This is a genomic window from Novosphingobium sp. SG720 (genome assembly GCF_012275365.1).
Classification (GTDB): Bacteria; Pseudomonadota; Alphaproteobacteria; order Sphingomonadales; family Sphingomonadaceae; genus Novosphingobium; species Novosphingobium rhizosphaerae.
On sequence record NZ_JAAZQN010000001.1, the window covers coordinates 393,634 to 508,134 of the forward strand.

The following is a 114,501-nucleotide window of genomic DNA, read 5'->3' on the forward strand; positions in this document are numbered from 1 at the left end:
GCGGGGCTGGGCCTGCCCACGCTGTTCGTGATGGAAGGCGGCTATGCCGTGGGGGACATCGGCACCAACGTGGCCAACGTGCTGGAAGGGTTTGCGCGTGGTTGAGGCGCGCGGGGGTAGGGCCGGTGCGTTGCATGGGCACTTGGGGTTCTGGCACCTGGTGGGCTATGGGCTGGCGCTGATTGCGCCGACGGCGCCGCTCAACACGCTGGGCGTGGTCTGGGGCAAGGCCCATGGGCTGATCGCGCTGTCCTATATCCTGGGCGGGCTGTGCATGGCGTTTACCGCGGCCAGCTATGCCGTGATGGTGCGCGAGGTGCGCAGCGCCGGATCGCTCTATGGCTTTGCCCGCGTGGCGATGGGGCCGTTTGCCGGGTTCATGGGCGGGTGGATGATCCTGCTCGATTACCTGATGATCCCCTCGCTGGTCTATGTGATCATGGCCGTGGCGCTGGGCCAGTTGATGCCGCAGGTGGACCGCGCGGTGTGGGTGGTGGCGCTGCTGGGCTTTACCACGGCGGTCAACTGGTTCGGGATCAAATCGACCAGTGCGTTCAACGCGGTGAGCGTGGTGGCGCAGATCGTGGTGATGGCCGTGATGGTGGCGGCCGCGATCGCGTTTATGGGCTGGGCCCGTGCCTTTTCCCCCGCGCCGGTCTGGGCCGATCCGCTGCCCTGGCACGGGGTGCTGGCGGGCACGTCGGTCTGCGTGCTCAGCTTCCTGGGGTTCGATGCCGTTTCCACCCTGGCCGAGGATACCGCTGATCGCAGCGGCCGCACGCTGGGCCGGGCGATCCTGGCGGTGCTGGCGCTGGCCACGGTGTTCTTCGGGCTGTCCACCTGGGTGCTGGGCAATGCCATGGTGGGCCAGCGCTTTACCAGCCTGGACGGGGCGCATTACGATATCGCCGCGCTGATCCTGGGCGGCTGGGCGCGCGCCGGCCTCGCTTGGTTCACCGCGCTGGTGGTGGGCTTTACCAATGCCCTGCCGATGCAGGTGGGGGTGGCGCGCGTGCTCTATGCGATGGGCCGCGACGGGCAGGTGCCGGCGGTGTTTGCCCGGCTGCATCCCCGCCACAACACGCCGTGGGTGGCAATGCTGGCGACCACGGCGCTGTCGCTGGTGGTGGCGCTGGCCTTTCGCGATGCGCTGGATTTCCTGGCCACGCTGGTCAACTTTGGCGCGTTGACCGGGTTTGCCCTGCTGCACGTGTGCGTGTTCGTGCATTTCCGCCGCCATGCCCGGCGCAACCTGGCCTTGCACGTTGCTTCGCCCATGGTGGGCCTGGCGGTGATTGCGGTGATCCTTTCCGGGATGGGCGCCTGGGCGCTCATGCTGGGGACGGGGTGGCTGGTGCTGGGCCTGGGCTGGTGGTGGGGGGCAGCGCGCCATGCGCCGCCCCCGGCAGACGATCTGGCCTATTCGGTATAAGTGCGGCGCAGCGCGGCGAGGTCTTGCGGGGTAACGCCCGCCACTTGCGCCAGATAGGCTTCGACCGAGCCATAGCGGCTGTCGATCTCGTCCAGGGCGCTGGCCAGGAACGGGCGGCCATCGGGATCGTGCAACGGCTGCGGCCGCGCCATGGCCGGATTGGCCTGGTATCCGGCGAACATTTTCGCCACGGGATCGGTGGCCTTGGCCGCATCGATTTTCGGCATTTCCCATTCCGGGCGGCGCAGCGCGGTGGAGAGGTCATAATCGCGCAGGATGACATCGCGCGGCGTACCAAGCGCGGACAGGATCAGCGCGGTCATGAACCCGGTGCGGTCCTGCCCGGCCGAGCAGTTGTATTCGATCGGGCCAGCATGCGCTTTCAATCGGTCGAACACCAGCTTGACCTGCGGCGCCAGCAACGTGGGGAAGTTGCGATAGAGCGCGCCCCCGTTGCTGGGCATCTTGCCGCCCTGGGCCCCGGCGAACAGCGCCATCATCGAATAAGCCACGGCATCCTGGTGCACCTGGCCAGCCAGGCGCGTGGGTGCCAGGCGGCGCTCTTCATCGGAACGCAGATCGACCATGCTGGTGAGGCCAAGCCCGCGCACCAAGGCCGCGTCGCGGTCTGACAAGAGCGGGGTGGCGCCCGAGCGATAGAGCAGGCCCCAGCGCACGGTCTTGCCATCGGCGGCCGGATAGCCGCCCAGATCGCGGAAGTTCGATCCCTGCGCCAGCGGCAGCAGGCGTTCGGCCACGGTCACGACCGTGCCATCGCCGCGATCGCGCAGGCGCAGGTAGGGGCGCGGGCTGGCCGGCGCCATGAACCTGGCATGGCCGTCGCGCACGCCTGCACGCACCAGCCGTGCTGCCTTGAGCGGGGCATCGGGCTGCGTGGCGAGATAGACATCGACCGGCCCCTTGGCCTGCCAATCGACCACCAGCGCACCGCCATCCACCCGGCTGACGATGGCATCGTGCACGCGCGCCAGCGCCGGGCTTGCCGCAAGGACAAGCCCGAGGCCGAGCGCGAGGAAACGCGGGCTGCGCATCAGAACCGCACCTGTGCTTCCACGCCCCAGGTGCGCGCTTCGTTGAAAAAGCCGTAGGTGCCCACCAGCGCGCTCGCCGCCTTGTAGAACATGTGCTGTTCGTTGAAGAGGTTGCGGCCCCAGACCGAGACCTGCATCTGGGCGCCCGAATTGCCGAGCGCAATGTCGGCCAGGCTCACACGGCCGTTGAACGTGACGCTGGCATCGCCCTTGGGCTGGGCCAGCGTGACCTGGCCCGTCGTCGTGTTGAAGCCGGGATCGACATAGTTGGCGTAGAACCCGCTGTCATAGTTGGCATCGAGGTGCACGCGCAGTTCCGAGGCGGCCACCGGCAGGACCACGTCCACCGTGCCGCTGGCGGCATGCTTGGGGGTGTAGACCTGGGTGATCGGGATCGGCGTGGTGATGATCACGCCGTTGGCCTGGGGGAAGGGGTTGGAGGTGTTGGGGATCTTGACGCTGGTATAGGCATAGCTGGCGCCCAGCGTGAGCTGTGGGATCGGCTTGACCGTGAAATCGGCCTCGATCCCCTTGAGGCGGCCGGTGCCCGGCGCATTGTGGGTTTCGGTGGTGGTGCGGGTGGTGTTGAGCAGGTTGCCCTGGGCATCGTATTGCAGGTAGTTGGCGCTGAAATCCAACTGGATGTTCTTGTAGCTGCCGGTGTAGGCGGCCACGTTGAAGCGCGCGCGCTTGCCCCAGAATTCGGTCTTGGCGCCCAGTTCGAACATCGAGACGGTTTCGGGGTTGAACGGCGCATAGGTCAGCGAGCGCGAGTTGGCGCCGCCCGACTTGTAGCCCGTGCTCCACTTGCCATAGACATGCACGTCCTGGCTGGCATCGAGTGCCAGGTTGACCATGGGATCGACGCGCGACCAGCTGGCATCAAGCACGCGCGGCGCGGTGACGCCGTTGACCGAAGGCGTGGCGCCGTTGACGGTGAAGAGCTGGCCTTCCTTCTTGTCGTGCGTCCAGCGCGCGCCAACGGTCAGGTGCAGGCTGTCGTTCATCACCGCCGGGGTGTAGGTGCCCTGGCCGAACACGCCCACGCTGGTGGTGGTGACATGGCTGGCGCGGTCGATCGTCACGCCGTCATAGTTCACATAGGGGATCACCGTGGTGGCGCTGCCGGCGGCATCGGTGAACTTCATGCTGTAGAACGCCTGGGCGTTGTCCTGCACCTTTTCCTGATACCACATCGCGCCGGCCACGAACTTGATCCGCGCATAGTCGCCCAGCAGTTGCAGTTCCTCGCTCGCCTGGTTCTGGCGGAACTGCGCCAGCGAATAGCGGGCAAAGCTGCTGCCGGTGAAATTGCCCGTGGCGCTGATCGCGCTGGTGGTGGCAGAGCCGTTGTCATACTGCGACTGGGTGAGTTCGCGGTAGGACGCGATCGACTTGACCTGCAGGTTGGGATCGAGGTGCCATTCCAGCAGCAGGCGGTGGCCGTGGGTCTTGCCCACGCTGGGCTGCTGCACCACGCCCACGGCGGCCACGTCCACCCTGTTGGGTTCCAGCGGGTAGGCCGACGGGCGCTTCAACGTGCCAGCCGAGATGGTCTGGGCATAAAGCGGGCTCGATGCGTCGTACGACGTGTCATAGGCATAGTCGGCGCTGAAATCGGGCGTGGGGGTCCACAGCACTTCGCCGCGCAGGCCGCGCTTGGTGTAGAAGTTGAAATCGGTCTGCCCGGCCAGCGGGTTTTTCACCATGCCGTCGCGGTGCGAAACGACGCCGTCGATCTTGGCCGCGAGGTTGCCCCACTTGGGCAGGTCGAGGTGAATCTCGCCCTTGTAGCTGCCATAGTTGCCGGCGCCGACCAGGGCGTTGGCGTGGAATTCGCCGCTGGGCTTCTTGGTCACGATGTTGATCGCGCCGCCTTCGGTGTTGCGGCCGAACAGCGTGCCCTGCGGACCCTTGAGCACTTCGATGTTCTCGATGTCGTAAAGCGCGGTGCCCAGGCCCTGGGCGCGGCCGAGATAGACGCCATCGACATAGACGCCCACGCCCTGGTCGCGGGCGGGCTGGTTGCTGTCTGACAGCACGCCGATGCCGCGGATGTTCATGATCAGCGCCGAATTGCGCGAATAGAACGGCGCCACGCGCAGGCTGGGCACGCCGCCCGATTGCAGATCGACCAGCGACTGGATGTGGCGATCGGCCAGCGCTTCGCTGCTGAGCACCGAAATGGCGATCGGGGTCTTCTGCAGGTCGGTCTTGCGCTTTTGCGCGGTGACCACGATCTGGTCGAGCGTGTTGGTGAGCGTGGGATCGGCCACCGGTTCGGGCGCGGGTTCTGCGGCACTTGCGAAGGCGGGAGCTGCCAACACGGGCAGGGCCATGGCCGCGCCGGCCAGAAGCAGGGCAGAAGTGCGCGCGCCACGGCGCGCCGCGTTTTGACAAGACATTGAACAGGTTCCCTCACTGGTGTTGGCGCGGCCACTAGGGTGGGGGAAAGTCAAACCGGTGACGCTGTTTCAGCGTCCGTCATTGCATTGCAACAAGGCGCACATTTTTTCGCACATGCACATGTCGCCAACGCGAAAGGCCGCCGTGGCAGGAGAACCACGGCGGCCCATCGGGAAACGGCATCGGGGGCTGCCGCCTGACAGTGCCGAAACGCGCGTTCCGGCTAAGGACGATCAGAACCGGATCGTCAGCGCGGTCTTGCCGCCATAGCTGGAAGCGGTGCCCACATTGCCTTCGAACGTCCAGCTGATCGCGTCGGACAGGTCGATCTGTCCGCCCAATCCCAGCTTGGCGCGGGTGCGGGCAAAACCAGGGTTGTGCACGGTGAAGAGCGTGTCTTCCACCGCCACGCGGGCCTGCACCGCGGGCAAGCCGCTGTAGAGATCCTGCACGGCCGAAACGTTGGCAAAGCCCTGGACCCGCGGGGCCAGGCGATAGCCCAGCTTGATCCCGCCCGAAAGCGCGGTGAACGCGTCGCGCTGGGCCGCCACGGCCAGGCTGTCGAGCGTGGGGGCGCCGCTTTCGGCAAAGCCATCGACCTTGTTGACCATGGCCAGCACTTCCCCGGTCAGGTCGAGCGAGAGCTTGCCGGTGACGCGGCGATATTCCAGGCCGCCGCCATAGAGGCTGGACGAGCCGTGGACATCGCCGAAGCTGGCCGTGCCTGCGTTGGTCACGCGCGTGCCCTTGAACGTGTAGTCGGCAAAGGCGGCGCGAGCGGTCAGGCGCAGCGCGCCATCGTGGGTGACAGGCACCGAGACGCCGAAGCTGTACTGATCGCCCTTGGCATCGCCCCGCATCAGCGCGGTGGACACATGGCCGTCGCTGTGGGTGAAGCCGAACTGCGCGCGGGCAAACGGCACTTGCGCCGCGACGCCCAGGTTGAAGCGGTGGTCGGTGCTGGCCAGGCGGCTGTAGCCCGCACCATCGCGGCCCTTGGCCTGGCCGGTGCCGAACCCGCCGGTGACGGCAAAGCTGGGCTTGTCGACCATGTCATAGCCCGAAAGATCGAGCAGGTTGTCGAGCAGCGAGACGCGCAGATGCTGGGCCAGGCCGGCATAGGCTTCGGGCGAAGCCTTGGCGAAGACGCTGGCCACGGCGGCATCGGCGTTGCTGCCGCTGCCCAGTGCGGTGGCGGCATATTCGATCAGGCGGCCGCCGTAATACTGGTTGACCCCGCCGGCCGAAGCCACGCGCAACTGTTCGACCATCGCTTTCTGGTTGGCGTTCTTGCCCAAGGCGGCTTCGAAGCTGGCCGGGGTATAATCGCCCAGGCCGACCAGCGTGCCGGTGGCCAGGTTGAACGCCACGGCCTTGCCCATGGCGCTGCTGACCGTGCCGAAATGGCCGGACACGGCGCCCGGGGCAAAGCGGAACAGCGTGACTTTCTGGCCCAGTGCCAGGGTAAAGCCGGTGCTGTTGGCAATTTGCAGGCTGGCGCCATGATCGATTGCCAGCGTGCCCGAAACCACGACCTGGTCATAGCCGCCATCGGCCGCCGAGAGTCCGGCGCCGGCGGCGCCTTCCACGTCCATCACCGCCACGGCGTGGTTTGCCAGCGCCAGATTGGTGAAGTGGATCACGCCCGGCGAATTGCCCGGTGCCAGTGTGCCGGTGCTGGTACCGCCGAACTGGGCGCTGCCGCCCACGCTGCCCACACCCGTGAGGGTGCCCTGGTTATCGACCACCAGCGTGGTGGTGTTGAGCGTGCCGCCGGCGCTGCCATTGGCATTGCCCAGGTGCAGCGTGCCGCCGTCGTCCACCGTGGTGGCGGTGGCATTGACCGTGCCGGTCAGGTTCATCACGCCGCCCACGGCCACTTGCGGGGCATTGAGCGTGCCGCTGGACAAGACGTTCATGGTGCTGCCGTCCTGCACCTGGAACGTGCCGGAGGCCGAGGTGATGGTGTTGGCCAGGTTGAACGTGCCGCTGTCGAGCGCGACATCGCCCGCGCCCGTCACCGTGCCGGCAAAGTTGCCGCCATTGGCCAGGACCAGGTGATTGCCGTTGAGCGCCAGGGTGCCCGTGCCGGTGAGGTTGTTGATCGTCTGGTCCCCGCCGGTCAGCGAAAGGCGTGCCGGCGTGGCGACATAGACCTGGAGCGCATGGTCGAGCACGTCGGCGCCCGCCACCGTCACGCCGCCATCCATGATCGCCAGGGTGGCCGGGGCAAAGCTGCCCGCGCCGCCGGCCAGGGTAAGCGTGGCGCTGCCGGTCTTGACCACGGCCGCGCCGCTGCCATCGGGGTTGCGCGCGGTATCGATGCTGCCGGCAAAGGTGGCATCTTCGGTCTGGTTGATGGTCAACACGCTGGCCGCGCCCAGGTGGAACGCGCCGCCGCTGCCCGAAAGCGTGCCCGTGGCATAATTGGCCGTGGTGGTGATCGATCCGCCGGCCATGACCGTCTGCCCCGTCACCACGATATCGGCGGCGCTGGTGATCGTGCCCAGGTTGCCCAGCGCGCCGAAATGGTTGACCGATCCGGCCGAGAACGTGGCCGTGCCGGCGTTGCCGAAGCCCAGCGACAGGTCCAGCGTGCCATCGTTGTAGACCGTGCCATAGCTTTGCAGGCCATAGCCATCGAGCGTGGCGCCCTGGGCAACCGCGATCGTGCCGTCTTCTCCGTTCGAACCCAGGTCACCCAGGGTGAGGTGATCCCACACGTTGACCTGGCCGCTGTTGGCGATGGTGGTCACCGTGCTGTGGGCCGCGACGTGGACCATGCCGGCGTTGGTCAGCCCGGCGATGGCATCATCGGTGCCGATCACGAACGTGCCCGCGCTGCCCACGTTGACCGTGGCGCTATCGGCCAGCGTGCCGCCGCCAAAGGTGTTGAGCGTGCCGCCATCGACCACCAGCGTGCCGGTAAAGGTGTTGGCGCCGGTCAGGAAAAGTTCGCCATCGCCGGTCTTGGTAAAGTTGCCGCTGCCGCCGATCACGCCGGCAAAGGTGCTGTCTGCCGCCTGGTCCACGGTGAGCGTATTGGCGCCAAGCGCGATCGTGCCATTGCCCGAAAGCCAGCCGATCGTCTGGTTGCCATTGTCGAGGCGCAGCGTGGCGGCCTGGTCGATCGACACGCGCAGCGCGTGATCGAGCGTGTCATCGCCATCGACCGCCACGGTGCCGTTCCACAGGTCCATGCTCCAGGTGGAAAAGCTTTGCGGGCCGCCCGCCAGGGTCAGCGTGCCGGTGCCATACTTGGCAAAGATCGCCCCGGTGCCGTCTTCGCGGCGCGCGGTATCGACCACGCCGGAATAGGTGCCATCGGCTTCCTGGTTGACTTCGAAATAGGCGCCGACCCCCAGGTGCACTGCGCCGCCCGCGCCCGAGAACGTGCCCACGAACAGATTGCGCGTGGTGGTGAGGCTGCCGGCATCCTGGGTATAGATGCCATAGTCGCGGATATCGGCCTCGGCGGTGATGATGCCGGCATTGGCTAGGCCGCTCAGCACGGTCTGCGCGGTGGCGGCGAAGGTCATGGTTCCGGTCGCTTCGTTGGTGGTCATCCCGTCAACGAACAGCATGCCGGCGCTGCTGAAATTGCCGGCATTGCCCAGGGTGCCGGCATAAGTGCTGGCGCTGGCGGTCAGTTGCATGGTGCCGGTGGCGGTATTGCCGAGCAGGCCGGCCACATCGAGCAAGCCATCGCTGTGCAGCGTGCCGCTGTTTTCCAGGCTGCCGAGCACGGCGCCGGCCTGGTCGCTGACGAGGACCGTACCACTGCTGGTCATCGCACCCGAAACGCCGAGCGTGCCATCCAGCTGGACCAGCCCGGCATTGTCGAGCGTGGCCGCTGTGGTCTGGCTGCTTGCGGCAAGATCGAGCAGGGCTTCTGCCTGGTTTTCGATGCGGGCGGCCACGGCCAGGGTGCCCAGGTTGCGCACCGTGCCGCCGGCATTGACCAGATCCTGCATCCACGCGCTGGCATCGGTGGCGATCAGGGTGAGGCCGGTGTTGGTGGCCAGGTGGTTGACGATCAGGCGCCCGTCCACGGTGGTCTGGCCGCTGTTGGCATAATCGTCCAACGTGATGGTGGTGGGGGCGGTGACAGTGGTTTCGCCCTGGTTGTCGAGCGCGGCAAAGCTGTCGGTGGTGCCCAGGCGCAGCGCGGCCCCGTCTGCCACCGTAACCGCCAGGCTATCGGCCAGCGTGCCGCCGCCGGTGGTGTCGATCCCGCCCGCGGCCACCGCAAGGCCACCGGTGAAGCTGTTTTCGCCCGTCAGGGTAAGCCAGCCCGCGCCGCGCTTGATCAGGCTGCCTGCGCCGATGAAGACGCCGGCATAAGTGCTGTCACCCGATTGATCGAGATCGAGCGTGTTGGCCACGGTGCCGCTCATCCCGCCCAGCTGGGTCACGCCGGTAGGGTCCTGGAAGCCGGTGGTGACGAGGTGGCGGACGGCGGCCAGTTCGGCGCCATCGCCATCGGTGTCACCCACCACGACCATCACGCCGTCGTTGGTGAAACGGCCCGAGGTGGTGATATCGCCCACCATGTGTAACAGGCCACCATCGACATTGGTGAAGCTGCCGTTGACGCTGAGGTGATCGGTGGCAATCATCCAGCCGCTGTTGACCACGCTGCCGGTGGTGCTGTCGCCCCCGGTCAGGCCAAGCAGGCCTGCGTTGGTGATCGTGCCGGTGGTGGCGCCGCCCAGGAAAGCGAGCAGGCCGGTATTGACGATGGTCCCGGTCTGCGCTGCCGCGTGGAAGGTGATCTCGCCGTCGTTGGCAATGGCGCCGGTGGAAACAGTGCCATAGGCATTGAGCGTGCCGGCTTGCGCCACGGTTACGGTGGTGAGCTTTTCTGCGACGCGCAAGTTGAGCGTGCCGCCCGAAATCGTCACGAACCCGCCGCTGGTGGCATTCATCAGGCGCCCGCTCGTGCCGTCCAGCGTGGTTTCCAGCAGGCCGTTGTGCAGGGTTACGCCGTCAAGGCTGTTCTGCGCCGTCATGGTGAGCGTGCCGGCATAGCCGGTGTCGTTCACTTCCAGCGTGCCATTGCGCCACACGCCCGAAAGCACCGCGGCGTCGCCATCGGCGTCGGCATTGTCATAGACCGCGACGCGGCCGTTGAGGCCGGCCAGATTGACCGTGTTGACCAGGGTGACGACGCCGGTGCCATAGTCCGAACCGAACAGCAGCGTGGCATCGACCGGCACGAAGCCGCCCGCGTTCCACGTCAACGATTGGCCGGTGGTGCTGGTCAGCGCGCCGAAGTTGAGCGTGAGGCCATCGTCCCCGGCGGCAAAGCCACCGCTGCCCGACCACGAAAGCTGGTGCGGCAGGCTGCCCACGCGGCGCACCATGGTGCCCGAGGTGAGCAGGACGCCGGCGGTATCGTTGGACAGGTCTGCCCCGATCGTGCTCGATCCGTTGAACAGGATATGGCTGTTGGTGTTGATGCCCTGGCCATCGTCGGCCTGGAGCGTGGCGCCTTCGATATAAGTGTTGCCGGTATAGGTGTTGGCGCCCAGGAACTGCACCAGGCCGCCGCCGGTGACGTGGATGTCTGCCCCCGCGCCCGGCGCATAGCTGGCCCCGCCGATCGAGGCGGCGCTGTCATCGGCGATCGTGCCTTCAAAGCGGATGGTATGTCCGGCGCCCGGCGCCAGCGTGACCATGCTGCCTTTCATCATGAACAGATCGGACCCGGCCGATTGCCCGGCTTCGCCGCCGTTGTTGGAAGAGCCGGCCAGCACCGCATTGTTTTCGAACAGGGCATTGCCGGTGATGTTGAGGCTGCCACCGGTGCGCACGAAGATTGCCCCGCCATAGCCAGAACCGCCACCGCCGCCGGTGCCATCGCCCGAAGAGCCCACGCCGCCGCCAAAGCCGGCCGTGCCGCCCGCGCCATCGCCGCCATCGGCCGAATTGCCGCCCCAGCCGCCCGCGCCGCCGGCACCGCCAGAACCGCCGCCCGCGCCAAAGCCGCCCGCGCCGCCATCGCCGCCATCGCCGCCGGCGCCGCCATCGGTGCGCACCGTGGCGCCATCGCCGCCGCTGCCGCCCGCGCCGCCCTGGCCGCCGCCGAAGAAGGTATCCCCATCGCCGCCCGCGCCGCCCGAGCCGCCATCGCCGCCGTGGGCCACCAGGCCCAGGCCCAGTTCCACCTGCCAGTTGACGAGGTCCACGCCGGTCTGGATGACGTTGACGATCTTTTGCACGGTGTTGGCGATCTTGGCCGCCGCCACGGTGGGCTTGGGCAGCGGATCAGGCGCGCCTTCGGCCGCCGCTTCGACGAAATCGGCGTTGATGTCGATCACCTGGCTGGCGAACGAGAGCATCAGGTCCATGTTGTAGGGCAGGCCGCGCGTGCCGTTGCCGCCCATGCCGCCCTTGCCGCCGCTGCCCCCGGTCGGCGTGGCGCCCGCGTCATAGCCATTGGTGCCCGAAACGCCTTCACCATCGTGGAAGATGGTGTTGTACATGCTGCCGCCCTGGCCATTGCCGCCGGTGCTGCCGCTGCCTGCGGCCACCAGCCCGTTCATCGCGCCGCCGGTGTTGAGCGAGCTGGCCGAGGAATCGATCCGGTACGACACGACGCCAGTGACCGGGTTGATCGCGGTGATCACTGCATTTTCCGGCACGCCATCGCCGGTCATCAGCATCCCCACCTTGAGCCCGGCGGTCGAGGCCAGGGTGAGCGTGGAATTGCCGCTGGAAATGACTTTGCCGAACGAGAGGAACAGGCTGCCATCGGCAATGGCATCGACCGACGCCTGGCTGAGCGGGTTGGACAGGGTGATGACCCCGCCATCCACCGCCAGCACCACGGTGCCATCGGGAATGCCGGTGCCGGTCACGGTCATGCCCACGGCCAGCGTGGCATTGGCGCCCGACAGGCGGATCACGTTCGATCCGGCAGTGCCGCCTGCGGTGCTGGCCGAAAAGCCCGACATGCCATCCACCGGATCGGCAAAGGTGATCGTGCCGTCGCTGGCGATGGACTGGATCGAGGTGGTAAAGGTGCTGCCGTCGAACCGCGCGGCAGTGACTTGCATGCCCGCCTGCAACCCGGCCAGTTTCACGCCCGTGGCCTGGATGCTGTTGTCCGTCACGCTCTTGAAGCGCGAGGCCTGGTATTCGCCGGCGCCGATCACGTCAAAGCTGGCTGCCTGGCTGGCCTGGCCGGGATCGGCCCGCACGATGGCGTTGGACAGCGTGACGCTGGTGACGGCGTTGTTGGTGCCATAGGTGACGGCGGTAATGGTGGTGCCGGCGGGAATGCCGTCGCCCACCACCGCCATGCCGATGCCGAGCTGGCTGGGGGTAAAATGGCTGCTGCTCACGTCCACCACGTTGCTGCTGGTGGCAGCGCCGCTGAAGCTGACGGTGCCGCCGCTCACGGCCGCGACATGCGACGCGTCGACCGCAATGCCCTGGCCGGCAAAGGTTACCGCAGCGCCATTGACCGCTGCGATCGTGCCGGTGCTTTCGGTGCCCTTGATCTGCACCGTGGCGCCCGCGCCCAGCATGCCGTTGGCCGACGACATGGTGACGCCGGTGATGTAATAGGTGCCGCCCACCTTGGTGACCGTGGGCGTGGCTTGCTGGATCGAGGTTTCCTGCGCTTCCACCGTGAGATTGGCCAGCGGCACCACGACCGGTGCGATCTGCGCCACGGCGATGCCGCCGCCTTCGCCGCCCTTGGCGGTGTTGCTCTTGAACTGCACGTTGTTGAGCGTGAGCGTGCCGCCCTGGTCCACGAAGAACACGCCGCCCAGGCCACCGCCGCCGCCGCTGCCCGCGCCGCCTTCGGTGAAGAAATTGGTGTAGATGGTGGTGCCGTCGGCACTGCCGGCGGTCTGGCTGGCGCCCGATGCCACGATCACGCCCGCCGCGTCGGACCCATCGACAACCGTGACGGTGTTGGAAGGCGCGGCCTGCGCGCCCGAAGCCAGCGCGAGGCTGGCGGCCAGAGTCGACGAGGATAGCCGCAGCAGCGAAGCGATTTTCATGTGGTCTGCTCCCAAGGGATCCGCATGAGGCCGCTGTCAGGCATGATTCTTTACCATGCTGGACGAAGTGGGTTGGCCGTGACGGATACAAAAACGGACGGATTTAATTCGGAATATTACGCATGGCCGACGTGCGAAGGGGCCGTGCGTCGCTGGGCAGCTGTCTAGAATTAACCGTCTTGAGAAAGGCTGGGAGCGGAACTAGCCGCAAATGCGTAGCGCGGCCCGGAAGACCGGACCGCGCTGCAGGACGTCGTCAGAAATGATGCAGGGCGCGCGCCGCGCCGGCGGCACGTCAGCCGCGGGGCTGGAACGCCACGGTGATCCGGTCCGGGCTGGTGCCGCCCAGGCCGGTGAGCGCCACGGTGCAGGCTTCCTGCCAGCGGTGCGCGTCGCAGCGCGCCTGGGCCACGGTTTCGGCGCTGGCGCCGCTGGCGCGATAGCGGGCGATAAGCTGGCCCTGCTGCACCTTGGCGGTCTGGACGTTCTGGCGCACCATCGTCACCACCGCCAGGTGATCGCCATGCCGGACCAGCCGGGGCGGCGCCAGGACCACGCCGGCCGGCGGGGTTGCCAGTTCCACCGCAGGAAGGGCGGCTGGCGGCAAGGTGCCGGTGGCATGGGCGGGTACCGCGCCCAGCACGAGGGCGGCGAAAGCGAGCCGGGGCAGGGAAAACAGGGGCAGGGTGTTCATCAGCGGCTTCCAATATGCGGGGGCGATCGGACTTGCCCTTCCAAGCCGGTGGCGGCACGCGAGTCAAATTCGCTAACCATACTGCAAAAGCGCTGCTCCGTTGCGGGACAGCGCATGCGGCAAAGGTTCACGAGGGATGCTCGTCGGTGTCCTCGTCTGCCCAGATGACGTGGGAATCGATTTCCAGCTTGATCAGGCTGCGGATCGCCTCGCTGCGCGCGGCCACTTCGAGGCGGGCGGCCTCGTGCGCCTGGCGGCGGGCGAGCAGGGCATCGGCCAGGTCGATCGCGCCCAGTTGCTGCCCGCGCGCGGTGCGCGTGGCGGCTTGGGCGGTGGAACGGGCCGAAGCGGCGATCCCTTCCCAGGCGGCGCGGCGGCCGCGCGCGTTGACCAGATCGCCATCGGCCATTGCCTCCACCTCGCGCCGCACGTTGGCCAGATCGAGCAGCCCGGCGCTGGCCTGGGCGCCGGCTTCCTCGGCCAGGGCCTTGCGATAACCGCCGCCCAGCGGGATCTGCAGCACCAGCCCGCCGCCGCGCTCCATCCCGCTGCGCTCGCTGAACGCGCGGAAGCCCACGCTGGGATCGGCGGTGCGGTCGCGTTCGGCGCGGCGGGCGAGGGTGCCCAGCCGCGCCGCCTCGCGGTCGGCCGCGCCGATCTCGTGGCTGCGGGCGATGACCAGGTCGCGCAAGGTGGCCAGATCGTTGGCCGGGGTGGGCACATCGCCCAGCGCCGGTGGCGAATCGGGCAGGGGCAGATCGGGAAAATTGGCGGCGAGCAACGCACGGGCCTGGGCCATGTCGGCCGCGCTCATCGCCGCGGTGCCCTGCGCCTGGTCGCGCGCGGCGCGGGCCTGGTCCACATCGAGCGTGGCGGCATCGCGCAATTGCTGGCGCCGCGTGATGGCGGCCAGCGCCTCGTCCAGCAAGGCCACGTTGGCCTGGTCCACGCGATAAAGCTCACCTGCGGTGAGCCAGTCGAACCACAGTTGCGAAAGCAGCAGGGCGGCCTGGTGGCGGCTGTCTTCCATGCGGTTGTGCGCCACGTCCACCCCCAGGGCGCCAGCCTCGCGATCGAGCGAGGCCTTGCCCGGCAGGCGGATGGGGCGCAGCACCTGGGCATCGAATTCCCGGTAGCGGCGCTCGTTGGTGACGTCGCGCGCCTGGATCGTGCCCGAGATCAGCACTTCGTGGCTGCCCTTGGCCAGCGCGGTGGCGGCCGAGCGTGCCGCCGCAACGCGCGCGCCGGCGGCCGCGACGGTGGGGTGATTGTCCAGCGCGGCCACCACCGTGGCTTCGGGCGGCAGGTTGGGCGGCGGGGTTTCGGCCACCGGCGCGGCCAGGGCTGTCGTGGACAGCAAGGCCGGCACGAGGAAGAGAGAGGCCAAGCGGCGCATCAGGCGATCCTGCCCTGGGAGTGAACGGGAACCGCGTGCCAGCGCACCGGGGCGCGGCAGCGCGCATCGCGGGCAGTATCGACCAGCGCGGTGGCGCGGCTTTCGGGCACGATCAGGGTGAGCGCGGTGCGGCACAGCAGGCCTTCGACCTGTTCGCCGGTGCCGGCGTCGGCGTAATCGTGGCCCAGCACGACTTCATCCTGCCAATGCACCGGGGCATCGGCTACGCCGCGCAGGGCCAGGGCCAGGCTTTCCGCGTCGCCACGCGCGCAATGGAACGTGAACAGCAGGTCAGCCATGGTGCGCCTCCGCCGGCATGTCGGTCTGGCTCGCTCGCTCGGCCGCGCTTTCCCCGAAGCGGGCGAAGAGGATCGGCAGCAGCACCAGGGTGAGCAGCGTGGAGGTGACGAGGCCGCCGATCACCACGATGGCCAGCGGGCGCTGGATTTCCGAGCCCGGCCCACTGGCAAACAGCAGCGGCACCAGGCCGAACGCGGTGATGCTGGCCGTCATCAGCACCGGGCGCAGGCGGCGCTGCGCGCCCAGCCGCACCACCTCGTCTAGGGCCATACCTTCCTCGCGCAGCTGGCGGAAATAGGCGACCAGCACCAGCCCGTTGAGCACGGCAATGCCGAGCAGCGCGATGAACCCGACCGAGGCCGGCACCGAGAGATATTCCCCCGACACCCACAGCGAAACGATGCCGCCGACCATGGCAAAGGGAATGTTGGCCAGGATCAGCGCCGAAGCCCGCAGCGAGCGCAGCGTGGCGAGCAGCACGCCAAAGATCAGCAGCAGCGCCATCGGGATGACCAGCATGAGCCGCGCGGCGGCGCGCTGCTGGTTTTCGAACTGGCCGCCCCATTCGATGCGATAGCCCGCCGGCAGCGGCACGCGCTGCGCCACCTGGGCCCGTGCATCGTCGACATAGCCCACCAAGTCCCGCCCCGAGACGAAGGCCTGCACCAGGGCAAAGCGCGAGGCGTTTTCGTGATCGAGTTTCACCGGCCCGGCCGTGCGCGAAACCTGTGCCATATCGGCCACGCGGGCCACCGCGCCCGAAGGAGTGAGCATCTGCATGTCGGCAAAGCGGGTGGGGTCGCTGCGCAGGGCGTCTTCACCCCGGATCACGATCGGCACCCGGCGCTGGCCCTGGGCGACGATGCCGGCCGGCATGCCTTCCACCGCCGCGCGCAGGGTGTCCTCCAGCTGGTCCACCGGCATGCCAAGCCGCCCGGCGGCCACACGATCGACATTCAATTGCAGGTAATCGACATTGTCGTTGGCGACGGTCAGCACTTCGCTGGCGCCGCGCACGCCCTTGAGCGTGGCCTGGATGCGCGTGGCGAGGTCTGCCAGGGCGCGCGTGTCGGGCCCGAAGATCTTCACTGCCAGATCGCCGCGTGCGCCGGTGAGCATTTCCGAGACGCGCATTTCGATCGGCTGGGTGAAGGTGGTTTCCACGCCGGGCAGGCCATCGGTGGCGCGGCGCAACTGGTCCACCACGAAATCCTTGTTGCCGCGCCATTCCGATTGCGGTTTCAACACCACGAAGCTGTCGGTTTCATTGAGGCCCATGGGGTCGAGGCCGATCTCGTCGGTGCCGGTGCGCGCGATCACGTCGGCCACTTCGGGCACGGATTTGAGCGCGCGCTGCACCGCCATGTCCACCTGGGTCGATTGCGCCAGGTTGATCGTGGGCAGCTTGGTCAGCTGCACGATGACCGAGCCTTCGTCCATCGTGGGCATGAAGGTCTTGCCGACGGCACCATAGGCCAGCACGGCGAGCGCCAGGCCACCGGCCGAAAGGCCATAGACCAGGCCCTTGCGGGCAAAGGCGCCGTCAAGCAGGCGGCGATAACGCGGGGTCAGCCAGCGCATGATCCAGGGATCGCCATGGTGACCTTGTCGGAGGCCGAACGACGCCATCACCGGCACCAGCGTGAGTGCCAGCAGCAAGGAACCGGCCAGTGCGAAGACGATGGTGAGTGCGACGGGCGCGAACAACTTGCCTTCCAGCCCCTGAAGCGAGAGCAGCGGCAGGAACACCAGGGCAATGATCAGGATGCCGGCCGAAACCGGCACGATCACGTCGGCCGTGGCGCGAAACACCTGGTTGAGGCGGGGCAGGCCATCCTCGCGCGTTTCGCCCAGCCGCTCCACCACGTTTTCCACCACCACCACTGCGCCATCCACCAGCATGCCGATGGCAATCGCCAGGCCCCCCAGGCTCATCAGGTTGGCCGATAGGCCGAACAGGTGCATCAAGAGGAACGTGATCAGCGCCGCCATCGGCAGCGTGACCGCCACGATCGCCGCCGCGCGCCAATCGCCCAGGAACAGCACCAGCAGCACGATGACCAGGATCGTGGCTTCTACCAGGGCTTCCTCCACGGTGAACACCGCGCGGCTGATCAGGTCCGATCGATCGTAGAACGTGTGGATGGTGGTGCCGGCGGGCAGGCTGGCTTGCAAATCGGTGAGCCGCGTCTTCACGCCGGCGACCACTTTTTGCGCGTCGGCGCCGCGCAGGGCGATGACCAGGCCTTCGACCGCCTCGCCCTTGCCGCCGCGCGTCACCGCGCCATAGCGGGTGAGGCTGCCGGTGCCCACGCTGGCCACGTCGCCCAGGCGCAGCACGCGGCCTTCAGGATTGGCGATGACCAGTGCAGCCAGGTCTGCCTCGGTCTGGATCGCGCCGACGGTGCGCACGATCAGCGCTTCCTCGCCCGTCACCAGGCGGCCGGCGCCATCGTTGCGGTTGCCGCTTTCGATCGCGGCCTTGATCTGCGCGATCGAAAGGTGCGCGGCGGCCAGCGCGGTGGGATCGGGGCGCACTTCGAATGTGCGGACATAGCCGCCCAGCGCGTTGACATCGGCCACGCCCGGCACGGTGCGCAGGGCGGGGCGGATCGTCCAGTCGAGCAGCTCGCGCTTTTGCTGAAGCGAAAGTGGCCCGTCGATCGTGAACATCAGCACGTCGGACAGCGGCGTGGAAATCGGCGCCATCCCCCCGCTGACCGAAGAGGGCAGGTCGGCCAGCACGCCTGAAAGCCGCTCTGCCACCTGGTTGCGCGCCCAATAGATGTCGGTCCCATCGACGAAATCGATCGTCACGTCGGCAATCGCATACTTGGCGGTGGAGCGCAGCACAGCCTGGCCCGGAATGCCCAGCATTTCGGTTTCGATCGGGGTGATCACCCGGCTTTCCACTTCCTCGGGCGTCATCCCCGGCGCCTTGAGAATGATCTTCACCTGGGTCTGCGCGATATTGGGATAGGCATCGACCGGCAGGCCGAGGAATGCCCAGGTGCCGAGCGCCGCCACCGCCAAGGCCAGCCCCAGCACGAGCAGGCGATACGACAGCGAGAGGGCGACGAGCTTGCGCAGCATGGGCCGGCGCCTTTCAGTTCGCTTCGGCCAGCGCTTTCAGAGCGCTGGTGCCGGCAACGACCACGGCTTCGCCTGCGCGCACGCCGTCCTTCAGGATGACCTGGCCATCGGCCGCGCCCAGCCGATGCACGGTGCGGCGCTGGTAGCCGCGGGGCGTGGCGACGAAGACCACGTCATCCGCGCCGATCGTGGTCAGTGCGTCTTCCGGCACCGCCACCGCGCCACCCGCTGCCGGGCCCCACACCGTGAGCGCGCCCACGCGCCCGGCCACGATGCCGGGATCGGCCGGCAATTGCGCCTTGAGCGTGGCCGAACGGGTGGCAGGATCGATCGTCCCGCCCACTGCCGTCACGGTTCCCGCAACCGATCCCAGGCGCACGGTCTGGCCCACGCGAACCTGGCCGATCAGCCGCTCGGGCACTTGCGCGGTGGCTTCATAGCGGCCGGCCGCGTCGATCACGAAAGGCGCCGTGGTGCCATCCACCGGCATGCCGGCCTGGATATCGGCCTTGGTCACGCGGCCGGCGATCGGGGCCGTCAGCGTGTACGTGCCGCTGCCGCCTCGCGCGCCGACCAGCGCCAGGATGCGGGCCTTTTCGCTCACGTCGGCACCGGCTTCGGCGGCCAGGGCCCGCGCTTCGTCGGCGCGGGCGCCCGCCACGATGCCTTCGCGGCTCAATTGCGCCAGTCGCGCCGCGCTCGATTGCGTCACCCCGGCACGGGCATGGGCTCGCGCCAGGTCTGCCGAAAGGGTCATGACCTCGCGGCTGGATACCACGGCCAGGGCCTGGCCGCGCTTTACCGCATCGCCTTCCACCACCAGGGTGCGCAACACGGTGCCGGGCAGAGTGGCGGCCACCGCCACGCGGGCATTGGCGGGTGGGGCGATTATCGCGGGCAGTTCGGCCAGGGGCACTTCGCCGGCCGGGCGGGCCGGGGCCGTGGCGATGCCCAGCGCCGCGGCCTTGGCCGGATCGACCGCAAGCAGGCCATTGGCGGCAAGCGGCGCTGCCGGGGCGGGCGCGGCTTGCTCGGCCGGCGCGCGCGTGAACCACCAGCCGCCTGCCGCCACCAATGCCAATGCGGCCGCGCCGCCCAGAATCGCCCTGTGAATTGCCCTGTTCATCGCGCCCGGTTATCGCGCCGGCCTGACGAAAACCTGACGGCACGCGAATACGACAAATCGCGACAATTTTATGAAGCGTGGCCTCCGCGTGATTGCGGGGTGGGAAAGCGCAGGGTCAGGGTTCGTCGGCCCGCGTCGCTGGTCAGCGTGCCACCGTGCGCGGCCATGATCCGCTCGACGATATTGAGACCCAGCCCGGCGCCCTGGCGGCTAGCGTGATCGGCGCGGGCGTGGCGGCGGGTGAGGCTGGCCAGCGCCTCGGGCGCCAAGCCCGGGCCTTCGTCGGTCACGTGCAGGCAGGCACCGGGACCGGCGGCCACCCGCACCAGCCCACCCGGCGGCGTGACGCGCACGGCGTTTTCCACCAGGTTGCGCAAGGCGGCGGCCACCGCCTCGCGATGGCCCCAGACCGTTGCAGGGGAGTGCCCGGCCGGTTCGTCCAGCGCGATTTCGCGCCCTTGGGCAATCACCTGGGGCGCCAGCGTGGCCACCACGTCTTCCGCCACGGCGGTAAGCGAAAAGCCCTGGGCGCGTTGCGGCGTGGCGGTTTCCGCCTCGATCTGCGCCATCAGCAGAAGCTGGTCGACCAGGCGGTGCATCGCGGTGATCTCGCGCCGCAGATGCGCGCGGTCGAGCGCGTCGGGGCTGTCGAGTTGCATCGCCATGATCGCCAGCGGCGTGCGCAATTCGTGCGCCACGTCGGCGGCAAAGGCTTCGTGGCTGGCAGCGACGCTGTCGAGCCGGGCCAGCAGGTCGTTGATCGATCCCACGAACGGCGCGACTTCCACCGGCAGTTCCTCGTGCGGCAGGCGCAGGCCGCGCTGGGCCGGGGTGGTGGCGATGGTGCGGGCCGATCGCGCCAGGGGGCGCAACGCGCGGTCGATCACCCAGGTCGTGGCGATCAGCGTGGGCACGATCAGCACCAGGATCGGCAGGATCACGTGATCGCGTACTTCGCGCCAGGCCGCGCTGTGGTCGGGCCCGGCGAGGTCACCGGGCGTGATGTCGTATTCCCAGAACAGGGTGAAGACCAACGTCGCCACGGCAAAGGCGCAGATGATGCCCAGCCCCACCGAAAGGCGCAGGCGGATCGAGCCCCTGCCGATGCCGGTTCTTTCAGCCGGCATCACCGGCGGTCTTCCAGCAGATAGCCCAGGCCGCGAATGGTGTGGAGCATGGCGCCCAGCCCCTTTTCCTCCAGCCGGCGGCGCAGGCGCGATGCGGCGGCATCGACCGCGTTGGGGGAAACCGCCTCGTCGAAATTGTAGAGCGCGTTCTCGATCTGGCTGCGCCGCACCACGCTGCCCGCACCGCGCATCAGCAGTTCGAGCAGGTCGGCCTCGCGCCGGGCCAGGTCCAGCCGCGTGCCGGCGATGCTGGCCTGGCGGGTGGCGGTGTCGAAGACCAGCGGCCCCACTTCGATCATGGCGCTGGCGCGGGGGCCGGGCCGGCGCAGCAGGGCGCGCAGGCGGGCGGCGATCTCGGCGGTTTCGGCCGGCTTGACCAGGTAATCGTCGGCCCCGGCATCCAGCCCGGCCACGCGGTCGTCCAGACCGCCGCGCGCGGTCAGCACCAGCACCGGCAGCGCCAGGCCGCCGGCGCGGCGCCGTTGCAGCCACGCACGGCCATCGCCATCGGGCAGGCCCAGGTCGAGCAGCAGCGCATCGAACTGCGCGAGAGCAAGCGCGGCATCGGCGGCATCGAGGCTGGCCGCGCCATCGCAGACGATCCCGCTGCGCGCGAGCGCATCGGCCACGAGATCGGCCAGCCGCACATTGTCTTCCACGATCAGCACCCGCATGGCGCCCACGTGTAGCGTCTGATCTCGCGAAATGCACCAGCGGGGAAGGGGAGTGCCACGCAATTGCAACATTTCCCTGCTGGAGCAGAATTGGCCTGGCAGGCTTGTGCCGCCGACAAATCGCACGGGGGGTTATGACCAATTCTTGACGATACACCCGTGCAGCCTCTAGCGCCCGCATAGCTTTGTCCTGCCGGAGTGCGTCCCGTTCGCCAGATTGCCGCCTTGCCCTATCGCACCATCGGTGATGGCCTTTCCGCCCCCATCGAAGTCCTGCTCGTCACCTCGCGCGGGACAGGGCGCTGGGTCATTCCCAAGGGCAACTTCGGCAAGAACGAAGCCGCCCATGCCGCCGCCGCGCGCGAGGCAGAGGAAGAGGCCGGCGTGATCGGGGCCGTCTGCCCGGCGGCGCTGGGCCGTTTCGAATACCGCAAGACCCTGCGTTCGGGCGCGGCGGTCATGGTCCAGGTCCAGGTTTTTCCCTTGGCCGTGACCGACGAACTGCCGCGCTGGGCCGAAGGGGAACAACGCAAGCGCCAATGGTTTTCGCTTGCTGCCGCCGCCGATGCGGTGGACGAGCCAGACCTGCAGGCATTGATTCGCAGCTTCCGGGCCACGGAATTCCGGGCCCTTGCCACAACCGCACCGCTGGTCCGCAGCCTGGGCCACGTGAAAGAAAGACTGGGCATGTTTCACTGGTTCCAGAACCTGTTGCCGCGCCAGGGCAACTTCTTCGAACTGTTCGAGGCGCACGGCCAAACCCTGATCGCGGGCAGCAACGCGCTGGCGCGGCTGCTCCAGGGCGGGGCCGGCATGGCCGACCATGTGCGCGAGATCGCCGAGCGCGAGCACGACGCCGACGCGATCACCCGCGAAGTGCTGGTGACGGTGCGTCGCACGTTCCTGACGCCCTTCGATCGCGGCGCGATCACCTCGCTGATCAGCGCGATGGACGATTCGATCGACCAGATGCACCAGACCTCCAACGCGATCGCGTTGTATGAAGTCTCGGCATTCGAGCAGGAAATGAGCGACATGGCCGCGATCATCGTGGAATGCGCACGCGTGATTGCCGAAGCGCTGCCGCTGCTGCGCTCGATCCACGCCAACGCCGCGCGCCTGCATGAATTGACCGAGCGCCTGGTCCGCCTGGAAGGCAAGGCCGACGAGATTCACGATGCAGGCTTGTCCAAGGCATTCAAGGCCCATGGGCAGACCGCGCCGATGCAGTTCTTCGTGGCGCGCGAGATCTACAGCCACCTCGAACGCGTGGTGGACCGGTTCGAGGATGTCGCCAACGAAATCGACGGCCTGGTCATCGACCACGCCTGATGTTCTGGGCCTGAGGAACTACGTTTCATGAACCATGTGGCCGTGGCCCTGCCCCTGATCATCGCTCTGGTGATCATGGCCTTGGCGTTCGATTTCATCAACGGGCTCCACGACGCGGCAAATTCGATTGCCACGGTGGTGTCCACCCGGCTGCTCACCCCGGTTCAGGCCGTGCTGTTTGCCGCGTTCTTCAACTTTGCCGCCTATTTCACTTTTGGCCTGAAAGTGGCCGAAACGGTGGGCAAGGGCATCATCGACAAGGACGTGATCACCCCGCAGGTGATCTTTGGCGCGCTGGTCGGCGCGATGACCTGGAACGTGATCACCTGGTGGCGCGGTATCCCCTCGTCTTCCAGCCACGCGTTGATCGGCGGCCTGCTGGGCGCCGGCACGCTGCACGCCGGCACCAACGCCATCGTGTGGAAGGGCGTCACCTCCACCACCTCGGCCATCGTGCTTTCGCCGGTGATCGGCCTGGTCGTCTCGATGCTGCTGATGCTGCTTTCGTCCTGGGCCTTTGCCAAGACATCGGCACGCACCGCCGAAGGGGCGTTCAAGAAGCTGCACCTGCTTTCCGCCGCCGCCTATTCGATCGGCCACGGCGCCAACGATGCGCAGAAGACGATGGGGATCATCGCCGTGCTGCTCTATTCGCAGGGGCTGCTGGGCGGCACGTTCCATGTGCCGGGCTGGGTGGTGCTGTCCTGCTATGTCGCCATGGGCCTGGGCACGCTGTCGGGCGGCTGGAAGATCATCGAAACGATGGGCAGCCGCATCACCAAGCTGTCGCACCACCAGGGCTTCTGCGCCTCGGCCGGCGGCTCGATCATGCTTTTCGCCGCCAGCGCCTTTGGCATTCCCGTCTCCACCACGCACACCATCACCGGCTGCGTCGTGGGCGTCGGCGCCGCCCGCCGCGCCTCGGCCGTGCGCTGGAGCGTTGCCCAGCGCGTCGTGGTCGCATGGCTGGTGACGATCCCCGCCTCGGCCTTCGTGGGCGCGGTGTTCTATGAGATCGCCAAGGTTTTTTGAGGGGGCGCCGGGAGCCGTAGCGCGCCTCGCGCGTTGCGCGGCCATGAACTACTTCGAGCATCCGTTGGCGGCCCTCGCCATCCAGCTCCTCGTTCGCCGATTGGGCGGGAGCTGGTGGCTGGGGGCGGCCATCGGCTCCGCCTATTTCCTCGGCCGCGAAATTGCCCAGGCGGAATATCGCTGGATCGAACTGTTCGGCCATGGCCTGCGCGCCAATATGCCATGGTGGGGGCCTTTGGACTTGCGCGTGTGGCCCAAGCTGGACCAGTGGGTCGACTGGATCGGTCCGCTTGTGGTGACCTGCGGGTTGGCGTTGTTTGCACAGAAGCGTTGACTGGAGCCATCTGTCGGTGTGATCCGAGTTGAGAAATGGGGCGAGCTCGCTATGCGGTAGTGGTGCTGGCATGGCAGTTGCTCGCGCATTGTCAGCGGTTACATGGGCCCCTGGAGTTACGCGTGCATCGAGCCGATCCCCCGGACCATCCTATCCTTGCCTTGCCCGAGGTCACTTTGTGCGCCGTCACATCCGTGAATGTAACGGCAACATTGTGTGCGATGGAGGCATGTCTCGATCAGATCGCATTCGGCGATTGCGTCTTGCTCACCCACGCCGATGTCGTACCGGTCCAGCCGGCAATCCGCGTGGAGCGCATTGCGCCGTTGCGCTCGTCTGCCGCCTACTCGAATTTCATGCTGCAGCACTTGCCTGATCACATACACACCAGTCACGGCCTTGTCGTGCAATGGGACGGTCACGTGCTCGATGCCGCCCGTTGGGATGCGGAATTCTTGCGCTATGATTATGTCGGCGCGAGTTGGCCGCAGTTTGCCGATGGCCACGATGTGGGCAACGGCGGTTTCTCGCTACGCAGCCGGCGCTTGATGGAAGCATGCCGGGATCCGGCCTTTCGCCCGATGCATCCGGAGGATGTTGCGATTGGCCGTGTCAACCGGCGATGGCTGGAGCAGCAGGGCCTGTGCTTCGCTCCCCGTGAACTGGCAGATCGATTTTCTGCGGAACGCACGGGCGATCCGGCCACAACCTTTGGGTATCACGGCGTGTTTAACATGCCGGCGGCGTTGGGCGCCGATTGCTTCTGGCGGGTCTATCAAGAGCTGGATGAACGCGGAACGATCCGTCCTGACTTCTGGCCGCTCGTTCGCGCGGTCTTGCGGCGGCGTGGCGGCGTGGCGCGAGCATTTCAGATGATCCGGGATCGTGTTCTTGCTTGATGACGGTAACGCCTTGCACCCGGTGCAGCCCGTCAGGCCGGGACCTGTTGCCAGGCCTGATGACCCCTCGCGGTGGCGGCCAAAGCAATGGGTCTTGCTGGCCTTGGCCTATTGCGACGCCTTTCGACAAGAGCCTCGCAAGGTCCTGACTGCCATCAAATGGCGAATTCTGGGCAAGCGGTTGCGCGCCCGCGGCCAGCTTGCGCCCTTGCTCCACCTTTCTCCCTATGCGTACCGGCTGTGGATGGCGCGGCGTGAGCGGATTCGCCACCATGCCCCGCTCGGCCAGTTAGCCGAGCCCGAGATTTTGGCGCTAATAGACGCGATGGGGGACGTGGATGCGAATCATCTGGCGCAGACCCGGGAGATGCTCAGGCAGCAGGGCATTCCCTCCGTTGTAGTCGGTCCGCCGCCTCACACCTCCTGCGCCGACGTCGCAGCGTCGATGCCACGGGATGCGGCATCGTGGCTCTTGCTTATGCAGCCCGGCGATGTTTTGTCCCATAGCGCCATCGACCAGTATCGGGTGGCCATCGCCAACAACCAGGCTGCAGTTCTCTATGCCGACGATGATCTGATCGGTCCTGGCACGCAGCGTGGTGAGCCGCATTTCAAGCCCGGCTGGAATGCACCATTGTTCGAGCATTTCGATTACATCACCGGGTCATGTATCGTGCGCGCCCGGCGGAAAGATCTGCTGCGGGTGACAGGCCGCGTGACCTGGGCAAGCGATCTGGTGGCAGGTATACTCGCCACAGATTCGCTGCCGCCCTGCCATCTGCCTGCGGTCTTGCACCATCGGCGTCTCCGACCGAGTCCAAGATTGCCTGCCATGCCGTTAAAGCGGGAAGCAGGTCTGCCGTCCGTCACGGTCATCGTGCCCACCCGCAATCGGGTCGATCTTCTTCGCCCTTGCCTCCAGGGGCTGGCCGCAACGCGCTATAGCCGGCTTGATATCATTGTCGTGGACAACGGCAGCGACGATCCGGCGACCTTGGCCTATCTGGACAGCCTTGATCGTGCCAGCCACCAGGTGCTGCGCCATGATGGCCCTTTCAACTATCCGGCCATCAACAACCGGGCGGTGCGCAACGCGCAGGGAGAGCTGCTCTGCCTGCTCAACAACGATATCGAAATCATCGATCCCGAATGGCTGGCGACCATGGCTACATCGGCGCTGCGTCGGGATGTCGGCGCGGTGGGCGCGCGTCTGCTTTACCCGGACGGACGTATTCAGCATGCCGGGGTCGTGCTGGGCATTGGTGGAGCCGCCGCCCATGCTCATCGTTTGCTCCATCCTGACGAAACCGGCTATTTCTCGCGCCACAACCTGCCCCAGTTCGTCTCGGCGGTAACGGCCGCTTGCCTGGTTGTAGATCGCGCCAAGTTCGTTGCGGCTGGAATGCTGGATGAGGTTGCCTTTCCCGTCGCGTTCAATGACGTAGACCTTTGCCTTCGTCTCAACCAACGAGGATGGCAGTCGTTTTACGAACCGCGGGCAACCCTGATTCACCACGAATCGGTTTCGCGTGGGCATGATCGCGATCCGGTCGGCGCAGCCCGGTTGGAACGGGAACTGGCTGCTTTGAGGCAGCGGTGGGGTACGGACCGTATGGTTGATCCATTCCATCACCCTGAACTCAGCCGTGAGAGCGAACGCTTTGCGATTGCCCTGTGACTCCATCTGGCGATGGTGCCTGACGGTTTTCATTCAATTTACGGGCAGTTCTTCCAACCACCCGTCCAGATGATTGCGAATTGCGGCGGAAAAGACTGCTTGCATTGCACTTCGGATGTTTTTTGCGACGAATCCATATGTGCCAGCAGGCACCCATTATGGATGATGTTGTGGAACTGATGCATCGGCTGAGCGTTGATTCTCCCAAAATCTAAACATTTTGGAAAATACATAATAATTTCAGACGTTTGGTAATCTTCTCAGGTGTCGATCAGGGGGCGGGCTGCTGCAGTGCCACCCTGCGCGCTTTTCGCCAGTCTGTCGGACTGCCGTCATTATGCAGGACAGGGTGGTGACCAGCGCTTGCACTGATTACGGCCTTGCCCTAGCACGGAGGGGAAACTGTCAATGGCACAGGGAAGGCCCTCTGCCAGATCGTTCTATGCAGGTCTTATGAACGCTGAGAATATCCATGCTGTTGACGGTCAAATATCGTCAAGTTCGTCTAAGTCGGTGAACTGGATCAGCAAGAATCGTTGGTTCGTGTTATTTGTCATAGTTCCGACAATATTGTCAATCTTTTACTACGGCTTCATTGCCAACGACATCTATGTGTCCGAGTCGCGCTTTGTTATCAAGTCGCCTGATGAGAAGCGTCCGCAACTCTCGTCTTTGGCCAACCTGATTCAGACGACGGGGCTTTCGGCCGGCCAAGAGCAGGCGAATGAGGTGCTTGATTTCATTCGATCGCGTGATGCTTTGGCGAATCTTCAACAGCGGATTAATATTCGTCAGCGTTATGACCGTGGAGCTGATGTTTTTTCAAAATATTCTAAGGATATTTTTGGAGATTCATTCGAGTATTTGTATAAATACTATACGCGGATGGTCGATGCCAATCTGGACACCCAGACCGGCACGGCAGTGGTGGTGGTCAAGGCATATACGCCAGAGGATGCCTACCAGATCAACCAGACGTTGCTATCCCTGAGTGAAGACATGGTCAACCGGCTGAACGATCGAGCGCAGGGACGCGGCATTGCCGAGGCGCAGCAGCAGGTGGAGCAGGCGACTGAGCGGGCGCGCAAGATTACGGCCGCGATCACGCAATATCGTAACCGCTCGGCGTTGATCGATCCGGGCAAGCAGGCCGGCGGCGTGCTGGAAATTGCCAATCAACTGGTTGGTCAGCGTGCGGCCCTGCAAGCGCAACTGGAAACCATGGAGCGGCAGACGCCGCGCAATCCTTCGATTCCTGCGTTGCGCAACCGGATTGCCGCAATGTCCGCGCAGATCGCCCAGCAGGATAGCCGAGTCGTGGGTGGCAGTGGCACGATTGCGTCCAAGCTGGGCAACTACGAGGACCTGCTGGTCGAGCAGAAGTTTGCCAACGACAGCCTGACCGTGGCCAACGCATCGTTGGTGCAGGCGCGCTCGGATGCGCAGCGGCAGAAGTTCTATCTTGAGCGCGTGGTCGAGCCCAACCGTCCCGACATCGCTCTGCTGCCCAAGCGACTGCTCGGCATCCTGACGGTCGCGGCCTCGGCTCTCTGCATTTATTTTGTCGGTTGGATGCTGGTCGTCGGTATTCTCGAGCACGCTCCAAAGGACTGATCTGATGGGCCACGGTCTTTCATCGCGGATGCGCAAGAGTCTTGCGATCCAGGGGCGCGTCATCCACGCACTGATCATCCGGGAACTGATCACGCGCTTTGGGCGCGAAAACATCGGTTTTCTGTGGATGATGGTGGAGCCGCTGCTGTTTGCGAGCCTTGTGGCGGTCATCTGGCGCTATCTGCACGGCCCCGAGGAGCATGGTGTCGGTATCATTGCCTTCGTGGTGACAGGCTACATTCCGCTCACCCTGTTCCGGCACGTTGTTTCCCGAAGTGTAGCGATTTTTCAAGCCAACAGCAGCCTCATGTATCACCGCCAGATCCAGATTCTGGACTTCATCATCGTTCGTTTCGTGATTGAAATGCTCGGCTCGATGATGGCGTTTCTGTTGGTTGCCGCGCTGTTGGTTGGCTTCGATCTCTTTCCTGTCCCGGCAGATCCTGGTCTGATGATTGCGGGGTGGCTGGTTTATTCGATATTCTGCTTTTCGCTGTGCCTTGTAATCGCACCTTTGTCGGAAAAGTCCGAAGTTCTCGAAAAGTGTATTCCCGTCGTCACTTATATCATGATTCCTTTTTCTGGCGCATTTAGCATGGTTTCTTGGCTTATGCCCAATCTACGTGGATATATGCTGCTGTCGCCTTTCGTTCACGGCATGGAAATGATCCGTGGTGGTATCTGGGGCAATAAAGTGACCGTCTATTATGATGCACTCTATCCCTTGGGTGTTTCGCTGGTCTTGGCGGCGATGGGTCTGACAATGTGCCGGCGTATTCGCCGAGAGTTGGTCGTTGAATGATTGAGTGCGAAAATGTCTGCAAGTCCTACAAGATGGGGCATGGCCGCAAGCATGTACTGCATGACGTGAACCTGCGCATCGCCGCGACGGACAAGATTGCCTTTCTAGGCCGCAACGGCGCCGGCAAGTCGACTTTCATCAAGATGATCGGTGGGGTCGAGATGCCGACGTCGGGCGCGATCAGGCGCAAGATGTCGGTTTCGTGGCCGCTCGGTTTCAATGGTGGATTCCAAGGCAGCCTGACGGGGTATGACAACGCGCGGTTCATTGCCCGCATCTATGGCAAACCCTATGGCTGGATGAAGGATTTCATTGAGGATTTCACCGAGTTGGGGCGCCAGCTCGCCATGCCGGTGAAAACCTACTCATCGGGTATGCGTGCCCGTCTGGCATTCGGTCTTTCGCTGGCGATCGACTTCGACTGCTACCTCATTGATGAAATCATTCTGGTGGGTGACAGCAATTTTCGCATGAAGTGCCAAAGGGAGTTGTTCGAGAAGCGAAAGGACCGCGCATTGATCCTTGCTTCGCACGACATGGCCGTCATTCAGGAACTGTGCAATCGGGCGGTCATCTTCCGCAATGGCGAGGCGATCCCCTACGATGATGTGTCCGCTGCCATTGCGGAGTACGAACGCCTTTGATCACCCGCCCGTTGGGCGCATTCCGCTTTGGCAGAACGTGAGTCAGTGCGAAACTGTTTTGCTCCCTTCAGGAACATGATGCCGTGCTGTGCGTTTGTCCGGCTGGCGCCGCTGCGCACAAGATTGCCAGCGAGCCGGAGGCCTTTTGCGGCTTGCCGCAGTAAAATTGACGCGGGTTTTCTAGCTTGGGAATTTTGAAGATTTAGCCAGCATATCGGTTCAATTTGTAGAGCAATTTGAGAGGTGTGCTCTTGATGCATGGTGCAGGTTCGGCGTATCGCCCGTTCTGCGATAGCCCGGTTTTGCCCCGAAGCTAGGTATCTTTTGGATGACTGAAGATTGACGACAGATAGCGATCGCGCTGTTGAAAGCGTAGGAGCCCGCAGGGATCAGCACCTGGCCGGTGAAAAGGTTGCTTTGCTCGTGCTGGGTATGCACCGGTCGGGAACAAGTGCGCTGACACGCGTTCTCAATCTGCTCGGGTGTTCTTTGCCACAGCAGGTGATGGGCGGAAATCCGACCAATCCTGTCGGGCACTGGGAACCCCAGGCTATCGTCGATCTCAATGACGAAATTCTCGAAGCCGCCGGGTCTGCCTGGAATGACTGGCAGAAACTCAACCCCGGATGGGAAAAGTCGCACGCGCGTGCAGGGTTCGTTCACAAGGCGGCACAAACGCTGCAGGCAGAGTACGAAGGCAGCTCCTTCTTTGTCTTGAAGGATCCCCGAATCTGCCGGATCGTGCCGTTCTGGCTCGATGTCTTGCAGCAAAACGGCATCGAACCCAGGGTCGTCATTCCCATCCGCAACCCATTGGAAGTGGCGGCTTCGCTGCACGCGCGCGACGGAATCGACCTCTCTATCGGATACCTGATCTGGTTGCGATATATCCTGGATGCCGAGCGTTCCACCCGTGGCGCGCAGCGCGTCTTTACGACCTACAGCGGCCTGCTCGAGGATTGGACGAAGGTTATCGAGCGCATCGCGGACCGTCTTGCTATCAGTTGGCCACGTTATTCCGCGCGCGTGACGCTGGAAATCGAAAGTTTTCTCGACAAGTCATTGCGCCACCACGCGCATACCAATCTGGGCGCTCTTAACGGATCGGCCGTGCCGGCGTGGGTGCGCCAGACCTATGATATCGTCCAGGGTTGGTCTGAAGGCGCTGAATCTCCTGGTGATTTTGTCGCTTTGGACGCGATCTCCAGAGATCTCGACGCCGCCGCTGCCGTTTTTGCTACGCCGATGGCGCTTTTCCAGCAGGCAACGGTGCGCCTCCGCGATGCAGCAGGGCACATTGCTGCCGCCGATGGCGAGCGCGATACCGCCATCGGGCGTGCCGATGCAGCGGAACGCGCGCTGGTCGAGCAGCGGGAGGAGGTGGGGAGGCTGGCGTCGCGGTTGGCGGAGCAGGAAGGCCAATTCGAAACGTTCCGGAGCGAGCGCGATGCGGCATTGCTACGGGCGGATAGCGCCGAGCGTTCGTTGATTGAGCAGGGCGGGGAGGTCGAGCGCGTTGCCAGTCTGTTGCAGGATCGGGAACGGGAGCTTGAGGCGTCCCGCGCTTCATGCGATGCCGCGATGTCCCGTGCCGATGCTGGCGAGCGAGCGCTGCGCGAACGAAGCGCGGAACGCGATGCTGTTGCTGCAAAGCTGGTGGCTGCAGAAGCGCGGCAAACCGAATTGCAGGTGGCGCTGGATGTCGCGCAGGAAGCAAGGCTAAGCCTCGAACGGGACCTGATCGACTACCGCCGCGAACAGGAAGCAGTTACTGCAAAGCTGGCTGAAACGGGTAGTGAGCTACTTCAGCGCAAGGAAGAGCTGAGGCAGATCTGGGCCGAATTGTGCACGGAGAAGGCGCGGGCAGAAGCGCTGGAAGCGGAATGCAAAAATCATGCGCAGGAACAGGCGCGGCAACAGCGACTGTTGGAGCGTGAGCGGGAACGCGGGAGTGAGCGCCTCCGCACGCTGGAGGCGGCCCAGCAGGAACTAGCTCATGTTCGCGCCGAGCTTGTCGAGGCGAAGAAGTCCCTCGAACAGGCTCGTCAGGACAGTGCTGACAGCCAGAGCAAGCTGGCAGTTATCGAAACCGAAATGGAAAAGACCCATGCTGCGGCACGCGCCGCGGTGTCGCAGCGGTCGCAGACATTCAATGAAATCGCCATCGTCACGCAATTGCTGCGCGATAGTGAACAAGAAGTGCAGACCCGCGATGAAACCGTGCATTGGTTGAGCCAGGTCTATGCCATCATGCTACGGCGACCGCGCTGGTGGGTCTTCCTGTCGCGAAAAGCGCAGTTCAAGCGCCTGAGCCGGCGTGTGGAAATGCGCGGGATGTTCGATTCCGAATCCTATCTCGCCAAAAACCCCGATGTGGCAGCGACAGGGGCAGATCCGTTACGGCACTATATCACGCACGGGATTAAGGAATCTCGTCGTCGATGAGTATTGGAGCTTGATGCCGTGGCATTGATCCCCTTTGAGCGCATCGCGCGATGTACTGGCTCGGCGAGGCACGCGGATCAGGCGCGGTGGCCCCAACAGGCGGCGCGGCGCTTTTTAGAGCACCCTGCATTGCAACCACTTCGGACGGGCCGCTTTCGGCCCATCGTCGTTTCGATCGTCGGGCACGATGCACCTATATCGCGCCATTTTCGCCTATCGCGCTGGACCAAAATCGGCCTCACCAAGGCGGGTCAATGCTATGTCATCAGGCTGCAAGATCATGAACGCTGATTTCCGATCGCAATTGTCGCAGTTGTTGTCTTCCGGGCAATTTGACGCGGAATGGTACATGCGTCGCTACCCGGATGTCCTCCAAACGGGTATGGGGCCGGCCGAGCACTACCTGTGGCTCGGCAAGAGGATCGGCCGCAGAGGCAAGCCGTCAAACCCGGGTGACGAATTGATCGACCTTGGTGTGTTCAAGCCAAGGGCGCAGGAAGCAGGCAGCGGCAAAGCGCAGCGAGCAGATGCTGGGGTGGCCCACGCGGCTCCGACCGCCGAAGCCATGATCGACCGATTGGCTGATTGGCCAGGGTTGGACAAAGCCTATGTCTGTTACCAACTGGGGATCGAGCCGCAGAAAAGTGCGAGGCGTGTTGCGGAGCTATACTATAATGAAATAAGAAATCGCAACATCCTCCCCAACGCGTTGTTTGATCCAGAATACTACAGTTATTATAATGATCTAAATTTTGGCGATGACGAAATTTATCACTATATCACTGTGGGTGCTGGGAAGAAATTTCATACTCATTCTTTGTTCGATCTGGAATGGTATCTGAGTAAGTATCCCGAAGCAAAAAATTCCGCGGACCTTCTGGTGGATTACTGGAACCGCGGATACCGAGAGCGGCTTCTTCCCATAGACCCGGAAAAGGTGCCTGTTCTCGATTCGATCCGTGCGGTTTTCTTCTCAAACGTGTTTGATTGCGATTCCCATTTTGATGTTGCGACGTACCGTCAGTTCAATAAGGATCTGGCGAACATGCCGGATGCGGAACTCGCTGCCCATTTCGAAAAGGTTGGACGCGCTGAGAACCGGATCGGCAGTTTGACGACTTTGCTCAGAGACGCAGGTCTTCCTGGGCATTGCATTCCTGTCGACTTCGATCCGAAGCAATACGTATCGTTGCATGTGGATCTCGAGAAAGAATTTAGCGACAATCCGTGGCTTGCGATACCACATTTTGTCAGATCAGGTTTTAAAGAAAAGCGGCGGTACAGTTTTCACCAGATTGGTAGCGTACGTCCGATTCTGTTGGAATCTCAATATCATGATGTCGCACCTTTGGTTGGCAAAAAGCCATTCTGTGTTTTGGTGCATTTGTATTATCCTGATATGTGGGATGAACTACGAGCGTATATTGCCAATATTGACGTCGATTTTGACCTATATGTGAATTTTGTCGAATCGACGTGGCTCGGGGCAGTGATGGCCCAGGTGCGTGAGGATTTTCCCAAGGCGAAGATCAAGATATCTCCCAATGAAGGTCGCGATATCGGCGGGTTTTTCTCGTTGCTGAAGGGTGTCAATTTCGCGGATTACGTCGCTTTCACATTGCTTCACAGCAAGAAGAGCCCGCATGTGACACGCGATTACGCCGCAATGTGGAAGAAAAGCCTGCTGGGCGCGATCCTGGGCGACAGCGAAACGGTCAGGCAGAATCTCACTGCTTTCCTCACCGATCCCGAGATCGGCATTGTTGGTTCGGTGCAGACGCGCCATCTCGGCCTCGAAAGCAATGCTGCCGGTATGCGCAAGCTGTTTCAAATCTACGGCATCTCGCCCGAGCATGAAGAGTGTGAATATGTCTCCGGAACGATGATGATGGTTCGTTCCGAAGTCATGGAGGCCGTTTACCTGCCGCTTGCCCATCACCAGTTTGTAAACGGCGATAACAAGGGCATCGAGCACCACATCGATGGTCAGGTCGAGCATTCCGTGGAACGGATCTTCGGCAATGTCATGCGCCAGCTTGGCTATCGTTTCCTTTGGCGCTGAGTGCAGGGACAATCATGAAAATCGCCTTCATTCTGCACGACCTGAGCATGACCGGGGCGCCCAAGATCGGGGTCGATATGGCCGCGATCATGGCGCAAGAACACGATATCTACCTCGTTTCCAAAAAGGAAGGACCGCTCCGGGCTTTTGCCGAGCAGCAGAATTTCAAGGATGTGCGGGTCATTCCGACCAGCTATGAATATGAACATACGCCGCTACGCGCGCGCGTGGCCAGATATCTTGATTATCTGGAGGAAGTGCAACCGGACTATGTCTATGTGAACTCCATCGCATCGGGGGACTGGGCACCCGCCTGTCGGGAGTTGAATATTCCGTTTGCGCTCCATGCCCATGAAATGAGCGTGGATTTCCAGGCACTGCAAAACATCGGCGTGTTTCGACCCACCGATATTCACGCGGCGCACCTGGTTGTTTCCGCGTCTGAGGAGTGCGGGAACGATACCCGCAGCGAATTGGATCTGGGCGGGCAGATGATCTACAATTTCGGCGTGGGGATCGATTGTGGCGCGGTTGCGCGCAAGGCCCGCGAACCGTTGCCCGAAGCCTTGAACGCAGTAGGAAAGCGGCTGCAATGGACCGGCAGCGAAGCATTGGAGCGCAAGCGTGTGGTGATGTGTGGCGTGGCTTGCGAACGCAAGGGCGCCGATCTGTTCTGGCAACTGGCCGAACGCTGCCCGGAAATGGATTTCGTGTGGGTCGGGCCGTGGGATGACGAGATCGGGCGGTCGACCAATCCCGCTATTCCGCTCAACAAGAAGAAAAGGCTCGCCAACCTCTACTGGACCAACATGCTGTCCAATCCCTACCCGGCGATCCGGGCCGCGGATCTGTTCATGCTGTCTTCAAGAGTCGATCCCAATCCTCTGGTTGTGCCTGAAGCCATGAGTCTTGGTCTGCCGGTCTGTACATTTGCGGAAACCGGCGGTTCGCGGGTCTGGACGGAGCGGTTTGGATTTTCGCTGGCGGGCAAGATCGAGGTTGATCGTATGGAGAATTTCACGCGGCGCTTCTTCAACCAGGGCCATGGCCAGTTCACATTGCCTGATGAATTCGTTCAAGAAGCCGATATTCATAGTAAAATGAAATCTTTAATGAATCTCATCAAGGTTGAAAAAGAGTTCTTGTGACTGGCCTTTCCACTTGGGAAATTGATATGATCGACTATGAAAATTTCGATAGATCCGTCCAGTCCTATGGCAAGGAAGGTCCATTCGACCACTGTGTAATCGAAAATTTTTTTGAAGCCGATGTCGCCAAGGCGCTTGAGGCAGAAATGCCGACCTATGATTCGGATGACTGGTTTTTCTACAACAACTCGATCGAGCATAAGAAAACCCAGAATAGTTGGGAAAAGTTTCCCACGACAACCTATCGTGCCTTTGCCGAATTGCAGTCACCGGCAATGACCGACCGGCTTTCCGCTTTGCTGGGTTGCCCGCTCTATGTCGATCATGGTCTGCACGGCGGGGGCTGGCATATTCACGGCGTTGGCGGTAATTTGAACCCGCATTTCGATTACTCGATTCATCCCAAGATGAAGCTCGAGCGGGTCCTAAACATCATCATCTACATGTCGTCCGATCTTCGTCCCGAACATGGCGGCGATCTTGGTCTGTGGGAGCACGACAGCGAGGCGCGGCAACCTGGCAAGCTGGCCAAGGAAATCGCACCGGCGTTCAACCGTGCCGTGTTGTTCAATACCACCCAGAACAGTTGGCACGGCATGAGCAAGCCCCTGACGGTAGAGGACGGCATCTATCGCAAGAGCCTGGCGATCTACTATCTGCGCGATCCCGCGCCAGATGCCGACATCCGCGGTCGTGCCCTGTTCGCACCGCGCGAAACGCAGCGCGACGATGAAAAGGTCCTGGAAACGATCCGCCTTCGTTCCAATGTAAACACCTCCAAGGATGTCTATCGCACCACCTGAGGAATGGCGCGGGCACGGATCGTGGGGCATTTTCCGATCCGCGTGCGTGTTGGCGCTAGGGCCGTACAGCTTGCTTCGATACGGTCTTCCCTGTCGACCCGTGGTCTACGCTGCATCCGGCTTGACATGGTTTGGCCGACCGGAGCACGGCCTGGGGTCGGACCGTTCGGACGAAATTGCTGTAGATGTATTGGTTCTGTCTAGAAATTTCGAGTAAATGTTATGCAGGTTCTGGGTTTTGAGATCGACGACGTAAAATTGCTGGTGCCTAAGCATATTGGCGATGCGCGTGGGTATTTCGCCGAAACATTTCGTGCGGACCTGTTCGCCAGCCACTGTGGTGACTTTACCTTCGTTCAGGATAACGAGTCGCTCAGCGCCAAGGTTGGTACGGTGCGTGGTCTGCATTTCCAATGTCCGCCCCACCAGCAGGGCAAGTTGGTGCGCTGCACCGCAGGGGCTCTGTTCGACGTGGCGGTGGATATCCGCAAGGGCTCCAAGACCTTTGGCAAGTGGGTTGGCGAAAAGCTGACGCCGGAAAACGGCAAGCAGCTTTGGGTGCCGCCGGGATTCGCGCATGGTTTTTGCTCGCTCGCGCCTGACACCGTGATCGCCTACAAGGTGACGGACTACTACAGCGCGGAATGCGACAAGGGCGTGGCGTGGGACGACCCGGAGATTGCGATCGAATGGCCGAGTGTGGCCGATGTCGGCACGCTTTCTCCCAAGGATATCAAGCAGCCGACGTTAGCTGAAATCCCTGCTTATTTCTCGATGGAATGCTCGGGCTGATTGTTGGTTGGTCCGTTTCGGAGAATTTTCTGTATGCGCGTCATTGTAACCGGCGGTGCCGGCTTCATTGGTTCGGCCCTCGTGCGCTATCTTGTGCTCGAAAAGGGCTATGATGTTCTGACAATCGATGCGCTGACTTACGCTGGCTGTCGGGAATCGCTGCGTGCGGTAGAGGGGCGGGGTAACCATCGCTTCCTTCATGCTGACATCCGCGATGCGCCGGCCATGGCGCAGGCGATCGACACGTTCCGGCCCGACCGCATCATGCATCTGGCCGCAGAGAGCCATGTGGATCGCTCGATCACCGGTGCGGCCGATTTCATCCAGACCAATATCGTCGGCACGTTCGTGCTGCTCGAAGCGGCGCGCTCCTATTGGAACGGTCTGACCCCTGCGGCCAAGGCCGAGTTCCGTTTCCTGCACGTTTCGACTGACGAGGTCTATGGCTCGCTGGGCGACGAAGGGCTGTTTACCGAAACGACGCCCTATGATCCTTCGTCACCCTATTCCGCGTCGAAGGCAGCATCGGATCATCTCGCCAAGGCTTGGGAGCGCACCTATGGTCTGCCTGTGGTCGTATCGAACTGCTCGAACAATTATGGCCCTTATCACTTCCCCGAAAAGCTCATTCCGCTGACCATCCTTAATGCCCTCGATGGCCGGCAGTTGCCGGTCTACGGCAAAGGTGAAAACGTGCGTGACTGGCTGTTTGTCGACGATCACGCCCGCGCCCTTGACGTGATCATAGAGCGTGGCCGCGTCGGTGAGACATACAATGTTGGTGGCCGCAACGAGCGGCGCAACATCGACGTGGTGCGCCGCATCTGTGCCGTGCTCGATACCCTGGTGCCGGCCGATACCCCGCGCGAGGCGTTGATTGGGTTCGTCACGGATCGGCCCGGGCACGACGCCCGCTATGCAATCGACGCTACCAAGCTGGAAGATGAACTGGGCTGGCGTGCCAGGGAAACGTTCGACACCGGGATCGAAAAGACCGTTCAGTGGTATTTGGACAATGCGTGGTGGTGGCGCCCCTTGCGTGACCGCTACGATGGCGCGCGTCTGGGGCTCGACGCCGAGAGATCCAGGGTGTCTGCGTGAAGATTGCCGTTACCGGCCGTCACGGCCAAGTCGTTTCGAGCCTTGTGGAGCGCGCGCGCGTCGCGGGCCATGATATCGTGCCGCTGGGGCGGCCGGAAGTCGACTTGGCAAAGCCGCAAACGCTTGGAGACGCACTGGCTTTGATCGGGCCCGATGTGGTGGTGTCTGCCGCAGCATATACGGCCGTAGACAAGGCTGAATCGGAGCCGGACATGGCTCACGCGGTGAATGCGGATGGGGCTGGCGCCGTGGCGGCAGCGGCCGAGCAACTCGGTATCCCGATCGTACATCTTTCGACCGACTACGTCTTCGATGGCCATCTGCACCGTCCTTATTGCGAAAGTGATCCCACCGGGCCCGCGGGCGTCTATGGCGCATCCAAGTTGGCAGGGGAAAAGGCTGTGCTGGCGAATTGCGCGCGCAACGCTGCGATCCTGCGAGTGGCTTGGGTCTATAGTCCTTTCGGCGGCAATTTCGTCAAGACGATGCTGCGGCTTGCCGCGGACCGGGACGAGATTGCGGTGGTGGCGGACCAGATCGGCAATCCGACCAGCGCGCTGGATATCGCCGATGGCATCCTGGCTGTAGCTGGCAACCTTGTGGACAATCCCGATCCAACCTTGCGCGGGGTCTTCCACATGACGGCGGCGGGCGAAGCCAGTTGGGCGGCGTTCGCCCAGGCGATCTTTGCCGCTTCCGCAATGGGGGGCGGTCCCTCGGCGCGGGTACGACCCATTCCCAGCGCGGATTATCCCACCCCTGCCATCCGGCCCATGAACTCCCGTCTGGACAGCAGCCTCATTGCTCGGGTGCATGGTGTGGCCATGCCCGATTGGCATGGCGCGATGGAGCAGGTGGTCCAAAGGCTTCTGGCAGCCTGACGAGAATCGGCGAACGATCTATACAAGGAATAGGCACATGAAGGGTATCATTCTGGCGGGGGGGAGCGGCACCCGGCTTTATCCGATGACGCTGGCCACCTCCAAACAGTTGATGTCGGTCTATGACAAACCGATGATCTATTATCCGCTCAGTACCCTGATGCTGGCCGGCATTCGCGAAGTCCTGATCATTTCGACTCCACGTGACCTCCCCGCGTTCCGTGCCATGCTGGGCGATGGATCGCTTTGGGGCATGAGGCTGGAATATGCAGAACAACCCAGCCCCGATGGCTTGGCGCAGGCCTATGTCATCGGTGCTGATTTCGTGGGCAATGCGCCGTCTGCGCTGATCTTGGGCGATAATATTTTTTACGGACACGGGCTGCCGAATCTTTTGCAGAACGCCATTTCGCGCCCGGCGGGGGCGAGCATTTTCGCCTATCGCGTGTCCGATCCGGAACGATACGGCGTCGTCTCGTTCGGCGCGGACATGAAGGCGGTTTCGATCGAGGAAAAGCCGGAAAAACCGCAGTCGAACTGGGCGGTTACCGGGCTCTACATCTATGATTCGCAGGTTGTCGAAATCGCCGCCAATATCCAGCCTTCGCCACGCGGCGAGTTGGAAATCACCGACGTGAACCGGGTCTATCTCGAGCGGGGTGAACTGTCCGTCGAGATCATGGGGCGCGGTTATGCCTGGCTCGATACCGGCACGCCCGACAGCTTGTTGGATGCGGCAGAATATGTGCGGATCCTTGAAAAGCGGCAGGGTTTCAAGATCGCCAGCCCGGAGGAAATTGCGTTTCGCAATGGTTTTATCGACGAAACCGGCTTGCAACGCGCTATCGATAAACTGGGCAAATCGGATTATGGGCGCTACCTCAGGACCGTTCTGTCAGGGGACCTGAACCGGTAACATAGCGGGGCTGGCCGTCCTCGCACACGAAGTGCCGACAGGCGGCATGACCTATTTTGCGGAACTATTTCATGAAGCTCCAAACCTCGCTTCTTTTAAGCACGACGCTGCTGCTCGGAGCGTGCGCCACTCTGCCGTCCAGCGGCCCGACCGGTAACCAGGTGACCAAGGCGGTGGCCAGCGACCAGCAAATGGGCATCGCGCTGGTGGAAGTGGACGGCCCTGCCCAAATTCCGCCGCAGGCCGCGGACGTCGGCAAGCGATTGAGTGACCGGCCGCCGCCGCCTACCGATATGGTCGGCCCCGGCGATGTGCTAAACGTGGCCATCTACGAAGCGGGTGTCACCCTGTTTTCGAATTCGACCGGCCTTTCAGGGGCTTCGGCCAGTGCTGGCATCGATACCGGCGCGCGCGCGCAGAATCTGCCTGAAATGCGGGTGGACGATAATGGCGACATCACGATACCCTATGCCGGCAAGCTGCGTGTGCTCGGCGAGACGCCGGTCGAGATCGGGCGGCAGATTCGCCTGGCGTTGCGCGGGTATTCGCAGAACCCCCAGGTTCTGGTGACGCGCCGTTCGGTCATCACCAATTCCGTCATCGTTGGTGGCGAAGTGGCAAAGCCTGGGCGCTTGGTACTCGACACCAACCGTGAAACGCTGTCCGATGTGGTGGCCTTGGCCGGTGGCTATCGCGGCAAGGCGAGCGATCTGATCGTACGCGTCAAGCGGCGCGATGAAAGTGCGGATTATCGCCTGAGCACGTTGCTCGACAATCCGACTCTGGATGTCCGTGCCTATCCCGGTGATCGCTATACGCTGATCTATGATCCGATGTCGTTCTCGGTGCTGGGGGCCGCAGGCAGGATGGACCAGATTCCCTTCGTCAGCGGAACTCTGACCCTGGCGCAGGCGATTTCGGCGGCGGGTGGCCCCAATCCAAACCTGGGCGATCCGGCGGCGGTGTTCGTGTTCCGCTACGTCGATGATCCGGCCAACGCGGGCCAGCGCAAGCCGGTGGTCTATCATATCAACATGATGCAGACCGGCAGCTATTTCCTGGCGCAGAACTTCTGGATGCAGAACAAGGATGTGCTGTACTTCGGCAACGCGCGCGCCAACCAGCCGAGCAAGGTGATCCAGTTGATCAGCCAGTTGTTCTCGCCGGTGGTGTCGGTGACCAGCGCCGTTTCCGTGGCCAAGAACTGATCGGGCCGGCATGGCCCCAGCTGCTGCGCGCAGTCAGAGCCCTGCCGGTGATCAACCCTCCTTCACCACCGAGTCGATGGCCAGGAGCCGCTTCCACAGCTCTTCGAAATCGGCCAGGGGCAGGGCGTTGGGCCCATCCGACAGGGCCTTGTCGGGATCGGGGTGTGTTTCCATGAATACCCCGGCCACGCCCGCCGCCACTGCCGCGCGGGCCAGCAGGGGCACGAATTCGCGTTGGCCGCCCGAGCGTTCGCCCAGGCCGCCGGGTTGCTGGACCGAGTGCGTCGCGTCGAACACCACCGGGCAGCCGGTCTGGGCCATGATCGCCAGGCCGCGCATGTCCGACACCAGAGTGTTGTAGCCGAACGAGGTGCCCCGTTCGCACAGCAGGAAAGCGTCGGGATCATGCCCGGCGGCGGTGGCCGCGTTGCGCGCCTTGTTGACCACCTGCTGCATGTCGGCCGGGGCCATGAACTGGGCCTTCTTGATGTTGACCGGCTTGCCGCTGGCAGCCACCGCTGCGATGAAATCGGTCTGCCGCGCGAGGAAGGCGGGCGTCTGCAACACGTCGACCACTTCGGCCACGGCGCTGACCTGGCTAGCCTCGTGCACGTCGGTGATGACCGGCAGGCCGGTCTCGCGGCGCACCTTTTCCAGGATGCGCAGGCCTTCGTCCATGCCCAAGCCGCGGAACGATTTGTCGGAACTGCGGTTTGCCTTGTCGAAGGAAGCCTTGAAAATGAGCATCAACCCCAGGCGATGCGCAATCGTTGCCAGCGTTTCGGCGATGGAAAACGTCATTTCCTCGCTTTCTATGACGCATGGTCCCGCAATTGCGAATAGAGGGGAGTTGGGATGAATCTCATGTCCGCAAAGGTTCATATGTGAGGGCTCGCCTGCCAGAATGGAGCAACATTTACTTTCATTCCGGACCAATTTTATCGGTTCGGGTGAACCAGGTGGATGGGCAACCCTTGGCGGGTATTGAAAAATCTGGCAACACCTTGTCGACAAAACGACAGCTGCATGCCCAGCGCCGAAGGACATCATGTGCATTTTAGAAAACTTCAGGCGGATATGTCCAGCAAGCTGATCGACGTGCGCTATGCTGCATCTGCACTCAAGACCATCGACATCGAGCTGGATGCCTTGCAGACCTTGCGCAGTGCCTTGCGCGCGCCCGAACTGCGCCGCTCGGTAGAGCTGGCGATCGAGGCATTGGCAACCACGCGGGGCCAGGTGGTGGTCACGGGCATGGGCAAGAGCGGGCATATTGCGCGCAAGATCGCCGCGACGATGCGGTCCACTGGAACTTCGGCGGTCTATCTCCATCCGGGCGAAGCGAGCCATGGGGACCTGGGGCTCATCACGCCCGACGACGTGGTGCTGGCGATCACATGGTCTGGCGAGACAAGCGAGCTGGGCGACGTTTTCCGCTATTGCAACCAGTGTGGCGTGAAGCTGATCGTGGCCACTTCGTTCCCCGACAGCACGGCCGGGCGCGCGGCGGACATCTGCCTGTCGATGCCGCCAGTGCGCGAGGCTTGCCCCAATGAATTGGCGCCCACGTCGTCCACCACCCTGCAACTGGTGCTGGGCGATGCACTGGCCGTGGCCCTGATCGAGGCGCGCGGGTTTACCTCTACCGATTTCCGCGTATTCCATCCCGGTGGCAAGCTGGGTGCACAACTGTGCACGGTGGGGGAAATCATGGGCACTGGCGATTCGATCCCGAAAGTGGGCAGCGACGCTTCGTTGACCAGCGCGACGATCGAGATGAGCCGCAAGCGCTATGGCTGCACTGCCGTGGTGGACCAGAACGAGCGGCTGATCGGGGCGTTTACCGATGGTGACCTGCGCCGTTGCATTGCCGCCTACGATCTGAACGACAACATCGGCCTGCACATGTCGCCCAATCCGCTCAGCGTCACGCCTGATACCCTGGCGTCTGATGCCCTGCGCATATTGAACGACAACGCCGTCTCGGTGCTGTTCGTGGTGGACGGCGAGCGGCTTGCCGGCATCGTTCACATCCATGACATCGTCAGGGCGGGTGCTGCCTGACCGGCACGGGCATGTCTTCCCCCGCCCAGGCCCTGATCGTGGTTCCGGCGCGCTTTGGTTCCAAGCGTTTGCCGGGCAAGCCCTTGCTGCCTATCGCCGGCCGAACTTTGCTGGAACGCGTCCATGCGGTGGCGCAGGCCGCAGCAGCCCTGGTCAATGATTGTAGCGTTGTGGTGGCCACGGACGACGCCCGTATAGCCGATCATGCCTGTGCCATCGGCGCGGCCGTGGTGCTGACCGACCCGGCGCTCGATTCCGGCTCTGCCCGCGCCTATGCCGCTGCCATGGCGCAGCCGCAGCGCCCCGATCTGGTGATTAATCTGCAGGGAGACGCGCCGTTCGTTCCGCCCGCCGTGGTTGCTGGCTTGGTTGCGGAACTGCGCGATGGCGAGGCCGATGTGGCGACGCCGGTCTATCGGCTCGATTGGGCGCGGCTCGACCGCTTGCGCCAGCACAAGGTGACGGCCCCGTTCAGCGGCACGACGTGCGTTCGCGATGCGCAAGGCCGGGCCTTGTGGTTTTCCAAGACGATCCTGCCCGCGATGCGCGATGAAGACCGGCTGCGCGCCAGCCAGCCAATGTCGCCGGTGTGGCAACACCTGGGCCTTTATGGCTATCGCCTGGCGGCACTCGAATGGTTTGCCCGCGCGCCGCAAAGCCCGGTCGAACTGCTCGAGGGGCTGGAGCAACTGCGCTTCCTGGAAGCGGGGCGGAAGATCGCCACGATTGCGGTCGATCCGCCGCTTCATGCGATGTCGGGCATCGATACCCCGGCAGACCTGGCCCTGGCCGAGGCCGCCATTGCGCGGTTGGGCGATCCGTTTCCGACATGACATCGCCCGCTGCAAGATTCGTGATCGTGCGCCATGGCAATACCTTTGCCGCCGGCGAACCGCCGCGCCGGATCGGCGCGCGCACCGATCTGCCGCTGACCGCGGCGGGGGAAACGCAGGCGGCGGTGCTCGGCCGGCATTTCGCCCAAGAGGGCTGGCACTTCGCGCAAGTGCTGGTTTCACCCTTGCTGCGCACCCGTGCGACCGCCGCGGCAATCATCGCGCATCAGCCCGGCGGTGAAGCCCTGGTGGCCCAGCCGTGCGAATGGTTGCGCGAGATCGACCATGGGCCGGACGAGAACCAGAGCGAGGAAAGCGTGGTCGCGCGCATTGGCGCCGATGCGCTATCTGCCTGGGATGAACGCGCCGTGCCGCCGCCTGGATGGATCGTCGATGGCGTGCGGCGCCTGGCCGCCTGGCGCGCTTTCCTCAAAGAGGCACAAGGCGACGTGCTGCTGGTCACCAGCAATGGCGCCGCGCGCTTCGCCTTGCTCGCCGCCGGAGCGGGGGCTGGCCAACCGCTCAAGCTCGCGACGGGCGCCTATGGTGTGATCCGTCGTGATGCTGGGGATGTGCTTCACATCGAAAGCTGGGGCATCCGGCCATGAGCGGGGTGCCATTGCTGCGTGCGCCGCCCTTTCCCTGGGCGGACGCGACGGTTGCGCTGCCACAGGTGTCGTCAGTGGGCATGGACGGGCCCTTGCCGGTGTCGCGGGGCCAGTTTGCCGATCTGCGCGCGGCGCGGGTGGGTGGCTGTTTCTGGGCGCCGCCGATCGTCGGGGATGACCCGATCGCGGTGGTGCTGCGGCCGGGTAGCGCGGCCGAAGTTGCCGCCCTCCTTGCCTATGATGAAGATGGGGCTGCGCTGTGGCTCGTGCCGCAATCGCCGGCCGGGTGGGGCCATGTGCTGGCCGGGCGCAACCTGCAGCCGGACGCGGTGGACCCGTGGTCGGTGCTGGATCGCGCGCGGTTCTTGGTGGCCCATGGCGACGATGAGTGGATCGCACTGGCCCGCATCGCCGGCGTTGCCGTGAAGGTGCTGTCGCCCGGCAGGTTTGGCGCGCCGGGCGACAGCGGCGATGCGCTCGACGCGCGGGCGGCATTGGCGTTGGCGCAGGCGCACTATCGCGACCCGTTTGGCGGTGGGGCCACGGGCCTTGCCGAAACGATCGATCTGTTGGCAACCTGGCGCGCCGCGCTGGATGGCAACCGGCAGATCGCCGCGGCCAGCGGCATGGCCTGGTGGAAGAAGGCGGAGATCCGCCGTTTCCTCTGGCACCCAGCGCGCCCCTTGCGCTTTGCCCGCAGCCCGGCGCGCGCCCTGGCGCTGGCCGAGCGGGCTGGCGGAGCCGTGGCGATCTGGCCATCGCGCGTTTCGCCGGGCCTGATTGCCCAAGCCCGGCAGCAGGGCGTGCCGCTGGTGCGGGTGGAGGACGGCTTCGTACGCTCGGTGGGGCTGGGGGTGGATCTGGTGCCACCATCGTCGGTCGTGGTCGATGCGCTGGGCATTCATTTCGATCCCGCCGGGCCCAGCGACCTGGAAGCGGTGCTGGCCAATGCGGGCTTTTCGCCACGCCTGCTGGCGCGGGCACGGGCCTTGCGCGAAACGATCGTGGCCGCCGGGATCAGCAAGTATGCGGCCGATACCCAGGCTACCGTGCCACCGCGCGCCGAGCCGGGGCGGCGACTGGTGCTGGTGCCGGGGCAAGTGGAAGACGACATGTCGGTGCGGGCCGGCGGGCATGGCCTGGCTTCCAACCTGGAACTGGTGCGCCGCGCCCGCCTGGCCGAACCCGACGCGGAGATCTGGTTTCGGCCCCATCCTGATGTTGATGCCGGGCATCGCAAGGGCGCCGTGCCAGACGCGCAAGTGCTCGCCCATGCCGATCGCGTGGTGCGGGGTGGGGGCATGGCGCCGCTGCTCGATGCCGTCGATGCGGTGCATGTGCTGACCTCGCTCGCCGGTTTCGAAGCGCTGCTGCGCGGGCGCGAGGTGGTGTGCCACGGCACGCCGTTCTATGCCGGCTGGGGACTGACGCGTGACCTGGCGCCGGTGCCCGATCGGCGCGGCCGGGCGCTGTCGCTCGATGCGCTCGTGGCTGGCGTCCTGATCCTCTATCCGCGCTATCTCGATCCGGTGACCGGTTTGCCCTGTCCACCCGAAGTGCTGGTGGGCCGCATGGCCGGCGCGCGGGCCACCAATCGCCTGCGCTGGATCGCGCCCTTGCGCCGCATCCAGGGCAGGCTCATGGCGGCGCTGCGATGACCCAGATGATCCTTGACGTTTCCCGGCTGATTTCCCGCATGCATTATTCCACCCCGTCCGGGGTCGATCGGGTGGAAATGGCCTATGCGCGGGGCTTGCTCGCGCGCTTGGGCGAGGGGCTGGCGTTTGCTGCGGTCCACCCCACCGGCCTCTATGGCCGCCTGCGTCGCAGCGCCATCCTGCCCTATCTGGACGAATTGGAGCGGCGTTGGTCGAGCGAGGAGAACGGGCCCGAGCGTCGCTCGGTGGTGTCCAACCTGCCGCAACTGTTCCAGCTTCTGCCACAGCGTCCGGCGGGCAGGGGGCAAAAGTCGGTCTATATCCAGGTTTCGCCGCACCATCTTGCCAAGGTGGCCAAGATCCGGCGCATCCTGGACCGGGAAAATGCGCAGTTCGCCTGCCTGGTGCACGATCTTATTCCCATCGAATTTCCCGAATATGCCCGGCCCGATGGCGCGGCACTGCATCGCCGCAGGATCGAGGCGGTGACCAGCCTGGCCGATCTCGTGATCGTCAATTCCGCGGCGACCGGCCGCGCCATGCAGCCGTGGATCGACCGGTCGGGCCGATCCATCGCCATGGCCGTGGCGCTGCTGGGCACCGTGCCGATGGTCCCCACCGCGCCATGGCAGGGTGACGGGCGCCCCTATTTCGTGTGCCTGGGCACGATCGAGCCGCGCAAGAATCACCTTCTCCTTCTGCACATCTGGCGCCATCTGGCAGAAACCCTGCCAGCGGGCCGCGTGCCCAAGCTGGTGATCATCGGGCGGCGCGGCTGGGAAAACGAACAGGTGGTGGACCTGCTGGAACGCTGCCCGGCGCTCGATGGCCATGTCGAGGAACTGAGTGGCTGCCCGGATCGCCAGCTTTCCGCCGTGCTGCGCGGCGCCAAAGGGCTGCTGATGCCTTCGTTTGCCGAAGGCTATGGCATGCCGGTGGCCGAGGCGCTTTCGGTCGGCACGCCCGCGCTATGCAGCGATATCCCCGCCTTGCGTGAAGTGGGCGGGGCAGTGGCGGACTATCTCGATCCGCTCGATGGCCCGGCCTGGGCCAGGGCCATTGTCGATTTTGCCGGCGATGGCCCGATGCGGCAGGCGCAGTTGCAGCGCATCCCCGCCTGGCACAATCCCACCTGGGACGAACATCTCGATACGGTGGTGACGGCGCTGGCGGGCCTGGAGCGCTGATCGATCAAGCCGGCTGGATGTTGCGCGCGGCTGCCTCGCGATCGATCGCGCGCTTGATGTCCTTGACGAAGCGGGAGTGGCGCACCGCCCCCAGGAAGATGTTCTGGATCAGGTTGCCGACAAAGCGGCAGGGGCGCTTGATCTGGATCAGCAGGATGTAGCGATCCTCGTCCGTCTCGTTCCACACTTCGTGATTGAACATGTCGTCGAACAGGAAGGACTGGCCGTCTTCCCAATGGAGGACGTGCAACCGCTCGCCTTCTTCAAGATGCATCCGGCATTTCTCGCGCTCGCGCGGGGCCTTGAGCGCGAGGTGATAGGTCAGCATGCCCTTGGTCATGCCGAAGTGGCGGGGAATGTGCCCGCCTGCTTCCATCACCGAGAAGTTGGCCGTGACCAGGCCGGGAACAGCCTCGATCAGGCGTGCGGTAACCGGCGCGCGCGCCGCGTTGCCGGTCATGCGATAGCCATAGCCTTTGAGGAACAGCGTGCGCCAGCGGCGATCCTTGGCGATGCGGCCGTGATCGAACGAGATATCCCCAAGCGAGGGAATGTCCTTGGCGCGAATCGCCAGTGCTTCGTCGCGAATCGCTTCCCAGTGGCGTTCCAGCTCCGCAATCCAGGGGAAGAACGCCTTGTCCTGAACTGCCGCATCGGGAATGCGCGAATTGCGCATGATCACACGGTCGATGCCCGGCCGCAATTCCTTGCCGATCTGGTATAGCGACTTGCCGACGAACGGGACTTTCCAGCCGCGCGCGTTGACGGTCTGCTGCCATTTCGACGGTTGCTTGCCAGCTGTCATCTGCGTCACTTCAGCGATTTGATCCTGCTGGCAAACACGCGATCCCAGAAGATCGCCGAGATGGCATAGTTGCCATGCCCGTCGACGAAGTGATGGCGCATGTGATGGCGCTTGATCGCCGAAGCGAAGCGCCCGCGCATGGGCCACTGGTGGCAGGCATAGTGCAGAATATCATAGGCGACATAGCCGCTGATGAAGCCCAGGAACAGCCAGCTTCCGGCGGGCCCGATCGCCAGGACCGACAGCAGCCAGACCGCCGCGGCGATGGGCAGGCTCACGGGCAGCGGCATGAGATCGCGCAGCGCGTCGTTGGGGTTGTCGTGGTGGTTGCCGTGAATCAGGAACACGAACCGTCGCACCGCCGCCATGTTGACGTGCCAATGGAACAGGAAGCGGTGCATCGCATATTCGAACAGCGTCCACACCAGCAGGCCCGCCCCCACCAGCGCGAGCGCTGGAAGCGGTTTGGCGGTGCCCCACGCGGCCCACGCAATGGATGGCAGAAGAACCGCCCATGCCAGCGCAAAAGTACGCCAAGAGATCAGCGTAAGGCGCTCAAGGCGGTCGTTACGAAACAGCCTGATGCGCTGCGGTATGTTTTCGGAAGAAAGCATCTTGATCATGCAGGACATGATGCGCCATCGCTTGTCAAGCCTCCATGCTACTGGATGTAGCCTCTTTGCGACGATTGGATGGCCTGATAAAAAGGACGTATTACCGTTGGTTAATCCCACCATTTCGGTTCTAGTTGTCGGGGCGTCGGGCGGCTTGGGCAGTGCCATCGCACGGCGCTATGCAGACCACGGCACCTACCTGTCGCTGTGGGGGAGGGATCTGAAACGTCTTGAAACGGTCGCTTCCTTGTGCGCTGCAAAAGGGGCCGTGACGCAGGTGCGTTCGCGTGACCTGATGGACATTCCGGCGGCCGTCGCGGCGATCGTGGCCGAAGATGCCGCCAGGCCGTTCGACATCGTGGTGTTTGCATCGGGCCGCGGCGATATTCGCGCGGCTGATGACAGTGTGGAACAGCCAGCGCTGGTGGCAGAGCTGGCACTGGTCAATTTTGCCGCGCCAGCTGCGTTGGCGGCGGCCGTGGCACGCGCGATGGCGGCACGGGGGCGGGGGCAGATCGTGCTGATCGGATCGGCGGCGGGGTTTCACTCGCTGCCCTTCGCCACCGCCTATTCCGGCACCAAGGCAGGCCTTGCCCGCTTTGCCGACGCGCTGCGCCTGGCCATGCGCAGCCACGGGGTGGGGGTTACGCTGGTGTCCCCCGGCTTCATCGATACGGCGGCCGGCAGGCAGGTGCCGGGGCCCAAGCCGATGCTCATGGCGCCCGATGCCGTGGCAGACCGAATCGCCCGCGCGGTGAACCGACGGCAGGCGCACCTTGTCCTGCCCTGGCCTTTCGTGGCGTTGCGCTGGTTCGATCGCATCCTGCCGCGCCGCTTGCGCGATCGCCTGCTGGTCTCGCTGGCGCCGCCGCGCTGATCCGGCGGGTTCAGGTCTTGCCGGTGGGCGTGCCCAGCGCCAGATCCAACACGGCGTGGTGCAGGCCGGCTGGCGTGAGATCGGCTTGGGGCGCTGCGCCCTTGATCGGCTGCCCGGCGCAATCGAACCGCACGATCGCATAAGGGGTATGGCGGTCGCCGCCCGGCGCGGTCGCACCGGGAATGCTGGGGCAATGATCGCCGAAGAACACCAGCGCCACCGGCTCTGCTCGCTCGCGCGCCAGGTCCGACAGGCTGGCGGCAAGGCGGGCAAGCATGGCGTCGCTGTTGCGCACCAGGCGCAGATAGCCCGGCACCAGGCCCTGCTGGCCATCCCCGGCCCACGGCCCATGGTTTTCGATCGTGACGGCATAGAGCAGCGTGGGCTGCCTGGCTGAAGCGGCCATGGCCAAGATCACGTCGGCCATGGCGGCGTCCGTCACATAGCGCCCCTCGCCCGGGGCGGGTGGCGCGAAGTCTGCTTCGCCCACCAGCCGGGCAAAACCGCCTGCCGGCATGATGCGATCGCGGCCGTAGAAGCGCATGTCGTGCGGATGGAGGAAGGCGCTGTCCCACCCCGCGCCGCGCAGGCGGGCGGGCAGCGCCCAGGACCCTTCGCCTTCGGCTGTCAGGAACGGATCATAGCGACGGAAGCCCAGTTCTTCTTCCTCGCGCCCGAACAGCACGCCGTATTCGGTGCGCATGGTATAGGCGCCAAAACCGCTCACGTTGAGGCGCCCGTGCTGCCACGCATCGCACCGCGCCGCCGCCAGGCCGGGCAGGGCGAGCGCGGGATCGCCAAACAGTTCGGCTGGATCGGCAAAGCTTTCGCACTGGATCATCACGACCAGGCCGGGCGCATCGACCGGGGCATGGCGGGCGATCGGTGGGCAGGCGGGCGGGTCCACGCTTTCGCGCCAGCGCCGCCAATAGAGCAGGATAACGGGCATCAACCCATGTCGCGCAACATCGGCCGTGGCGTCGGGACGGGTGATCGCCCGGCGGAACCCCGCGCTGCGCAGCGCCAGAACCAGCGCGCCCAGCCCGATCAGCACGAGCGCGAGCCCGGCCAGGTGAAACACCGGCGTGGCTACGAACAGCGCCCCGAACAGCCCGAGTAGCGCCAGCGCCACCACGGCCGCCACGGCGCGCTGCCAGGGGGCAACCGCCGACAGGTAGAACTGTGGATGGCGAAAGATCGCCCCGATCAGCGCGAGATCGGAAAACAGCAGCGGTTCGCCCAGCATGGCGTTCTTGGCGTTGGATGCCACGGCAAACAGCGCGGCCAGGCCCAGCGCCAGCGCGCAGGCGACCATGGCGTTGCCGCAAACCGCCAAGACCGCGCCGAACACGGCAACGAGCACGGCGGCGTTGAGGCACAGCCCCTGCCAGCTGCGCAGGCCCCGCGCGGGGCGAGGCCGAACCAGCGCATCGAGCAGGACGCCGCCGACCAGCAGGAGCAGGGCAGGCGGCAGGATCTGCAGTGTAAGTCCTTGCAACGTCACGCGTGTTCCATATCCGCCAGATCGTGAATCGGCAGGAAAGGTAGATGGGCAGAAAAGCGCCGGCGCGGCTCATAGCCGGGGCCGCGCGCGCTGTCATCCGTCATCCAACCGGCTTCGGGCCACCGGGAATTGATCCATTGCGGCAAGTCGATCTTGTCCACGGCGCGCGCGGACACTAACGCTCGGGCCAGGTGCATGGGACCGCCTACCCAGGAGTTTTGCTTTCGAATGCAAGAGTTGCCCAATTCGCCGCCCGTGCCGCCGCATTTGGATTTCCCTGCCGCCGCCCCCTCCGCCACGATCCCATCCGACAGCGATTCGGGCCCGCGCACGATCCTGTTGCTGCAAGGGTTGATGGGCCCGCTGTTTCACGAGCTGGGCAAGGCGCTGCTGCGCGCCGGCCACACCGTGTACAAGGTCAATTTCAACGGTGGCGACCGGCTGTTCTGGCGCTTGCCCAACGGCATGGACTATCGCGATTCGCTCGATCGCTGGCCGGCGTTCTTTGCCGATCTGGTTCGGAACAAGGGTGTAACCGATGTGGTGCTGTTCGGCGATTGCCGCGACCACCACCGCCCGGCGATTCGCGTCTGCCAGGACCTGAGCGTGGCGGTCCACGTGTTCGAGGAAGGCTATATCCGCCCTGACTGGGTCACGCTGGAACGCGGCGGAGTGAACGGCAATTCGTCGCTGCCCAGCGATCCGGCCTGGTATCGCGCAACCGCCGCGGCCCTGCCGGCGGTTCCGCCCCACGCGCAAGTGCCGTCTTCGTTCCGCCGCCGCGCGGCCGAAGGGCTGGCCTACAACTTTGCCGACGTGTTCACCCGCTGGTACTACCCGCATTGGACCAACCACCGCCCCTGGCATCCGCTGGTGGAGGCGATGGGCTGGTGGCGCAAGCTCTCGCGTCGCAAGGCGCGCCAGCGCGATGCGGGGGCCTTGCTCCATCGCCTGGGAACACGGGAAGACCGGTTTTTCCTGTTTCCGTTGCAGCTCGATTCGGATGCGCAGATCCGCCTGCATTCGCCCTTTGCGGGGATCGCCGACGCGCTGCGCTTGATCGTGGGGTCGTTTGCCGCGCATGCCCCGGCCGATGTGCGGCTGGTGGTGAAGGAGCACCCACTGGATAACGGGGTGCGCGATTGGCAGCAGGAAACCGCCGACATGGCGCGCCTGTTCGGCGTGGCCGACCGGGTGGATTACCTGAGCATGGGCGATATCGTGCCGGTGATCCGCCGCTCGCTGGGGGTGGTGACGATCAACAGCACCAGTGGCACGCTGGCCCTGGCCGAAGGCGTGCCGGTGGTGGCGCTGGGCCACGCGGTCTATGATATGCCGCAGATCACCTGCCAGGACGGGCTCGACGCGTTCTGGCAGAATCCCGTGGCGCCCGACGTGGAAACTTTTGCCGCGTTCCGCCGTGTGCTGATCGAGCGGTGCCTCATTCCCGGCGGATTCTTTTCCGCCCCGGCGCTGGAAAAGGTGGTGCGCCACGCTGTCGCCCGGTTGGAGCGCCGGCCGATCGCCCCAGAGTGATTTCATGCGTTTCGTGCAAGTGACGCATGGGGAAAGCGGGAGTTGACGGAGGGGTGGGAGCTGCGACGCCCCGCCTTTCGCTTTGGCGCGCATGCAGCACATCGTGTCGGCGAGGCGTGCAAAAAAAAGGCCGGTCTTGCGACCGGCCTTGGAAAGTTTGGGAGAGGATGCCTGAAAGGCCCGCTCTCAATGGGGGAATTCCCCGAGTCTGACAAATGCGAATAACGGTACCATAGTTGCGTTTCATGCAACTATTCGCCCCAGGGGCCGCTTGGGGCTTGGTCAGCGCGGCCGGTTCACGCTAAGACCTGGTGCACCGATCGCGGGGAGGCACGAGGCATGAGCGAAACCACGGCATGGCCCAGCCTGCGCCAGCTGCGCTACCTGGTGGCGCTGGCCGAATGCGGCAACTTCACCCGCGGCGCGGCGGCTGTGGGCGTTTCGCAGCCCTCGTTTTCGCAGCAGATCCATCTGCTTGAAAGCCTGCTGGGCGGCGCCGTGGCCGAACGCGGCGGGCGCGTGGTGCTGACGCCGCTGGGGCGCGAGGCCGTGGCCGCCGCGCGCCGCGTATTGGCCGAGGCGGAAGGCTTTGCCGATCTTGCCCGGCGCCACCGCGAGGGCGAACTGGCCGGCACGCTGCGCCTGGGCGTGTCGCCCACGCTGGGGCCCTATATCCTCCCGCAACTGGTGGCGCGCCTTCATGCCACGCACCCCACGCTCAAGGTGCATGTGCGCGAAGGCCTGCCCGATGCCCTGCTCGAACACTTGGCCGAAGGGCGCCACGATACTGTGCTGGTGCAACTGCCAGTGGCAGAGCAGGGATTCCACATCGAGCGCTTGTTTCGTGAACCGATGTTTCTGGCCATGGCGGCGGACGATCCGATGGCGGCAGTGGCGCAAGTGCGGCCCGAACACCTTGCCGGACGCGGGCTGTTGACCATGCAGCCCGAATACCGCCTGAGCCAGCAGGTGGCTGCCCTAGCCGAACGATCCGGCGCACACGTGCTGCGCGATTACGAGGGCACGAGCCTGGATGCCGTGCGCCAGATGGCCGGGATGGGCATGGGGCTGGCGCTGCTGCCCCAGCTTTATGTGCGGCAGGAAATCGGCGAAGGGGGCGACGTGATCGTGCGGCCGTTTGCCGGCGGCCGGCCCTATCGCGAAATCGGACTGGTGTGGCGCGCCGGGGCAGGGCGTTCGCGCGACCTCGTGCTTCTGGCAGAGACGTTGCGGAGCATTGCCGAACGATAGGAAAAACCTATCGAAAGCATAGGTGCACACCGTATTGGCGCAATGCGCGGCGAAATCCACCTTAGCGGGCAGCACAATCCACGCCCGGCAAGGAAGGCCGCCTTTCATGGACGCAAGCGCCCAAGACCCATCCCACCCCCACCATGCCCCCGGCGGGCAAGCCGGCCACGGCCACCGGTTGACCATGCGCGACTTGCGGCGCTGGACCAGCCTGGTGCTCTCTCCCGACAAGGCCTTCATCCGCCTGGCGCTGGTCTATGGCGCGGCGATTTCGCTCTTGTCGCTGGCCACGCCGATCTCGGTGCAGCTGCTGATCAACTCGGTGGCCAACATCGCGCTGCCCGCACCGTTGTTTACCCTGGCACTGGTGCTGTTTGCCCTGCTGCTGCTGGCCGGTGCGCTGATGGCGTTGCGCGTGGCGATCATGGCGCGGTTCGAGCAGCGCTTTTTCGCGCGCCTGGTGGCCGAGATCACCACGCGGGCGATCCATGCGCAGAACCCGTTCTTCGTCGACGCACGGCACGGTGACTTGTTCAACCGCTTTTTCGACATGGGCACGGTGCAAAAGGCGCTGACCAGCCTGGTGATCGGCGGCTTTGCCATCGTGCTGCAAAGCCTGGTGGGCCTGGTCGTGACGAGTTTCTACCACCCGTTCTTCCTGGCGTTCAACGTGGTGCTGGTGCTGGTGGTGCTGGTGATCTGGCGCGCCTGGCTGCTGCCCTCGCTGGGCAGTGCCGTGGCCAAGAGCCATGCCAAGCATGCCGCCGCGCATTGGCTGGAAAGCCTGGGCGCTTCGAACGGGTTCTACAAGTCTGGCCGCCACATCAACTTTGCCATCGACCGCAGCGAGGCGATGACCGCCACGTATGTCGCCGCGCACCGGCGCCATTTCCGCCACACCTTCAGCCAGACGCTGTGCCTGTTGCTGGTCTATGCCCTGGCCAGCGCCGGGCTTTTGGCGATGGGCGGCTGGCTGATCCTGCAGGGCGAGCTTTCGGTGGGGCAACTGGTTGCGGCCGAACTGATCCTGTCGGGCGTGTTCTATGGTATCGCCCAGTTGGGCGGCTATCTCGAGGTGTTCTACGACCTGGCCGCCGGGCTGGAAGAACTGGCGCTGTTCTGGGACGTGCCGCAGGAGGCCGCGCCGGCGGCCGATGCCCTCGCGCTGCCCCATGGCGCCATCCGTTTCCAGGGTGTGGTGCTGGGCGATCACCGCCTGGACTTCGCGATCGAAAGCGGGGAGCACGTGGGCGTGCTGGCAGCGCCGGGGGTGGAGCGCAGCGTCACCACCCTGCTCAAGCGGTTGGCCACGCCCGAACGCGGCCTCGTGCGCGTGGGCGGCGCCGACCTGGGCACCTTCGACATGGTGCGCCTGCGCGCCGATGTGGTGGTGCTCGATCGCCCGACGATCGTGGAAATGACCGTGCGCGATTACTTGCGCCTGGCCGCGGCGGGCCAGCCTGACGGGCGCGGCGGGGGCGCGCTCGATGCCCTGGCGCTGGTCGGGCTGGACGAGCGGGTGGGCGCCTTGCCCGCAGGCCTGGATACCATGCTGTCCAGCTCGGGCTGGCCGCTGGCGGTGGGCGAAACCATGTTGCTCAAGCTGGCCGGGGCGATCCTGGCTTGCCCGCGGGTGCTGGTGCTGTCCCCGCTCTACGACATGCTGGAGCCCGAACGGCTGGGCCAGGTGCTGGCCGTGTTGCGCCCGCACGGCACCACGGTGCTGCATTTCACCGGCCGCCCGGGGGCGGTGGCGCACGATGCCTGGCTGCATCTGGGCGAAACCGTCCAGCGGCGCAGCGCCAGTCTGCAAGATACCGGAAAGGAGGGCTGAACCATGGCAAGCCGTGCGCAGGAGATGTTGCGTTTCCCCACGCTGGCCAGTCTGCGGCCGCCGCGCATCGCCGTGGCGCTGGGCTGGATGATCGGCATCGCCATTCCGCTGGTGGTGCTGGGCGCTCTGCTGATCCCCTGGGTGCAGACCGCGCCGGGTACGGGGCAGGTGGTTGCGCTCAACCCCGCAGACCGCGTGCAGCAAGTGACCGCGCTGGTGCCCGGCCGGGTGGAGCGCTGGTATGTGACCGACGGGCAAAGCGTGAAGGCGGGAGACCCGATCGCGCGGGTGGTGGACAACGATCCCGGCCTGCTGGAGCGGCTGGCGGCCGAACGCGCCCAAGTGCTGGCGCAGATCGTGGCCAGTGAACAGGCCATGGCCGTCGCCCGGATCGACGTGGGCCGCTCTGCCCAGTTGCTGGCCGATGGCCTTGCCGCGCGGCGCGATTTCGAAAACGCGCAGATCAAGGTGGCCGAACACGGGGCCAAGCTGGCCGAGGCGCGCGCCAAATTGAGCCGCGTGGACATTGCCCGCACCCGGCAATCGGCCCAGTTGGTGCGCGCGCCGCGCGATGGCCGCATCCAGGCGCTCAACACCGCCGCCGGGGCCACGCTGGTCAGCGCGGGCGATTGGCTCGCGTCGCTGGCACCCGAACGCCCCGTGCGGGTGGTGGAACTGATGGTCGACGGGCGCGACGTGGCGCTGGTGCGGCGCGGGCAGGGCGTGCGGCTGCATTTCGAAGGCTGGCCGGCGATCCAGTTCAGCGGCTGGCCTTCGGTGGCGCAGGGCATGTTCGATGGCCGGGTGCGCAGCATCGATCCGTCGGCCCAGGCCAATGGCCTGTTCCGCGTTCTGGTGGAGCCCATGCCTGGCAAGCCGGCCTGGCCCGATGACCATTTCACCCGCCTGGGTTCGCGCGTGCGCGGCTGGATCCAGATGGAAACCGTCAGCGTCGGCTATGAACTTTGGCGCCAGCTCAACGATTTCCCGCTGGAATTCCAGCGCCCGGTGGAAACCGGCCCGCGCAAGGGCGCCGGCAAGGGCCTGGCTGACAAGGACGCGGCCAAGGCCAAATCGGCCAAGGCGGGCGATTATGCCGGCGGCAAGGACGGCGGGGAGGAGGAAAAGTGATCCGTACCCTGATCGCCGCCTGCGCCCTGCTGGTCAGCCAGGGCGCGCTGGCCGCCGAACTCACGCTCGATGCGGTGCTGCGCGCTTCGGCCCGTCACCAGCCGCTGGTGCTCGAAGCCCTGGCCCGGCAGCGCGCCGCCGATGCCCGCACCCTGGCCGCGCAAGGCCTGTTCGACATGGTGTTCGAAACCGAAGCGCAGGCGCGGCCACTCGGCTATTACGACAATGCCCTGGCCGACGTGAAGCTGACGCGGCCGATGACCAACAATGGCGGACAGGTCTATGGCGGCTATCGCATCTCCGCCGGGCGCTTTGCCACTTACGACGGCAAGAACGTGACCAATGGCCTGGGCGAAGTGCGCGCCGGCGCGGTGTTTTCCCTGCTGCGCGACCGGCTGGTAGACGAACGCCGCACCAAGCTGGCACAGGCGCAGGGCGATGCCGCGATTGCCGATCTCGATCGGGTGATGGTGGCGATCGGCGTACAGCGCCGCGCGGCCGATGCCTATCAGCAGTGGGTGGCGGCCGGCCTGCGCATGCGAACCTATCGCGACCTGCTCGATCTGGCGCGTCAGCGCCAGGCCTCGATCGAGCGGCAGGTGCAACTGGGCGCCCGGCCGGCGATGCTGGCGGTGGAAAACCGCCAGAACATCGTGCGGCGTGAAGCCTTGCTGGTGCGCTCGGAACAGGACCTGGCGGTGGCGGCCCAGGCGCTGTCGCTGTTCTGGCGCGATGATCTGGGCCAGCCGATCGTGGCGCGCGGCGAAGACCTGCCGGCCGCGTTTCCCGATGGGGTGGCGCCGCGCCTGGCCGATACCGCCACGGTCCTGGCCGGGCGCCCCGATCTGCAGATCCTGCTCGCCCGGGTGCAGCAGGCGCAGTTGCGCGGCGATCTGGCCAGCAACGACATGCTGCCCAAGCTGGACCTGCGGGTGGAAGCGGCCAAGGATTTCGGCCCCGGCAGCCCCACGCGCGCACCGGGCGAAGTGTTATTTGGCGTGCGCCTGTCGATGCCGCTGGAACAGCGCGCCGCGCGTGGCCGCCTGGCCGAAGCCCAGGCCGATGCCGATGCCCTGGCCCATCGCCTGCGCCTGGCCGAACAGCAGATCACCGCAGACCTGGCCAGCCTGCGCGTGCAGGTCACCGGGTCAGAACGCCTGGCCACCCTGGCCGCCGACGAAGCCCAGCTGGCGCGCCGCATGGCCGAAGCCGAACGCCGCCGCTTTGCCCTGGGCGCCAGCGATTTCCTGCCGGTCAACTTGCGCGAGGAAGCCGCGGCCGATGCGCAACTGCGCCAGATTGACGCGCTCTACCGCCACGCCGCGGCGCGCGCGGAACTCGCCGCCAGCCTGATGGACGGAGCCAGCCTGGGCCTGGAATGAAGCGGGCGGGAAAATGTCGAGGAAGGAAGTGGTGCCCGGGGACGGAATCGAACCGCCGACACCGTGATTTTCAGTCACGTGCTCTACCAACTGAGCTACCCGGGCATGCCGCTGGCGGGCCGTTGGGCCGGCGCCTTGCGTTTGGTGAAGCGCCCTATGGCGAGGCCGCCGGGGCTTGTCCAGCCCTCTAATGCATCTATTTTTCCACAATCGGGATTTTTGGGCGGGCGGCCGGCGCGCTCAATCGGGGCCTTCTTCCTCGGCATCGGCCGCGGGGCCGGGCAGGGCATAGCCGTCTTCCAGCCAGCGCACCAAGTCACGGTCGCGGCAGCGGGTAGAGCAGAACGGTTTGTGCGCATCGCTACGCGGCTTGCCGCAGATCGGGCAGCGTTTGGGCGTGGTGGTCATGGGCCTGGTGGTCATGGTTGAGTCGCCTGGGCAAATCCGGCGGTGGGTGCAAGCGTTTCGTCCAGCGACCAGTGTACCACGCGCCCGGCGCGGCGCGCCAGTTCGGCTTCCCACGCGGGCAGAACGGCGCGGCGCAAGGCGGGGTGGCAGGTCAGCAGTAGGGCGCCGGGCTCGCGCACGCGTTCGGCGCGCCGCAGCAGGCGCCGCGCCGCTGCGCCCAGCGGCTGGCGCGCGAACAGTGCGGGAAGGGACGGGCGTTCCAGGCGCGAGACGATCTGCACGAAGCCGAAGCCGTTCATCGCCGTGCGCTCCCCGCGCCAGCCGGTCTGGGCACCCAGCAGGGCCAGTTCCTCTGCCAGGGCAGCGTCCACCGCCTGGCGATCACGCTTTTCCGCAAGGGTGGGAAAATCGATGCCGATCGAACCGCCGATATCCATGCGCATGATCGCGCAGGCAATCGCGGGCACGGCGGCCAGCGCCAGGGCGGGCAGCGGCGGGCTGCCATCCACGTCGATCAGGGTCATCGCCGGGGTCGGGCTGATGCACAAGGCGCCGCGCGCAAAGGCGATGTCACCGGTCATCGCTTCGTCCACCAGGTCTTCCCAGCCGGCCTGGTCCAGCGCGGGATCGGTGGCGTGGATGGTCCGCACCGGCAAGCCGGTGGTGGCCAGTTGCTCGGCCAGGGTGGGGGCGGGACGTGCTTCTTCGGCAGGGCCGGCGGGGCGAGCCATGGGCAGCTTGGTGCGGCCTTTTTCGGCAATGGCGGCGCGCGTCACGCGGAACAGGCCGGATGCGCCTTCGGGCAGGGTCGGCGTCAGGCCATCGACCAGGGCGATAGCGCCATCGGCAAACTGCACCGTGCCGCGCCGGGTGCCGGCAAGGCGGCTGGCCACGCGCGCCGGTGCCACCAGACCCGGGGCCAAACCACCGGACCATTCCACCCGCGCGGCCAGGATCGTGCCGCCGTCGACCAGCGCGGCGCGGGTTTCACCGATGCCTTGCTCCACCAGCCAGGTGGCAGTCATGGCCGCTTCAGGCCAGCAGGCCGGCGGCCACCAGCAGCCGGCGGGTTTCGTACAGCGGCAGGCCGATCACACCCGAATGGCTGCCGGCCAGCCAGGCGCAGAACCCTTCGGCGCTGCCCTGGATGGCATAGCCGCCGGCCTTGCCGTGCCATTCGCCCCCGGCGATATAGGCATCGATCTCGGCCGGGCTCAGCCGCTTGAATCGCACGATGGTCTCGCTCAAGGCTTCGCGCAGGGTGCCATCGGGCATCAACAGGGCCACGGCGGAGAACACGCGGTGGCGCCGGCCCGACAGCAGCGCCAGGCAATCCCGCGCGGTCGCCTCGTCTTCGGCCTTGGGCAGGATGCGGCGCCCGGCACCGACCACGGTATCCCCAGAAAGGATCGCGGCGTCGGGCGCAAGCCGGGCTGCGGCACGCGCCTTTTCGGCGGCCAGGCGCACGGCATGGGCGCGCGGCGTTTCGGCCGGCAGCGGGCTTTCATCGATGTCGGTGGCGAGGATGCGATCGGGCACCAGGCCCAGCCGTGCGATCAGGTCGCGCCGACGCGGGCTGGCCGATGCCAGCACCAGCGGCGGAAGCGGCACGCGCGATGTGGGCTGTGGGGTGGCGCCCACGTGTGCGTTCATCAATAAGGGCCGGGGCCGCCTCGGCCGGGCATGAAGCGATAGGTGATGCGCCCCTTGGTCAGGTCATAGGGCGTCAGTTCCACCAGCACTTCATCGCCCACCAGCACGCGAATGCGGTTCTTGCGCATCTTGCCGGCGGTGTGGCCCAGGATCTCGTGATCGTTTTCCAGGCGCACGCGGAACATGGCATTGGGCAGCAGTTCCACCACCGTGCCGCGCATCTCGAGGAGTTCTTCTTTCGCCATCGGCGGGTTCAGTAGCCTTTTGTCTCGGATGGCCGGAACGTCAACCGGCACCGGCAAGGCACGAGTTGCACAGCCATGGGATGGGAGGTCGCTAAAACGACGCGCGTGGCGCCCATAGCGTTCCGGCTGCAAAAAGAAAAGCCCTGCAATCGCGCCCTTGTTTTCACCGCGGCGACGGGCATTTTCGCACGTGCGAGCGCGGCACACGCAGCGGCGGATCGCCCGGTGGCGTGGCAGAGACGACAAATTGATACGATTTGCGAGTTGTTTCAACCCATGGCACAGGCCAGCTAGGCCGTGTCAGACCTTGGGTCTGGTCTTGGCTGGTCGCATGCTGCGCCACGGCAAGGTCGGTCCCTGCACGTCCATTTTCCGGCCGATCGTTCCGGCCGCAACCATCGGGATTATTGCGCGTGTCTTCTCGTTTTGCCTTGCTGTCTGCCGTTTCCGTGGTTGCCGTGATCGGGGGGGCGAGCGCCCATGCCGCTGTCACGCCGGCCGGCGCAGACGTGGCGAGCGACCAGGCGACCACGGCCCCTGCGCCGGCGCAGGACGCGACCGTTGCAGGCAGTGGCACGCAGATGGTCACCAGCGAGGGCCAGCCCGGCGTGGACGCCAATGGCGATGGTATCGACGATGTGACGGGGGAAATCCTGGTCATCGCCACGCCGCTCAAAGGTGTGGTCAAGGCCGATCAACCGCCGATCGTGACTCTGGATGAAGAGGCGATCGCATCCTACGGCGTTAGTTCGATCCAGGAACTGCTTGCCGTGCTGGCACCGCAGACCGATTCCGGACGTGGCCGCAGCAGCGACGGGCCGGTGATCCTGCTCAACGGCCTGCGCATTTCCAGCTTCCGCGAAATGCGCGGGCTTCCGCCCGAAGCGATCCGCCGGGTGGAAGTGCTGCCCGAGGAAGTGGCGCTCAAATACGGCTATCGCCCCGACCAGCGCGTGGTGAACTTCATCCTCAAGGATCACTACAAGAGCCTGAGCACCGAGACCGAAGTCGATCTGCCCGGCAACGGCAGCTATGCCGCGCTGAGCGAGGAAGCCACGCTGGCCAAGATCGCCAACAAGGCGCGCATCAACGTGACCGGCACGGTTTCCACGCAGAGCGCCATTACCGAAGCCGAGCGCGGGATCAGCCAGCAGAGCACGACCAGCGGCACCACCGTCGCGGGCGATCCCGCCCAAGCCGATTACCGCACGCTGCAAGCCAAGGCCGACAGCGCCGCGCTCAACGCCACCTGGTCCAAGCCCATCGGCCTGGGCACGGGCTTGACGCTCAATGTCTTGGCCCAGCGCGATTACAGTCGCAGCTGGAACGGCCTCAACACCGTGACACTCACCGACAACGGCACCGATGTGACGCGCACCACCACCGCGCCCGAGCCGCTGACCACGCGCACTTATACCACCACGCTTTCGGCCGGGGCGGGGCTCAACGCCGGGCTGGGGGCCTGGCAGCTTTCGGTCACGGCCGATGGCAGCCATGTGGAAACCGACACCCGGATCGACCGGTCGGCCGATCTGTCCGGCCTGCAATCGCTGGTCGATGATGGCAGCCTGAGCGCGACCGGCGCGCTTCCGGCCAGCGCCATCGTGGCCGGCGGGATCGACCGCGCGCTCAGCCGCACCAACACGCTGACCTCGCTGGCCACGCTCAACGGCCAGCCGTTCCGCTTGCCGGGCGGCGCTGCCTCGCTCACGGTCAAGACCGGCTTTGCCTATTCCGGCATCCACAGCACCGACACGCGCACCACGACCGGGGCGATCGACCTCAACCGGGGCGACGCGCAAGTGGGCTTCAGCCTGGATCTGCCGATCACCAGCAAGCGCGAGAATTTCGGCGGGTTCTTGGGCAACCTGTCGCTCAACCTCAATGCCGAGGCGCACCGCCTGTCCGATTTTGGCGGGCTCTATGATTTCGGTGGCGGGCTGACCTGGCGCCCGACCAACAAGCTGAGCTTCACCGCCACGTTCATCGGCGCGGAAACCGCACCCACGCTGTCGCAACTGGGCGCGCCCACCACCACCACGCAGAACGTGGCAATCTATGATTTCATCAAGGGCGCCACGGTGCTGGCCACGGTAACCAGCGGCGGCAATCCCGACTTGCTCAAGGAACGCCAGCGCGATGTGAAGCTGGCGGGCAACTGGACGCTGCCGTTCCTGACCAATTCCACCTTCATCGTCGAATACTTCCGCAACCGCAGCTTCAACACCAGCAACAGCTTCCCGCTGCTGACCGCCGAAGTGGAAGCGGCCTATCCGGGGCGGGTCGTGCGCAATGCCGCCGGCGATATCGTCTCGGTGGACGAAAGCCCGGTGACTTTCGCGCGCGAGGAAAGCAACAGCCTGCGCTATGGCATCAACCTGTCGGGCAGCTTTGGCACGCCAGATCCCAACATGCGGCGTTCTGGCGGCATGCGCGGCATGGTGCCGGGGGGCTTTGGCCCCGGTGGGCCAGGTGGCCCAGGGGGCGGGCCGCGCATGGGCGGCGGCATGGGCGCGGCCGGCGGCGGTGGCGGGCCGGGTGGTGGCCCGGGCGGACCGCCGCCTGGTGGTCCCGGCGGGCCCGGCGGGTTCGACGGGCGCGGGCGCTGGAACCTGTCGCTGACGCATACGATCATGCTGATGGACCGGGTGCAACTGACGCCGGGCGGCACGGTCTACAACCTGCTCGGCGGCGATGCGCTGTCGAGCACGGGCGTGGCGCGGCACAGCATCGAGCTGGAAGGCGGCGGTTTCTATCGCAGCTTCGGCGTGCGCTTTACCGGCACTTATACCGGGGCGGCCCATGCCGATTCGGGCACCACCAGCCTTGATTTCCACCCCATCGCCAAGTTCAACCTGCGCCTGTTCGCCGATCTCGGCCGCCGGCCGGGCGTGGTCAAGGCCGTGCCGTTCCTCAAGAACGCGCGCGTTTCGCTGGCGGTGAACAACCTGTTCGATGCGCAGCAAAAGGTGACCGACCAGAACGGCGATATCCCGCTGCGCTATCAGGCCGGCTACCTTGATCCCACGGGCCGCGTGTTCAAAATCGAGTTCCGCAAGCAGTTCTGACGCCGTCTATACGAACCGCCGCCCCTGCACGAATTCGCGGGCGGCGGTGCGTTCCTGTTCGCGGCGATGCTCGGTGAAATGGTCGGCAAACTGGCGCAGGTCTACCACCTGTTGCAGGGCCAGCGGCTCGTCGAAGTGAAAGCCGCAGCGCGCACCCTTGATCCACACCGCCGCACCGAAGCCCTCTATGCGGTTGATTTCGAGGATGCCGGTTTCACCCAGCGCGGGCATATCGCGCAGCATCAACCGGGCGCCGGTGCGCGAAAGGTCCTCCACCAGGCACTCGACCACGCCGCGACGCAGGATGATCCGGCCCGGAATGTTGAGCCGCGCGCGCGGGGCGGTGCGGCGCCCATGCGTGCCGATCGCGCGGGAATCGCCGAAGACGGGGCCATGGAACATGGCTCGCAGCATCGGCGCGGCGCGGTAAAAGCGGGTTTGGCAGCGCGATAGGGACAATTGCGCAGCAGTTTGTCCACCGTCGGCGATCTTTCGGGCTCTCCCCAAACCGCGCCGCAACCCCTATCTGGCAGTCATGGCCCGCAAGAGCGCATCCCCACCACCCGATCGCGATACCGAGCGCTTCCACGAAGATGCCGCCATTTCCACGATGCGCGGCAGCGATCAGCCCGATCTGGAACGCGGGGTGGAGACGATCCGCGACGTGGTCCGCACGCTCAAGCCCAAGCCGGGCGTCTATCGCATGCTCGATACGCGTGGCGACGTGCTCTATGTGGGCAAGGCGCGCGCGCTGAAAAACCGCGTGGCGAATTACACCCAGGTTGATCGCCTGCCCAATCGTCTGCGCCGCATGGTCAGCCAGACGCGGTCGATGACGATCGTGACCACCAATTCCGAGGCCGAGGCGCTGCTGCTCGAAGCGCAGCTGATCAAGCGCTATCGCCCGCCCTACAACGTCCTGCTGCGCGACGACAAATCGTTCCCGTTCATCCTGTTGCGGGCCGATCATGCGTTTCCCCGCATCATGAAGCATCGCGGCGCGCGCAAGGCCAAGGGCAACTATTACGGTCCCTTTGCCAGCGCAGGATCGGTCAACACCACGATCAACGCGCTGCAAAAGCTGTTCCTGCTGCGCAGCTGCAACGATGGCTTCATGGCCCGGCGCGACCGGCCCTGCCTGCTCTACCAGATCAAGCGCTGCTCGGCCCCTTGCGTCGATCGCATCAGCGAGGGCGACTATGCCGAGCTGGTGCGCCAGGCCAAGGATTTCCTCGGCGGCAAATCCGGCGCGGTGCAGCGCGAAATCGAAGTGCAGATGAGCGAGGCGGCCGAAAACCTCGATTTCGAGCGCGCGGCCATGCTGCGCGACCGGCTGCGCGCGGCCACGTTCATCCAGGGCAGCCAGGCGATCAACGCCGAAGGCGTGGGCAATGGCGATGTCTTTGCCATGGGATCGAAAGGCGGCCAGATCGCGATCCAGGCCTTCTTCATCCGCGGCGGCCAGAACTGGGGCCACCGCGCGTTCTTCCCCACCCACACCGAAGGGCTGGAAGAAGCCGAAGTGATGACCGCGTTCCTCGCGCAGTTCTATGAAGAAGTGCCGCCACCGCGCCTGATCATGGTCGACCGCGTGCTGCCCGAGGCCGAGCTGCTGGCCGAGGCGCTGCAAGGCGCGGCCGGGGGCAAGGTGGAGATCAGCGTGCCGCAGCGTGGCGATCGGCGCCGCCTGATGGAACAGGCGCAGCGCAACGCGACAGAAGCGCTGGACCGCCGCCTGGCCGAAACCGGCACCAAGGCCAAGATTCTGCGCGAGCTGGCCGAATTCCTCGAACTGCCCGACGTGCCGCAGCGGATCGAGGTTTACGACAACAGCCATATCCAGGGCACCAACGCCCTGGGCGGCATGGTCGTGGCAGGTCCCGAAGGGTTCCAGAAGGGGCAGTATCGCAAGTTCAACATCAAGCGCGCCGAAACCCGCCCCGGCGACGACTTTGCTATGATGCGCGAAGTGATGGCCCGCCGTTTCGGCCGCGTGCAGGAAGAAGACCCCGACCGGCAGGGCGGGACCTGGCCCGACCTGGTGCTGATCGACGGCGGCAAGGGCCAAATGACCGCCGTGCGCGAAACGCTGGAGGAACTCGGGATCGAGGACGTGCCGCTGATTGCGGTATCCAAGGGCCCCGATCGCAACGCCGGGCGCGAGCATTTCCACTTCCCCGATGGAAGGGAAAAGCTGCTGCCGCTCAATTCGCCGGTGCTGTTCTATCTACAGCAATTGCGCGACGAGGCGCACCGATTCGCTATCGGCGCGCACCGCGCCAAGCGCAGCCGGGCGATCACGGCGAGCCCGCTGGACGAGATTCCCGGGATCGGACCATCGCGAAAACGTGCGCTGCTGTTGCATTTCGGCACCGCCGGCAAAGTACGCGCCGCCTCGCTGGAAGACCTCATGCGCGCGCCGGGCGTCAGCGCGGCCGTGGCGCAGACCATTTACGATTTCTATCACCCCGGCGGATAAATCCCTGTCTGCACTGCTAAAAGTGGTGCGCCGTGGCCAGCCGGCGCGTCGCTGCCGCGCGCGCCGTGCTTTGTAAAAGGTTGCCGCGCGGTGCAAAGACCTTAAGCGACGCCCGTAATCCTTCCCTTTCGATAACCTTGCTTGCCAACGACTTTGCACAATACTGGATGCGATAGTGGTGGCATCGCGTTTGGCTTGCGGGCAACTGTAGTTTGCCTAGGCGTGGGCAACCGCGCTGGCAGAGTCGCATGGGGAAACGGTGGATCGCCGCCGGGGGTGTGATGAGGCATTGGAATTGGGGGGCGTGGGGGCAATCCCTGCGCGGGGTTGAAACGGGCAAAGCGCTGCGTGCAAACGCGCGGCAACGCGGGGCCGCGCTGTGGGCGCTGGCCGGCCTTGTGCTGGCCGCGGCGGGCATGGTGCCGCCATCGGCCCAGGCTCAGGCCGCGCCAGGACCCGATGCCACCGACAAGACGATGGAGCTTGAGTTCTGGCGGGGCGTGGCGGGCAGCAGTGATCCGGCGCTGTACGAGGCCTATCTCCAACAGTTTCCCAACGGCACCTTTGCGCCGCTGGCGCGGGTCAAGCTGACGGCGCTGCATCGCGTGGCCACGCCGGGGCAGGCGCCTGCCCAGGGGGCCCCGGCTCCCGTCTCTGCCCCGGCTCCGGCCCCAGCGCCGCCCGCCGCAGCGGCCGTGCCGCTTCCGGTGCCAGTGCCCGCGCCAGTTCCGGTGGCAGCAGCGGCGCCGCCGGTTGTTGCCTTGCCTGCCCCGCCCGTTGCTGCCGCGCCTGTCGCTGTTTTCGCGCCCGTTCCGGCTGGTGGAGCGGCAAGCGGGGATAGCGCCGATGCCAAAGTGCTGGCCATGCTTGCCGCGATGCAGGAAACGCCCGCCGTCGCTGCATCACAGCCTGCGCCGCCACCGCCACCGCCCCCGCCGCCACCGATCGAACTGCCGCTTACCGCAGCGCACGATTTTACCGCGGATCGGCCGCAGCTTGCGGCAGTGCCGGCGGTGGTCTTGCCGGCGCGCTTTTGCAGCGCAGAAGAGCGTAACGCCTTCCACGCGCAGGTCTATTCCCCGGCCAACGATGTGGCCCAGGCCAACCTGCAAAAGGCCAACGCCTATCTCCAGGCGATCCAGTCCCGTTACGATGCCATGGCGATGGGCGATGCCGACACGCGCAACGCGCTGTCGAAGGAAGGCACCGAGTACAAGCGACTGGCCGATGCCGCCTTTGCCCAGCAGCAGGCCCTGGTGCGCCAGTTCAGCGCCATCATGGCCGTTCCGATCACGCCTTGTGGAGACGCGAAATGATCAGGCGCCTTCTATCGACCCTGGCCGTGCTGGCCGCCGTGACGGCAGCGCCCCTGGCCCATGCCGCGCAGACCAGTGCAGAATGCCTGGATCGCCTCACCATGGAAGCCGCGCGGATCCACCAGTTCCAGACGATGATGATGACCGTGTCGTTGCGCTGCAAGGCCCATGGCGTGGACGTGGAGGGCAGTTTCGCGCGGATGCTAGACGTGCACCGCGCCGCGTTCGGCGCGGCCGACCGCGTGATGCACGCCTTCGTCAGCCCGGCCCATGGCTTTGTCGATCGCCGCGCGTTCGACACCTATCTGACGCAAGTGGCCAATCGCTATGGCGGCGGGGCAAGCAATCCCACCGCCTGCACCGCGATCGATCGCACGCTCCAGACCGTGATTGCCGATGCCAGCGGCCGCCGCCTGCATTTTGCCGCCACGGCGATGATCGCGCACCCGGAAATGGAGCGCCTGGCCTGTTCGGTGCCCGCGCAGAAGCCCGCGCCTTCCGCTGGCGTTGGTGCCCCCGCACGGGCAGCGTCGCCCGCCACGGTCGCATTGGCCGCCCCGCCGGCCCGGCCGCAGAAATAGCGCGGGCCGATCGGATCAATCCAGCTTGTGGACCAGGCCTTCCTGCGCAGTTTGGGCCACCAGGCGGCCGTCCTGGGTAAAGATGCGGCCACGGCTGAAGCCGCGCATCTGCCCCGCCCAGGGGCTGTCGCAGGCATAGAGCAGCCATTGGTCCGCGCGGGCATCGGCATGGAACCATAGCGCGTGGTCCAGGCTGGCGCCTTTGGCGGTGCCGGCCTTGCCGCTGATGCCATGGGGCAACATGCTGGTGCCCAGCAGAGTCATGTCGCTGATATAGGCGATCACCGCGCGGTGCAGGGCGGGGTCATCGGGCAGGGGCGCCACGCAGCGCAGCCAGGTGTGGGCCACCGGCTCGGCCGGGGTATCGCGCAGCCAGTTGAGCGGCTCGGCCGGGCGCATCTCGATCGCGCGCGGGCGGGCCAGCAAGGCGCGGCGCTGGTCCGATAGGCGATCGGCATAGATCGTCAGCAGGTCTGCCTCGCTCGGCAGGTCGTCTGGCGCCGGCACGGCGGGCATCGGCAGGCCGTGCTGCACCCCTTCGCCGCGCCGGTGGAACGACGCGGTCATCGTGAAAATCGGGTCTTGGCCCTGGCTGGCCACCACGCGGCGGTTGGCAAAGTTGTTGCCATCCAGGTCGCGCAGCACGGTGTAGCGGATTTCACGGTCTTCGCTGCCCGGCCGCAGGAAATAGGCGTGCAGCGAATGCACCGGGCGATCGGCGGCCACCGTGGCCTGCGCCGCTGCCAGTCCCTGGGCCACGATCTGCCCGCCAAACACGCGGCCCACCCCGCCGGGCTTGCGCGCGCCCAGAAATGCGTCGGGCGTCCCGGCCTCGGGTGCCACCGTCAGCAGGCGGGCAAGGCCGGCGGCGATGACGGCGGGATCGTGAGAATCGGAAAGCAGAGTCGTCGACAGGGGGTGGAGCATGATGGTGCGCCTATTCCACGCCTTCCCGAACCGTCAACGCATCGCGGCCACTCGTCACAAATGTGACACGGGCCGTGCCATACTGGCCGGTGGCCGGGCAAAGAACAGGCCCCGCCCGGCCTTGCAGCCAGACGGGGCCTGTCCCGCTCCTCCCCAACCTCGGGCCCATGCGGGCGGGGTTTTCCCCGCTTTTTCCGCGTTCTGCCGCGGGCGATGCTGGCCTCGCCGGCCGGCCGCCCGCGGAAGCCGGCTTCAGCCTGCGGCGTGGCTGGCCAGCGCGGCCAGCAGCAGCAGGGCAACGATATTGGTAATCTTGATCATCGGGTTGACCGCCGGCCCGGCGGTGTCCTTGTAGGGATCGCCCACGGTATCGCCGGTCACCGCCGCCTTGTGCGCGTCTGATCCCTTGCCGCCGTAATGGCCATCCTCGATGTATTTCTTGGCATTATCCCATGCGCCGCCGCCCGATGTCATCGACAGGGCCACGAACAGCCCGCCCACGATCACGCCCAGCAGCAGGGCGCCCAGCGCGGCAAAGGCATTGGCCTGCCCGGCCACGGCCAGGATCACGAAATAGACCGCGATCGGTGCCAGCACCGGCAACAGCGAGGGAATGATCATTTCCTTGATCGCCGCGCGCGTGACCAGGTCCACCGTGCGGGCATAGTCGGGACGGCTGGTGCCGGCCATGATGCCCGGATCGGCGGCAAACTGTTCGCGCACGTCCACCACGACGTCACCAGCCGCACGGCCCACGGCGGTCATCCCCATGGCGCCGAACAGATAGGGCAGCAGCGCGCCCAGCAGCAGGCCGACGATGACATAGGGGTTTTCCAGGCTGAAGTTGACGGTCAGGTCCGGAAAGAACTCGCGCAAGTCGGTGGTATAGGCGGCAAACAGCACCAGCGCGGCAAGGCCGGCCGAACCGATGGCATAGCCCTTGGTCACGGCCTTGGTGGTGTTGCCCACCGCGTCGAGCGCATCGGTGCGTTCGCGCACCGCGTCTTCGAGGCCCGCCATTTCGGCAATGCCGCCGGCATTGTCGGTCACCGGGCCATAGGCGTCGAGCGCGACGACCATGCCGGCCAGCGCCAGCATCGCGGTGGCGCCATAGGCAATGCCGATCAGGCCAGCGAGCTGATAGGCCACGATAATGCCCGCGCAGATCACCAGCGTGGGCAATGCCGTGGCTTCCAGGCTGACGGCCAGGCCCTGGATCACGTTGGTGCCGTGGCCGGTGACCGAAGCCTTGGCGATCGAGCGCACCGGGCGATAGGCCGTGCCGGTGTAGTACTCGGTGATCCAGATGATCAGCCCGGTGATCGCCAGGCCAACCAGCGCGCAATAGAACAGCGTGCGGCCGGTAAAGCCCTGGTCGCCGATCGGGGCTTCCATGTTGCCGAGCGCGGCCTGCGTGGCAAACCAGATCGCCGGGATCGACAGCACCGCGGTCACCAGGAAGCCCTTGTACATGGCGCCCATGATGTTGTTGCTGCGGCCCAGCTTGACGAAATAGGTGCCGATGATCGAGGTGACGATGCACACCCCGCCGATCAGCAGGGGCAGCGCCATCAACGGCAAGAGCAGATCGCCCACACCCTTGATCAGCAGTGCGGTGAGCACCATCGTGGCGCCCACGGTGACGACATAGGTTTCGAACAGGTCTGCCGCCATGCCGGCGCAGTCACCCACGTTGTCGCCCACGTTGTCGGCGATCACGGCGGGGTTGCGCGGATCGTCTTCGGGGATGCCCGCTTCGACCTTGCCCACCAGGTCGGCGCCCACGTCGGCCGCCTTGGTGAAGATGCCGCCGCCCAGCCGCGCGAAGATCGAAACAAGCGAGGCGCCCAGGGCCAGCGTGGTAAGCGAGGTGACCACGGTGCGGTCGCCTGGAGCATAGCCGGCCAGATTGACGAGGTACCAGAAGAAGCCGGCAATCGCGAGCAGAGCCAGGCCCGCCACCAGCATGCCGGTGATCGCGCCGGCCCGGAACGCCAGGGTAAGCCCTTGTTGCAGCCCGCTTTGTGCGGCCGCCGCCGTGCGCACGTTGGCCCGCACCGACACGTTCATGCCGATGAAGCCGGCCACGCCCGAAAGCACCGCGCCGATGATGAAGCCCACCGCCGGCAGCGGGTGCAGCGTCATCGAAACGATCGCGGCCACGACCACGCCGACCACGGCGATCGTGCCGTACTGGCGTTTCAGATAGGCCTGCGCCCCTTCCTGGATGGCGCCGGCAATGTCTTGCATTTTTGGGTTTCCGGCCGGGCTTCCCAGCACCTGACGGCTGGTTACGAAGCCATAAAGCACAGCCAGTAACCCCAACCCGATGGCGGTTACGACAAGGTTCACGATGGCATCCCCCTAACTCCCCATGCCCCGGCTTGTCTTGGCGTGCCGGGTGCACGGTGTTTCCGCAAGGTTGCTGGAAACGAAGAGGAAGCTAAATGATTTGCCGCTAGTCGCAAGCGGTATTGTACGCCTGTTCGGTTATTGTTGGTGTTGGTAACCCAGCCGTCCTTGCGGGCCGGCGCCGTCGAGCAATAGGGGCGCCGCGCCGGCAGGCTGGGCGTGGCCGATGCACGTGGCCGGGCACGGCGGGGCCTGGCCAGCGGGCAGGGTGAACAGCAGTTCGTAATCGTCCCCCCAGGCCAGCGCATCGCGCCGGCGGGTGGCGGGCAGGTCTGCCGGCACGGGGCAGGCGGCGCTGTCGATCGCCAGAGTCACGCCGCTGGCAAGCGCCATGCGCGTGGCGTCGAGCAGCAGGCCATCGGACACATCCATCATCGCGCCAACCAGCGGCGCCAGGGCCTGCCCTTCGGCAAGGCGCGGCACCGGCCGGGCAAATCGCGTGGTGTCGCGATCGCTGCGCGCGTCGCGCAGCGCTTCGAACCCGAGCATCGCATCGCCCAGCATGCCCGTCACCCACAAGGCATCGCCGGGGCGGGCGCCGCCGCGCGTGGGCACGGGCAGGCAGGTGGCGCGGCCCAGCGCGGTCAGCCCGTGGGCGGCCGCACCGGCGCGGCGTACGGTATCCCCGCCCAGTAGCGGCACGGCAAAGGCCAGCAGCGCTTCGCCAAGGCCAACCAGGAAGCGCTCTTCGCCGCCGCCCAGGCCATAACCCAGCAATACGCCCAGCGGCTGCGCGCCCTTGGCCGCCAGATCGGAAAGGTTGGTCGCCACCAGTTTCCACGCCACGTCGGCCGGGTCCTGGCCCGGCAGCCAGTGCACCCCTTCCACCATCATGTCGTGGGTCAATATCAGGTGCTCGCCCCCCAAGGCGATCACGGCCACGTCGTCGTCCAGCCCGCGCGCGGCGGGATCGGGCGCCAGGGCGCGCAAGGCAGCGATGAAGGCAGCTTCGTCCATGCCGGCCTGCGGTAGTGGCAAAGGCATGGTTTGCAAGCGGCTTGACCCTGGTCGGCCGCCCCGCCTAATCGATCGGTTGAAAGGGATCGGCCAGGCATGACCACGTCAGGACCACATTTGGAGCGCGACGGCACGGCCGGCCCGGCGGGGGAGGGCAGCGGCACCGCGCGCGACCTGCTGCTCGCCGCTGCCTCTGCCCTGATGCGCGAGGGCGACCAGGTCGACATCTCGCTGTCCGAACTGTCGCTGCGCTCGGGCCTCAATTCGGCGCTGGTGAAGTACTATTTCGGCAACAAGGCCGGCCTGCTGACCGCGCTGCTCGACCGCGACATGGCCGAAATCGTCCGCTCGGTCGATGCGCTGCTGGCCAAGGACGACATGACGCCGCAGGACAAGCTGCGCCGCCACATCTCGCGCTGCATCGACACCTACTACCGCTATCCCTATCTCAACCGCCTGCTCATGCGCCTGGTGCGCGACAGCGACGAGGCCGAGGCGCAGCGGATCGCCGACAAGTACTTGCGCCCGATCAGCCGCGCTTATGACCAGCTGATCGGGCAGGGGGTGCACAGCGGCGCGTTTCGCCCGATCGACCCGCAGCTGTTCTATTTCACCGTCAGCGGCGCGGCAGACCGGTTCTTTTCCGCCCGGCTCGTGCTGCGCCATTGCTTTGGCCAGGATTCGTTGACCGAGGAACTGCGCGACCGCTATCGCGAGCACACCGTCGATTTCATCATGGCAGGCATTCTTGCAAACTGAACAGCATACGCAGCCAGGCAACCCGGGCGGGCATAACGGGGTGCGCTGGCGCATCGGGGTGATCGGCGGGTCGGGCATCTATGACCTTTCCGTGCTGGACGAAGTGCAGGAAATCGCCGTCCAATCGCCGTTCGGCCAGCCCAGCGGCCCGGTCACGCTGGGGCGTATCGGCGGGCAGGAATTCGTGTTTCTGGCGCGGCACGGCGCCGGGCACCGCATTTCCCCCGAAAGCATCAACCACCGCGCCAACATCGACGTGATGAAGCGTTGCGGGGTGACGGACCTGGTGGCGATTTCTGCCATCGGTTCGCTGCGCGAGGAACTGGCGCCGGGCAGTTTCGTGGCGGTGGACCAGTTCATCGATCGCACCCATGGGCGGGCAGACAGCTTTTTCGGCGAAGGGCTGGTTGCCCATGTCTCGTTGGCCGATCCGGTCTGCGCGCGTCTGGCCGGCCTGGTGGCCGATGCGGCGCAGGCGGCAGGCGCTGCCGTGCATCGCGGCGGCTGCTATCTTGCCATGCAGGGGCCGCAGTTTTCCACCCGCGCGGAAAGCCGGCTCTATCGCCAATGGGGCGCCGACGTGATCGGCATGACCGCGATGCCCGAGGCGCGCCTCGCCCGCGAGGCGGAACTGCCCTATGCGCTGATCGGCATGGTCACCGATTACGACGCCTGGCGCGATGGCGAGCATGTGGACGTGGCCGAAGTGCTGCGCGTGATGCGCGGCAATGCCGCCACCGCGCGCGCCATGGTGGTGGCCCTGGCCGGGCTTTTACCGCAAGTGCGCATGCCCAGCCCGGTGGACCGGGCGTTGGAGGGCGCGATCATGACCGCGCCGGCACAGCGCGATCCTGTGTTGGTGGCGCGACTTGGAGCGGTTGCCGGCCGCGTGCTCAAACCATGATTTCAACGCGATGATGTTGCACTGCAGGGAATGTCGATAGTTGCGCTGCGATAGCTTGTCTTGCACGATTGCAAGACTTGATCGCGAATAAAGCGCAATATCGTTGTTGCCATCGGCGCTGGTTTCCGTAGATACGAAACCATGCCTGGAACCCAGACCCGTCTTGCCGAATTCGTGCCCTATCGCATGGCCATCACGTCTGGCGCCGTCAGCCAGGCGATTGCCAACGAATATCGTATGCAATTTGGGCTCAAAATCTCGGAATGGCGGGTGATGGCGGTGCTTGGCGATGCCGGCCCGCTGACCCAGCGAGATCTGGTTCGGGCCACCCAGATGGACAAGGTGGCGGTCAATCGCGCGTGCAAGGTGCTGGAAGACCGCGCGCTGGTGCAACGCAGCCCCAATGTGGCCGACGGGCGCTCCCACCATCTCGAACTGACGACCCAAGGGCGCGATATTCATGCCCAGATTTGGCCACAAGCACTTGAAATTTATGAAGAAATTTTCTCCGCGCTAACCCCGCGCGAAACCGAGAAACTCCGCGCCCTGCTCGACAAGCTGCTGGGTGCGGTGCGCCGGTTCGAATCGCGCGTCAAGTAACGGGAAAGACAATAACAAGACCAAGATAATACCAAGGCAATATCGTCGCATCAGCAACAGGAGAGGTCGACATGAAACTGGCATCGTTGCCGCAGGGGCGCGATGGGCGCCTGATCGTGGTGTCCGATGATCTGGCCTGGTACGCCGATGCCGATCACGTGGTGCCGACGATGCAGCGGCTGCTCGACGAATGGCATCGCCATGCCGATCTGCTGGAAAGCCTGAGCATTGAACTCGCCCACGGCGCCATCCCGCGCAAACGCTTTCACGAGCGCGAGGCGGCGGCGCCGCTGCCGCGCACGTTTCACTGGACCGATTCGGCCGACGCGCTGCGCCACCAGCCCGGCGACGGGTTGATGGGCGCGCGCGATCCACTGCGCCGCCCCGGCGCCTCGGCCGTGGGCCTGGTGGCGATGACTGCCGATGTGCCCCAGGGCGCAGATCCGGCCGAAGCGCTGGGCCGCGTGCGCCTGGTCGGCCTGGCCCACGCCGTGGCGGCGCAAAGCGCGCCTGGGGCAACCGGGCATTTCTCGCCGGTCTTCGTCACGCCCCACGCGCTGGGTGAGGCCTGGGCCGATGGCGCGCTGGCCGTGCCGCTCAAGGTGACGCGCGGGGACCACACCCACGATGTGACGCTGCCGCCCACACTGGGCGAAACCATAGCCGGGCTGGCTGCGGAACGCGCGCTGGCCGCCGGCACGCTGGTCAGCCTTTCGGCCGCGTTGCCGGGCGATCCGCTGGGGCCGGGCGAAACCATCCGGGTAGAGGCGCGCAATGCCGCAGGGCGCAGCCTGTTTGGCGCGATCGAACAGGCGGTGCGCGTTCCGGCTTGAGACAAGCGCCTGCGTGCAAAAGAAAAAGGCCCGGATGGCAGCACGCCATCCGGGCCTTTTTCTTTTGCCCGATGCAGGCACTTACGGCGTGGGCGTTTTGCGGTTGATGAACTGGTCGCTGATCGAGCAGGCAGCCGGGCCCAGAATGACGATGAACAGCGTGGGCAGGATGAACAGGATCAGCGGCACGGTCATGATCGCGGGCAGGCGCGCGGCCTTTTCCTCGGCCCGCATCATGCGCTCGTTGCGGAATTCGGCGGAGAGCACGCGCAGGGCCGAGGCCAGCGGCGTACCATAGCGTTCGGTCTGGACCATCGTGGTGGTCACGCCTTTCACCGAATCGAGATTGACGCGATAAGCCAGATTTTCAAAGGCTTGGCGCCGTTCGGTGAGGAACGAAAGCTCGATCGCGGTCAGTGCGAATTCGTCGCCCAGTTCGGGATAGGCGCGGCCCAGTTCGCGCGCCACGCGACCAAAGGCAGCGTCCACCGTCAGGCCCGCTTCCGCGCAGATCACCAGCAGGTCCAGCGCATCGGGCAGCCCCTTGCGGATGGCGTGGGTGCGCTTGGACACCAGGTTGGCAATCCAGATGTCGGGCGCCTTGTAGCCGAAGATGACCATCACGGCGAAGCCCATGAAGCGCTTGAACGCGCCCCATTCGGGAAAGAATTGCAGGACATAGATCCACAGGATGGCGATCCCGCCCAGCACGATCGGGCCGATCATCCGGCCAAAGATCACCGCAACGGCCCATTCTTTCTTGCGGATGCCGGCCTGGGCCAGCTTCTGCTGCACCACCGAAAGCTGGCTGTCCTGCAGCACGCGCAGCTTTTCCAGCACCCCGCGGATGGTGTCCGTGGTCTGGTTGCGGCGCACGATCGAATTGCGCTTGCGCGCGGCCGAGGTGATGATCCCGGCCTTGAGCTGTTCGCGCCGTTCGGTCAGCGCCTTCACGCGCTTGGCCATGGGGTCGCGCACGGTGATCGCGGCATAGATCGCCAGCAACATCGCGGCGGCGGCCACCATCATCAGCAACGATCCGGCGTGGATGACGTTGATGCCGAGCAGCGTGGGGGCGGGATGCTGGTCCATGGTCCTTGCTCTTTCCGCTCAGATTTCGAAGCTGACCATCTTGGCCATGATGAACGCGCCAAGGCCCAGCCAGCACAGGCCGCCAAGGCCCGCGATGATCAGTCGCTCGTCCACGAAGAACTTGCCCATGTAGGTGGGGTTGATCCAATAGATCAGGCCGAAGACGATGAACGGCAGGGCACCGACGATATAGGCCGATGCCTTGGATTCCGAACTCATCGCCTTGATCTTGAGCTTCATCTGCGCGCGCTTGCGCAGCACGTCGGCCAGATTGGCCAGCGTTTCGGCCAGGTTGCCGCCGGTCTCGCGCTGGATCGCCAGGGTGATGCAGAAAAAGCTGAACTCGGCCATGTCGAGGCGGTCGGCGGTGTCCTGGAGCGCTTCCTCCATGGTCTTGCCCACCTTGATGCGGTCGGTCACCAGCTTGAATTCTTCGCCCACGGGGCCGGGCAATTCGCTGGCCACCACTTGCAGGGTTTCGGTGATCGGCAGGCCCGAGCGCAGGCCACGCACCAGCAGTTCCAGCGCATCGGGAAAGCGCACGACAAAGGCATTGGCACGCTTGTTGATCGCGCGGCCCACCACCCAGTGAGGAATGCCGGCGCCCACCAGCAAACCGGCGGGCACCGCCAGCAGCAGAGAGCCGGACTTGAGGAAGATCAGCGCCGCCACGCCCAGACCCAGGCCGAGCGAGGCATAGAGGTATTGCGAGAGCGTCCAGCCTTTGCCGGTGCGGTGCAGGCGCAGCGCCAGCGCTTCGATGCGCGAGGCGGAGCCGGCAACACGATAGCTTCGCGGCGTGCGCGAGGCGATCGCCTTGCGATACTGCGCCTCCACCTTGTCCACCGCGCTGTCGGAATGCCGAAAGCGCACCTGCTGCAGGCGCCGCGCGCTTTCCTTGGCCGCATTGGGGCCGGAAAAGGCCGCTAGCCCAAGCAGAACCACCAGGGTGATCCCGCCAAGGATGACGATCAGCTGGGGTGTGAGCATCGAAGGATCTGCCTGGTTGGAAGGAAAGCGGGGCTGGGGTGGACGTGGGATCAGGGCGCCATGGCGTCAGGCCGGGGCGCCGGCCTTGGCCTTGCCGGGCTTGGCGTTGGGCAGCATCTTCTTGAGATCGAACTTGCCCAGTAGCGAGGCGCTCTTGGCCTTGGGCTTGGCCACGGCATCGTCGCTGTCATCGGAAAGCCGGGCAATGGCCTGGGCCACGTCCTTGATCGCCAGCGCGGCCTTGGCCGTGCGATTGGCGCCCAGGAAGGTTTGCCCAAGCTTGGCCGCGTTGGCCGCGGCCTTGGCGTCGAAAGGCACGATGTAGCCCAGCTTGCGCTCGATCGAGGATTCGAAATCGGCACGGCTGATTTCGCCCACCCCCTGCTGCACCTTGTTGGCGACCACGTGGATATGGGCGTGGCTGGCATTGGCCTTGAGCCAGGCAAGCAGGCGGATGGCATCGCGCGCACCGGCCAGGGTGAGTTCGGTGGCGAGCACCACCGCGTTCACATCAGACAGCAGGTGCGGGAAATTGATCAGCATGTTGCGCGGCATGTCGATCACGGTCATTTCGAACGCGTGGCGGAATTCTTCCTGCAACTGCACGAAGGCGCTGCCATCGGTCATCAGCGGCGCGGTGACCGGCGCTTCGGCCGAAAGGATCGCCAGGTGATCGTTGGCGCGGATCATCGCACGCTCGATGAACAGCCCGTCGATGCGGCTGGGGTTGTCGATCGCGTCGGTCAGGCCACGGCCCGGCTCCAGATCGAGCGTCAGCGCGCCGGTGCCGAAATGGACGTCCAGATCCAGCAGCGCGGTTGAGCGCTTGAAATCGGTGCTGAACGACCAGGCGAGCGAAGTGGCCAGCGTCGATGCGCCGACCCCGCCGCGCGTGCCCACCACGGCGGTGGTGACATGGCGCTTGGTGGCGCCGCCATCCTGGTTCTTGGGGGCGTTGAAGATGGCTTGCGCCTGGCTCAGCGCGTCGCGCACTTGCCCTACCGACAGCGGCTTGAGCAGGTAATCCTGGATGCCCGAGGCAACCAGATCGCGATAGAGCCGCACATCGTTGACCTGGCCAACCGCAATGACGACCGTGCCCGGCTCGCACACTTCGGCCAGGGCATTGATATCATTGAGCGGATCGCCGCTTTCCGACAGATCGACCATCAGGATCGCCGGGCTGGCGGTGATCGAGAGCGATTGCACGGCATTGCGCAGGCCGCCGCGCGCGCACTTTTCCGGCGCCCAGCCCATGTCGGCCGCCACGGCGCGCACCACGTCGAGCGCGGCGTCGTCGCACAGGAAGGCGGCAAAGATGTCGCGGTTGCCGGATTTCCAGGGTGCGGTCATGTCAATTGCTCCCCGAGTTGGACGTGTTGACCTTCTTGACCGTCGAACCGCCACCGCCGCTGGGCGCGGTTTCGCGATAGGCCTGGATTGCCTTGTTCGAGCTCATCACCGTGGTGCGTCCATCGCCGGTCTGGCCGTGGACGAGGTCTTCCTTGTTGGCGACCATTGCCGCGATGTTGGAATTGACCGCGCAGCCATAGTTGGTCGAGGTCGCGTTGCGCCCGTTGCCATCGTTGTGGGTAGACCAATCCGGGCAGCCCGGCACCGAGGCGGTGGTGCGCAGGATCACCAGGCGCGCCGTGCCGGGCGCCAGGTTTCCAGCCGTGACCGGCGCGGTATCGGCCAGCATCAGGCCGTGTGCGGAAAGCACCGCCTGCACTGCATCGCGCGTGGCCGGGGCCCCTTCCGGATCATCCAGCGCCACTTTGTCGCCATAGCCAAGGTCAAGCGATTCGAACCAGCCGGCGAGGCGCCGCTGCTCGCTCACCGGCACGCCGCCGCCGGGCAGGGTGTTGATGTCGAGCGTATAGCTCGAACGCTCCACCACCGGCTGGTGGACGCTGTAAAGCGAGGCATTGCTGGGCTGGCCGCCGACGCAGCCGGCCAGGGCCGTGGTCAACGCGGCGGCAAGAGCCAGACGGGCAGCGCGATTGCGAGGAGTGGACATGGCGTGGTTCCCAGTCTCGAAAAGGGTCACGAAGGCATTCGGGGCGGCGCTCACAGGCTGAAGCCCGGCTTGACGTCGGCGCTGGCCTGGCGGTTCTTGCCGCCCTGCGCGCCGCTGGCGTCACCCACCTTGGGCGAGGCCGGCGTGGCCTGCACGGTGCCTTCCTTTTCGGTGGGCATCGGCCGGGTTTCGCCGTTGGACGGCTTGCTTTCCTGGTTGCCCAGCACCTGCTGCAGCGCATCGGCGGCGCGGAAGCCGTCGGTGGGCAGCTTGATGTCCTTGGGGTCGTTCACCGGGCTGACCAGGAACGGCGTGACCACGATCACCAGCTCGGTCTCGCCCTTCTTGAACGAGGTGGAGCGGAACAGCGAACCCAGGATCGGCAGGTCACCGGCGCCGGGCAGCTTGGTGATGGTATTCTGCGCCGAATTGCTGAGCAGGCCGGCGATCATGAAGCTCTGGCCCGAACCCAGCTCCACCGTGGTTTCGGCGCGGCGTACCTTCAGTCCCGGGATCGAATAGCCGCTGATGGTGATCGACCCATCGGAAGACAGTTCCGACACTTCGGGCCGCACGCGCAGCGAAATCCGGCCATTGGCCAGCACCGTGGGCGTATAGGCCAGGCTGACACCGTACTTCTTGTATTCGATGCTGGTGGTGCCCAGGCCCTGCGACAAGGGAATGGGGAATTCGCCGCCGGCCAGGAACTCGGCGGTTTCGCCCGACAGCGCGGTGAGGTTCGGTTCGGCCAGCGTGTTGGCCAGGCCGATCGTTTCGCCCAGGTCCAGCGCGCCCAGCACATCCAGCCCGAACAGCTTGCCGTTGAGCGTCAGGCGGGTGCCGGTGGTGGCCGATGGCGAAACCGTGGTGGTGGTGGTGAGGGCGGTGTTCATGCCGGTAATCAGCGGGCCACCGGCCACATACTGCGTGGCCGCCGTGCCCTGGCCGATGCCGAACTTCATCCCGCTGGTGGTGTCGGCGCTTGCCCAGTTCATGCCGATGGCGCGGGTCAGCGTGCGGCTCACTTCGGCGATGCGCACCTGCAGCATGACCTGCAGCGGCGTCGCCATCTTCAGGCGGCTGATCACCTGCATCTTGTCGCCAACGAAGGCTTTCACCAGGCGTTCGGCCTCGGCGGCATCTTCGGGCGCGGTCACCGTGCCGGTGAGCAGCACGGTGCTGTTCATCGTGGCGGCCTGGATCTTGGCATCGGGCATGGCCAGGTGCAGCATCTGGTCCACGCTGTCGATATTGGTGCCCACGCGCACGTTGGCCGACCAGATCACGTCGCCCTTGGCGTTGCTGGCATAGACCGTGGTTTCGCCCGGCCCCTTGCCGAAAACATAGAGCTGGTTGGTGGATTTCACCTGCACGTCGGCGATCTTGTCATCGGCGACAAAGACATCGGCCATGCGCGAGGGCAGGGTGACGAGTTCGCCCCGGCCCAGGCCCACCGCGATCGAGCGCGCCGGGCTGGTGACGCTTTGTGCATGGGCGGCCTGGACGCCGGCCACGAGCGCCAGCGGGGTGGCCATGACCATGGCGGTGAGCAGCGCGGAGGAAATGCGGTTCGTCATGCTCTGGCCCTTGCTGGCAACTGGCTGGCGGTTGGAGAAAGCGGTGCTCATCTCACTGCGCTCCCACGCTGACGGTCACGGTGTCCTTGCCACGGGTGATGTTGACCACCGGGCCACGCGGACGGATCGGTGCCACCGGGCCGGCCATGGCCGCCGGGGCCGGGGCGGGCGGGGCGGTGAACCCGGCGCTGGCGCCGCCGTTCATCGGCGGCATGGACTTGCGCTGGAACCGCGAGACATCGCCACCGGTGGCAAAGCTGGTGCCGCCGTCGAGCGGGTGGGCCAGCGCCTGCTTCAGCAGCTTTTCCTCGTCCTGCGGCGTGGCGCCGGCCGGAACCTTGACATCGCCCGAGGCGATCGCCTGCTCCAGCTCGGCCGAATTGTCGGCCAGCGAGCGCAGCGAGAGGCTGAGCGTGCCGATGGTCTGCGCCACGGCGATCTTTTCGGCGATCTTGGGCGTCACTTCCACGGTCACGGTGCTGAACGCCTTGACCTTGGTCTTGCCTTCGACCTGCTCCTGCGTGGCAGACTGGTCGGTGGCGAGCACGCGCAAGTTGCGGATGATGGTTTCGGAGGCCTTGAGCGGCTGCGGGTCGTTGCCCTTGACGGTCTGCGTCAGCACCAGGTCGATATGGTCGCCGGGGAACACGAAGCCGGCGACGCCGGTGCGGGCGGAAACCGGAATGGTGACGGCACGCATGCCCGGCCCAAGCGCGGCGGCGAGGAAGCCACGGTCGCCCGGCGCCACCAGAGAACCCTGCGTGATCGGTTCGCCGGCGGTGATCGGATTGCGCACCACGGTGCCGAGCATCTTCTGCATGTCGGCCTCGCCTTCCAGGAAATAGGCGTCCTGCACCATTTCCTTGGGCCAGGCCTTGAACCCGATGGAGTCGGCGGTGATGATCGTGCCCACGGGCAGGGCGCGTTGCGCCACCAGCACCTTGGAGCCCATCTCCACCTTGGCTGCGGCAATCGCCTGGGGCGAGCCACCGCCACCCATCATGCTTCGGGCGGCCAGGGCCGTGCCGACCGCAACGATCAGCGCCCCCACCAGCAGCATCAGCTTTCTCTTGTCCATCGCCAGTTTATCCCGCCCTTACAGAATAGCCCGTAGCCATCCGACAAATTGGTTAAGATTGGCCTTAGCCAGCCGCCACGGCCTGAAGCGCCGCGCCATATGTGGTGCCAAGGACACACAGCCCCGCCGTGGCGATCGCCACGCCATAGGGGATCTTGAGGTGGTCCTTGCGGCGGCGCGTCACGTGCCACACGCCCATGGCGATGGTCAGCACGCCGCCCACCAGCGCCATGATCAGCAGCAGCTTGGCAAACAGCACCGGGCGCAGCCACAGCGCGAGCGCGGTGAGCAGCTTGACGTCTCCCCCGCCCATCATGCGCAGGGCAAAGAGCCCGGCCAGAACGACGAATGCGGCCAGCGCCACGCCCAGTTGCAGCGCCACGTCGGGCCACAGGTGCAGCCCGCAGGCCCACCAGTAGACCGGCGCCAGCGCGGCGATGCCGGCGTTGAGCCAGTTGTCGATCTGTCTGCGCCGAAGATCGGTGAACGCTGCAAACAGCAGCGCAATTGCCAACACTCCGGCCAATCCGTAAACCATGGAAATCCCCCTCGATGGGATGGGGATACCGGACAATCACTTACCAAACGGTAACCAAGCCAAGCGGCGGGATCGGGCGTGAAACAAGGCGTCGCAAGCAATGGTTAAGCATGTCTGGCAGGAATCCCGAGGGCGCGAGATCCCCGCTGGGGTGGCCGAATCGACCTGGGCGGCGGCCGATGGCACGCCCATCCGCCGGATCGACTGGCGACGCACCGAGGGGGCGCCCAGGGGATCGATCCTGTTTTTGCCCGGGCGTGGTGACTTTTATGAAAAGTATTTGGAAACGTTCGATTACTGGGCGTCTAAGGGCTGGTACGTAACCGCTGCCGACTGGCGCGGGCAGGCCGGCTCTGGCGGCCCGCCGCCGGGGCCGGCGGTGGGTGACATCGCCGATTTCTCGGTCTGGGTGGATGACCTGGCGCATCTTTACCAAGTGTGGCGGGCGCAGACCCCAGCGCCGCATGTCGTGGTCGGACATTCGATGGGCGGGCACCTGGTGTTGCGCACCCTGGCCGAGGGCCGAATCGATCCCTGCGCCACGGTGTTGAGTGCCCCGATGCTGGGCTTTGCCACTGTCCTGCCGCGCTGGGCGCAGCGAATCTATGCCGCGGTGATGAACCGCGTGGGCGATCCCGCGCGCCCGGCGTGGAAGACCAGCGAAAAGCCCGGCGCCCGTGCCGCGTTGCGCGCCAACCTGCTGACCCACGATGCCGCGCGCTATGCCGACGAACAGTGGTGGCGCGCGCAACGTCCGTGGCTGGCCTTGGGGCCGGCCAGCTGGCGCTGGTTGAAGAAGGCCAGCGAATCGTTCGACCTGCTCGATTCGCCGGGCGTGATGGAAGCGGTGAAAGGCCCGGTGCTGTTGCTGGCCACGCGCCATGATGCGCTGGTTTCATGGGGCGCGATCGCCCGCGCCGCGCGGCGTTTGCCCCATGCGCAACTGGCCGCCTGGGGGCGGGAAGGCCGCCATGAATTGCTGCGGGAAAGCGACGCGGTGCGCGATCGGGTGCTTGCCACGATCGACGAATTCCTGGAACGGGAAGCGCCGGCCCGGTCAAACCGATGACTTCGGGCGAATGAAGCAGTGGCAAGGCGCGAGCATGGACGAATTCGACATCGCGATCATCGGCGCTGGCATGGCCGGGGCCAGCCTGGCGGCGGAATGCGGCGCCCATGCGCGCGTCCTGCTGGTGGAGGCGGAAGACACGCCCGGCTATCACACCACCGGCCGGTCCGCCGCGTTCTGGGACGAAGTCTATGGCGGGCCAGCCGTGGTGCCGCTGACGCTCGCCTCGGGTAACTACCTCGCGGACAATGGCTTCCTGCAGCCGCGCGGCTCGCTGGTGATCGGCCGGGCCAGCGATCGCGTCGCGCTGGAAGGCTTCGTCGCGGAATATTCCGCGCTGGGCGCGCGGGTCGAACTGATGGCGCGCGCCGGCATGGTCGATCTGGTGCCGGGCCTGCGCCCCGACTGGTGCGTGGCGGCGTGGCAGCCGGGTTGCGCCGATATCGATGTGGCGGGCCTGCACCAGCATTACCTGGCGATGGCACGCCGCACCGGCAGCGTCGTGCGGTTGCGCGCGCGGGTCGACGCCCTGATGCGTGAGGGCGCCGGCTGGCGCATCGCATGGAACGCAGGTGGGCGCGAGGGCGCGGCCCGCGCGGGGCTGGTGGCCAACGCCGCCGGCGCCTGGGCCGATGATGTGGCGCGCCTGGCGGGGGCAGCGCCGCTGGGCATTGCCCCGTTGCGCCGCACCATCACGCAGTTGCGCGTCGATCCGCCGGTGCCCACCACCCTGCCGCTTACCTTCGGCCTCGCCGGAGACTTTTACTTCAAGCCGGCGGGTGATCGCCTGTGGCTGTCCCCCCACGATGAAACGCCCGACGTGGCGCACGATGTGGCGCCCGAGGAAATCGACGTGGCCCTGGCGATCGACCGGCTGGAACGGGTGGTCGATTGGCACATCGCGGCAGTGGAGCGGCGCTGGGCGGGCTTGCGCAGCTTCGCGCCCGATCGCGCGCCGGTCTATGGCTTCGATCCGCATGTGCCCGGCTTCTTCTGGTTTGCCGGGCAGGGCGGCTTTGGCATCCAGACCGCGCCCGCCGCGGCAAGGCTGGGGGCGCAACTCTTGCTGGGCCAACCGGCCGACGGCATGACTGCGGCGCTGGACCCGGCACGCTATGCCCCGGGGCGGCTGGCCATGGCCCAGGCCTGACACACGGCCGGCCGCCGGCGGCTATTGGCAGATGGTTATCCGGCAGGGTTAACAATGCCGCAGGGTTGGCGCTGGCCGCCTATTCCTTGATGCGCTTTTCCTTCACCCGCTTGTCGTGCAGCGGGGGGTGGCGCGGTGGCACGCGGCGCCATTGGCGCATCGGCACATCGACGGTGCGCGTGGTCGTGACCGTGCGGGTTTCGCCGCAGGGCTGGCACGCCGCGTTGCCCACCGGCACGGGCACCATCACCACGCCCGCCACGTAATAGCCCGGCGGCGCCGTCCACGCGCCGCTATAGACCGGCACCTGTCCCTGGTAGTAGGGCGCGGCGGGATAGCCCGGCGCTGGATAGGTGGCGATCGGCGCATTGCTGCACGCCGGGGGCCAGCCGTGCCGATCCGGTTCACCCGACGCCGTGCAGGGCGCGGGCGCCTGGCCATAGGGAACCATCATGGGTGGCAAGGGTACGGGTTGCACCGGCGGTGCCGGGGCTTCGGCGTGCCGCGCGAGGGCCGGCGCTGCCAGCGCGGCCAATCCGGCACAGGCCAACCCCAGGCGAACAGTGGCATGGCGAATCACGGCAAATCCCCCGGTTGCGGCCAGGCCGGAGCCGAGCCATCAACCAGGTGTTTACCATGATGCCGCGCCGCGCCAAAGCACGCCGCTGTCTGGCCGCAGCGCCGTTGGTGTCCCGAAACGGATCAGCCCCCAGTGTGCGTCACGCCGCGCGGGCGGCGTCGCTTGCCAGCTTGTCCACCCGCTCGTTTTCGGGATGGCCATCGTGCCCCTTGACCCAGACCCACTCGATCTTGTGCGGGCGTGCCGCTGCGACCAGCGCGCGCCACAGGTCTTCGTTCTTGACCGGCTTGTTGTCGGCGGTTTTCCAGCCGCGCTTCTGCCAGCCGAAGATCCACTTGGTGATGCCGTCGAGCACATACTTGCTGTCGGTGTGCAAGGTCACCTGGCAGGGCTGCGTCAGCGCTTCCAGCGCGCGGATCGCGGCCATCATTTCCATGCGGTTGTTGGTCGTCTCGCGCTCGGAACCGACCAGTTCCTTCTCGTGCTCGCCCATGCGCAGCAACGCGCCCCAGCCACCCTTGCCGGGATTGCCCTTGCAGGCGCCGTCGGTGAAGATCGCCACGTGCTTCATGCTGCAAACACGCCCGAATTGGCCGGATCGGCATAGAAGTGCAGCCGCCGGGCAAAGGCCATGGGATCCTTGCGCGTCACCAGGGCATCGGCCGGCGTGTTGAGCCAGTCATAGGCGCGGCTCATGGCAAAGCGCATGGCCGCCCCTTGCGCCAGGAGCGGCAGGGCCGCCCGTTCCTGGGCGGACAGCGTCCGCACGCTGGCATAGCCATCGAGCAGCGCCGCCGAAAGATCGGGGCGGAACGTCTCGCCGCTCGCGTCAAAGCACCACGCCGCATGCGTCACCGCCAGATCATAGGCGATCACGTCGTTGCAGGCGAAGTAGAAGTCGATCAGCCCGGTGACCGTTTCGCCCTGCATCAGCACGTTGTCGGGAAACAGATCGGCGTGGATCACGCCGCTGGGCAGGCCGGTGGGCCATTGCGCGGCCAGGCGCGGCAGATGATCGGCCACTGTCTGCGCCAGCGCCGGATCGATGCTGGCCAACCCTTCGGGCCCGCAGGCATCGGCCAGGCGCTGCCATTCGGCCAGCCCCATGCCATTGGCGCGGGTGGCGGGATAATCGGCGGCGGCATCGTGCAGGCTGGCCAGCGCTGCGCCCACCGCGCGGGCCTGGCCGGCGGTCGGCTCACCCAGCGAAACACCGGGCAGGAATTCGATCAGCGCCAGCGCGCGATCCCCCCGCGGCGTTTCGACCACGCGATAGAGATTGCCTGCGCCATCATGGATCGATCGCGGCACGGGACAACCCTTGGCCGCCAGATGATCGAGCAGGCCGAGGAAATAGGGCAGGTCGGCAATCTCGATGCGGAATTCATACATCGTGAGGATGTAGCGCGTGGTGCCCCCGGGCGTGGCGGTGTCGGCCGTCTCGATCAGCCAGTTGCTGTTCGATACGCCTTCGGCAATGCCCTTGGCGGAAACCAGGTCACCCAGGTGATAGGGCGCGAGCAGCGCGGCCATGTCCTCCGCGCCGAGGTGGGTATAGACAGCCATGGGTCAGGTCTTTCAGCCGATCAGTTGGCGGGGCAGCTTGAACACCATGTGCTCTTCAGCCGTGGTGATCGGCTCTTCGGCCACCTGGCGCCATTCGCCCAGCCGGGCGACCACTTCGCGCACCAGAACTTCGGGGGCAGAGGCGCCCGCCGTCAGCCCGAGGGTTTCCACCCCCTCCAGCCAGGCTGGATCGATCTCGCTCGCGCGCTGGATCAGCCGGGCGTTGGCGCCTTCGCGCTCCGCCACTTCGACCAGGCGCAGCGAATTGGAACTGTTGGGTGCGCCGATCACCAGCACCAGCTGGCAGCGCGGCGCGATCGCCTTGACCGCGGCCTGGCGATTGGACGTGGCATAGCAGATGTCTTCGGCGCGCGGGCCCACGATGCTGGGGAACCGGGCCTTGAGCGCGGCGACGATCTCGGCGGTGTCGTCCACCGAAAGGGTGGTCTGCGTCAGGAACGCCAGCGGCTTGTCGGCGGGGATGTCCAGCTTGGCCACGTCGTCCACCGTTTCCACCAGGGTCATGGCGCCTTCGGGCACCTGGCCCATCGTGCCGATCACTTCGGGATGGCCGCGATGGCCCACGAAGAGGATGTGCCGCCCCGCTTCCACCTTGCGTTCGGCCTGGCGATGCACCTTGCTCACCAGCGGGCAGGTGGCATCCAGCCAGTCCAGGCCGCGCTCGGTCGCGGCCACGGGCACCACCTTGGGCACGCCATGGGCGGAAAATACCACCGGCTTGCCATCGGGCACTTCGTCCAGTTCCTCCACGAACACCGCGCCCTTGGCCTTGAGGCTGTCGACCACGAAGCGGTTGTGCACGATTTCATGGCGAACATAGACCGGCGCGCCATAGCGGTCGATCGCGCGTTCCACGATCTCGATGGCGCGGTCCACCCCGGCGCAGAAGCCGCGCGGTGCAGCGATCAGGAGATGCAGCGGCGGCAGGCCCGTATCGGGCTGCGGGGTGCTGGTGGCGGATTCCGGAAAGGTGGAGTTCATGGCCATGCCCTTAGCAGCGCCAGACGCTCTCGTAAAACAAGCCTGCGTTTAAAACATCCCGGAAAACATGAAGGCCGTCCGGGCAGCGCCATTGCCCAAGCGGCATGGGCTGGGTAGAGGAGAGCGCTGTATTCGATCGGGCGGCGTCCCCTGCCGCCCGTGTTCGCGCCTAAGGAAGTTGCCCTGATGATCGCCAAGAGCCGCCGTCTCTCGCTTGCCAAGGCCGTGATCGGCACCACTGTGCTGGCAGCTGCCCTGGCCGGCTGCGCCAAGAACAAGGGCGAACTGGTGGTGGAAGATGGCGTCGGCGTGACGGCGCTGCGCACGGCCTGCCCGCTGGTGGAAATCCCGGAAATGACGGGCGACGTCACGCTGTTCAGCGCGCCCGGCCGCACCGATTCGCAGGGTATCGACCTGGTCGCCTCGATCACCAACTTGCGTTCCACCTGCGCGGAAGGCACCGATCCGGTGAACAGCGAGGCCACGTTCGACGTCCTCGCCCGCCGCACCGACACGCGCGGCGCCCGCCATGTCGAACTGCCCTATTTCTCGGTGGTGATGCGCGGCGGCACGGCCGTGGTGGCCAAGCGCCTGGGCACCGTGGCCCTGGACTTTGCCGATGGCCAGGACCGCGCCACGGGCCACGCCAAGGCCGCGGCCAGTGTCGATCGCGCCGCTGCCAGCCTGCCCGACGACGTGCGCCGCCGCCTGTCGCGCAAGCGCCGCGCGGGCGAGGCCGATGCCGCCGTCGATCCGCTCTCGCTGCCCGAAGTGAAGAAGGCTATCGCCTCGGCCACGTTCGAGCATCTCATCGGCTTCCAGCTCAGCGCCGCCCAGCTGGAATACAACGCGCGCCGTTGAGGCGTTTGCTGGTGCTGACATAAAAGTCCCCTCCTCTTCGGAGGAGGGGTTGGGGGCGGTAGCAACCTAGCGCTGCAACCTCAGCGCGAACCCAGCCCGCGCAGCGAAACGCTGAACAGGAACGAGTTGCCGGCCGTGGCGTCACCCGTCGTCACGTAATCGCGCTTCCACGTCACCGACAGGTCGAAGCAATCGTCGGTATAGGCAACGCCCACGCGGTGGCGCAGCATCTGGAACCCGTCCGATCCATAAGTCGGATCGTCGGCCTTGGTGGTGAGGTTGACCACGCCCGAGGCGAAGACCGAGAAGTAATGGGCAAAGCCCACGCGCGCGGCAGCGCGCAGTTCTTCGCGATCGCGCAGATCCTCGAACGTGATCGGAATGTTACGGTTCAGCCGCAGATAGCCGATTTCGGCATAGGTGCGATGATCGCCGATCGTTGCGTCGATCTCGTTGCGGCGCAGGACGAAGTTGTCCTTGTCCAGGCGATAGCGATGCGTGAACTGGATGATGTCCTTGATGCGCAGGTCGGTGCGGCCCACGATATCGGACAGGCGATCTGACAGGCCGGTGCCCGGCGGCAGCAGGCTCTGCTCTTCCGACAGGCGATAGCTTTGCCCAACGGTCGATGAAATGCGCCAGCCCGGCCGGGTCAGCTGCCAGTCAAAGCCATAGGTCACGCGCACGCCGTCTTCATAGCGGTCATAGCCGTTGAACCGGTTGAGCGAGAACAGGTTGGATTCGTCAAGGTCTGCCGCGCGCGAATCCTCGTTGGGGATCGAGGTGTTGCGCACATGGGGCGTGGCCACCAGTTGCACGCGCGGGGTCAGCACCTGGCTGCCGCCGAACAGGGCGCCCACCAACGGCCATTTCACGTCGATCGCGGCCGTTGCGATGCCGCGCGCCTGCCACCCGGCCACGCCGCGGTAAAGGTCCACCGTGGTCAGGGCATTGGCATCGCTGTGATAGACATCGCCGCGCACCAGCGCGGTAAACGTCACTTCCTGGCCCATGCGGGTGATCGTGCGCAGGTCCCACTGCGCGCGGGCAAAGGCGCGCTGGGTATCCTGGCCGGCGGACCGGCTGATCGCCAGGGTATTGGCTTCCAGTTCCAGATGGCCGCCGATGCCCGGCGTGGCGATGCGATAGCGCCAGTCGAGCGCGGGCAGCGCGATCGGTACCTGGCCCTGCTCGTCGCCCACGCGCAGCGTCTGCACCGCCCAGCCGGCCAGGCTGAAATAGCTGTCGTCGCCAATGCGCTCAAGGTTGATCGAGGAACGCAGCCGGTCATCGCGGCTGATGTCATAGCGGCGCAGGAACGTGCGGTCGCTGGCATAGCGGCCATAGGCGGTCAGGCTCCAGTTCTCGTCGAACTGCAGCTTGCCATTGGCTTCCAGGTAGCCGCGCCATTGGCTGGTGCCCACGCCCGAACCTGCGTCGATCGCCGAATAGACCGGAATGGCCGAGGACCGCGTGAGATAGCCGGTGATCTGGAACGCCCCGATCCCGGTCAACTGGCGATAGGTGCCCGACAGCATCGGCAAGGCGCCGGTATAGACATGGCCGGTCACCGACAGGTCCTTGTTATCGGCGATGCGCCAATAGAAAGTGTCGGCAAATTCCACCCCGTTGGCGGCGGTGGAGCGGATATCGGGGATCAGCAGGCCGGTTTCGGCGCGGAAATCGCTGGTATGCGCAAGGCCCGGCAGGGGCAGCAGCGGAATGCCGAACACACGCAGGGTCGCGCCGGAATAGCGCACCTTCTTGGTCTTCTCGTTCCACGTCACCTTGACGGCGGTGACTTCCCAGCTCGGCTTCTTGGGGCAGCCTTCCTCGTTTTCCACCGCGCAGCCCGAAAACGCTGCGTCGTGCAAGGTGAGGTTGCCATTGCCGTCGCGCGTGCCCTCGCGCGCGGCCAGGCGCCCGCCTTCGCGCAGCACCACCAGCAGGTCCTGCATGGCGCCGGCTTTCAACTCGTCGGTCAGCTCCACCTTGTCGGTGTAAAGCACGTTGCCGCCTTCATCGACGGCGCGAATATTGCCCTGCGCCTCGATCTTGCCGGTCTTGCGGTTCCACGTCACGGCGTCGGCGCGCACGGTCTGCTCGTCGCGCCGCAGCACGACATTGCCGGTCGCGGTCACCACGTCGGGATCGCTGGCATATTGCAGCTTGTCTGCCTCGAACCGCACTTCATCGCTTTGGGCGGTATCGGCCGCTGTCCCCGTGCCGGTACCGGCGCCAGGCGCGGCGGCTGGCGGCGTGCCCGCAGGGGCATCTTGCGCCTGCGCCGGCAAAGCCCAAACGCTTGCGCCAAGCCCCATGGCCCCGGCCAGCAAGGCACTGCGGGCGCTGCCAAGCGGCAGGCAACGGGAAAAATGGCGCCGATTTCGAGCAAGGAAGGGGGCGGAAAGCGGCTTAGCGGGGGACATGCGGTTGCCTATCGCATTGGTCGGTCTTAACTGCAAACCCACAATTGCAGCCGGGTTTCCCTTGCGGGCAACCTGTTGCCGCTTTCGGACAGGAGTTTGATGATGAACATCGTATTTGCCCCCAGCCGAACCGATCTGCCGCGCCTGGTGGGGCGGATCGTGGGCGAGGGGCCGCTGCCCGAAGGCACGCCCGCCCTGGTAGCAGAGGCCGCCGCCGCCGCGCGCTTTGCCGGCAAGCCTGGCCAGACGTTCGAAGCTTTCGTCGCCGGCCAGGCCGGTCTGGCACGCCTGGCCTTTGCCGGGGCGGGTGACCTGTCGGCCGCAGGCCGCCGCGCCGCGCTCGAACGGGCAGCCGGGGCGCTCGTCGCCAAGTACCTCACGTCGGGCGAGGAAGCGCTGGCGATCGACTTTGCCGACAGCGGCCTTTCGGCCCAGGACGCGGCCGCCGTGCTGCTCGCCGCGCGGCTGCGCTCGTGGCAGTACCTGGTCTATCGCACCCGCCTGAAGGACGAGCAGAAGCCCTCGCTCAAGACGATCGTGGCGCTGTCCGCGCCGGAAGGCACGGAAAGCGTGTGGGACATCGAAAGCGCCGTGGCCGAAGGGGTGGAATTCACCCGCGAGCTGGTCACCGAGCCGGCCAACGTGATCTATCCCGAAAGCTTCGTCGCCCGCTGCCAGGAGCGCCTGGCCGGCACCGGCGTGGAAATCGTCGTGCTCGATGAAAAGCAGATGGCCGAGCTGGGCATGGGCGCGCTGCTGGGCGTGGCGCAGGGCTCGGTCAAGACGCCGCGCCTGCTCGCCATGCGCTGGAAGGGCAAGGCCGGTGCCCGTCCCACCGCGTTTGTCGGCAAAGGCGTGTGCTTTGACACCGGCGGGATCAGCATCAAGCCCGCCGCCGGGATGGAAGACATGAAGTGGGACATGGGCGGGGCAGCTGCCGTTGCCGGCACCATGCTCACCCTGGCACGGCGCAAGGCAGAGGCCGACGTGATCGGCGTGTGCGGCCTGGTGGAAAACATGCCCGACGGCAATGCCCAGCGCCCCGGTGACGTGGTCACCAGCATGAACGGCCAGACGATCGAAGTGATCAACACCGACGCCGAAGGCCGCCTGGTGCTGTGCGATGCGCTGACCTGGGTGCAGAAGGAATACCAGCCGGCCACGATCGTGGACCTGGCGACCCTGACCGGCGCGATCATCATTTCGCTGGGTCACGAGCACGCCGGGATGTTTGCCAACGACGATCTGCTGGCAAGCCAGCTCGATGCCGCGGGCAAAGCCTGTGGCGACACGCTGTGGCGCATGCCGATCGGCCCGGCCTATGACAAGCTGATCGACAGCCCGATTGCCGACATGAAGAACGTGGGGCCGCGTTATGGCGGGTCGATCACGGCGGCGCAGTTCCTCGCGCGCTTCATCGACAAGGGCGTGGCCTGGGCGCACCTCGACATCGCCGGCACGGTGTGGATCGACAAGGCCGGCGCCACGCACGACAAGGGCGCCACCGGCTTTGGCGTGCGCCTGCTCGACCGCTACGTGCGCGACGTGCTGGAAGCCTGAACCCATGCCCAGGATGCGGCGCAAGTCTGACCTGCCAAGCAAGACCTGCGCCGCATGCGGCCTGCCGTTCACCTGGCGCAAGAAATGGGAGCGGGACTGGGACAATGTGAAGTATTGTTCCGACCGCTGCCGGGGGAGCGCCAAGCGTCCACCACCCCCCAACCCCCTCCTCTGAAGAGGAGGGGGAGAGCAACTGCCTGAAAGCCCCCTCCTTTTCAGAGGAGAGGGTTGGGGGTGGTGCGGAACCAAGCACGGCCTCAAAGGATCAACCCATGCGCGTCGATTTCTACCAGTTGTCCCGCGATCCGGCCGAACTGGTCGTGCCGCTGATCGCGCGCAACACGCTGGGCGCGGGGGAGCGGCTGCTCGTGGTTTCGGAAGACGATGCGCAACTCGAGCGCATCGGCGAGGCGTTGTGGACGCGTCTGCCCGATACGTTCCTGGCCAATGGCCGCGCCGGGGGCGCGCACGATGCGCGCCAGCCGATCCTGCTCTCCACGGCGGTGGAGCCGGCCAATGGCGCGCAGTTCGTGGCGCTGGCCGATGGCGGCTGGCGCGAGAGCGAAGCGGCGCGCGTGTTCCTGCTGTTCCCGCCCGACCGCATCGACGAAGCGCGCGCCACCTGGCGCCTGCTGGGCACGCGCGAGGGGGTAGAACGCAAGTATTGGCGCCAGGATGGCGGCAAGTGGCGCGAAGGACCGTAAGTTTTGCCCCGCGCCTTGCGGATGCAGCCCATTCCGGCTAGGGGCGCGCCCAAAGCAACGCCCACCTTTGCAAGGAATGCAACCATGGCGGTTACCCGCACCTTTTCGATCATCAAGCCCGATGCCACCCGCCGCAACCTGACCGGCGCGGTCACCAAGATGCTGGAAGAAGCCGGCCTGCGCGTCGTCGCGTCCAAGCGCATCCAGATGACCCAGGAACAGGCCGAAGGCTTCTATGGCGTGCACCGCGAACGCCCGTTCTTCGGTGACCTGGTCTCGTTCATGACCAGCGGCCCCGTGGTCGTCCAGGTTCTGGAAGGCGAAGACGCCGTGAAGCGCAACCGCGACATCATGGGCGCCACCAACCCGGCCAATGCCGATGCCGGCACGATCCGCAAGGAACTGGCCGAATCGATCGAAGCCAACACCGTCCACGGCTCGGACTCGGAAGAAAACGCCGCGATCGAAATCGCGTTCTTCTTCAAGCCCGAAGAAATCGTCGGCTAACCAGCCGATTCTCCCCCTCGCAAAGAGGGAGTGGGACCGCCGCGCCGCGGTGATGGAGGGGGCAGGACCCCAAGCAAAAAACCTCCCGCCGTTGGGTCGGGAGGTTTTTTGTTGTCACAGCAGCGGGCTCATCATCGCCAGCAGGTTGCGCCACAGCCGTTTGACCAGCGGCGTGCGCGCCGCCATGTCCGGGGTGATCGCTCTGCTCTGTGCCAGCCATTCGCGTTGCCGCGCGGCCAGGGCGCGGGCGAGGTCGGCATCGGCGAACAGGATGTTGTTTTCGAAATTCAGCTCGAAACTGCGCCGGTCCAGGTTGGCCGAGCCAATGATGCCGGCACTGTCATCGGCCACCATGGTCTTGGCGTGGAGTAAGCCGGGCTCGAACTCAAAGATCGCGACGCCCGCTTCCAGCAACGAGGGGTAGGAACTGCGGCTGGCCGCGGCCACGAAGCGGCTATCATTGCGGCGCGGCACGATCAGCGTCACGGCCACGCCGCGCCGGCCGGCGCTGACCAGGGCAGACAGCACTTGTTCGCCCGGCACGAAATAGGGCGTGGTGATCGTCAGGCTGCGCCGCGCGGCATGGATCAGCGCGGCAAAGCAGGCGTTCATCGCGCCATAGGCCACGGTCGGCCCCGTGCCGATGGCCTGGGCCACGATCCCGTCCGCGCCAGGGGGCAGGGGGGCTGCGAGCAGGGCAAACAGATCGTCGCCTCCTTCGGCCATCCAGTCTGCGGCAAACAGGAACTGCCACTGCCGCGCGATCGGGCCTTCCCAGCGGGTCATCACGTCAACCCAGGGGGCAAAGCGCGGCTTGATGCGAAATTCGGGATCGGCGGCGTTCTGGCTGCCGCACCAGGCGATGGCGTTGTCCACGATCAGCGCCTTGCGGTGGTTGCGCAAGTCCACCCGCCCACGGATCAGGGTCCAGGCGAGGTTGCCCACTGGCAGTGCCTCGCGCGCGTCCACACCCGCGCTGCGCATGGCTTGCCAATGGGCCGAGCGCAGGAAGCGTCGCGAACCCAGGGCATCGGCCAGCACGCGCACCGCCACGCCGCGCTGGCCGGCGCGGATCAGCGCCTGTGCCAGGGCGGCGCCGCTGTCATCGTCCAGCCAGATATAGAAGCACACGTGCACGCTTGCCTGTGCGGCATCGATATCGGCGATCATCCCGGCAATTGCGGCGCGATTGTCGGCCGCCAGCGTGGCGCTGTTGCCGGTGGTGGCGGAAAGCCCGTTGACCGCCGCGGCCAGGGCAAAGGATGGTTGCCACGGGGTGGCCGCAACGGTGGCCGGCCCGGCCGGATCGGCCGGCGGGCGCGGCAGGGCGGCTTCCACGGCCAGGCCATGCAGCCTTCGGCGGCGGATCAGGCGGGTATCGCCCCACAGGATATAGGCGGGAATGCCCAGGCCGGGCAGCACCATGACCACCACCAGCCAGGCCAGGCGCGAGGCCGGATCGCGGTGCGGCCGCAGCACCACCCGCAAGAGCGTGGCCGCTTCGGCCAGGGTGGCCAAGGCCAGGAAGATCCAGTGATAAATGGTCACGGCGGGCTTCGTCCCACCCCCGCGCCGGTTTGTCTAGGCCGCAAGTCCTTGGCGGCCATACCACAATGCCAGCATGCGCCAGATCGCCGCCACGGCCAGGAGGCCGAGCAGGATCGGCACTTGAAAGCCGGCGCCCGCTTCGAGCAGGCCGGCCGCGATCAGGCAGGCGAGCGAACAGCCCAGGTCCCACCCGCCTTCGGTGGCCATGTTGAAGCGCAGCGTGCACGACGATGCGCGCGCCATGGCATAGAGCGGGGCAAGCATGGCGGTGGCCGCCATCGGGGTGACCAATGCGCCCAACGCCGTCGCGCCCACGGCGGCGAGCGGCGTGGCAAAGGCCAGGGCCTTGGCCGCGAGTGCCAGGATCGCCGCGCCATAGGCCAGCGCGAGCGAATGCAGCGGCCGCCCGCCATCGATCAGGTGGCCGATCAGCAGGCTGCCTGCCGCCGCGGCCACGCCGGCCACGGCTATCGCCCCGCCAAAAGCGTCGAAATGCTCACCCAGGGTAACAAACAGCGCCAGGTTCCAGATCACCGTGGCGCAGCCGGCATGAAACCCTTCGGACAGATAGAGCCGCCGGGCAAAGACCGTCAGCGGCCGGTTCAGCGTGGCCTCGCGCGCTACACCCGGATTGGGCGCGCCGATCAACGGCAGCACGGCCGCCAGTTGCACCAGCGCGATCGCGCCAAAGCCGGTTAGCGGGCCGGCGCGGGCGATGAGCAGCCCGCCCACCAGCGGTGCAACGATGCCCACCACCGCGGTAGTTGCCTGCTGGATCGAAACCTGCCGCCCACCCCGCGCACCATCGGCGAGCGCGGAAACAAAGCTGTGCCAGCCGGTCCAATAGAGCACGCTGCCCAGCCCGGTGACCACGATGAACAGAGCCAGCATTCCTGCCGCGGGCACGGGCCCGGCGCCCGGCACGAAAGGCAGCAGCAGGAAGCTCACCGCCCGCACCAGCACGCCGATCAACACCACGGTGCGCAAACCCGCGCGCCAGGCCAGCGGCAGGACCAGCCCACGCAGGGCAAAGCGCGCGAGCAGCGTGCCGGCAAAGGCGGCCAGCGCCATGCCATGGGAAAAGCCCTGCGCCACCAGGAAGCCGGCGATGAACAGCCCGCCGCTCGATTCAACAAACGATTGCAGTCCCACGTGCAGATAGACGCGGCGCATCGGATCGGCGGCCATGGTGCTTAGAACTCCAGCATCGCGGCGAGGCGGCGCGGCGCGACGGCGGCCCAGCTGCGCTGCAGCCAGGCGGCGATGTCGTCCCAGTCCACGTCGCCTTGATCGAGCCGGATGGCGATCCAGCCATCGCCGAAATAGGCGGGGCGATAAAACCGCGCGGGGTCGTTCTCGATCAGTTGCGCCTGTTCTTCCACGCCGCTGATCTTGACCAGCAGGGCCACGCGCCCATCGCCATGATGGTTGCCGCTGACATAGGCGAACTTCTTGCCCTTGATCACGCCAAAGCAGGCCATGCCATGGCTCGAAACTTCGTCGGCCTCGGGCAGGGCCATGGCGCGTTCGCGCACTTGCTGCGCCAGCCAGTCAGCGCTGGTTTCGAGGCTGACAAGCTGTTCCAGGCAGCGCGAATAGAGCTGGTGTTCGGCAAACAGCACGCGCGCGGCCAGGGTTTCGGGCGTGTCGCCCGGCAGGATCGCCACGCGCGTCTGCCCCAGGATCGGCCCATCGTCCAGCTCGGGGGTGACCAGGTGCACGGTGCAGCCACCGTGGCTGTCCCCGGCGGCAATCGCGCGTTCGTGGGTGTGCAGCCCCTTGTAGAGCGGCAGCAGCGAGGGGTGGATGTTGAGCATGCGCCCATCCCACCGCGCCACGAATTCGGGGGAAAGGATGCGCATGTAGCCGGCCAGCGCGATATAGCGCGCGCCCGCCGCCACGACTTGCGCTTCCATCAGCGCGTCGTGCTCGGCACGGGGCACGCCCTTGTGCGGCAGGGCAAAGGTGGGCACGCCTTCGGCCGCGGCCAGGGCCAACCCCTTGGCTGCCGGATCGTTGGAAAGCACCAGCGCGATCTCGTAAGGGCAGTCTGCGGCGCGGCTGGCATAGAGCAGGGCGGCCATGTTGGTGCCGCTGCCCGAAATGAAGACCGCTACCTTTGCCTTGGCCACTTTGTTCAATCCTTGGCACGCTACGTGGGAACTTGGCCCTTCGACAGGCTCAGGGCGAACGGAAGTTGGGGGAATAGCCCCACCTTATCCACCCCCGCTCGGGCTGAGCTTGTCGAAGCCCCCAAACCCCAAGGCCCAACGCCTCAACCGATATGCACCGCTTCCCACGGCTCGCGGGCAGACCAGGCTTCGGCGCTGCCGAACACGGTGCAGCCCTTGTCGCCTTCCACCACGGTGCCGATGGTAAACACGGTTTCGCCCGCCGCGGCCAGATCGGCGGCCAGGCTTTCCGCTTCACCCGCTTCCACCGCCAGCACCATGCCGATGCCGCAGTTGAAGGTGCGCGCCATTTCGCCCGGCTCGATATGGCCCTGCGCCTGCAGGAATGCCATTAGGCGCGGCTGTTCCCAGGCATCGGCATCGATCCGCGCATGCAGGCCCTTGGGCAGCACGCGGGGCACGTTTTCCAGCAGGCCGCCGCCGGTGATGTGGGCCAGGGCGTTGATCCGGCCCGAACGGATGAACGGCAGCAGCGTCTTGACGTAGATGCGCGTCGGCTCGATCAGCACGTCGATCAGCAGGCGTTCGTTGTCGAACAGGGCGGGACGATCCAGCTTCCAGCCCTTGTCGGCGGCCAGGCGCCGCACCAGCGAATAGCCGTTGGAATGCACGCCCGACGAGGCGAGGCCGAGCAGCACGTTGCCGGCCGCCACCTTGTCACCGGTCAGTTGCTCGCCGCGCTCCACCGCGCCCACGCAGAAACCGGCAAGGTCATAGTCGCCATCGGCATACATGCCCGGCATTTCAGCGGTTTCTCCGCCGATCAGCGCGCAGCCCGCCAGCTTGCAACCATCGGCAATGCCGGCCACGACTCGCTCCGCAACGCCGTTGTCCAGCCGGCCGGTGGCGAAATAATCCAGGAAGAACAGCGGTTCGGCGCCCTGCACGATCAGGTCGTTGACGCACATGGCGACAAGATCGATGCCGATCGCATCGTGGCGGTCATGATCGATCGCCAGCTTGACCTTGGTGCCCACGCCATCGTTGCCGGCCACCAGCAGCGGGTCTTTGTATCCCGCCGCCTTGAGATCGAAAAAGCCGCCGAATCCGCCCAGTTCAGCGTCGGCGCCGGGGCGTGCGGTGGCTTTGGCAAGCGGGCCGATGGCCTTTACCAAGGCGTTGCCGGCGGCGATGTTGACGCCTGCCTGTTCGTAGGAATAGCTCTGGGGCTTGGAAGTGTCGTTGGCCATGATGATCGGCGCCTAGCCGTTTCCGACTTGGATTTCCACTTGCCTTTGGGCAAAAGCGCCCGGCACCCTTTGTCCGGAGTTCCCTTGGCCGTTCTGCGCCTGTCTTTCCCGCCCCGCCTGTCTCGCTCATGGTTGACGCTGGGCGCCGCCGGTGCCGCGACGGCCGCCCTCGCCGTTCTGGTCGGGCCGCAGATCGTGGCGCAGATCGCGGGCGATCGCGGCATCGCGCCCATTGCCAGCACCGGCGATTTCGAAGTGAGCGGGATCGCGGTGAACGTGCAGGGCACCTCCGCCGCCGATGCCCGCGCCAAGGGATGGCAGGAAGCCGAAAAGCTGGCCTGGCAGAAACTTTGGAAAACCAATGGCCTGGGCGGCGGAGAGGCGCCCGCGCTCGATCCCGCGACACTGGACGGCATGGTTGCCGCCGTCGTGGTGGAGCAGGAGCAGATCGGCCCGCATCGCTATATCGCGCGGCTGGGCGTCACGTTTGATCGCGCCCGCACCGGTGGATATCTTGGCATGCATGGCCAGGTCGCGCGCTCCGCGCCCTTGCTGATCATTCCCGTGCTTTACGAAGGCGGCGTCGCCTCGGTCTATGAAACGCGCACGCCCTGGCAGCGCGCCTGGGCCGAATTCCACACCGGCGAAAGCGCGATCGACTATGTGCGCCCTAACGGTGGCGGCGCCGATTCGCTGCTGCTGACCGAAGGCCAACTCACCCGCCGCAGCCGCAACTGGTGGCGCCTGGTGCTGGATGAATTCGGCGCGGCCGACGTGATCATGCCGATCGCGCGGCTGACGCGGGAATTTCCCGGCGGGCCGATCCACGGCACGTTCACCGCGCGCCATGGGCCCGACAACCGCTTTATCGGCCAGTTCGAATTGACCGCGCCCAGCGATGACCAGTTGCCGCAGATGCTGGCCGATGCCGTGCATCGCCTGGACGCGCTTTACACCCAGGCCCTGCAACAAGGGGCACTGGCGCCCGATCCTTCGCTCAACATGGCGCCCCAGCTCGATCCCAAGCTGATCAACCAGATTCTCGATTCGCTGGGCCCGGTGCGCCAGGCCACGCCCGGCGCCGCGCCGGTGGCCGGCGTGCCCGTGCCCGGCGCTCCCGCGGCGGCGCCAGGCGCCGGCGCGCCTGCCACCTTCACCGTGCAGGTGGCGACGGCCGATGGCGCCGCACTCGATGCCGGGCTTGCCGCCGTGCGCGGCGTGGCCGGCGTCCAGGGCGCGGCGACCACCAGCGTGGCGATCGGCGGCACATCGGTCCTGCGCGTCACGTTTGCTGGCGATCTGGAAGGTTTGGCCGCCGGCCTGCGCGCGCAAGGGTGGAAAGTCACCCAGGGCGCCAACGCGCTATCGATCCGCAAATAGGCGGTTATCCCCGCCCAAGATCCCGCGATCCACAGGGTAGCCCCCAGATTCGGCCCCCAAAGCGCAGGATCGCGGTGGTCTTGCCGTTCCCTTCACGTTCCCGTGTTCCTATATGCCACCCATGACAAGCCAGATTGCCCTTCCTCTTTCCCCTGTCCACGGGGCCGAAAACATCGTGGTTGGCCCCTCGTTGCAGCCGGTGATCGATGGCCTGGTTGCGGCCCATGACTGGCCTTATCGCAGCTGCATCCTTTCCGGCCCGGCGCGCTCGGGCAAAAGCCTGCTGGCCCGCTGGTTCGAAAGTTCCGGGCTGGGCGATGCGCTCGATGGCGCCGATCGCCTGCCCGAAGACGATGTGTTCCATGCCTGGAACCGCGCCCAGGCCAGCGGCCGGCCGCTGCTGCTGGTCAACGATGCCGGGCCGGGCCAATGGCGGGTCAAACTGCCCGATCTGGCTTCGCGCCTGGGCGGGTCGATGGCCCTGACCATTCCGCCGCCCGATGAAGAGCTGCTGGTCCAACTGCTTGAAGAGCATGCGGCACGGCGCGGCCTGGCGCTGGGCGATGCGGCGTTGGCGTTCCTGCTGCCCCGGATCGAGCGCAGCCATGCCGCCGCGCAGACCGTGGTCGAAACCATCGACCGCCTCAGCCTGGAGCGCAAGGCACCGGTCACCACCGCGCTGGTGCGCGATGCCTTGGCCCAGGTGCAGGGCCCGGACAAGGTTGAGGATTGACCGATGGTGGCGCGATGAGGAACGTGGCATGATGCTTTCCGGCCTGATCGCCTATCTCGATTCCATTCGCGCCCGCGATCCGGCGCCGCGTTCGCGCTGGGAAATCCTGCTCTACCCCGGTCTTTGGGCCGTGGCGCTGCACCGCGTGGCGCACTGGCTGTTTGAAGGGCGGATGTTTTTCCTGGCGCGGCTGGTCAATCACGTCTCGCGCTTTCTGACCGGGATCGACATCCATCCCGGCGCCACGATCGGCCGGCGGCTGTTCATCGACCACGGCTTTTCCGTGATCGGGGAAACCGCGCAGATCGGTGACGATGTCACGATCTACCAATGCGTCACCCTGGGTGGCACGAACCCGACCAATGGCGTTGCCGGCAAGCGGCATCCCACCCTGGCCGATGGCGTGATCGTGGGGTCTGGCGCGCAGATCCTGGGGCCGATCACCGTCGGCATCGGCGCGCGCGTGGGTGCCAATGCTGTGGTTACCGAAGACGTGGCGCCGGGCACCACGATGGTTGGCTGGAAATCGCGCCCCACCGACGTGCCGATGGCCGATTGGCTGCGCGATTTCCTGCCTTATGGCACGCCCTGCGCGGAGCCGGTTGCAGAGCCGCTTTCGGCCGCCGATGCGGCGCGGATCGCCGTGCTGGAGGCTGAAGTGGCGGCGCTCAAGGCACAAGTGGCAGCGCTGCTGGCCCAGCGCACGGTGACGCCCTGAGCGCGCCCGTCAACGGACCGGGCGACGCGCCGGGGAATGTGGTGCCGCTGATGCCGGCCATGCGCGCGGCGGCCCAGGTGGCGTTCGACCGGCTGGAACTGCTGCGCATCCTCGATCTTTATGGCCGCATGGTGGCGGCGGGGCTGTGGCGCGACTATGCGATGGATTTCGGCAAGGAAGCGGCCAGTTTCTCCGCCTTTCGGCGCACGGCCGAGCGGCCCACTGCCCGCATCGAAAAGCGTCCCGCTCTGCGCGGACGCCAGGGCATGTGGGCGCTCTATGGCGAAGCGGGCCAGGTTCTCAAGCGCGGGCACGAACTGGCCGGCGTGCTGTCCCCGCTCGAGCGCCGCCTGCTCAAGCTGGTGGAGGACTAGCGCCGTCCTGGGGCTGGCCCCGATGCTGACTATGCTCGCAGCCTGTCAGCAGGCTCCGGCGGCGCGCCAGCGGGCCGAGCACGAACAGCCGGTGCTGCGCGTGCTCTATCGCGATGGACACGACAGCATGCTGCGCACCCTGCCGCGCGACGGGGGCCCCGCGCCCGACGACGAATGCCATGCCGCCTTGCTCATCGACGGGCAGACCGGCGCGGCGCGGCGCCTTTCGCGCGCCGAAGCGGACGCCCGCACGGCAACCATGCAACTGGCTGGGGCCACGCCGGGAACCTGTCCCGGATAGGGAAAGCGCCGGATACCCTGCTTACCAAAGCCTTGCAGCGGGCACGCTATGCCCCCTGGTGAAAGGCAGGCACTGCATCGGCCTGCCAGGTTGCAAGGACAAGGGTACGATACATGGCATGGGCAAGCGGGCTGGCGGGCAGGCTGGAAGACAAGTCGATCGATGCGCGGCTCAACATCCAGGCGCGCGCCGCGGTGATTTCCGCCGTCGTCGTGTTTGCCACGATCATCACCAGCTCGCTGTTCGCGCTGGACCGGCAGCGCCAGGCCCACATCTACAGCCAGCAGGCGGTCCGCGCCGCGATGCTCGAGAAAGACTTTACGTCGCTCGCGCGCGACGTGTTCCGCCATGCCGCGATCAACACGGCCGACAGCCGCAAGGATGTCGACGGCAATATCGGCGACATGAAGGATTCGATGGCGGCGGCAAAGGCCGAACTCGATGATTCCGAAGACGCCGTGGTGGATCAGGTGGGCCAGAAGTTCGAAACCTATATCGCCCTGGTCAACCAGGCCTTTGCCAATGGCCAGGTGGACCACGCCACGCTCACGCGGGCCGAGGCGGTGGGAGACGAACTGGACGACACCATCGAGAAGATCCGCAATCCGGTGATCGCCAAGGCCGAGGCCGTGGCCCAGCAGCAGACCATGCTGGCCTGGGTGACCCTGGCCGTGACCGGCGCGATCAGCCTGGTGATCGGCGCATTCTCGTTCCTGCTGGCGCGCCGGGTGCGCGGTTCGATCTCGGGTGAGCTGGGCGAACTGGCCAGCACCATCGCCCGCATCACCCAAGGCCACTACAACACCAGCGTGCCGTTCGACGATCGCCACGACGACATCGGCCAATTGGCCCGCGCCGCGGTGAACCTGCGCGAAACCAGCAAGGCGCGCGAGGAAGCCGATCACGAGATGCGCGAACTGGTCAATGCCATGGTCAGCGCGCTTGATCGCCTGGCGCAGGGTGACCTGACCGTCACGATGCCCCAGGTTTCCCCCGCCTTTGCCAAGCTGCGCACCGATTTCAACGGCGCGGTCAAGGCGCTGCACGATGCGATCAGCTCCGTTTCCATCGCCGCCGCGGCGATCGAGAACGGCGCGCGCGAGATCGACGCGGCCAGCGACGATCTGTCGATCCGGTCCGAAGCGCAGGCGGCCGATCTCAGCGCCGCCTCGGTCAAGCTGGGCGAAGTGACCGTGACCGTGAAGGACACCGCCAACAGCGCCACCGAGGCCGCCGGCGTGGTCAGCACGGCCGTGCGCGAAGCGGGCGAGGGCGGGCAGACCATCCGCGAGGCGGTGGCTGCGATGGGCAACATCGAAAAGGCATCGGACGAAATCAGCCAGATCATCAGCGTGATTGACGGGATCACGTTCCAGACCAACCTGCTTGCGCTCAACGCCGGGGTAGAAGCCGCGCGCGCTGGCGAAGCGGGCAAGGGCTTTGCCGTGGTGGCCAGCGAAGTGCGCGCCCTGGCGCAGCGTTCTTCCGATGCCGCCAGCCAGATTCGCAGCCTGATCGAATCCTCCGGCCGTGAAGTCTCGGGCGGGGTGCAACTGGTGCGCCGGGCGGGTGAGGCGTTCACCGCGATCGGCCAGCGCATCGCACAGATTACCGCGCTGGTCGAACGCATTCGCGACGGATCGGAAAACCAGTCGGAAAGCCTGGGCACGATCAACGTGGCGGTGAGCGGAATGGATCGCACCACGCAACAGAACGCCGCCATGGTGGAACAAGCCACTGCCGCGGCCAAGAGCCTGGCAACCGAGGCGCGCCAACTCACCGACCTGGTCGACCGGTTCGGCATAGAAAACCGCGCCAGCGCCTATCGCCCGGCCAGCGCGCCGTCACGGCGTGCCGCACCGGCCCCCGCCTATAGCGGCAACCTGGCGCTGGCCCATTCCGACGAAGGCTTCAACGAGTTCTGATCGCCTCTGCCGCCAGTTCGCGAATCGGCACATGTGCGCGCATGCGCACGGCCAGCAGGGCGGTCCCGCTGACCTTGCGCTGTACCAGCAGCGTCTGCACCGGCGGCACATGCCAGGCGGCACGGTCTTCCGCGATCGGGCGGCCGATCGTGCGCAACTGCTCCACAAAGCGGCGGTCTGAAAAATCCAGTGGGCCGGGCCGCGAAAGGTGCTCCATCAACACCGCGATCATCGCATCGATGCGCGTGCCGTGCCGCTCCAGCAGGGTGGGCGAAACGAAGCCCACGTCGAGAATCGCCGCGCGCAGGGCGGTGGGGTCTTCGGCCAGCCCGGCGGCCAGCACTGCGCGATAGGCAGCGGCCGTCTCGGGCGGAACGGCGCGGGCGGCGCCGAAGTCGAGCAGGACCAGCCGTCCGCTGTCGGGTTGCCAGCGATAGTTGGCAAAGTTGGGATCGGTCTGCATGAAGCCGAACACGAACAGTTCGCGCAGCACCAGGTCGAGCAGCGCCGCCAGTATGGCGTCGCGCTGGTCCTGGGCTGCATCGGCCAGCGTGTCGATCGGCCGCCCCGCCACGAAATCCATCGCCAGCACGCGGGTGGTGGTCAGGTCTTCCACCGGCGTGGGCACGACGAAGCGCGGATCATCGGCCAGCAGGTCGCGGTAGCGCCGCATATGTGCCGCCTCACGCACATAGTCGGCCTCTTCGTGCAACTGGTGCTTGGCCTCGGCCAGCAGGGGCGCGATATCGAGCGAGGCCGGCAGCAGGTTGGACAGGCGCAGCAGCGTGGCGACATTGTCCACATCGGCATCGATACTGCCGGCCACACCAGGATATTGCACCTTGATCGCCAGTTCGCGCCCGTCGGGCAGGCGGGCGCGGTGCACCTGGCCGATCGAGGCGGCGGCTAGCGGACGCGGGTCGAAATGGGCAAAGCGCCGGCGCCAATCGGCACCCCATTCCGCGTTCAACACCTTTTGCAGCTGGGTGGGTGGCATATGGTGCGCCGAATCGCGCAGCCGCGCCAGAATTGCGGTCAGTTCAGCCGGCAGCATGTCTCCGGCATCGAGCGAGAGCATCTGCCCCAGCTTCATCGCTGCGCCGCGCAGGCGGGACAATTGCTCCGTCACGCGCAGGGCATTGGCCGGGGTCAGCACCAGGTCGCCCAGTTGCGGCCGCTCGCCCCGCGCCAGCCGCCGCGCGCCTTCGGCCACGGCGCCGCCGGCCAGGCCACCCGCCAATTCGCCAAAGGCAGCCAGCCGGGCCAGCCGCCCGCTGGGCACCTTGCGTCCCGCGCTATCGCTCATGCCAGTTGCTTCAACAACGCGGGAATCTCCTGTTTCAGGGCAAAGAAACCGCGCCGGCAATGCGGCCAGACGGTCTTGTCCCAATGGCGCAGATGCTCGGCCAGCCCAAGGCCGGATGCCTGCAAAGTGGCTCTGATCGTGGGCAATGCATCGGCGAGTGGGCCTGCCGGGATATAACCGGTCACGATCTGGCGGGTTCCGGCCGCTTGCGCCGCATCGCCCAGGTCGGTCGGGCTGTCGATCCACTGCGCGGGGACCTGCCAGCGGTCTGCCGCGCGCGCCAGGCCATCGGTGAGGGCGGCGCGGTCGGCTTCGTTTAGCGCATGGCTGCGACAGGCCACGACACCGCGCAGCGGCAGGGCGGCGAAAGTCGCTTCCTGTTCCAGCCCGGCGTCCTCGGGCGTGATCCAGGCCAGCGCGGGCACCGCCGGATCGGGCGGCGTTACCGTGCGCCAGGGCGCGGCCGGAGGCGCGGCGGCTTCGACCGGGATGGTCGCCTGGGTGGCAAGCCCTTGAGGGGCAAAGCGGCCTCCGGTCATCGCAGCGATGCGCACGCCATCGGCCAGATAGGCCTTGCCCGCCGTGTGCAGGCCCGCCACCCACCGCCACGAGAGCGTGTTGGACGCCGGATCGCCGTCGCGCAGCCGGTCCAGCATATGCGCGGCGCCCAGTTCCCAAGGCAGGCCCAGCGTGAAGATCCAGATCGACGCCACCTGCATCCGCGCCCAGTTGTGCAGGTATCCCGTCTCCCCCAACTCGCCCATCCAGTGGTCGAACGCGTCGATCCCGGTGTGCCCCGCCACGGCATCGCCATGCCGCCCGGCCAGATCGGGATCGCGCAGCAACGCTTGGCGCGCCGCATCGCGCCCAGCCAGATAGCGTGTCCAGATCGCCGGGCGCTGCTCCAGCCAGCCTTTCCAATAAGTGCGCCAGAACACTTCGCTGATGAAACTGGCCGCTGCCTCTGGTCCGTGTTCGGCCCGGACGGCCTGCACCACCTCGCCTTCGCTGATCGTGCGCCGCCGCAGCGCCGCCGACAGGCGCGAGACGCGATCATGTTGCCCCGGCCCGCAATCGAAATTGCGCCCCTTGGCGTAGGCGGCGCCCGCCAGCGGCACGAACTGCGCCAGGCGGAAAAGCGCATCGGCGCGGGTGACGGGAAACGTGGGGGCACTGGCCATGTTCGGCCTATCGGCGCGAACGCCGGTGCGGGCGAGCCGTCCCTTAGGTCAGGCGAACACTGCTGCGTCGGCCAGCCCATGCTGCGCCGTGTTCACTTCGCGAATCAGCGTGCGTAGCGCCAGCGTGCTTGCGGAAAAAGTGGCCAGCGCCGCGACGGTGACGATCACGGCCACGCCTTTCGCTCCGCCACCCAGGGTTAGCGTGTCGGCTATCCGAAACAACACCGTACTGACGATCCAGCCGCCCCACCACAAACCCAGTTGCGAAGGGCTGGGCGCGGCAAAGCTGTCGGCCAGGCGGTGACTGTCGACCCAGATTTCGCGCAGCACCTGATAGGGTTTGAACAAATTGGCAATCGGCACCAGGAACCATATCCAGGCCATATGGGGCCCATGGTTCATGGCAATGCCCGCATCATGGAGGTTGGCATTGGCGCGATGGAACCAAAAGGCGACCATTATCGCGCACACCGGAAAGGCTACCAACAGCAACACGGCGAATAGGCCGGCGATAGCTGGGGGCAACCCGACTTCCACCGTGCCAATCGTCAACACCATCAGGATGGCCGTTGTTGGCAACAGCCACGAAAGCGCCCGCGTCAGTCGATCCAGCCGGAACCGGCCTTGTTCCAATGTCAATTGTGCCATGTGCATCCCCCGCCTTTTCCCACGGGAATAGGCAGGGGTACGCGTGACGGCAAGCGCGATCAGGCGATCTGCTTGACCCAGCCGTGGCTGTCGGCGGCCTCGCCGCGCTGGATCGCCACCAGGCGCTGGCGCAGCTTTTGCGTCAGTTGACCAGGGCCGCCCGAGCCGATGACGAATTCGCCATTGTGGTCGGCCACCTTGCCCACCGGGGTGACGACGGCGGCGGTGCCGCAGGCAAAGGTTTCGACCAGCTTGCCCGAGGCGGCGTCGGCGCGCCACTGGTCGAGGCTATAGCGTTCCTCGCGCACGGTCAGGCCTTCCTCGCGCGCCAGCGCGATCAGGCTTTCGCGGGTGATGCCCGGCAGGATCGTGCCCGACAGCGGCGGGGTGAGGATCGAGCCATCGTCGAACGCGAAGAACAAGTTCATGCCCCCCAGTTCCTCGATCCACTTGTGCTCGGCCGCGTCCAGGAACAGCACCTGGTCGTGGCCACGGGCAAAGGCTTCGGCGGTGGGCACCAGGCTGGCGGCATAGTTGCCCCCGCACTTGGCCGCGCCGGTGCCGCCCGGCGCCGCGCGGGTATAGTCGCTCACCCAGATCGACACGGCGGGCGAGCCCGACTTGAAATAGTTGCCGGCGGGACTCGCGATGACCATGAAGCGATAGGTCTTGGCCGGGCGCACGCCCAGGAACGCTTCGGACGCAAACATGAAGGGACGCAGGTAGAGCGAGCCGCCTTCGACCGTGGGGAACCAGTCGCGGTCGGCCAGGACCAGCTGCTCCACGGCTTCCACGAACAGCGCTTCGGGGATTTCGGCCATGGCCAGGCGCCGCGCCGATGCGTTGAAGCGCGCCGCGTTGGCTTCGGGACGGAACAGGGCGATGCCGCCGTCGGCCAGGCGATAGGCCTTGAGCCCTTCGAAGATTTCCTGGGCATAGTGCAGCACGGCTGCCGCCGGATCGAGCGCGATCGGGCCATAGGGCAGGATCTGTGCGTTGTGCCAGCCTTCCGCCTCGGTCCAGTCGATGGACACCATGTGGTCGGAAAACTTGGTGCCGAAGCCGGGATTGGCCAGTACCTGCGCGCGCACCTCGGCCGCAGCCGGCGCGGGGTGGGGAACGCGGGTAAAGGTCAAAGCAGGCGCGGCGGTGGTCGCCATGGCACAATCATCCTTGCACAAAAGGGAACTGGGCAAAAACAGGAATCGGTGATTCGCCCGTTGAACGATTGTTGCGCCAATGGCAAGGAAAAAGAAATAAATGTGAAGGGCCGCCTCGGCAATCCGAAGCGGCCCTTCGCATGGTCAGCGGCCGGAAGTGCCGCTCACGAAGCCTTTATCACTGTGCTGGAAATCAGTGATAATGCCTCGCGCTGCGGAATGCCGACCTCTCTGCTGAACCATGAGACATCGGATCACCTCCTTTCGCGCTGTTGAGCCAAAGTCGCTGCCCGGGGCGTTCCGAACAGCTGGGCCAGGAGGGTTTTCCATCCGCTCACCGGCCTTGTGATCTATGTGCGCAATTGATCGCCAAACAACAAGACTTGCATTCAATTATTTTGCCGTCAAAATCGCTGCTTCGTGCCGGTATCCAGGCGGATTTGAACCGATCTGCCCGGCGGTTTCGCTGCGGCTTTGCGCCCCCAATGTTCGGGCTTGCGTGCCCGCTTGGCAATCAGCGGCAATCTTCCACCACGCGGCCCACTTCGGCCCAGGCCGGCAGGATCAGCGTGGGCAACCCGTTGACTTCCACCATGAAGCGTCCCCGGCTGAAGGCCATGGCATCGAGCAGATTGTCGCGCGCCGGCAGCGTGATCACCAGCGCCGCCGGGCCAGCCGGCGCGGCGCTGAGTGCGCGCTGCTGGCTGGTGGTGGTGATGGCGGCGGGCACGGGCTGCGTGGCGCTGCCCGCGATCGTCAGGGCAACCTGGCCCTGGCGGCATTCCATCGCAAAGACCGGGCCCGCGCCGGCCATGCCGAATTGCGCCTGCCTGGCGGCATAGCGCCAGGTGCCCGGTGTTTGCGGCTGGTCGCGCCAATCGAGCGGCGCGCTGGCCACGGGCGGCGGGGCGGGTTGCGGTGGTGGTGGCGGTGCCTGGCGGACAGGCGCGGGCGGGATCACGGCCTGCGGCGCGCAGGCCGTGGCCAGCGCGGCCAGTACGGCCACGATCAGGGAATTTCGCGGCGGAGAAATGCGCCCTTGCCGGGCGGCGCGGTTGATCTTCATGCCCGGCTTATGGAAGGAAGCGTGCGTGACCACAACCCGAACCCCTTCGCCCGATCCGGCAGCCCGTGCGCAATCGTCGGTCAAGGCCCCGGCCAAGACCAAGCCCGCGCCCAAAACGCGCGTGGACCAGTTGCTGGTGGAGCGTGGCCTGGCCGAAAGCCGCGCCCGCGCGCAGGCGCTGATCCTGGCGGGCCTGGTCTATGTGGGCGAGGCCAAGGTGGCCAAGGCCGGCCAGACCGTGCCTGCCGATGCCGCGCTGGATGTGCGCGGGCGCGATCACCCCTGGGTTTCGCGTGGCGGGATCAAGCTCGCCCATGCGATCGACCATTTCGGCCTCGATCCGGCGGGCGTTACGGCGATGGACATCGGCAGCTCCACCGGCGGGTTTACCGACGTGCTGCTGCAAAAGGGCGCGGAGCACGTCTTTGCGGTGGATTCGGGCACCAACCAGCTGGCCTGGAAATTGCGCCAGGACCCGCGTGTCACCGTTCTGGAGCAAACCAGCGCGCGCATTCTCACGCCTGCCCACATCGATCGCCCGGCCACCTGGGTGGTGTGCGATGCCAGCTTCATCGCCCTTGCCAAAGTGCTGGAAGTGCCGCTGGCGCTGGCAACCCGGCCCACGCGGCTGGTGGCGCTGATCAAGCCGCAATTCGAAGTGGGCCGGGCCGAAGTGGGCAAGGGCGGCGTGGTACGCGATCCGGCGCTGCACGCGCGGGTCTGCGGCGAAGTGCGCGAATGGCTGGAAAACGCTGGCTGGGACATCCAGGGGATCGTCGAAAGCCCGATCACCGGGCCAGAAGGCAACGTAGAATTCCTTATATCTGCGTTTCGGAATGAGATTCCCTCGCCAATTGCCTAGAGCCACGACACTTGCCATACCGAACCACGGAGCCGGGTTCACCGGAACCAATTGCTTGAGGCAGACGTAAAACCACACCATGCGTTATCTTGCTTCGCCCGCGCAGCTTCGCGCCAGCCTCGTGCGCTGGTCGCTCTTCACCATCCCCCTGGTGCTGGGGCTCGGCTTCCTGTCGGGCCGGTCGGCCGGCAGCGGGCCAAGCAACCCGTGGTTTGCCGCGCTGGTCAAGCCGGCGACGTTCCCGCCGCCTGCCACGTTCGGCATCGTGTGGAGCGTGCTTTACCTGCTGATGGGGCTGGCTCTGGCGATGATCCTGGCCGCACGCGGCGCGCCCGGGCGGCCCGGCGCCGTGGCGGCCTTCGTGGTGCAACTGCTGCTCAATCTGTCGTGGAGCCCGGTGTTCTTTGCGCTGCACCGCATGATGATCGCCCAGGGCATCATCCTGGCGATGATCCCGCTGGTGGCGCTCACCATCTTCCTATTCTGGCGGGTGCGCCCGGCCGCGGCCTGGCTGCTGGTGCCCTATCTGGCCTGGATCTGCTTTGCCGCGTTCCTCAATTTCCAGTTCATCCAGCTCAATCCCGATGCCGATGGCGCGGCCGTGCCGCAGTCGACGGTGCATATCGATTTCGGCCAGGGGTAATTGGCCTGAGATAATTGCAGGTGGCGCTTGCGGTTCGCGGGCGCCCGCACCATGTAGGCGGCAAGATTTCCAACCCCAGGATGGGCCGCCATGCAGACCGAAAACCCGATGATCGCTGATTTCGTCAAGGTGCTCAACAGCGCCGCGGGCACGCTGGCCGGCCTTGGCCGCGAAGCGGGCGAAACCGCGCGGGAAAAGGCGCGCGAAGTGTTCGGTGGCTTCGACTTTGTCAGCCGCGAGGAATTCGCCGCCGCCAAGGAAATGGCCGCCACCGCACGCGAAGAAGTCGAAACGCTCAAGGCCCGGATCGCGGCGCTTGAAGCCCGGCTGGCCGGCGACGCACATCCTGCCGGCGAAGGGCAGGGCTGACGGCCCTGTTGCCTGCGTTATGACGCCAGGGTGCGGGCCAGGGTGGCATCGCACTCCAGGCGCCAGGCCAGGCCATCGGGCGCATAGTCCAGCGTCACGTCGGCTTTCAGGCTGCGCGCCGGAATGTGCCGGATCAACGTGGTGCCAAAGCCGGAGTTCTGCGGCGGCTCCACGCGTGGGCCACCGCGCTCGCGCCATTCCACCACAAAGCGATCGCCGCGCTCTTCCCACCAGAGCCAAACCTGGCCAGTGCCCTGGGACAGCGCACCGTACTTGAGCGCGTTGGTCGCCAGCTCGTGCAGCGCCATGCCGACGATTTCAGCCGTTCGTGGCGATAGCAGCAGGTCGGGTCCGCAGACCTTGACCAGGGCCCGGCTGTCGCGGTCCAGGATCGCCAGTTGCGCATCCACCAGTTCGGCCATGGGAATGTGTTGCCACCCGCGCCGCACCAACAGGTCCTGGTTTGCCGAAAGGCTGGCCAGGCGGTTTTCGAAGCGGGCCAGGAAATCGGGATCGCTGCCACCCGATCGGCGGGCCAGCGCCTGAACCACGGCCAGCATGTTTTTGGACCGATGGTTCACTTCCATCAGCAGCAGCCGGATCTGCTCTTCCTTTTCCAGCATTTCCGTCACGTCGGTGTTGGTGCCGAACCAGTTGACGATCTGGCCGGTATGGTCGCGGATCGGCTTGGCCCGTGACAGGAACCAGCGATAGGCGCCATCGCGCCCACGCAAGGGAAAGGTGTCTTCCCATTCGCGTCCGGCGGCCAGGTCGTCGTGGAACTTGGTCATCACGCGATCGACGTGGTCGGGATGGTGCACCGGCACGTGGTTGACCAGCGAATCCGCTTCGGTCAGCCCCGTGTAATCATACCAGCGCTTGTTGAACCAGATCAGGCTGCCATGTGGATCGGTAACCCAGGCCAGCTGTGATATGTTGTCGGCCAGCATGCGCAGGCGGTGTTCGCGTTCTGCCAGGGCAGCCTCGGCGGCCTGGCGTTCGCTCACATCGCGCACGATCTTGCTGGCGCCCACCACCGTGCCATCGGCATCCAGGATCGGCGAAATGGTCAGCGAGGCGCAAAACCGCGTGCCGTCCTTGCGCTGGCGAATCGTTTCAAAGGTCTTGACCCGTTCACCGCGCGCGATGCGGGCGATGATGCTGTCTTCTTCGGTCTGGCGATCGGCGGGGATGAGCTTGCGGACCGATTGCCCGATCATCTCATCCTCGGTGAAACCGAAGATGCGCGTGGCGGCGGGATTCCAGGAAAGCACGATGCCCACCAGCGACTTGCTGATGATGGCATCGTCCGATGATTGAACGATGGCCGAAAGATGGGCTTCCGCCAGCAATGGTACGCTCCGGTCTATAGCCCCGCCCGGCGCACTTGTAAGCGCTTGGCGGAGCAATTCAATGGCCAGATGCGTGCCGTGGGCTGGCGGTTTCGGCTCAAAGCCCCGCGGCTTTGAGCGCCTGGTCCAGGTCCTCGATCACGTCGTCCGGGTCTTCCAGTCCCACGTTCAGGCGCAGCATGCCTTCGCCCACGCCCATGTCGGCGCGGCCCTCGGGGCCCACGCCATGGTGGGTGGTGGTGGCGGGGTGGCACATCAGCGAACGCGAATCGCCGATGTTGTTCGAAATGTCGATCAGCTTGAGCGCGTCGAGCAGGGCATGCGCCTGGGCCCGCCCACCATCGAGCACGATCGAAAAGATCGTGCCGCCCGTGCTCATCTGCCGCATCGCCAGGTCATGCTGGGGATGGCTCGCCAGGCCTGGGTACAGGATCGTGGGTACGCGCTTTTCCACGAATTCCGCCACTTTCTGGGCATTCACGCTTTGCCGATGAATGCGCAGGTCCAGCGTTTCGAGGCCCTTGAGCACGACCCAGGCGTTGAACGGCGCCAGGTTGGGGCCGGTGTTGCGCTGGAACGGCAGCAGCTTGTTCTCGATGAAATCGTGGCTGGCGCACACTGCGCCGGCTAGCACGCGGCCCTGGCCATCCATCATCTTGGTGGCCGAATAGGCCACCACGTCGGCGCCGAATTCCAGCGGGCGTTGCAGGGCATAAGTGGCAAAGGCGTTGTCCACCACCGTGGTGATGCCGTGCGCCTTGGCCAGGCCGCAGACATATTCCATGTCCACGATGCCCAGCGTCGGGTTGGCCGGTGTCTCGAAAAAGAACACTTTGGTGTTGGGCCGGATCGCGGCTTCCCACGCGGCATTGTCGGTCGCGTCGATCAGGGTGCCTTCCACGCCAAAGCGCGGCAGCAGGCTTTCCACCAGCCAGCGGCACGAACCGAACGCCGCCTTGGCCGCAACGATGTGATCGCCGGCCGAAAGCTGGCAGAGCAGCGCCGTGGTCATCGCCGCCATGCCGCTGGCCTGGGTGCGGCAGCTTTCCGCCCCTTCCATCAGGGCGATGCGCTCTTCCAGCATGGCCACGGTGGGGTTCTGCAGGCGGGAATAGGTCATGCCGTCCTGCTCGCCGGCAAACCGCGCGGCCACGGTGGCGGCGTCGTCATAGGTATAGCCAGAGGTCAGGAACAGCGCTTCGGACGTTTCGCCCATTTCCGAACGCCAGGTGCCACCGCGCACGGCCTTGGTGGCCGGGCGCCAGGATTGGGTGATCGAGCGGTCTTGTCCGGTTGCGCGTTTCATGGCGCGCAGCCTTAGTTAACAGGGGCGGCGCGCGCAAGGCATTGCACGGGCGGGGGCCATTGCACAGGGTTGCCGATCTGGCGTATCGC

At 65.9% G+C, this 114,501-nt stretch carries 101 protein-coding genes and 1 tRNA gene (1 of these 102 only partly in view); 55 read left to right on the plus strand and 47 right to left on the minus strand.

The genetic code is table 11. From position 1 onward, the window contains the following. Together FHW94_RS01825 and FHW94_RS01830 are read left to right on the plus strand one after the other, a co-directional pair. A protein-coding gene (locus FHW94_RS01825; RefSeq protein WP_168554085.1) for a histone deacetylase family protein crosses the window boundary here: on the plus strand, positions 1–105 show its end. Its footprint begins 927 nt before the window's first position; only the last 105 of its 1,032 coding nucleotides appear in the window; the start codon falls outside the window, past its left edge; it ends in the stop codon at positions 103–105. Between the two features lie 37 nt (positions 106–142). After that, a complete protein-coding gene (locus FHW94_RS01830; RefSeq protein WP_246865847.1) occupies positions 143–1,432 on the plus strand; it encodes an APC family permease in 1,290 nt (429 codons plus the stop codon). On the opposite strand, the gene FHW94_RS01835 is transcribed toward FHW94_RS01830, so the two are convergent. The 10 genes from FHW94_RS01835 to FHW94_RS01880 all read right to left on the minus strand — a co-directional run bounded on the left by FHW94_RS01835 (position 1,420) and on the right by FHW94_RS01880 (position 21,318). Next, positions 1,420–2,484 (minus strand): tyrosine-protein phosphatase, encoded by a 1,065-nt coding sequence (locus tag FHW94_RS01835; RefSeq protein ID WP_168554087.1) that lies wholly within the window; start codon positions 2,482–2,484, stop codon positions 1,420–1,422. The two genes, FHW94_RS01830 and FHW94_RS01835, sit on opposite strands and share 13 nt — an antisense overlap. Continuing rightward, positions 2,484–4,889, minus strand: a complete 2,406-nt coding sequence (locus FHW94_RS01840; RefSeq protein WP_168554088.1) for a TonB-dependent receptor — start codon at positions 4,887–4,889, stop codon at positions 2,484–2,486. Before FHW94_RS01840 ends, FHW94_RS01835 begins: the two co-directional genes overlap by 1 nt. Positions 4,890–5,123: 234 nt before the next feature. Next, a complete protein-coding gene (locus tag FHW94_RS01845) occupies positions 5,124–12,908 on the minus strand; it encodes an autotransporter-associated beta strand repeat-containing protein (RefSeq protein ID WP_168554089.1) in 7,785 nt (2,594 codons plus the stop codon). Between the two features lie 295 nt (positions 12,909–13,203). Beyond that, entirely contained in the window at positions 13,204–13,602 is a 399-nt protein-coding gene (locus FHW94_RS01850; protein WP_168554090.1) for a hypothetical protein, read from the minus strand. Between the two features lie 127 nt (positions 13,603–13,729). Beyond that, positions 13,730–14,998: a TolC family protein gene (locus tag FHW94_RS01855; RefSeq protein WP_168554091.1), complete on the minus strand. Its 1,269-nt coding sequence runs from the start codon at positions 14,996–14,998 to the stop codon at positions 13,730–13,732. Beyond that, positions 14,998–15,297 (minus strand): DUF3240 family protein, encoded by a 300-nt coding sequence (locus FHW94_RS01860; RefSeq protein WP_168554092.1) that lies wholly within the window; start codon positions 15,295–15,297, stop codon positions 14,998–15,000. Before FHW94_RS01860 ends, FHW94_RS01855 begins: the two co-directional genes overlap by 1 nt. Beyond that, on the minus strand, positions 15,290–18,391 hold the full coding sequence (locus tag FHW94_RS01865; RefSeq protein WP_168554093.1) for a CusA/CzcA family heavy metal efflux RND transporter: 3,102 nt from the start codon (positions 18,389–18,391) through the stop codon (positions 15,290–15,292). The genes FHW94_RS01860 and FHW94_RS01865 overlap by 8 nt, the downstream gene beginning before the upstream one ends. A 13-nt stretch (positions 18,392–18,404) precedes the next feature. Next, positions 18,405–19,517 carry an efflux RND transporter periplasmic adaptor subunit gene (locus FHW94_RS01870; RefSeq protein WP_168554094.1) on the minus strand — a complete coding sequence of 371 codons (1,113 nt, stop codon included), beginning with the start codon at positions 19,515–19,517 and terminating at the stop codon, positions 18,405–18,407. 68 nt (positions 19,518–19,585) lie between these two features. Then, positions 19,586–20,644, minus strand: coding sequence for an ATP-binding protein (locus FHW94_RS01875; protein WP_168554095.1), 1,059 nt, complete (start codon positions 20,642–20,644; stop codon positions 19,586–19,588). After that, entirely contained in the window at positions 20,644–21,318 is a 675-nt protein-coding gene (locus FHW94_RS01880; RefSeq protein WP_168554096.1) for a response regulator transcription factor, read from the minus strand. The genes FHW94_RS01875 and FHW94_RS01880 overlap by 1 nt, the downstream gene beginning before the upstream one ends. Positions 21,319–21,516: 198 nt before the next feature. Here FHW94_RS01880 and FHW94_RS01885 point away from each other — a divergent pair, with 198 nt between their 5' ends. The 17 genes from FHW94_RS01885 (at position 21,517) to FHW94_RS01965 (ending at position 41,009) form a co-directional block, all read left to right on the plus strand. After that, the gene (locus tag FHW94_RS01885) at positions 21,517–22,650 is read left to right on the plus strand and encodes a DUF47 family protein (RefSeq protein WP_349237417.1); all 1,134 of its coding nucleotides are present in this window, start codon (positions 21,517–21,519) and stop codon (positions 22,648–22,650) included. A 27-nt stretch (positions 22,651–22,677) separates the two neighbouring features. Then, complete coding sequence (locus FHW94_RS01890; protein ID WP_168554097.1) at positions 22,678–23,682, plus strand: inorganic phosphate transporter; 1,005 nt, start codon at positions 22,678–22,680, stop codon at positions 23,680–23,682. Between the two features lie 43 nt (positions 23,683–23,725). Continuing rightward, positions 23,726–24,016: a hypothetical protein gene (locus FHW94_RS01895; RefSeq protein ID WP_168554098.1), complete on the plus strand. Its 291-nt coding sequence runs from the start codon at positions 23,726–23,728 to the stop codon at positions 24,014–24,016. A 122-nt stretch (positions 24,017–24,138) separates the two neighbouring features. Next, positions 24,139–24,915: a DUF5672 family protein gene (locus FHW94_RS01900; protein WP_168554099.1), complete on the plus strand. Its 777-nt coding sequence runs from the start codon at positions 24,139–24,141 to the stop codon at positions 24,913–24,915. 94 nt (positions 24,916–25,009) lie between these two features. After that, positions 25,010–26,593 (plus strand): glycosyltransferase family 2 protein, encoded by a 1,584-nt coding sequence (locus tag FHW94_RS01905; RefSeq protein WP_246865848.1) that lies wholly within the window; start codon positions 25,010–25,012, stop codon positions 26,591–26,593. A 453-nt stretch (positions 26,594–27,046) separates the two neighbouring features. Then, complete coding sequence (locus tag FHW94_RS01910; protein WP_168554100.1) at positions 27,047–28,207, plus strand: capsule biosynthesis protein; 1,161 nt, start codon at positions 27,047–27,049, stop codon at positions 28,205–28,207. 4 nt (positions 28,208–28,211) lie between these two features. After that, the gene (locus tag FHW94_RS01915) at positions 28,212–29,009 is read left to right on the plus strand and encodes an ABC transporter permease (RefSeq protein WP_168554101.1); all 798 of its coding nucleotides are present in this window, start codon (positions 28,212–28,214) and stop codon (positions 29,007–29,009) included. Next, the gene (locus tag FHW94_RS01920; protein WP_168554102.1) at positions 29,006–29,653 is read left to right on the plus strand and encodes an ABC transporter ATP-binding protein; all 648 of its coding nucleotides are present in this window, start codon (positions 29,006–29,008) and stop codon (positions 29,651–29,653) included. Before FHW94_RS01915 ends, FHW94_RS01920 begins: the two co-directional genes overlap by 4 nt. Before the next feature lie 339 nt (positions 29,654–29,992). Then, positions 29,993–32,098, plus strand: coding sequence for a hypothetical protein (locus FHW94_RS01925; protein WP_168554103.1), 2,106 nt, complete (start codon positions 29,993–29,995; stop codon positions 32,096–32,098). 280 nt (positions 32,099–32,378) lie between these two features. Then, the gene (locus tag FHW94_RS01930) at positions 32,379–34,160 is read left to right on the plus strand and encodes a rhamnan synthesis F family protein (RefSeq protein ID WP_168554104.1); all 1,782 of its coding nucleotides are present in this window, start codon (positions 32,379–32,381) and stop codon (positions 34,158–34,160) included. Between the two features lie 14 nt (positions 34,161–34,174). Next, on the plus strand, positions 34,175–35,308 hold the full coding sequence (locus FHW94_RS01935) for a glycosyltransferase (RefSeq protein WP_168554105.1): 1,134 nt from the start codon (positions 34,175–34,177) through the stop codon (positions 35,306–35,308). 26 nt (positions 35,309–35,334) lie between these two features. Next, positions 35,335–36,111, plus strand: a complete 777-nt coding sequence (locus FHW94_RS01940; RefSeq protein ID WP_168554106.1) for a 2OG-Fe(II) oxygenase — start codon at positions 35,335–35,337, stop codon at positions 36,109–36,111. Between the two features lie 222 nt (positions 36,112–36,333). Then, positions 36,334–36,903, plus strand: a complete 570-nt coding sequence (gene rfbC / locus FHW94_RS01945) for a dTDP-4-dehydrorhamnose 3,5-epimerase (RefSeq protein ID WP_168554107.1) — start codon at positions 36,334–36,336, stop codon at positions 36,901–36,903. Positions 36,904–36,936: 33 nt separating this feature from the next. After that, positions 36,937–38,004 carry a dTDP-glucose 4,6-dehydratase gene (gene rfbB, locus FHW94_RS01950; RefSeq protein ID WP_168555398.1) on the plus strand — a complete coding sequence of 356 codons (1,068 nt, stop codon included), beginning with the start codon at positions 36,937–36,939 and terminating at the stop codon, positions 38,002–38,004. Beyond that, positions 38,001–38,885, plus strand: a complete 885-nt coding sequence (rfbD, locus tag FHW94_RS01955) for a dTDP-4-dehydrorhamnose reductase (RefSeq protein ID WP_168554108.1) — start codon at positions 38,001–38,003, stop codon at positions 38,883–38,885. The genes rfbB and rfbD overlap by 4 nt, the downstream gene beginning before the upstream one ends. 37 nt (positions 38,886–38,922) lie before the next feature. Continuing rightward, a complete protein-coding gene (rfbA, locus tag FHW94_RS01960; RefSeq protein WP_168554109.1) occupies positions 38,923–39,801 on the plus strand; it encodes a glucose-1-phosphate thymidylyltransferase RfbA in 879 nt (292 codons plus the stop codon). 71 nt (positions 39,802–39,872) lie between these two features. Beyond that, complete coding sequence (locus FHW94_RS01965; protein WP_168554110.1) at positions 39,873–41,009, plus strand: polysaccharide biosynthesis/export family protein; 1,137 nt, start codon at positions 39,873–39,875, stop codon at positions 41,007–41,009. 51 nt (positions 41,010–41,060) lie between these two features. Here the strand turns inward: FHW94_RS01965 and kdsA are convergent, their stop codons facing one another. After that, positions 41,061–41,891, minus strand: a complete 831-nt coding sequence (gene kdsA, locus FHW94_RS01970; RefSeq protein ID WP_168554111.1) for a 3-deoxy-8-phosphooctulonate synthase — start codon at positions 41,889–41,891, stop codon at positions 41,061–41,063. A gap of 195 nt (positions 41,892–42,086) precedes the next feature. Between kdsA and FHW94_RS01975 the strand changes: the two genes are divergently transcribed. Genes FHW94_RS01975 through FHW94_RS01995 form a run of 5 tightly spaced genes read left to right on the plus strand, consistent with a single transcriptional unit; the run spans position 42,087 to position 47,359 of the window. Continuing rightward, on the plus strand, positions 42,087–43,073 hold the full coding sequence (locus FHW94_RS01975) for a KpsF/GutQ family sugar-phosphate isomerase (protein WP_168554112.1): 987 nt from the start codon (positions 42,087–42,089) through the stop codon (positions 43,071–43,073). Between the two features lie 11 nt (positions 43,074–43,084). Continuing rightward, positions 43,085–43,906 (plus strand): manno-octulosonate cytidylyltransferase, encoded by an 822-nt coding sequence (locus FHW94_RS01980; protein ID WP_168554113.1) that lies wholly within the window; start codon positions 43,085–43,087, stop codon positions 43,904–43,906. After that, positions 43,903–44,514: a phosphoglycerate mutase family protein gene (locus FHW94_RS01985; protein WP_168554114.1), complete on the plus strand. Its 612-nt coding sequence runs from the start codon at positions 43,903–43,905 to the stop codon at positions 44,512–44,514. The genes FHW94_RS01980 and FHW94_RS01985 overlap by 4 nt, the downstream gene beginning before the upstream one ends. Continuing rightward, a complete protein-coding gene (locus FHW94_RS01990) occupies positions 44,511–46,172 on the plus strand; it encodes a beta-3-deoxy-D-manno-oct-2-ulosonic acid transferase (RefSeq protein ID WP_168554115.1) in 1,662 nt (553 codons plus the stop codon). Before FHW94_RS01985 ends, FHW94_RS01990 begins: the two co-directional genes overlap by 4 nt. Then, on the plus strand, positions 46,169–47,359 hold the full coding sequence (locus FHW94_RS01995; protein WP_168554116.1) for a glycosyltransferase family 1 protein: 1,191 nt from the start codon (positions 46,169–46,171) through the stop codon (positions 47,357–47,359). The genes FHW94_RS01990 and FHW94_RS01995 overlap by 4 nt, the downstream gene beginning before the upstream one ends. Positions 47,360–47,363: 4 nt before the next feature. On the opposite strand, the gene FHW94_RS02000 is transcribed toward FHW94_RS01995, so the two are convergent. Further along, on the minus strand, positions 47,364–48,164 hold the full coding sequence (locus FHW94_RS02000) for an aspartyl/asparaginyl beta-hydroxylase domain-containing protein (protein WP_168555399.1): 801 nt from the start codon (positions 48,162–48,164) through the stop codon (positions 47,364–47,366). A 5-nt stretch (positions 48,165–48,169) separates the two neighbouring features. After that, positions 48,170–48,787 (minus strand): sterol desaturase family protein, encoded by a 618-nt coding sequence (locus FHW94_RS02005; protein WP_349237418.1) that lies wholly within the window; start codon positions 48,785–48,787, stop codon positions 48,170–48,172. 97 nt (positions 48,788–48,884) lie between these two features. Between FHW94_RS02005 and FHW94_RS02010 the strand changes: the two genes are divergently transcribed. Continuing rightward, positions 48,885–49,655, plus strand: coding sequence for an SDR family NAD(P)-dependent oxidoreductase (locus FHW94_RS02010; RefSeq protein WP_282599556.1), 771 nt, complete (start codon positions 48,885–48,887; stop codon positions 49,653–49,655). Positions 49,656–49,665: 10 nt separating this feature from the next. Here FHW94_RS02010 and FHW94_RS02015 read toward each other — a convergent pair whose 3' ends face one another. Next, the gene (locus FHW94_RS02015) at positions 49,666–51,159 is read right to left on the minus strand and encodes an LTA synthase family protein (RefSeq protein WP_349237419.1); all 1,494 of its coding nucleotides are present in this window, start codon (positions 51,157–51,159) and stop codon (positions 49,666–49,668) included. Continuing rightward, complete coding sequence (locus tag FHW94_RS02020; protein WP_168554117.1) at positions 51,156–51,320, minus strand: hypothetical protein; 165 nt, start codon at positions 51,318–51,320, stop codon at positions 51,156–51,158. The genes FHW94_RS02015 and FHW94_RS02020 overlap by 4 nt, the downstream gene beginning before the upstream one ends. A 67-nt stretch (positions 51,321–51,387) precedes the next feature. Between FHW94_RS02020 and FHW94_RS02025 the strand changes: the two genes are divergently transcribed. The 5 genes from FHW94_RS02025 (at position 51,388) to FHW94_RS02045 (ending at position 58,293) form a co-directional block, all read left to right on the plus strand. Continuing rightward, positions 51,388–52,695, plus strand: coding sequence for a capsular biosynthesis protein (locus tag FHW94_RS02025; protein WP_210425439.1), 1,308 nt, complete (start codon positions 51,388–51,390; stop codon positions 52,693–52,695). A gap of 339 nt (positions 52,696–53,034) precedes the next feature. Further along, positions 53,035–53,946: a hydrogen peroxide-inducible genes activator gene (locus tag FHW94_RS02030; protein WP_168554118.1), complete on the plus strand. Its 912-nt coding sequence runs from the start codon at positions 53,035–53,037 to the stop codon at positions 53,944–53,946. Positions 53,947–54,052: 106 nt separating this feature from the next. Beyond that, positions 54,053–55,780 carry an ABC transporter transmembrane domain-containing protein gene (locus FHW94_RS02035; RefSeq protein WP_349237420.1) on the plus strand — a complete coding sequence of 576 codons (1,728 nt, stop codon included), beginning with the start codon at positions 54,053–54,055 and terminating at the stop codon, positions 55,778–55,780. 3 nt (positions 55,781–55,783) lie between these two features. Beyond that, entirely contained in the window at positions 55,784–56,911 is a 1,128-nt protein-coding gene (locus FHW94_RS02040; protein WP_210425440.1) for an HlyD family efflux transporter periplasmic adaptor subunit, read from the plus strand. After that, positions 56,908–58,293, plus strand: coding sequence for a TolC family protein (locus tag FHW94_RS02045; protein WP_168554119.1), 1,386 nt, complete (start codon positions 56,908–56,910; stop codon positions 58,291–58,293). The genes FHW94_RS02040 and FHW94_RS02045 overlap by 4 nt, the downstream gene beginning before the upstream one ends. 29 nt (positions 58,294–58,322) lie before the next feature. Here FHW94_RS02045 and FHW94_RS02050 read toward each other — a convergent pair. The 5 genes from FHW94_RS02050 to infA all read right to left on the minus strand — a co-directional run bounded on the left by FHW94_RS02050 (position 58,323) and on the right by infA (position 60,599). Beyond that, a tRNA-Phe gene (locus FHW94_RS02050) sits at positions 58,323–58,398 on the minus strand. Positions 58,399–58,533: 135 nt separating this feature from the next. Continuing rightward, positions 58,534–58,701: a DNA gyrase inhibitor YacG gene (yacG, locus tag FHW94_RS02055; RefSeq protein ID WP_168555406.1), complete on the minus strand. Its 168-nt coding sequence runs from the start codon at positions 58,699–58,701 to the stop codon at positions 58,534–58,536. Positions 58,702–58,712: 11 nt separating this feature from the next. After that, entirely contained in the window at positions 58,713–59,726 is a 1,014-nt protein-coding gene (locus FHW94_RS02060) for a ribonuclease E/G (protein WP_168554120.1), read from the minus strand. A gap of 7 nt (positions 59,727–59,733) precedes the next feature. Next, positions 59,734–60,354: a Maf family nucleotide pyrophosphatase gene (locus FHW94_RS02065; RefSeq protein WP_168554121.1), complete on the minus strand. Its 621-nt coding sequence runs from the start codon at positions 60,352–60,354 to the stop codon at positions 59,734–59,736. Next, positions 60,354–60,599, minus strand: coding sequence for a translation initiation factor IF-1 (gene infA / locus FHW94_RS02070; protein WP_100866134.1), 246 nt, complete (start codon positions 60,597–60,599; stop codon positions 60,354–60,356). The genes FHW94_RS02065 and infA overlap by 1 nt, the downstream gene beginning before the upstream one ends. A 413-nt stretch (positions 60,600–61,012) precedes the next feature. On the opposite strand from infA, the gene FHW94_RS02075 reads away from it, so the two are divergent. Next, positions 61,013–63,667 carry a TonB-dependent receptor gene (locus FHW94_RS02075; protein WP_168554122.1) on the plus strand — a complete coding sequence of 885 codons (2,655 nt, stop codon included), beginning with the start codon at positions 61,013–61,015 and terminating at the stop codon, positions 63,665–63,667. A gap of 6 nt (positions 63,668–63,673) precedes the next feature. Here FHW94_RS02075 and FHW94_RS02080 read toward each other — a convergent pair whose 3' ends face one another. Then, positions 63,674–64,069, minus strand: coding sequence for a PilZ domain-containing protein (locus tag FHW94_RS02080; protein WP_168554123.1), 396 nt, complete (start codon positions 64,067–64,069; stop codon positions 63,674–63,676). Between the two features lie 133 nt (positions 64,070–64,202). On the opposite strand from FHW94_RS02080, the gene uvrC reads away from it, so the two are divergent. The 3 genes from uvrC (at position 64,203) to FHW94_RS02095 (ending at position 68,043) form a co-directional block, all read left to right on the plus strand. Next, on the plus strand, positions 64,203–66,146 hold the full coding sequence (gene uvrC / locus FHW94_RS02085) for an excinuclease ABC subunit UvrC (protein WP_168554124.1): 1,944 nt from the start codon (positions 64,203–64,205) through the stop codon (positions 66,144–66,146). A gap of 281 nt (positions 66,147–66,427) precedes the next feature. Then, positions 66,428–67,462 (plus strand): hypothetical protein, encoded by a 1,035-nt coding sequence (locus FHW94_RS02090; RefSeq protein WP_168554125.1) that lies wholly within the window; start codon positions 66,428–66,430, stop codon positions 67,460–67,462. Then, positions 67,459–68,043 carry a hypothetical protein gene (locus FHW94_RS02095; protein WP_168554126.1) on the plus strand — a complete coding sequence of 195 codons (585 nt, stop codon included), beginning with the start codon at positions 67,459–67,461 and terminating at the stop codon, positions 68,041–68,043. Before FHW94_RS02090 ends, FHW94_RS02095 begins: the two co-directional genes overlap by 4 nt. A gap of 15 nt (positions 68,044–68,058) precedes the next feature. On the opposite strand, the gene FHW94_RS02100 is transcribed toward FHW94_RS02095, so the two are convergent. The 3 genes from FHW94_RS02100 to thiL all read right to left on the minus strand — a co-directional run bounded on the left by FHW94_RS02100 (position 68,059) and on the right by thiL (position 72,339). After that, positions 68,059–68,970 (minus strand): acyl-CoA thioesterase II, encoded by a 912-nt coding sequence (locus tag FHW94_RS02100; protein ID WP_168554127.1) that lies wholly within the window; start codon positions 68,968–68,970, stop codon positions 68,059–68,061. Between the two features lie 252 nt (positions 68,971–69,222). Continuing rightward, entirely contained in the window at positions 69,223–71,322 is a 2,100-nt protein-coding gene (locus tag FHW94_RS02105) for a sodium-translocating pyrophosphatase (RefSeq protein WP_168554128.1), read from the minus strand. 138 nt (positions 71,323–71,460) lie between these two features. Beyond that, on the minus strand, positions 71,461–72,339 hold the full coding sequence (gene thiL / locus FHW94_RS02110; RefSeq protein WP_168554129.1) for a thiamine-phosphate kinase: 879 nt from the start codon (positions 72,337–72,339) through the stop codon (positions 71,461–71,463). Positions 72,340–72,435: 96 nt separating this feature from the next. On the opposite strand from thiL, the gene FHW94_RS02115 reads away from it, so the two are divergent. The 4 genes from FHW94_RS02115 (at position 72,436) to FHW94_RS02130 (ending at position 75,435) form a co-directional block, all read left to right on the plus strand. Next, a complete protein-coding gene (locus tag FHW94_RS02115; protein ID WP_168554130.1) occupies positions 72,436–73,098 on the plus strand; it encodes a TetR family transcriptional regulator in 663 nt (220 codons plus the stop codon). Beyond that, entirely contained in the window at positions 73,088–74,002 is a 915-nt protein-coding gene (gene mtnP / locus FHW94_RS02120) for an S-methyl-5'-thioadenosine phosphorylase (RefSeq protein WP_210425441.1), read from the plus strand. Before FHW94_RS02115 ends, mtnP begins: the two co-directional genes overlap by 11 nt. Positions 74,003–74,188: 186 nt before the next feature. Next, positions 74,189–74,602 (plus strand): MarR family winged helix-turn-helix transcriptional regulator, encoded by a 414-nt coding sequence (locus tag FHW94_RS02125; protein ID WP_246865849.1) that lies wholly within the window; start codon positions 74,189–74,191, stop codon positions 74,600–74,602. 71 nt (positions 74,603–74,673) lie between these two features. Further along, positions 74,674–75,435: an FAA hydrolase family protein gene (locus FHW94_RS02130; RefSeq protein WP_168554132.1), complete on the plus strand. Its 762-nt coding sequence runs from the start codon at positions 74,674–74,676 to the stop codon at positions 75,433–75,435. Positions 75,436–75,516: 81 nt separating this feature from the next. Here FHW94_RS02130 and FHW94_RS02135 read toward each other — a convergent pair whose 3' ends face one another. The 7 genes from FHW94_RS02135 to FHW94_RS02165 all read right to left on the minus strand — a co-directional run bounded on the left by FHW94_RS02135 (position 75,517) and on the right by FHW94_RS02165 (position 82,730). Beyond that, positions 75,517–76,527, minus strand: a complete 1,011-nt coding sequence (locus tag FHW94_RS02135; RefSeq protein ID WP_168554133.1) for a type II secretion system F family protein — start codon at positions 76,525–76,527, stop codon at positions 75,517–75,519. Positions 76,528–76,545: 18 nt separating this feature from the next. Next, positions 76,546–77,517, minus strand: a complete 972-nt coding sequence (locus FHW94_RS02140; protein WP_168554134.1) for a type II secretion system F family protein — start codon at positions 77,515–77,517, stop codon at positions 76,546–76,548. A 66-nt stretch (positions 77,518–77,583) separates the two neighbouring features. Then, positions 77,584–78,870, minus strand: a complete 1,287-nt coding sequence (locus FHW94_RS02145) for a pilus assembly protein CpaE (protein WP_168554135.1) — start codon at positions 78,868–78,870, stop codon at positions 77,584–77,586. A gap of 1 nt (position 78,871) precedes the next feature. Beyond that, on the minus strand, positions 78,872–79,537 hold the full coding sequence (locus tag FHW94_RS02150) for a CpaD family pilus assembly protein (RefSeq protein ID WP_168554136.1): 666 nt from the start codon (positions 79,535–79,537) through the stop codon (positions 78,872–78,874). Between the two features lie 50 nt (positions 79,538–79,587). Beyond that, on the minus strand, positions 79,588–81,165 hold the full coding sequence (locus FHW94_RS02155; protein ID WP_246865850.1) for a type II and III secretion system protein family protein: 1,578 nt from the start codon (positions 81,163–81,165) through the stop codon (positions 79,588–79,590). Position 81,166: 1 nt separating this feature from the next. After that, positions 81,167–82,192, minus strand: coding sequence for a Flp pilus assembly protein CpaB (gene cpaB, locus FHW94_RS02160; RefSeq protein ID WP_168554137.1), 1,026 nt, complete (start codon positions 82,190–82,192; stop codon positions 81,167–81,169). Between the two features lie 64 nt (positions 82,193–82,256). Continuing rightward, on the minus strand, positions 82,257–82,730 hold the full coding sequence (locus tag FHW94_RS02165) for a prepilin peptidase (RefSeq protein ID WP_168554138.1): 474 nt from the start codon (positions 82,728–82,730) through the stop codon (positions 82,257–82,259). Between the two features lie 100 nt (positions 82,731–82,830). On the opposite strand from FHW94_RS02165, the gene FHW94_RS02170 reads away from it, so the two are divergent. Both FHW94_RS02170 and FHW94_RS02175 read left to right on the plus strand, forming a co-directional pair. Further along, positions 82,831–83,799, plus strand: a complete 969-nt coding sequence (locus FHW94_RS02170; protein WP_168554139.1) for an alpha/beta hydrolase — start codon at positions 82,831–82,833, stop codon at positions 83,797–83,799. 34 nt (positions 83,800–83,833) lie between these two features. Beyond that, positions 83,834–84,949, plus strand: a complete 1,116-nt coding sequence (locus FHW94_RS02175) for an FAD-dependent oxidoreductase (RefSeq protein ID WP_168554140.1) — start codon at positions 83,834–83,836, stop codon at positions 84,947–84,949. A 79-nt stretch (positions 84,950–85,028) separates the two neighbouring features. On the opposite strand, the gene FHW94_RS02180 is transcribed toward FHW94_RS02175, so the two are convergent. From FHW94_RS02180 to ispH, 4 genes are all read right to left on the minus strand, one after another. Then, positions 85,029–85,529 carry a hypothetical protein gene (locus tag FHW94_RS02180; protein WP_168554141.1) on the minus strand — a complete coding sequence of 167 codons (501 nt, stop codon included), beginning with the start codon at positions 85,527–85,529 and terminating at the stop codon, positions 85,029–85,031. Between the two features lie 139 nt (positions 85,530–85,668). Beyond that, the gene (gene rnhA / locus FHW94_RS02185; RefSeq protein WP_168554142.1) at positions 85,669–86,100 is read right to left on the minus strand and encodes a ribonuclease HI; all 432 of its coding nucleotides are present in this window, start codon (positions 86,098–86,100) and stop codon (positions 85,669–85,671) included. Next, positions 86,097–87,095: a homoserine kinase gene (gene thrB / locus FHW94_RS02190; protein ID WP_168554143.1), complete on the minus strand. Its 999-nt coding sequence runs from the start codon at positions 87,093–87,095 to the stop codon at positions 86,097–86,099. The genes rnhA and thrB overlap by 4 nt, the downstream gene beginning before the upstream one ends. A gap of 12 nt (positions 87,096–87,107) precedes the next feature. Beyond that, complete coding sequence (ispH, locus tag FHW94_RS02195; protein WP_168554144.1) at positions 87,108–88,097, minus strand: 4-hydroxy-3-methylbut-2-enyl diphosphate reductase; 990 nt, start codon at positions 88,095–88,097, stop codon at positions 87,108–87,110. Positions 88,098–88,283: 186 nt separating this feature from the next. Here ispH and FHW94_RS02200 point away from each other — a divergent pair, with 186 nt between their 5' ends. Then, on the plus strand, positions 88,284–88,958 hold the full coding sequence (locus FHW94_RS02200) for a hypothetical protein (RefSeq protein ID WP_168554145.1): 675 nt from the start codon (positions 88,284–88,286) through the stop codon (positions 88,956–88,958). Between the two features lie 80 nt (positions 88,959–89,038). Here the strand turns inward: FHW94_RS02200 and lptD are convergent, their stop codons facing one another. After that, positions 89,039–91,279 (minus strand): LPS assembly protein LptD, encoded by a 2,241-nt coding sequence (gene lptD / locus FHW94_RS02205; RefSeq protein WP_246865851.1) that lies wholly within the window; start codon positions 91,277–91,279, stop codon positions 89,039–89,041. A 210-nt stretch (positions 91,280–91,489) separates the two neighbouring features. Between lptD and FHW94_RS02210 the strand changes: the two genes are divergently transcribed. The 4 genes from FHW94_RS02210 (at position 91,490) to ndk (ending at position 94,158) form a co-directional block, all read left to right on the plus strand. After that, positions 91,490–92,947, plus strand: a complete 1,458-nt coding sequence (locus tag FHW94_RS02210; protein ID WP_168555409.1) for a leucyl aminopeptidase — start codon at positions 91,490–91,492, stop codon at positions 92,945–92,947. A gap of 4 nt (positions 92,948–92,951) precedes the next feature. Further along, complete coding sequence (locus FHW94_RS02215) at positions 92,952–93,122, plus strand: DUF2256 domain-containing protein (protein ID WP_168554147.1); 171 nt, start codon at positions 92,952–92,954, stop codon at positions 93,120–93,122. Between the two features lie 97 nt (positions 93,123–93,219). Then, on the plus strand, positions 93,220–93,651 hold the full coding sequence (locus tag FHW94_RS02220) for a DNA polymerase III subunit chi (RefSeq protein WP_168554148.1): 432 nt from the start codon (positions 93,220–93,222) through the stop codon (positions 93,649–93,651). 84 nt (positions 93,652–93,735) lie between these two features. Next, the gene (ndk, locus tag FHW94_RS02225; protein ID WP_168554149.1) at positions 93,736–94,158 is read left to right on the plus strand and encodes a nucleoside-diphosphate kinase; all 423 of its coding nucleotides are present in this window, start codon (positions 93,736–93,738) and stop codon (positions 94,156–94,158) included. A gap of 114 nt (positions 94,159–94,272) precedes the next feature. Here the strand turns inward: ndk and cls are convergent, their stop codons facing one another. From cls to purM, 4 genes are all read right to left on the minus strand, one after another. After that, positions 94,273–95,706, minus strand: a complete 1,434-nt coding sequence (cls, locus tag FHW94_RS02230) for a cardiolipin synthase (RefSeq protein WP_210425442.1) — start codon at positions 95,704–95,706, stop codon at positions 94,273–94,275. Positions 95,707–95,739: 33 nt separating this feature from the next. Continuing rightward, entirely contained in the window at positions 95,740–96,894 is a 1,155-nt protein-coding gene (locus FHW94_RS02235; RefSeq protein ID WP_168554150.1) for an MFS transporter, read from the minus strand. A gap of 5 nt (positions 96,895–96,899) precedes the next feature. After that, positions 96,900–97,838, minus strand: a complete 939-nt coding sequence (purN, locus tag FHW94_RS02240) for a phosphoribosylglycinamide formyltransferase (RefSeq protein WP_168554151.1) — start codon at positions 97,836–97,838, stop codon at positions 96,900–96,902. A gap of 143 nt (positions 97,839–97,981) precedes the next feature. After that, complete coding sequence (gene purM, locus FHW94_RS02245) at positions 97,982–99,088, minus strand: phosphoribosylformylglycinamidine cyclo-ligase (protein WP_168554152.1); 1,107 nt, start codon at positions 99,086–99,088, stop codon at positions 97,982–97,984. A gap of 84 nt (positions 99,089–99,172) precedes the next feature. Here purM and FHW94_RS02250 point away from each other — a divergent pair, with 84 nt between their 5' ends. The 6 genes from FHW94_RS02250 (at position 99,173) to FHW94_RS02275 (ending at position 104,519) form a co-directional block, all read left to right on the plus strand. Next, positions 99,173–100,468 carry a heavy-metal-associated domain-containing protein gene (locus tag FHW94_RS02250; protein ID WP_246865852.1) on the plus strand — a complete coding sequence of 432 codons (1,296 nt, stop codon included), beginning with the start codon at positions 99,173–99,175 and terminating at the stop codon, positions 100,466–100,468. Positions 100,469–100,589: 121 nt separating this feature from the next. Continuing rightward, on the plus strand, positions 100,590–101,201 hold the full coding sequence (locus FHW94_RS02255; protein ID WP_168554153.1) for an ATPase: 612 nt from the start codon (positions 100,590–100,592) through the stop codon (positions 101,199–101,201). Positions 101,202–101,232: 31 nt separating this feature from the next. Next, positions 101,233–101,919: a serine O-acetyltransferase EpsC gene (gene epsC / locus FHW94_RS02260; protein WP_168555411.1), complete on the plus strand. Its 687-nt coding sequence runs from the start codon at positions 101,233–101,235 to the stop codon at positions 101,917–101,919. A gap of 50 nt (positions 101,920–101,969) precedes the next feature. Next, the gene (locus FHW94_RS02265; protein WP_168555412.1) at positions 101,970–102,293 is read left to right on the plus strand and encodes a DUF2794 domain-containing protein; all 324 of its coding nucleotides are present in this window, start codon (positions 101,970–101,972) and stop codon (positions 102,291–102,293) included. 22 nt (positions 102,294–102,315) lie between these two features. Further along, positions 102,316–102,594: a hypothetical protein gene (locus tag FHW94_RS02270; RefSeq protein WP_168554154.1), complete on the plus strand. Its 279-nt coding sequence runs from the start codon at positions 102,316–102,318 to the stop codon at positions 102,592–102,594. Between the two features lie 113 nt (positions 102,595–102,707). Continuing rightward, on the plus strand, positions 102,708–104,519 hold the full coding sequence (locus tag FHW94_RS02275; protein ID WP_168554155.1) for a methyl-accepting chemotaxis protein: 1,812 nt from the start codon (positions 102,708–102,710) through the stop codon (positions 104,517–104,519). Here the strand turns inward: FHW94_RS02275 and FHW94_RS02280 are convergent. From FHW94_RS02280 to FHW94_RS02295, 4 genes are read right to left on the minus strand one after another with little or no spacing between them, the layout of a single operon-like run. Continuing rightward, positions 104,506–105,825: an AarF/ABC1/UbiB kinase family protein gene (locus FHW94_RS02280; RefSeq protein WP_168554156.1), complete on the minus strand. Its 1,320-nt coding sequence runs from the start codon at positions 105,823–105,825 to the stop codon at positions 104,506–104,508. The genes FHW94_RS02275 and FHW94_RS02280 overlap by 14 nt on opposite strands. Continuing rightward, positions 105,822–107,006, minus strand: a complete 1,185-nt coding sequence (locus tag FHW94_RS02285; RefSeq protein ID WP_168554157.1) for an FAD-binding domain-containing protein — start codon at positions 107,004–107,006, stop codon at positions 105,822–105,824. The genes FHW94_RS02280 and FHW94_RS02285 overlap by 4 nt, the downstream gene beginning before the upstream one ends. Positions 107,007–107,054: 48 nt before the next feature. Beyond that, on the minus strand, positions 107,055–107,660 hold the full coding sequence (locus FHW94_RS02290) for a DUF4328 domain-containing protein (protein ID WP_168554158.1): 606 nt from the start codon (positions 107,658–107,660) through the stop codon (positions 107,055–107,057). Positions 107,661–107,713: 53 nt separating this feature from the next. Beyond that, positions 107,714–108,814, minus strand: a complete 1,101-nt coding sequence (locus FHW94_RS02295) for a branched-chain amino acid aminotransferase (RefSeq protein WP_168554159.1) — start codon at positions 108,812–108,814, stop codon at positions 107,714–107,716. Between the two features lie 48 nt (positions 108,815–108,862). On the opposite strand from FHW94_RS02295, the gene FHW94_RS02300 reads away from it, so the two are divergent. Beyond that, a complete protein-coding gene (locus FHW94_RS02300) occupies positions 108,863–109,090 on the plus strand; it encodes a hypothetical protein (protein WP_168554160.1) in 228 nt (75 codons plus the stop codon). 238 nt (positions 109,091–109,328) lie between these two features. On the opposite strand, the gene FHW94_RS02305 is transcribed toward FHW94_RS02300, so the two are convergent. Then, on the minus strand, positions 109,329–109,880 hold the full coding sequence (locus FHW94_RS02305) for a hypothetical protein (protein ID WP_168554161.1): 552 nt from the start codon (positions 109,878–109,880) through the stop codon (positions 109,329–109,331). A gap of 25 nt (positions 109,881–109,905) precedes the next feature. On the opposite strand from FHW94_RS02305, the gene FHW94_RS02310 reads away from it, so the two are divergent. The 3 genes from FHW94_RS02310 (at position 109,906) to FHW94_RS02320 (ending at position 111,754) form a co-directional block, all read left to right on the plus strand. Further along, positions 109,906–110,742, plus strand: coding sequence for a TlyA family RNA methyltransferase (locus tag FHW94_RS02310; protein ID WP_168554162.1), 837 nt, complete (start codon positions 109,906–109,908; stop codon positions 110,740–110,742). 79 nt (positions 110,743–110,821) lie between these two features. After that, complete coding sequence (locus tag FHW94_RS02315; RefSeq protein WP_168554163.1) at positions 110,822–111,385, plus strand: TspO/MBR family protein; 564 nt, start codon at positions 110,822–110,824, stop codon at positions 111,383–111,385. Between the two features lie 90 nt (positions 111,386–111,475). Next, positions 111,476–111,754: an accessory factor UbiK family protein gene (locus tag FHW94_RS02320; RefSeq protein WP_168554164.1), complete on the plus strand. Its 279-nt coding sequence runs from the start codon at positions 111,476–111,478 to the stop codon at positions 111,752–111,754. 17 nt (positions 111,755–111,771) lie between these two features. Here FHW94_RS02320 and FHW94_RS02325 read toward each other — a convergent pair whose 3' ends face one another. Together FHW94_RS02325 and FHW94_RS02330 are read right to left on the minus strand one after the other, a co-directional pair. Then, positions 111,772–113,106 (minus strand): PAS domain S-box protein, encoded by a 1,335-nt coding sequence (locus tag FHW94_RS02325; protein WP_168554165.1) that lies wholly within the window; start codon positions 113,104–113,106, stop codon positions 111,772–111,774. A gap of 97 nt (positions 113,107–113,203) precedes the next feature. Further along, positions 113,204–114,412, minus strand: a complete 1,209-nt coding sequence (locus tag FHW94_RS02330) for an aminotransferase class I/II-fold pyridoxal phosphate-dependent enzyme (RefSeq protein WP_168554166.1) — start codon at positions 114,410–114,412, stop codon at positions 113,204–113,206. Positions 114,413–114,501: the final 89 nt, after the last annotated feature.

What these genes read in the sequence shown, in the direction of transcription:
- FHW94_RS01835 (WP_168554087.1), bottom strand. Translation starts at nt 2,484, where the DNA reads ATGCGCAGCCCGCGTTTCCTCGCGCTCGGCCTCGGGCTTGTCCTTGCG.
- FHW94_RS01840 (WP_168554088.1), bottom strand. Translation starts at nt 4,889, where the DNA reads ATGTCTTGTCAAAACGCGGCGCGCCGTGGCGCGCGCACTTCTGCCCTG.
- FHW94_RS01845 (WP_168554089.1), bottom strand. Translation starts at nt 12,908, where the DNA reads ATGAAAATCGCTTCGCTGCTGCGGCTATCCTCGTCGACTCTGGCCGCC.
- FHW94_RS01850 (WP_168554090.1), bottom strand. Translation starts at nt 13,602, where the DNA reads ATGAACACCCTGCCCCTGTTTTCCCTGCCCCGGCTCGCTTTCGCCGCC.
- FHW94_RS01855 (WP_168554091.1), bottom strand. Translation starts at nt 14,998, where the DNA reads ATGCGCCGCTTGGCCTCTCTCTTCCTCGTGCCGGCCTTGCTGTCCACG.
- FHW94_RS01860 (WP_168554092.1), bottom strand. Translation starts at nt 15,297, where the DNA reads ATGGCTGACCTGCTGTTCACGTTCCATTGCGCGCGTGGCGACGCGGAA.
- FHW94_RS01865 (WP_168554093.1), bottom strand. Translation starts at nt 18,391, where the DNA reads ATGCTGCGCAAGCTCGTCGCCCTCTCGCTGTCGTATCGCCTGCTCGTG.
- FHW94_RS01870 (WP_168554094.1), bottom strand. Translation starts at nt 19,517, where the DNA reads ATGAACAGGGCAATTCACAGGGCGATTCTGGGCGGCGCGGCCGCATTG.
- FHW94_RS01875 (WP_168554095.1), bottom strand. Translation starts at nt 20,644, where the DNA reads ATGCCGGCTGAAAGAACCGGCATCGGCAGGGGCTCGATCCGCCTGCGC.
- FHW94_RS01880 (WP_168554096.1), bottom strand. Translation starts at nt 21,318, where the DNA reads ATGCGGGTGCTGATCGTGGAAGACAATGTGCGGCTGGCCGATCTCGTG.
- FHW94_RS01890 (WP_168554097.1), top strand. Translation starts at nt 22,678, where the DNA reads ATGAACCATGTGGCCGTGGCCCTGCCCCTGATCATCGCTCTGGTGATC.
- FHW94_RS01895 (WP_168554098.1), top strand. Translation starts at nt 23,726, where the DNA reads ATGAACTACTTCGAGCATCCGTTGGCGGCCCTCGCCATCCAGCTCCTC.
- FHW94_RS01910 (WP_168554100.1), top strand. Translation starts at nt 27,047, where the DNA reads ATGAACGCTGAGAATATCCATGCTGTTGACGGTCAAATATCGTCAAGT.
- FHW94_RS01915 (WP_168554101.1), top strand. Translation starts at nt 28,212, where the DNA reads ATGGGCCACGGTCTTTCATCGCGGATGCGCAAGAGTCTTGCGATCCAG.
- FHW94_RS01920 (WP_168554102.1), top strand. Translation starts at nt 29,006, where the DNA reads ATGATTGAGTGCGAAAATGTCTGCAAGTCCTACAAGATGGGGCATGGC.
- FHW94_RS01930 (WP_168554104.1), top strand. Translation starts at nt 32,379, where the DNA reads ATGAACGCTGATTTCCGATCGCAATTGTCGCAGTTGTTGTCTTCCGGG.
- FHW94_RS01935 (WP_168554105.1), top strand. Translation starts at nt 34,175, where the DNA reads ATGAAAATCGCCTTCATTCTGCACGACCTGAGCATGACCGGGGCGCCC.
- FHW94_RS01940 (WP_168554106.1), top strand. Translation starts at nt 35,335, where the DNA reads ATGATCGACTATGAAAATTTCGATAGATCCGTCCAGTCCTATGGCAAG.
- rfbC (WP_168554107.1), top strand. Translation starts at nt 36,334, where the DNA reads ATGCAGGTTCTGGGTTTTGAGATCGACGACGTAAAATTGCTGGTGCCT.
- rfbB (WP_168555398.1), top strand. Translation starts at nt 36,937, where the DNA reads ATGCGCGTCATTGTAACCGGCGGTGCCGGCTTCATTGGTTCGGCCCTC.
- rfbA (WP_168554109.1), top strand. Translation starts at nt 38,923, where the DNA reads ATGAAGGGTATCATTCTGGCGGGGGGGAGCGGCACCCGGCTTTATCCG.
- FHW94_RS01965 (WP_168554110.1), top strand. Translation starts at nt 39,873, where the DNA reads ATGAAGCTCCAAACCTCGCTTCTTTTAAGCACGACGCTGCTGCTCGGA.
- kdsA (WP_168554111.1), bottom strand. Translation starts at nt 41,891, where the DNA reads ATGAACCTTTGCGGACATGAGATTCATCCCAACTCCCCTCTATTCGCA.
- FHW94_RS01975 (WP_168554112.1), top strand. Translation starts at nt 42,087, where the DNA reads ATGTCCAGCAAGCTGATCGACGTGCGCTATGCTGCATCTGCACTCAAG.
- FHW94_RS01980 (WP_168554113.1), top strand. Translation starts at nt 43,085, where the DNA reads ATGTCTTCCCCCGCCCAGGCCCTGATCGTGGTTCCGGCGCGCTTTGGT.
- FHW94_RS01985 (WP_168554114.1), top strand. Translation starts at nt 43,903, where the DNA reads ATGACATCGCCCGCTGCAAGATTCGTGATCGTGCGCCATGGCAATACC.
- FHW94_RS01990 (WP_168554115.1), top strand. Translation starts at nt 44,511, where the DNA reads ATGAGCGGGGTGCCATTGCTGCGTGCGCCGCCCTTTCCCTGGGCGGAC.
- FHW94_RS01995 (WP_168554116.1), top strand. Translation starts at nt 46,169, where the DNA reads ATGACCCAGATGATCCTTGACGTTTCCCGGCTGATTTCCCGCATGCAT.
- FHW94_RS02000 (WP_168555399.1), bottom strand. Translation starts at nt 48,164, where the DNA reads ATGACAGCTGGCAAGCAACCGTCGAAATGGCAGCAGACCGTCAACGCG.
- FHW94_RS02005 (WP_349237418.1), bottom strand. Translation starts at nt 48,787, where the DNA reads ATGATCAAGATGCTTTCTTCCGAAAACATACCGCAGCGCATCAGGCTG.
- FHW94_RS02025 (WP_210425439.1), top strand. Translation starts at nt 51,388, where the DNA reads ATGCAAGAGTTGCCCAATTCGCCGCCCGTGCCGCCGCATTTGGATTTC.
- FHW94_RS02030 (WP_168554118.1), top strand. Translation starts at nt 53,035, where the DNA reads ATGAGCGAAACCACGGCATGGCCCAGCCTGCGCCAGCTGCGCTACCTG.
- FHW94_RS02035 (WP_349237420.1), top strand. Translation starts at nt 54,053, where the DNA reads ATGGACGCAAGCGCCCAAGACCCATCCCACCCCCACCATGCCCCCGGC.
- FHW94_RS02040 (WP_210425440.1), top strand. Translation starts at nt 55,784, where the DNA reads ATGGCAAGCCGTGCGCAGGAGATGTTGCGTTTCCCCACGCTGGCCAGT.
- yacG (WP_168555406.1), bottom strand. Translation starts at nt 58,701, where the DNA reads ATGACCACCACGCCCAAACGCTGCCCGATCTGCGGCAAGCCGCGTAGC.
- FHW94_RS02060 (WP_168554120.1), bottom strand. Translation starts at nt 59,726, where the DNA reads ATGACTGCCACCTGGCTGGTGGAGCAAGGCATCGGTGAAACCCGCGCC.
- FHW94_RS02065 (WP_168554121.1), bottom strand. Translation starts at nt 60,354, where the DNA reads ATGAACGCACACGTGGGCGCCACCCCACAGCCCACATCGCGCGTGCCG.
- infA (WP_100866134.1), bottom strand. Translation starts at nt 60,599, where the DNA reads ATGGCGAAAGAAGAACTCCTCGAGATGCGCGGCACGGTGGTGGAACTG.
- FHW94_RS02080 (WP_168554123.1), bottom strand. Translation starts at nt 64,069, where the DNA reads ATGTTCCATGGCCCCGTCTTCGGCGATTCCCGCGCGATCGGCACGCAT.
- uvrC (WP_168554124.1), top strand. Translation starts at nt 64,203, where the DNA reads ATGGCCCGCAAGAGCGCATCCCCACCACCCGATCGCGATACCGAGCGC.
- FHW94_RS02090 (WP_168554125.1), top strand. Translation starts at nt 66,428, where the DNA reads ATGAGGCATTGGAATTGGGGGGCGTGGGGGCAATCCCTGCGCGGGGTT.
- FHW94_RS02095 (WP_168554126.1), top strand. Translation starts at nt 67,459, where the DNA reads ATGATCAGGCGCCTTCTATCGACCCTGGCCGTGCTGGCCGCCGTGACG.
- FHW94_RS02100 (WP_168554127.1), bottom strand. Translation starts at nt 68,970, where the DNA reads ATGCTCCACCCCCTGTCGACGACTCTGCTTTCCGATTCTCACGATCCC.
- thiL (WP_168554129.1), bottom strand. Translation starts at nt 72,339, where the DNA reads ATGGACGAAGCTGCCTTCATCGCTGCCTTGCGCGCCCTGGCGCCCGAT.
- FHW94_RS02115 (WP_168554130.1), top strand. Translation starts at nt 72,436, where the DNA reads ATGACCACGTCAGGACCACATTTGGAGCGCGACGGCACGGCCGGCCCG.
- FHW94_RS02125 (WP_246865849.1), top strand. Translation starts at nt 74,189, where the DNA reads ATGGCCATCACGTCTGGCGCCGTCAGCCAGGCGATTGCCAACGAATAT.
- FHW94_RS02130 (WP_168554132.1), top strand. Translation starts at nt 74,674, where the DNA reads ATGAAACTGGCATCGTTGCCGCAGGGGCGCGATGGGCGCCTGATCGTG.
- FHW94_RS02135 (WP_168554133.1), bottom strand. Translation starts at nt 76,527, where the DNA reads ATGGACCAGCATCCCGCCCCCACGCTGCTCGGCATCAACGTCATCCAC.
- FHW94_RS02140 (WP_168554134.1), bottom strand. Translation starts at nt 77,517, where the DNA reads ATGCTCACACCCCAGCTGATCGTCATCCTTGGCGGGATCACCCTGGTG.
- FHW94_RS02145 (WP_168554135.1), bottom strand. Translation starts at nt 78,870, where the DNA reads ATGACCGCACCCTGGAAATCCGGCAACCGCGACATCTTTGCCGCCTTC.
- FHW94_RS02150 (WP_168554136.1), bottom strand. Translation starts at nt 79,537, where the DNA reads ATGTCCACTCCTCGCAATCGCGCTGCCCGTCTGGCTCTTGCCGCCGCG.
- FHW94_RS02155 (WP_246865850.1), bottom strand. Translation starts at nt 81,165, where the DNA reads ATGAGCACCGCTTTCTCCAACCGCCAGCCAGTTGCCAGCAAGGGCCAG.
- cpaB (WP_168554137.1), bottom strand. Translation starts at nt 82,192, where the DNA reads ATGGACAAGAGAAAGCTGATGCTGCTGGTGGGGGCGCTGATCGTTGCG.
- FHW94_RS02165 (WP_168554138.1), bottom strand. Translation starts at nt 82,730, where the DNA reads ATGGTTTACGGATTGGCCGGAGTGTTGGCAATTGCGCTGCTGTTTGCA.
- FHW94_RS02170 (WP_168554139.1), top strand. Translation starts at nt 82,831, where the DNA reads ATGGTTAAGCATGTCTGGCAGGAATCCCGAGGGCGCGAGATCCCCGCT.
- FHW94_RS02175 (WP_168554140.1), top strand. Translation starts at nt 83,834, where the DNA reads ATGGACGAATTCGACATCGCGATCATCGGCGCTGGCATGGCCGGGGCC.
- rnhA (WP_168554142.1), bottom strand. Translation starts at nt 86,100, where the DNA reads ATGAAGCACGTGGCGATCTTCACCGACGGCGCCTGCAAGGGCAATCCC.
- thrB (WP_168554143.1), bottom strand. Translation starts at nt 87,095, where the DNA reads ATGGCTGTCTATACCCACCTCGGCGCGGAGGACATGGCCGCGCTGCTC.
- ispH (WP_168554144.1), bottom strand. Translation starts at nt 88,097, where the DNA reads ATGAACTCCACCTTTCCGGAATCCGCCACCAGCACCCCGCAGCCCGAT.
- FHW94_RS02200 (WP_168554145.1), top strand. Translation starts at nt 88,284, where the DNA reads ATGATCGCCAAGAGCCGCCGTCTCTCGCTTGCCAAGGCCGTGATCGGC.
- lptD (WP_246865851.1), bottom strand. Translation starts at nt 91,279, where the DNA reads ATGGGGCTTGGCGCAAGCGTTTGGGCTTTGCCGGCGCAGGCGCAAGAT.
- FHW94_RS02210 (WP_168555409.1), top strand. Translation starts at nt 91,490, where the DNA reads ATGAACATCGTATTTGCCCCCAGCCGAACCGATCTGCCGCGCCTGGTG.
- FHW94_RS02215 (WP_168554147.1), top strand. Translation starts at nt 92,952, where the DNA reads ATGCCCAGGATGCGGCGCAAGTCTGACCTGCCAAGCAAGACCTGCGCC.
- FHW94_RS02220 (WP_168554148.1), top strand. Translation starts at nt 93,220, where the DNA reads ATGCGCGTCGATTTCTACCAGTTGTCCCGCGATCCGGCCGAACTGGTC.
- ndk (WP_168554149.1), top strand. Translation starts at nt 93,736, where the DNA reads ATGGCGGTTACCCGCACCTTTTCGATCATCAAGCCCGATGCCACCCGC.
- FHW94_RS02235 (WP_168554150.1), bottom strand. Translation starts at nt 96,894, where the DNA reads ATGGCCGCCGATCCGATGCGCCGCGTCTATCTGCACGTGGGACTGCAA.
- purM (WP_168554152.1), bottom strand. Translation starts at nt 99,088, where the DNA reads ATGGCCAACGACACTTCCAAGCCCCAGAGCTATTCCTACGAACAGGCA.
- FHW94_RS02255 (WP_168554153.1), top strand. Translation starts at nt 100,590, where the DNA reads ATGACAAGCCAGATTGCCCTTCCTCTTTCCCCTGTCCACGGGGCCGAA.
- epsC (WP_168555411.1), top strand. Translation starts at nt 101,233, where the DNA reads ATGCTTTCCGGCCTGATCGCCTATCTCGATTCCATTCGCGCCCGCGAT.
- FHW94_RS02265 (WP_168555412.1), top strand. Translation starts at nt 101,970, where the DNA reads ATGCCGGCCATGCGCGCGGCGGCCCAGGTGGCGTTCGACCGGCTGGAA.
- FHW94_RS02270 (WP_168554154.1), top strand. Translation starts at nt 102,316, where the DNA reads ATGCTGACTATGCTCGCAGCCTGTCAGCAGGCTCCGGCGGCGCGCCAG.
- FHW94_RS02275 (WP_168554155.1), top strand. Translation starts at nt 102,708, where the DNA reads ATGGCATGGGCAAGCGGGCTGGCGGGCAGGCTGGAAGACAAGTCGATC.
- FHW94_RS02280 (WP_168554156.1), bottom strand. Translation starts at nt 105,825, where the DNA reads ATGAGCGATAGCGCGGGACGCAAGGTGCCCAGCGGGCGGCTGGCCCGG.
- FHW94_RS02285 (WP_168554157.1), bottom strand. Translation starts at nt 107,006, where the DNA reads ATGGCCAGTGCCCCCACGTTTCCCGTCACCCGCGCCGATGCGCTTTTC.
- FHW94_RS02290 (WP_168554158.1), bottom strand. Translation starts at nt 107,660, where the DNA reads ATGCACATGGCACAATTGACATTGGAACAAGGCCGGTTCCGGCTGGAT.
- FHW94_RS02295 (WP_168554159.1), bottom strand. Translation starts at nt 108,814, where the DNA reads ATGGCGACCACCGCCGCGCCTGCTTTGACCTTTACCCGCGTTCCCCAC.
- FHW94_RS02305 (WP_168554161.1), bottom strand. Translation starts at nt 109,880, where the DNA reads ATGAAGATCAACCGCGCCGCCCGGCAAGGGCGCATTTCTCCGCCGCGA.
- FHW94_RS02315 (WP_168554163.1), top strand. Translation starts at nt 110,822, where the DNA reads ATGCGTTATCTTGCTTCGCCCGCGCAGCTTCGCGCCAGCCTCGTGCGC.
- FHW94_RS02320 (WP_168554164.1), top strand. Translation starts at nt 111,476, where the DNA reads ATGCAGACCGAAAACCCGATGATCGCTGATTTCGTCAAGGTGCTCAAC.
- FHW94_RS02330 (WP_168554166.1), bottom strand. Translation starts at nt 114,412, where the DNA reads ATGAAACGCGCAACCGGACAAGACCGCTCGATCACCCAATCCTGGCGC.